This window comes from Treponema saccharophilum DSM 2985, assembly GCF_000255555.1.
Classification (GTDB): Bacteria; Spirochaetota; Spirochaetia; order Treponematales; family Treponemataceae; genus Treponema_D; species Treponema_D saccharophilum.
In genome coordinates this window covers 173,015-287,698 of record NZ_AGRW01000054.1, presented here as the reverse complement: position 1 = coordinate 287,698, position 114,684 = coordinate 173,015, and the positions used below count along the sequence as shown (strand labels likewise).

105 protein-coding genes and 7 tRNA genes (2 of these 112 only partly in view) are annotated in these 114,684 nt (G+C 56.3%); 39 read left to right on the top strand and 73 right to left on the bottom strand.

Translation table 11 applies throughout. From position 1 onward, the window contains the following. Positions 1-1,040, top strand: the 3' portion of a protein-coding gene (locus TRESADRAFT_RS13785; protein ID WP_040843180.1) for a bifunctional folylpolyglutamate synthase/dihydrofolate synthase. 292 nt of this gene lie to the left of the window's left edge; the window shows 1,040 of its 1,332 coding nt (coding positions 293-1,332); its start codon lies beyond the left edge, outside the window; its stop codon occupies positions 1,038-1,040. Between the two features lie 5 nt (positions 1,041-1,045). On the opposite strand, the gene alr is transcribed toward TRESADRAFT_RS13785, so the two are convergent. Next, positions 1,046-2,164: an alanine racemase gene (gene alr / locus TRESADRAFT_RS13780; RefSeq protein ID WP_002706455.1), complete on the bottom strand. Its 1,119-nt coding sequence runs from the start codon at positions 2,162-2,164 to the stop codon at positions 1,046-1,048. A gap of 164 nt (positions 2,165-2,328) precedes the next feature. Here alr and TRESADRAFT_RS13775 point away from each other — a divergent pair, with 164 nt between their 5' ends. Continuing rightward, a complete protein-coding gene (locus tag TRESADRAFT_RS13775) occupies positions 2,329-3,300 on the top strand; it encodes a hypothetical protein (protein WP_002706454.1) in 972 nt (323 codons plus the stop codon). 27 nt (positions 3,301-3,327) lie between these two features. After that, entirely contained in the window at positions 3,328-4,746 is a 1,419-nt protein-coding gene (gene thrC / locus TRESADRAFT_RS13770; protein WP_002706453.1) for a threonine synthase, read from the top strand. A 75-nt stretch (positions 4,747-4,821) separates the two neighbouring features. Here the strand turns inward: thrC and TRESADRAFT_RS13765 are convergent, their stop codons facing one another. Then, entirely contained in the window at positions 4,822-5,319 is a 498-nt protein-coding gene (locus tag TRESADRAFT_RS13765) for a deoxycytidylate deaminase (RefSeq protein WP_002706452.1), read from the bottom strand. Positions 5,320-5,378: 59 nt separating this feature from the next. On the opposite strand from TRESADRAFT_RS13765, the gene TRESADRAFT_RS13760 reads away from it, so the two are divergent. Beyond that, positions 5,379-5,451 (top strand) — tRNA-Gly (locus TRESADRAFT_RS13760). A gap of 230 nt (positions 5,452-5,681) precedes the next feature. On the opposite strand, the gene TRESADRAFT_RS13755 is transcribed toward TRESADRAFT_RS13760, so the two are convergent. Together TRESADRAFT_RS13755 and rpsT are read right to left on the bottom strand one after the other, a co-directional pair. Then, positions 5,682-6,101 carry a bactofilin family protein gene (locus TRESADRAFT_RS13755; protein WP_002706451.1) on the bottom strand — a complete coding sequence of 140 codons (420 nt, stop codon included), beginning with the start codon at positions 6,099-6,101 and terminating at the stop codon, positions 5,682-5,684. A gap of 97 nt (positions 6,102-6,198) precedes the next feature. After that, positions 6,199-6,477 carry a 30S ribosomal protein S20 gene (gene rpsT, locus TRESADRAFT_RS13750; protein ID WP_002706450.1) on the bottom strand — a complete coding sequence of 93 codons (279 nt, stop codon included), beginning with the start codon at positions 6,475-6,477 and terminating at the stop codon, positions 6,199-6,201. 364 nt (positions 6,478-6,841) lie between these two features. Here rpsT and TRESADRAFT_RS15440 point away from each other — a divergent pair, with 364 nt between their 5' ends. After that, positions 6,842-8,770 carry a P83/100 family protein gene (locus tag TRESADRAFT_RS15440; RefSeq protein ID WP_002706449.1) on the top strand — a complete coding sequence of 643 codons (1,929 nt, stop codon included), beginning with the start codon at positions 6,842-6,844 and terminating at the stop codon, positions 8,768-8,770. Between the two features lie 241 nt (positions 8,771-9,011). Here the strand turns inward: TRESADRAFT_RS15440 and TRESADRAFT_RS13740 are convergent, their stop codons facing one another. The 6 genes from TRESADRAFT_RS13740 to rpsF form a co-directional block, all read right to left on the bottom strand. Next, positions 9,012-9,317 carry a TfoX/Sxy family protein gene (locus tag TRESADRAFT_RS13740; RefSeq protein WP_002706448.1) on the bottom strand — a complete coding sequence of 102 codons (306 nt, stop codon included), beginning with the start codon at positions 9,315-9,317 and terminating at the stop codon, positions 9,012-9,014. Between the two features lie 3 nt (positions 9,318-9,320). Then, entirely contained in the window at positions 9,321-10,766 is a 1,446-nt protein-coding gene (gene dnaB / locus TRESADRAFT_RS13735; protein ID WP_002706447.1) for a replicative DNA helicase, read from the bottom strand. A 97-nt stretch (positions 10,767-10,863) separates the two neighbouring features. Beyond that, entirely contained in the window at positions 10,864-11,391 is a 528-nt protein-coding gene (gene rplI / locus TRESADRAFT_RS13730; RefSeq protein ID WP_002706445.1) for a 50S ribosomal protein L9, read from the bottom strand. Positions 11,392-11,529: 138 nt separating this feature from the next. Further along, a complete protein-coding gene (gene rpsR / locus TRESADRAFT_RS13725) occupies positions 11,530-11,847 on the bottom strand; it encodes a 30S ribosomal protein S18 (protein WP_002706444.1) in 318 nt (105 codons plus the stop codon). A 32-nt stretch (positions 11,848-11,879) separates the two neighbouring features. Beyond that, positions 11,880-12,398 carry a single-stranded DNA-binding protein gene (locus TRESADRAFT_RS13720; RefSeq protein ID WP_002706442.1) on the bottom strand — a complete coding sequence of 173 codons (519 nt, stop codon included), beginning with the start codon at positions 12,396-12,398 and terminating at the stop codon, positions 11,880-11,882. A 36-nt stretch (positions 12,399-12,434) separates the two neighbouring features. Then, positions 12,435-12,719, bottom strand: coding sequence for a 30S ribosomal protein S6 (rpsF, locus tag TRESADRAFT_RS13715; RefSeq protein WP_002706441.1), 285 nt, complete (start codon positions 12,717-12,719; stop codon positions 12,435-12,437). A 381-nt stretch (positions 12,720-13,100) separates the two neighbouring features. On the opposite strand from rpsF, the gene TRESADRAFT_RS13705 reads away from it, so the two are divergent. The 3 genes from TRESADRAFT_RS13705 (at position 13,101) to TRESADRAFT_RS13695 (ending at position 16,384) form a co-directional block, all read left to right on the top strand. Beyond that, positions 13,101-14,336: a class I SAM-dependent RNA methyltransferase gene (locus TRESADRAFT_RS13705; protein ID WP_002706440.1), complete on the top strand. Its 1,236-nt coding sequence runs from the start codon at positions 13,101-13,103 to the stop codon at positions 14,334-14,336. Between the two features lie 16 nt (positions 14,337-14,352). After that, complete coding sequence (locus tag TRESADRAFT_RS13700) at positions 14,353-16,134, top strand: outer membrane protein assembly factor BamB family protein (protein ID WP_002706438.1); 1,782 nt, start codon at positions 14,353-14,355, stop codon at positions 16,132-16,134. A 179-nt stretch (positions 16,135-16,313) separates the two neighbouring features. Next, positions 16,314-16,384, top strand: a tRNA-Gln gene (locus TRESADRAFT_RS13695). A 105-nt stretch (positions 16,385-16,489) separates the two neighbouring features. Here TRESADRAFT_RS13695 and TRESADRAFT_RS13690 read toward each other — a convergent pair. The 10 genes from TRESADRAFT_RS13690 to TRESADRAFT_RS13645 form a co-directional block, all read right to left on the bottom strand. Then, positions 16,490-16,561, bottom strand: a tRNA-Glu gene (locus TRESADRAFT_RS13690). 101 nt (positions 16,562-16,662) lie between these two features. Continuing rightward, positions 16,663-17,226: a (d)CMP kinase gene (gene cmk, locus TRESADRAFT_RS13685; protein ID WP_002706436.1), complete on the bottom strand. Its 564-nt coding sequence runs from the start codon at positions 17,224-17,226 to the stop codon at positions 16,663-16,665. A 16-nt stretch (positions 17,227-17,242) separates the two neighbouring features. Next, positions 17,243-18,109, bottom strand: a complete 867-nt coding sequence (locus TRESADRAFT_RS13680) for a YicC/YloC family endoribonuclease (RefSeq protein WP_002706435.1) — start codon at positions 18,107-18,109, stop codon at positions 17,243-17,245. Between the two features lie 120 nt (positions 18,110-18,229). Next, complete coding sequence (gene murC, locus TRESADRAFT_RS13675) at positions 18,230-19,735, bottom strand: UDP-N-acetylmuramate--L-alanine ligase (protein ID WP_002706434.1); 1,506 nt, start codon at positions 19,733-19,735, stop codon at positions 18,230-18,232. Between the two features lie 143 nt (positions 19,736-19,878). Next, positions 19,879-19,951, bottom strand: a tRNA-Phe gene (locus tag TRESADRAFT_RS13670). Between the two features lie 69 nt (positions 19,952-20,020). Then, positions 20,021-20,560, bottom strand: a complete 540-nt coding sequence (locus TRESADRAFT_RS13665) for a rod-binding protein (protein ID WP_002706433.1) — start codon at positions 20,558-20,560, stop codon at positions 20,021-20,023. 153 nt (positions 20,561-20,713) lie between these two features. Further along, positions 20,714-21,508, bottom strand: coding sequence for a flagellar basal-body rod protein FlgG (flgG, locus tag TRESADRAFT_RS13660; protein WP_002706432.1), 795 nt, complete (start codon positions 21,506-21,508; stop codon positions 20,714-20,716). 25 nt (positions 21,509-21,533) lie between these two features. After that, positions 21,534-22,358, bottom strand: a complete 825-nt coding sequence (gene flgF, locus TRESADRAFT_RS13655) for a flagellar basal-body rod protein FlgF (protein WP_002706431.1) — start codon at positions 22,356-22,358, stop codon at positions 21,534-21,536. An 89-nt stretch (positions 22,359-22,447) separates the two neighbouring features. Next, on the bottom strand, positions 22,448-23,317 hold the full coding sequence (locus TRESADRAFT_RS13650) for a hypothetical protein (protein ID WP_002706430.1): 870 nt from the start codon (positions 23,315-23,317) through the stop codon (positions 22,448-22,450). Positions 23,318-23,325: 8 nt separating this feature from the next. Further along, positions 23,326-23,967 carry a YwqG family protein gene (locus tag TRESADRAFT_RS13645; RefSeq protein WP_002706429.1) on the bottom strand — a complete coding sequence of 214 codons (642 nt, stop codon included), beginning with the start codon at positions 23,965-23,967 and terminating at the stop codon, positions 23,326-23,328. A gap of 102 nt (positions 23,968-24,069) precedes the next feature. Between TRESADRAFT_RS13645 and TRESADRAFT_RS13640 the strand changes: the two genes are divergently transcribed. After that, positions 24,070-25,356 carry a glucose-1-phosphate adenylyltransferase gene (locus tag TRESADRAFT_RS13640; RefSeq protein WP_002706428.1) on the top strand — a complete coding sequence of 429 codons (1,287 nt, stop codon included), beginning with the start codon at positions 24,070-24,072 and terminating at the stop codon, positions 25,354-25,356. 123 nt (positions 25,357-25,479) lie between these two features. Continuing rightward, complete coding sequence (locus TRESADRAFT_RS13635) at positions 25,480-25,971, top strand: J domain-containing protein (protein WP_002706427.1); 492 nt, start codon at positions 25,480-25,482, stop codon at positions 25,969-25,971. Positions 25,972-25,976: 5 nt separating this feature from the next. Here TRESADRAFT_RS13635 and TRESADRAFT_RS13630 read toward each other — a convergent pair whose 3' ends face one another. The 26 genes from TRESADRAFT_RS13630 to TRESADRAFT_RS13505 all read right to left on the bottom strand — a co-directional run bounded on the left by TRESADRAFT_RS13630 (position 25,977) and on the right by TRESADRAFT_RS13505 (position 50,362). Next, on the bottom strand, positions 25,977-27,329 hold the full coding sequence (locus TRESADRAFT_RS13630; protein ID WP_002706425.1) for a sigma-54-dependent transcriptional regulator: 1,353 nt from the start codon (positions 27,327-27,329) through the stop codon (positions 25,977-25,979). A gap of 26 nt (positions 27,330-27,355) precedes the next feature. Then, positions 27,356-28,567 carry a two-component system sensor histidine kinase NtrB gene (locus TRESADRAFT_RS13625; RefSeq protein ID WP_002706424.1) on the bottom strand — a complete coding sequence of 404 codons (1,212 nt, stop codon included), beginning with the start codon at positions 28,565-28,567 and terminating at the stop codon, positions 27,356-27,358. Further along, positions 28,560-29,711, bottom strand: coding sequence for a DNA polymerase III, delta prime subunit (locus tag TRESADRAFT_RS13620; RefSeq protein WP_002706423.1), 1,152 nt, complete (start codon positions 29,709-29,711; stop codon positions 28,560-28,562). The genes TRESADRAFT_RS13625 and TRESADRAFT_RS13620 overlap by 8 nt, the downstream gene beginning before the upstream one ends. Next, the gene (locus TRESADRAFT_RS13615) at positions 29,708-30,190 is read right to left on the bottom strand and encodes a CvpA family protein (protein ID WP_002706422.1); all 483 of its coding nucleotides are present in this window, start codon (positions 30,188-30,190) and stop codon (positions 29,708-29,710) included. Before TRESADRAFT_RS13615 ends, TRESADRAFT_RS13620 begins: the two co-directional genes overlap by 4 nt. Then, positions 30,190-31,350 (bottom strand): UDP-N-acetylglucosamine--N-acetylmuramyl-(pentapeptide) pyrophosphoryl-undecaprenol N-acetylglucosamine transferase, encoded by a 1,161-nt coding sequence (locus TRESADRAFT_RS13610; RefSeq protein ID WP_141607426.1) that lies wholly within the window; start codon positions 31,348-31,350, stop codon positions 30,190-30,192. The genes TRESADRAFT_RS13615 and TRESADRAFT_RS13610 overlap by 1 nt, the downstream gene beginning before the upstream one ends. 120 nt (positions 31,351-31,470) lie before the next feature. Continuing rightward, positions 31,471-32,457, bottom strand: a complete 987-nt coding sequence (locus TRESADRAFT_RS13605; RefSeq protein ID WP_002706420.1) for a hypothetical protein — start codon at positions 32,455-32,457, stop codon at positions 31,471-31,473. A 165-nt stretch (positions 32,458-32,622) separates the two neighbouring features. After that, positions 32,623-32,695, bottom strand: a tRNA-Phe gene (locus TRESADRAFT_RS13600). A gap of 69 nt (positions 32,696-32,764) precedes the next feature. Beyond that, complete coding sequence (locus TRESADRAFT_RS13595; protein ID WP_002706419.1) at positions 32,765-33,454, bottom strand: NADH-quinone oxidoreductase subunit E; 690 nt, start codon at positions 33,452-33,454, stop codon at positions 32,765-32,767. A 27-nt stretch (positions 33,455-33,481) separates the two neighbouring features. Beyond that, positions 33,482-33,829: a hypothetical protein gene (locus TRESADRAFT_RS13590; RefSeq protein WP_002706418.1), complete on the bottom strand. Its 348-nt coding sequence runs from the start codon at positions 33,827-33,829 to the stop codon at positions 33,482-33,484. Further along, positions 33,810-35,783, bottom strand: coding sequence for a FapA family protein (locus TRESADRAFT_RS13585; protein WP_002706417.1), 1,974 nt, complete (start codon positions 35,781-35,783; stop codon positions 33,810-33,812). The genes TRESADRAFT_RS13590 and TRESADRAFT_RS13585 overlap by 20 nt, the downstream gene beginning before the upstream one ends. A 69-nt stretch (positions 35,784-35,852) precedes the next feature. After that, complete coding sequence (gene whiG / locus TRESADRAFT_RS13580; protein WP_002706415.1) at positions 35,853-36,650, bottom strand: RNA polymerase sigma factor WhiG; 798 nt, start codon at positions 36,648-36,650, stop codon at positions 35,853-35,855. A 13-nt stretch (positions 36,651-36,663) separates the two neighbouring features. Next, the gene (locus tag TRESADRAFT_RS13575) at positions 36,664-37,218 is read right to left on the bottom strand and encodes a hypothetical protein (RefSeq protein ID WP_141607424.1); all 555 of its coding nucleotides are present in this window, start codon (positions 37,216-37,218) and stop codon (positions 36,664-36,666) included. A gap of 279 nt (positions 37,219-37,497) precedes the next feature. Next, entirely contained in the window at positions 37,498-38,340 is an 843-nt protein-coding gene (locus tag TRESADRAFT_RS13570; protein WP_002706413.1) for a MinD/ParA family protein, read from the bottom strand. 45 nt (positions 38,341-38,385) lie between these two features. Continuing rightward, entirely contained in the window at positions 38,386-39,681 is a 1,296-nt protein-coding gene (locus tag TRESADRAFT_RS13565) for an AAA family ATPase (protein ID WP_002706412.1), read from the bottom strand. After that, the gene (locus TRESADRAFT_RS13560) at positions 39,674-41,809 is read right to left on the bottom strand and encodes a flagellar biosynthesis protein FlhA (protein ID WP_002706411.1); all 2,136 of its coding nucleotides are present in this window, start codon (positions 41,807-41,809) and stop codon (positions 39,674-39,676) included. The genes TRESADRAFT_RS13565 and TRESADRAFT_RS13560 overlap by 8 nt, the downstream gene beginning before the upstream one ends. A gap of 61 nt (positions 41,810-41,870) precedes the next feature. Further along, the gene (flhB, locus tag TRESADRAFT_RS13555) at positions 41,871-42,995 is read right to left on the bottom strand and encodes a flagellar biosynthesis protein FlhB (protein WP_002706409.1); all 1,125 of its coding nucleotides are present in this window, start codon (positions 42,993-42,995) and stop codon (positions 41,871-41,873) included. Then, on the bottom strand, positions 42,992-43,813 hold the full coding sequence (gene fliR, locus TRESADRAFT_RS13550) for a flagellar biosynthetic protein FliR (RefSeq protein ID WP_002706407.1): 822 nt from the start codon (positions 43,811-43,813) through the stop codon (positions 42,992-42,994). The genes flhB and fliR overlap by 4 nt, the downstream gene beginning before the upstream one ends. A gap of 11 nt (positions 43,814-43,824) precedes the next feature. Beyond that, the gene (gene fliQ, locus TRESADRAFT_RS13545) at positions 43,825-44,094 is read right to left on the bottom strand and encodes a flagellar biosynthesis protein FliQ (RefSeq protein ID WP_002706405.1); all 270 of its coding nucleotides are present in this window, start codon (positions 44,092-44,094) and stop codon (positions 43,825-43,827) included. A 16-nt stretch (positions 44,095-44,110) separates the two neighbouring features. Further along, positions 44,111-44,953 (bottom strand): flagellar type III secretion system pore protein FliP, encoded by an 843-nt coding sequence (gene fliP, locus TRESADRAFT_RS13540; RefSeq protein ID WP_002706404.1) that lies wholly within the window; start codon positions 44,951-44,953, stop codon positions 44,111-44,113. Beyond that, entirely contained in the window at positions 44,950-45,582 is a 633-nt protein-coding gene (locus TRESADRAFT_RS13535; protein WP_002706403.1) for a FliO/MopB family protein, read from the bottom strand. The genes fliP and TRESADRAFT_RS13535 overlap by 4 nt, the downstream gene beginning before the upstream one ends. Before the next feature lie 204 nt (positions 45,583-45,786). Further along, on the bottom strand, positions 45,787-46,950 hold the full coding sequence (gene fliN / locus TRESADRAFT_RS13530) for a flagellar motor switch protein FliN (RefSeq protein WP_002706402.1): 1,164 nt from the start codon (positions 46,948-46,950) through the stop codon (positions 45,787-45,789). Next, positions 46,947-47,993, bottom strand: a complete 1,047-nt coding sequence (gene fliM, locus TRESADRAFT_RS13525; RefSeq protein WP_002706401.1) for a flagellar motor switch protein FliM — start codon at positions 47,991-47,993, stop codon at positions 46,947-46,949. Before fliM ends, fliN begins: the two co-directional genes overlap by 4 nt. A 23-nt stretch (positions 47,994-48,016) precedes the next feature. Beyond that, a complete protein-coding gene (locus TRESADRAFT_RS13520; RefSeq protein WP_002706400.1) occupies positions 48,017-48,562 on the bottom strand; it encodes a flagellar basal body-associated FliL family protein in 546 nt (181 codons plus the stop codon). A 48-nt stretch (positions 48,563-48,610) separates the two neighbouring features. After that, the gene (gene motB, locus TRESADRAFT_RS13515) at positions 48,611-49,354 is read right to left on the bottom strand and encodes a flagellar motor protein MotB (RefSeq protein WP_002706399.1); all 744 of its coding nucleotides are present in this window, start codon (positions 49,352-49,354) and stop codon (positions 48,611-48,613) included. 4 nt (positions 49,355-49,358) lie between these two features. Next, complete coding sequence (locus TRESADRAFT_RS13510; RefSeq protein ID WP_002706398.1) at positions 49,359-50,141, bottom strand: motility protein A; 783 nt, start codon at positions 50,139-50,141, stop codon at positions 49,359-49,361. A gap of 23 nt (positions 50,142-50,164) precedes the next feature. Further along, the gene (locus TRESADRAFT_RS13505) at positions 50,165-50,362 is read right to left on the bottom strand and encodes a flagellar FlbD family protein (protein ID WP_002706397.1); all 198 of its coding nucleotides are present in this window, start codon (positions 50,360-50,362) and stop codon (positions 50,165-50,167) included. 207 nt (positions 50,363-50,569) lie between these two features. On the opposite strand from TRESADRAFT_RS13505, the gene TRESADRAFT_RS13500 reads away from it, so the two are divergent. After that, a complete protein-coding gene (locus TRESADRAFT_RS13500; RefSeq protein WP_002706395.1) occupies positions 50,570-51,274 on the top strand; it encodes a response regulator transcription factor in 705 nt (234 codons plus the stop codon). Continuing rightward, the gene (locus TRESADRAFT_RS13495) at positions 51,271-52,665 is read left to right on the top strand and encodes a HAMP domain-containing sensor histidine kinase (RefSeq protein WP_002706394.1); all 1,395 of its coding nucleotides are present in this window, start codon (positions 51,271-51,273) and stop codon (positions 52,663-52,665) included. The genes TRESADRAFT_RS13500 and TRESADRAFT_RS13495 overlap by 4 nt, the downstream gene beginning before the upstream one ends. Here the strand turns inward: TRESADRAFT_RS13495 and hemW are convergent. Beyond that, on the bottom strand, positions 52,637-53,800 hold the full coding sequence (gene hemW / locus TRESADRAFT_RS13490) for a radical SAM family heme chaperone HemW (RefSeq protein ID WP_002706393.1): 1,164 nt from the start codon (positions 53,798-53,800) through the stop codon (positions 52,637-52,639). The two genes, TRESADRAFT_RS13495 and hemW, sit on opposite strands and share 29 nt — an antisense overlap. Before the next feature lie 10 nt (positions 53,801-53,810). Next, positions 53,811-54,506, bottom strand: coding sequence for a signal peptidase I (gene lepB / locus TRESADRAFT_RS15435; RefSeq protein ID WP_002706392.1), 696 nt, complete (start codon positions 54,504-54,506; stop codon positions 53,811-53,813). Positions 54,507-54,574: 68 nt separating this feature from the next. Here lepB and smpB point away from each other — a divergent pair, with 68 nt between their 5' ends. After that, a complete protein-coding gene (gene smpB / locus TRESADRAFT_RS13475; protein WP_002706391.1) occupies positions 54,575-55,039 on the top strand; it encodes an SsrA-binding protein SmpB in 465 nt (154 codons plus the stop codon). Positions 55,040-55,071: 32 nt separating this feature from the next. Further along, positions 55,072-55,956 carry a TP0183 family DNA metabolism protein gene (locus TRESADRAFT_RS13470; RefSeq protein WP_002706390.1) on the top strand — a complete coding sequence of 295 codons (885 nt, stop codon included), beginning with the start codon at positions 55,072-55,074 and terminating at the stop codon, positions 55,954-55,956. On the opposite strand, the gene TRESADRAFT_RS13465 is transcribed toward TRESADRAFT_RS13470, so the two are convergent. Both TRESADRAFT_RS13465 and TRESADRAFT_RS13460 read right to left on the bottom strand, forming a co-directional pair. Beyond that, complete coding sequence (locus TRESADRAFT_RS13465) at positions 55,953-56,540, bottom strand: L-threonylcarbamoyladenylate synthase (protein WP_002706389.1); 588 nt, start codon at positions 56,538-56,540, stop codon at positions 55,953-55,955. The two genes, TRESADRAFT_RS13470 and TRESADRAFT_RS13465, sit on opposite strands and share 4 nt — an antisense overlap. Then, positions 56,537-57,040: an FtsB family cell division protein gene (locus TRESADRAFT_RS13460; protein WP_050985106.1), complete on the bottom strand. Its 504-nt coding sequence runs from the start codon at positions 57,038-57,040 to the stop codon at positions 56,537-56,539. The genes TRESADRAFT_RS13465 and TRESADRAFT_RS13460 overlap by 4 nt, the downstream gene beginning before the upstream one ends. Before the next feature lie 242 nt (positions 57,041-57,282). Here TRESADRAFT_RS13460 and TRESADRAFT_RS13455 point away from each other — a divergent pair, with 242 nt between their 5' ends. The 5 genes from TRESADRAFT_RS13455 to TRESADRAFT_RS13435 are packed head-to-tail and all read left to right on the top strand — an operon-like array spanning position 57,283 to position 65,127. Beyond that, positions 57,283-59,532: a midas domain-containing protein gene (locus tag TRESADRAFT_RS13455; protein WP_002706387.1), complete on the top strand. Its 2,250-nt coding sequence runs from the start codon at positions 57,283-57,285 to the stop codon at positions 59,530-59,532. Next, entirely contained in the window at positions 59,532-60,455 is a 924-nt protein-coding gene (locus tag TRESADRAFT_RS13450) for a hypothetical protein (RefSeq protein WP_002706386.1), read from the top strand. The genes TRESADRAFT_RS13455 and TRESADRAFT_RS13450 overlap by 1 nt, the downstream gene beginning before the upstream one ends. A gap of 4 nt (positions 60,456-60,459) precedes the next feature. After that, entirely contained in the window at positions 60,460-61,959 is a 1,500-nt protein-coding gene (locus TRESADRAFT_RS13445; RefSeq protein WP_002706385.1) for a 6-hydroxymethylpterin diphosphokinase MptE-like protein, read from the top strand. A 4-nt stretch (positions 61,960-61,963) separates the two neighbouring features. After that, positions 61,964-63,451 (top strand): motility associated factor glycosyltransferase family protein, encoded by a 1,488-nt coding sequence (locus TRESADRAFT_RS13440; RefSeq protein ID WP_002706384.1) that lies wholly within the window; start codon positions 61,964-61,966, stop codon positions 63,449-63,451. Beyond that, positions 63,448-65,127 (top strand): ICP22 family protein, encoded by a 1,680-nt coding sequence (locus TRESADRAFT_RS13435; RefSeq protein WP_002706383.1) that lies wholly within the window; start codon positions 63,448-63,450, stop codon positions 65,125-65,127. The genes TRESADRAFT_RS13440 and TRESADRAFT_RS13435 overlap by 4 nt, the downstream gene beginning before the upstream one ends. Before the next feature lie 184 nt (positions 65,128-65,311). Here TRESADRAFT_RS13435 and TRESADRAFT_RS13430 read toward each other — a convergent pair whose 3' ends face one another. The 4 genes from TRESADRAFT_RS13430 to ileS are packed head-to-tail and all read right to left on the bottom strand — an operon-like array spanning position 65,312 to position 71,040. After that, the gene (locus TRESADRAFT_RS13430) at positions 65,312-65,932 is read right to left on the bottom strand and encodes a tetratricopeptide repeat protein (protein ID WP_002706382.1); all 621 of its coding nucleotides are present in this window, start codon (positions 65,930-65,932) and stop codon (positions 65,312-65,314) included. Continuing rightward, positions 65,932-66,972 (bottom strand): uracil phosphoribosyltransferase, encoded by a 1,041-nt coding sequence (locus TRESADRAFT_RS13425; RefSeq protein ID WP_002706381.1) that lies wholly within the window; start codon positions 66,970-66,972, stop codon positions 65,932-65,934. The genes TRESADRAFT_RS13430 and TRESADRAFT_RS13425 overlap by 1 nt, the downstream gene beginning before the upstream one ends. A gap of 17 nt (positions 66,973-66,989) precedes the next feature. After that, positions 66,990-67,844, bottom strand: coding sequence for a hypothetical protein (locus TRESADRAFT_RS13420; protein ID WP_002706379.1), 855 nt, complete (start codon positions 67,842-67,844; stop codon positions 66,990-66,992). Beyond that, a complete protein-coding gene (gene ileS, locus TRESADRAFT_RS13415) occupies positions 67,831-71,040 on the bottom strand; it encodes an isoleucine--tRNA ligase (protein WP_002706377.1) in 3,210 nt (1,069 codons plus the stop codon). Before ileS ends, TRESADRAFT_RS13420 begins: the two co-directional genes overlap by 14 nt. A gap of 187 nt (positions 71,041-71,227) precedes the next feature. Between ileS and TRESADRAFT_RS13410 the strand changes: the two genes are divergently transcribed. From TRESADRAFT_RS13410 to TRESADRAFT_RS13395, 4 genes are all read left to right on the top strand, one after another. After that, entirely contained in the window at positions 71,228-71,788 is a 561-nt protein-coding gene (locus TRESADRAFT_RS13410; RefSeq protein ID WP_002706376.1) for a hypothetical protein, read from the top strand. A gap of 84 nt (positions 71,789-71,872) precedes the next feature. Next, a tRNA-Val gene (locus TRESADRAFT_RS13405) sits at positions 71,873-71,945 on the top strand. A 4-nt stretch (positions 71,946-71,949) separates the two neighbouring features. Continuing rightward, positions 71,950-72,022: transfer RNA gene (locus TRESADRAFT_RS13400), tRNA-Pro, on the top strand. A 359-nt stretch (positions 72,023-72,381) separates the two neighbouring features. After that, complete coding sequence (locus TRESADRAFT_RS13395; protein WP_002706374.1) at positions 72,382-73,740, top strand: ATP-grasp domain-containing protein; 1,359 nt, start codon at positions 72,382-72,384, stop codon at positions 73,738-73,740. On the opposite strand, the gene TRESADRAFT_RS13390 is transcribed toward TRESADRAFT_RS13395, so the two are convergent. The 9 genes from TRESADRAFT_RS13390 to TRESADRAFT_RS13350 form a co-directional block, all read right to left on the bottom strand. Continuing rightward, complete coding sequence (locus TRESADRAFT_RS13390) at positions 73,718-76,105, bottom strand: ATP-dependent DNA helicase (RefSeq protein ID WP_040843271.1); 2,388 nt, start codon at positions 76,103-76,105, stop codon at positions 73,718-73,720. The genes TRESADRAFT_RS13395 and TRESADRAFT_RS13390 overlap by 23 nt on opposite strands. Positions 76,106-76,179: 74 nt before the next feature. Next, positions 76,180-77,361: a tetratricopeptide repeat protein gene (locus TRESADRAFT_RS13385; RefSeq protein ID WP_338321148.1), complete on the bottom strand. Its 1,182-nt coding sequence runs from the start codon at positions 77,359-77,361 to the stop codon at positions 76,180-76,182. 233 nt (positions 77,362-77,594) lie between these two features. Next, positions 77,595-78,719 (bottom strand): flagellar filament outer layer protein FlaA, encoded by a 1,125-nt coding sequence (locus TRESADRAFT_RS13380; protein WP_002706371.1) that lies wholly within the window; start codon positions 78,717-78,719, stop codon positions 77,595-77,597. A gap of 92 nt (positions 78,720-78,811) precedes the next feature. Then, positions 78,812-79,267, bottom strand: coding sequence for a GerMN domain-containing protein (locus tag TRESADRAFT_RS13375; protein ID WP_002706370.1), 456 nt, complete (start codon positions 79,265-79,267; stop codon positions 78,812-78,814). A 17-nt stretch (positions 79,268-79,284) separates the two neighbouring features. Then, positions 79,285-80,328, bottom strand: coding sequence for an N-acetylmuramoyl-L-alanine amidase (locus TRESADRAFT_RS13370; protein ID WP_002706368.1), 1,044 nt, complete (start codon positions 80,326-80,328; stop codon positions 79,285-79,287). Between the two features lie 25 nt (positions 80,329-80,353). Then, positions 80,354-81,976 (bottom strand): ATP-grasp domain-containing protein, encoded by a 1,623-nt coding sequence (locus TRESADRAFT_RS13365; protein WP_002706367.1) that lies wholly within the window; start codon positions 81,974-81,976, stop codon positions 80,354-80,356. A 77-nt stretch (positions 81,977-82,053) separates the two neighbouring features. After that, positions 82,054-84,591 (bottom strand): cytidylyltransferase domain-containing protein, encoded by a 2,538-nt coding sequence (locus TRESADRAFT_RS13360; RefSeq protein WP_002706366.1) that lies wholly within the window; start codon positions 84,589-84,591, stop codon positions 82,054-82,056. Positions 84,592-84,600: 9 nt separating this feature from the next. Continuing rightward, entirely contained in the window at positions 84,601-85,677 is a 1,077-nt protein-coding gene (locus tag TRESADRAFT_RS13355) for a hypothetical protein (protein ID WP_002706365.1), read from the bottom strand. Further along, on the bottom strand, positions 85,652-87,202 hold the full coding sequence (locus tag TRESADRAFT_RS13350; RefSeq protein ID WP_002706364.1) for a spiro-SPASM protein: 1,551 nt from the start codon (positions 87,200-87,202) through the stop codon (positions 85,652-85,654). Before TRESADRAFT_RS13350 ends, TRESADRAFT_RS13355 begins: the two co-directional genes overlap by 26 nt. A gap of 60 nt (positions 87,203-87,262) precedes the next feature. Here TRESADRAFT_RS13350 and xseA point away from each other — a divergent pair, with 60 nt between their 5' ends. From xseA to mutL, 3 genes are all read left to right on the top strand, one after another. Beyond that, positions 87,263-88,459 (top strand): exodeoxyribonuclease VII large subunit, encoded by a 1,197-nt coding sequence (gene xseA / locus TRESADRAFT_RS13345; RefSeq protein ID WP_002706363.1) that lies wholly within the window; start codon positions 87,263-87,265, stop codon positions 88,457-88,459. A gap of 63 nt (positions 88,460-88,522) precedes the next feature. Further along, entirely contained in the window at positions 88,523-88,816 is a 294-nt protein-coding gene (gene xseB, locus TRESADRAFT_RS15430; RefSeq protein WP_002706362.1) for an exodeoxyribonuclease VII small subunit, read from the top strand. Next, positions 88,813-90,684: a DNA mismatch repair endonuclease MutL gene (mutL, locus tag TRESADRAFT_RS13335; protein WP_002706360.1), complete on the top strand. Its 1,872-nt coding sequence runs from the start codon at positions 88,813-88,815 to the stop codon at positions 90,682-90,684. Before xseB ends, mutL begins: the two co-directional genes overlap by 4 nt. 12 nt (positions 90,685-90,696) lie before the next feature. On the opposite strand, the gene TRESADRAFT_RS13330 is transcribed toward mutL, so the two are convergent. Then, a complete protein-coding gene (locus TRESADRAFT_RS13330; protein WP_002706359.1) occupies positions 90,697-92,157 on the bottom strand; it encodes a hypothetical protein in 1,461 nt (486 codons plus the stop codon). A gap of 215 nt (positions 92,158-92,372) precedes the next feature. On the opposite strand from TRESADRAFT_RS13330, the gene TRESADRAFT_RS13325 reads away from it, so the two are divergent. From TRESADRAFT_RS13325 to TRESADRAFT_RS13300, 6 genes are all read left to right on the top strand, one after another. Next, entirely contained in the window at positions 92,373-93,734 is a 1,362-nt protein-coding gene (locus TRESADRAFT_RS13325) for a tetratricopeptide repeat protein (protein WP_002706358.1), read from the top strand. 13 nt (positions 93,735-93,747) lie between these two features. Further along, a complete protein-coding gene (locus TRESADRAFT_RS13320; RefSeq protein ID WP_002706357.1) occupies positions 93,748-94,476 on the top strand; it encodes a metallophosphoesterase in 729 nt (242 codons plus the stop codon). A 3-nt stretch (positions 94,477-94,479) separates the two neighbouring features. After that, positions 94,480-95,427: a hypothetical protein gene (locus TRESADRAFT_RS13315; protein ID WP_002706356.1), complete on the top strand. Its 948-nt coding sequence runs from the start codon at positions 94,480-94,482 to the stop codon at positions 95,425-95,427. Positions 95,428-95,556: 129 nt separating this feature from the next. Beyond that, positions 95,557-97,209 carry a GAF domain-containing SpoIIE family protein phosphatase gene (locus tag TRESADRAFT_RS13310; RefSeq protein WP_245534359.1) on the top strand — a complete coding sequence of 551 codons (1,653 nt, stop codon included), beginning with the start codon at positions 95,557-95,559 and terminating at the stop codon, positions 97,207-97,209. A 29-nt stretch (positions 97,210-97,238) separates the two neighbouring features. After that, a complete protein-coding gene (locus TRESADRAFT_RS13305) occupies positions 97,239-97,577 on the top strand; it encodes an anti-sigma factor antagonist (RefSeq protein ID WP_002706353.1) in 339 nt (112 codons plus the stop codon). A 45-nt stretch (positions 97,578-97,622) separates the two neighbouring features. Then, positions 97,623-98,174 carry an ATP-binding protein gene (locus TRESADRAFT_RS13300; RefSeq protein ID WP_002706351.1) on the top strand — a complete coding sequence of 184 codons (552 nt, stop codon included), beginning with the start codon at positions 97,623-97,625 and terminating at the stop codon, positions 98,172-98,174. A 167-nt stretch (positions 98,175-98,341) separates the two neighbouring features. On the opposite strand, the gene TRESADRAFT_RS13295 is transcribed toward TRESADRAFT_RS13300, so the two are convergent. Next, the gene (locus TRESADRAFT_RS13295; RefSeq protein ID WP_002706350.1) at positions 98,342-99,478 is read right to left on the bottom strand and encodes a glycosyltransferase family 4 protein; all 1,137 of its coding nucleotides are present in this window, start codon (positions 99,476-99,478) and stop codon (positions 98,342-98,344) included. Between the two features lie 49 nt (positions 99,479-99,527). Between TRESADRAFT_RS13295 and TRESADRAFT_RS13290 the strand changes: the two genes are divergently transcribed. The 7 genes from TRESADRAFT_RS13290 (at position 99,528) to TRESADRAFT_RS13260 (ending at position 109,074) form a co-directional block, all read left to right on the top strand. Next, positions 99,528-100,706, top strand: coding sequence for a DEAD/DEAH box helicase (locus tag TRESADRAFT_RS13290; RefSeq protein WP_002706349.1), 1,179 nt, complete (start codon positions 99,528-99,530; stop codon positions 100,704-100,706). Positions 100,707-100,851: 145 nt separating this feature from the next. Beyond that, positions 100,852-103,860, top strand: a complete 3,009-nt coding sequence (locus TRESADRAFT_RS13285) for a chromosome segregation SMC family protein (protein ID WP_002706348.1) — start codon at positions 100,852-100,854, stop codon at positions 103,858-103,860. 33 nt (positions 103,861-103,893) lie between these two features. Then, on the top strand, positions 103,894-104,265 hold the full coding sequence (locus tag TRESADRAFT_RS13280; RefSeq protein ID WP_002706347.1) for a hypothetical protein: 372 nt from the start codon (positions 103,894-103,896) through the stop codon (positions 104,263-104,265). Continuing rightward, complete coding sequence (locus tag TRESADRAFT_RS16350) at positions 104,262-105,746, top strand: outer membrane protein assembly factor BamD (RefSeq protein WP_002706346.1); 1,485 nt, start codon at positions 104,262-104,264, stop codon at positions 105,744-105,746. The genes TRESADRAFT_RS13280 and TRESADRAFT_RS16350 overlap by 4 nt, the downstream gene beginning before the upstream one ends. 5 nt (positions 105,747-105,751) lie before the next feature. Beyond that, positions 105,752-106,474: an SIMPL domain-containing protein gene (locus tag TRESADRAFT_RS13270; RefSeq protein ID WP_002706345.1), complete on the top strand. Its 723-nt coding sequence runs from the start codon at positions 105,752-105,754 to the stop codon at positions 106,472-106,474. Between the two features lie 44 nt (positions 106,475-106,518). Next, positions 106,519-107,847, top strand: coding sequence for a serine--tRNA ligase (serS, locus tag TRESADRAFT_RS13265; protein WP_002706344.1), 1,329 nt, complete (start codon positions 106,519-106,521; stop codon positions 107,845-107,847). Positions 107,848-107,949: 102 nt separating this feature from the next. Continuing rightward, entirely contained in the window at positions 107,950-109,074 is a 1,125-nt protein-coding gene (locus tag TRESADRAFT_RS13260; RefSeq protein ID WP_002706342.1) for an AI-2E family transporter, read from the top strand. Here the strand turns inward: TRESADRAFT_RS13260 and TRESADRAFT_RS13255 are convergent. From TRESADRAFT_RS13255 to TRESADRAFT_RS13225, 8 genes are all read right to left on the bottom strand, one after another. Further along, positions 109,047-109,928, bottom strand: coding sequence for a hypothetical protein (locus tag TRESADRAFT_RS13255; protein WP_002706340.1), 882 nt, complete (start codon positions 109,926-109,928; stop codon positions 109,047-109,049). The two genes, TRESADRAFT_RS13260 and TRESADRAFT_RS13255, sit on opposite strands and share 28 nt — an antisense overlap. Continuing rightward, positions 109,909-110,553: a hypothetical protein gene (locus TRESADRAFT_RS13250; RefSeq protein WP_141607420.1), complete on the bottom strand. Its 645-nt coding sequence runs from the start codon at positions 110,551-110,553 to the stop codon at positions 109,909-109,911. Before TRESADRAFT_RS13250 ends, TRESADRAFT_RS13255 begins: the two co-directional genes overlap by 20 nt. 207 nt (positions 110,554-110,760) lie before the next feature. Then, a complete protein-coding gene (locus tag TRESADRAFT_RS13245; protein ID WP_002706338.1) occupies positions 110,761-111,198 on the bottom strand; it encodes a hypothetical protein in 438 nt (145 codons plus the stop codon). Positions 111,199-111,269: 71 nt separating this feature from the next. Beyond that, positions 111,270-112,700, bottom strand: a complete 1,431-nt coding sequence (locus tag TRESADRAFT_RS13240) for a leucine-rich repeat domain-containing protein (RefSeq protein ID WP_217169727.1) — start codon at positions 112,698-112,700, stop codon at positions 111,270-111,272. Positions 112,701-112,756: 56 nt separating this feature from the next. Continuing rightward, positions 112,757-112,927 carry a hypothetical protein gene (locus tag TRESADRAFT_RS16345; RefSeq protein WP_159100068.1) on the bottom strand — a complete coding sequence of 57 codons (171 nt, stop codon included), beginning with the start codon at positions 112,925-112,927 and terminating at the stop codon, positions 112,757-112,759. A 227-nt stretch (positions 112,928-113,154) separates the two neighbouring features. Further along, positions 113,155-113,793 carry a hypothetical protein gene (locus TRESADRAFT_RS13235; RefSeq protein ID WP_141607418.1) on the bottom strand — a complete coding sequence of 213 codons (639 nt, stop codon included), beginning with the start codon at positions 113,791-113,793 and terminating at the stop codon, positions 113,155-113,157. A gap of 3 nt (positions 113,794-113,796) precedes the next feature. Beyond that, complete coding sequence (locus TRESADRAFT_RS13230) at positions 113,797-114,126, bottom strand: hypothetical protein (protein ID WP_002706335.1); 330 nt, start codon at positions 114,124-114,126, stop codon at positions 113,797-113,799. A gap of 56 nt (positions 114,127-114,182) precedes the next feature. Continuing rightward, a protein-coding gene (locus tag TRESADRAFT_RS13225) for a DUF6261 family protein (protein WP_040843266.1) crosses the window boundary here: on the bottom strand, positions 114,183-114,684 show its 3' portion. Its footprint extends 194 nt past the window's final position; 502 of the gene's 696 nt are visible here — the last part of the coding sequence; the start codon falls outside the window, past its right edge; its stop codon occupies positions 114,183-114,185.

Below are 114,684 nucleotides of genomic sequence, written 5' to 3'. Positions count from 1 at the left end.
CCGAAAAGACGTACGCGGACGCCGCATCGGAGCTTATGGACGGAATCGGGAAAATACCGGCGGAATCGTTCCCCGGAAAAAGGCCGACGACGTGGTTCGAGCTTGTGACGCTCTACGCGATGATTGCGTTCAGGCAGGCGAAGGTCGACTACTCGGTTTACGAGGTGGGGCTCGGCGGACGGCTTGACGCGACGAACGTCATCACGCCGAAGATTTCGGTCATAACGCCGATAGAGCTCGAGCACACAGAATTTCTCGGCGACACGGTGGAGAAAATCGCCGCGGAGAAAGGCGGAATCATAAAGCGGAACGTACCCGTCGTCGTCGCGCCCCAGCAGGAAAGCGTCCGCGCCGTTTTCAGGACGATAGCGAAGGAGCGCGGCTCAGAGATTCGGTTCATCGACGAAATCGTCAGCTCCGTGACGCACCGGTTCGAGGGGAATTCGATGTTCGTGAAAATCGAGTCGCCGCTTTTCAGGAGGCCGCTCGAAGCGAAGATGAGGCTTCTCGGCGAGGTTCAGGCGATGAACGCGGCGCTCGCGGCGGCGGCGGTGAAGATTGCCCTTCCGAAGACGGACGAGGCGCAAATCGAGATGGGGCTTTCCGTCGCGAGCCTTCCCGGGCGGTTCGAGGTCGTCGACGCGCGAAGGCTCGGCTTCCCGTGCGCGATACTCGACGGGGCGCATACGGTGAATTCGGAGCGGTTCACGATGGAGACGTACCGGGCGCTGTTCGGCGGAAGGAAGGACGGAACGCTGCTTTTCGGGTGCGCCGCCGACAAGGATTCCGCGGACATCGCGCCGCTGTTCGCGGGGAATTTCTCCGACGTCTTCGTGACGCGTCCCGGAACGGTCAAGAAATCGGATATCGGGGAGATGGAGCGCTCGTTCTCGCGCGCGGGGATTCCGTTCACCGCAGACGAGGATTTCTGCGCGATGATTAAGGCGGCGGTTTCGGCTTCGGCGAGGAAGAACGCCCCGCTTCTCGTGACGGGCTCGTTCTACCTCGTCTCCGAGGTCAGGAAGCTGCTCGGAATATAGGACAGTCAGCCGACGAAAACGCGCTCGACGCGCTTCGACACCTGGCATGTTATTTCATAGGATATTGTTCCCGTCATGGCGGCAAGCTCCTCCGCAGTCTGGAGCGCGCCGCTTTCCGGAGGGCCGAAGACGACGGCCTCGCTCCACCGCGGAACGTCGTCGTCCCACAGCTCGACCATGCACTGGTCCATGCAGATTCTGCCCCGGACGGGATACGCCTTCCCGTTTATGGCAACGCTGAGCTTTCCGGCGAAGCGCCTGAAAAGCCCGTCGTCATATCCGATGGGAAGAACCCCGATGTTCGTCGGACATGATGTCGTCCATGTCCTGCCGTAGGAGACAGGAACGCCCGCGGCAAAACGTCGGATTGCGACGACCTTCGTCGAGAGCGACATCACGGGCTTGAGCTCGCTGCCGCGGATGTCTCCGGGATAGTAGCCGTAGACGATGATTCCCGGGCGGCACATGTCGAGATGAGTCTCGGGACGCGCGAGCGTGAGCGCCGAATTCGCACAGTGCCGTATTCCCGGGTCGATTCCCGCGCTCCTCACGTCCTCGGTCGCCTTCAGAAAACGCCTGAACTGCAGGTCGGTGAATTCGACATCGCCATCGTCGAACGAATCCGCCGTGGAGAAATGCGTGCACATCCCCCCGAGAGACAGGACGCCGCTCCCCGCAATCTCGCGCGCGAGGGAAACGGCATTCTCCGGAAGGCATCCAATCCGCCCCATACCCGTATCGACCGCGAGATGGACGGAAAAGCCGCGCTTGCCCGCCCGCCCCGCCGCCGCCGCGACTTCGCCGATGTATTCCGAGTCGAAGACGAGCGGAGTTATCCCGAACGAAACGAGGTCGTCCATCTCGGAACGGTCGCACAGGCTCAGCAGAAGAATCGGAACGGAAATTCCCGCCTCCCTCAGCTCAATGCCCTCGCTCACCCTCGCCACCGCGAGGAAATCCGCGCCGCACGCGACAGCCTCGCGCGCGCACACGACGGCGCCGTGGCCATACGCGTCAGCCTTTACAGCGACGCACATCTTCGCGCCGGTTCTTATTTTCGAGCGGATGAAGCGCAGGTTGGCGCGCAAATTTTCTATGTATATTTTCGCTATCGTTGGTTTCATGGGTGACGATTTTAGACCGAGCGATTCTTTTGTTCAACGACCGGGGGAAAATCCGCCGCGACGCGCGTTTGTCCCCGACGGCACGACGCATTTTTATTGAGGAAGTGCGCGAATACCTATATAATCGTCGAAGTTTCACCAACCATTCCCGGAGAATCGCACAGATGAAAATCACGAAAAGAATGATAAAAATCTCGCTCGGAGCCCTGTCGTTCGCGCTGTTTTCCTGCGCGTCAAACGATTTTGCCGACGAATTGCAGACGGACAAGCCCGCCGTGGAAAAAGACGGGCAGGAAACGTCGGAATCCGGCGACGTAGCGGTCGGCCATGACGCGTCATCATTCATCGCGATGCTTGACGGCGTTTCCATGAGCGTTGAATCGGCGCCGAGGGAAACGACGAAGCTCAAGCCGTTCCCGTCGGCGTTCTCCGTGAAAGTAACGAAGGACGGAAACGCGCTTCCGAATTTCGGCGTTGCGGTATCGTATCCGGCATCGCGCGACGCAGCCGGAAAAACAGTCTACCGGACGGCGACGCTCGAAACGGACCTGGACGGAAACGCGATTTTCATGCCGCCCGTTCCGACATTCGCGTTCAGGGACAAAATCTCGTTCGAGCCGGCATTCAGCGAGGCCGTCGGGGATTCAGTCGCGGAGGAAATCGCGGGGCACGGGACGACGGCGGAATTCAACGTAAGGACGAACATGAGGAACGCGGGCGGAGTAATCTCGCTCCTCGAATACAAGAAGGACGGAACGGCCGTCCTCGGCGACTCGATTTCATCGTCGAAGCTCCTCATAAACCTCATCAAGGCGGGATTCACCCGCATCGGAAACGACGACTTCACGCCTGCAATAAAGAAAGGCGACACGGCAAAAATCTATTCGGACACGCGCAGATACAACGGGAGCATGGCATACCTGATATTCGGGACGGTCAAATACGACGAGGATGCCGAAGACGGGGAAGTCGCGCTCGTCGCGGACGTTTCCTGCATGAACCTGAAGGCTGAATCAGCGGACGCGGGGAACCTCATCCTGTTCAGCACGACGAAGCGCGCCGCGGGCAAGACGGTTGCGGAGGCACGGGAGGCGATTTCTGCCGCGCTTGCCTCCGAAATCGATTACGGAATGTGAAACACTAAAAAAAATAGAGGAAGAAACATGGTTTACACAGACACAAGGGACAAATCGGTAAAAGCGGACTTCAGGACCGCGGTCATCAACGGCATGAACAAGGAGACGGGTGGTCTGTACATCCCCGTATCCTTCCCGAAGCTCGACACCGACTTCATCAACAAGAACCCGGAGCCGGGATTCCGCGACATCGCGTTCAGGATGGCGAAGCCGTACGTCGAGGGCGAGATTCCCGACGGCGACCTCCTTTCCATAATCGGAGACGCATACCCGTTCTCTGCGCCGGTCGTCCCCCTCGACCCGACATCGTACGTCCTCGAGCTTTTCCACGGCCCGACATGCGCGTTCAAGGACTTCGGAGCGAGGTTCATGGCGCGCGTGATGTCGTACTTCAACAGGAACGAGAATTCGCCGCTGCACATTCTCGTCGCGACATCGGGCGACACAGGCTCTGCTGTCGGAAGCGCTTTCCACAACGTGCCGGGGCTCGACGTGACAATCCTCTATCCGGAAGGAAAAATCTCCAAGATTCAGGAAAAGCAGCTTTCCACGTTTGACGGGAACGTGCGCGCGCTCAAGGTGAAGGGAACGTTCGACGACTGCCAGAAGCTGGTGAAGACCGCGTTCACGGACGAGGAGCTCCGCGCGCGCCTCCGCCTCTCTTCGGCGAATTCGATAAACATCTCGCGGCTTCTTCCGCAAAGCTTCTACTATATGTATTCGAGCCTCGTCGTGCGGAACCGCGCATGGGGCGACAGCAAGATTGAGGAGCCGGCCATTATCGCAGTCGTCCCGAGCGGGAATTTCGGCAACCTCACGTCGGGGCTGATTGCCCGCGAGATGGGCGCCCCGATTGCGGGATTCGTCGCCGCCACGAACTCGAACCGCACGATTCCCGACTGGATTGCGACAGGCGACTACAACGCGCGCCCGTCAGTCGCGACGCTCGCGAACGCGATGGATGTCGGAGCCCCGTCAAACTACGAGAGGATTGCGGCGATGTACTCGCTTGACGACGTGCGCCGTCTCTTCGCCGCCTACTGGCTCGACGACGAGGGAATCATCAGCTCGATAAAGCACTGCTACGAGAAAACGGGATACACAATCGACCCGCACGGTTCCGTCGGCTGGAAGGCATGGTACGACATAAAGACCGGGGCGATGGAAAAACTCGCGAACGGGGAAAAGGGAGACATCACGAAACCGGGGCTCACCCCGAACCTCCCCTGCTGGGCTGACAAGGCCGTAAAAAAGCAGGCCGTCGGCATCATCCTTGAGACGGCGCATCCCGCGAAATTCGGCGACACCGTCAAAAAGGCAACGGGAAGCGCGCCCGTCATTCCGGGCAGGCTCGAGCAGGTCATGAAGCTTGAGGACAAGGCCGTTCCGATGGAGAACGACTACGCCGCATTCAAGGAATGGCTTCTCGCGAACCTCCAGGCGTAAAAAACAAAAAGGACGCGGAATTTGAAGTTCGCTTTGAATCCCGCGTCTTTTTTTTGCGTATCCGCACAAGAAGCGCTACATATTCTTGTATGTCTGCACGCCGTCCTCAAGATGCTCGATTTTTATTCCGACCTCGCGGAACATCTCGAGCGAATCAGCCTCGTCGTGATAATGTTTCTCGCAGACGACCCTTTTTATCCCGCAGTTTATGAGCAGCATCGCGCACGTCCGGCACGGCGTCATGCGGCAATAGACCGTCCCGCCGTCAATCGATATTCCGCGCTTCGCCGCCTGGCATATCGCGTTCTGCTCGGCATGGACAGTCCTCACGCAATGCTGCGTCACGGAGCCGTCGTCGTGGACGACCTTGCGCATGAGGTGCCCCGCCTCGTCGCAATGGGGAAGGCCGGAAGGGCTTCCGACGTATCCCGTGACGAGAATCTGGTTGTCGCGCGCTATGACGCATCCTGAGCGGCCCCTGTCGCACGTCGCGCGCTTGGCGATTGTCCGCGCGACTTCCATGAAATACTCGTCCCATGTCGGACGGACATATTTTTTTTCAGAATTTTCCATAATTTCAAAAGAATATGTTGACACAATTAAAAAATCAATATATAGTGATTACATCTTTTGCGGCAGTCATATAACGGCTCATTATCTCAGCCTTCCAAGCTGATGACGAGGGTTCGACTCCCTTCTGCCGCTTAAAAACGGATGATTTCTCATCCGTTTTTTTATGCCCGCGCACATAATTTGCATTCCCCGAAACAAGTTCTGAATCTCTTGTATCACAAATTCAGAAAACCGCTCGGAAATACGCCTTTCGAGAAATCGACCGCGCAAAAACAGGCCGGCGCGCGTTTTCCGCAACGGCAAAAAAAATCCTCCGCTGAAAACGGAGGACGGATTCGTAAATCCCAAACTTCCGAACGGTTTTATTTGGGATTGTTCGACTTCAGTACGATTGCGCTCTTGTACTCGTCGGAGACAAGCGAGAAAAGCTCGCCGGACGGCTCTGAGTCAACCATGGAGACGCTGCCCTCGAAATCGACATCATCCGCAATCCTGATTCGGCGCGAGGAGATGTCGCCCTTGACGCAGCTTCCCGAACACAGCTCCACGCATTCGTCAGCCTCTATCGGGCCCGTAACGTTGCCGGAAATGACTATCGATTTTGCTTTCATGGAAGTGACGGAGCACAGCGCGCTTGATTCGACTTCCAGGCTTCCCGTCGCATTTATGGAGCCGTTGAATTTGCCGGTTATGACAAGGCTGTCCGTGAATTCAATCTCGCCGTCGAATTCCGTCTCCTGCCCGAAAACCGTTATGTTTTTCTTTGTTTTTTCCTCTGACATACCGCCCGCCGGATTAAGGTTGGATAAAAAAACAAGGGCTTCCAAAACCTTTCGGAAGCCCTTGAATCATAGCAATTGCATCGCGAAAAGGCGAAGCTTATTTAGAAGCCTTGAACGTCTTGTTGAAGAGCGTCGCCATGCGTGACTTCTTGCGTGAGACAGCATTGCGTGTCAGAACGCCCTTGCTGCGCGCTGAATCAAGCTTTGACGCGAGAGCGCGGAGCTTCTCCTCGGCGAGCTTCTCGTCCTTAGCTGCGACAGCCTCGACGAACTGGCGCGCGAAAGTGCGGCACTCGCTCTTGATAGCCTTGTTGTGAAGTCTGCGGACTTCGCTCTGCGCGAATCTCTTCTCTGCAGATGTCTGATTTCTTGCCATAATTGGACTCCTAGGTTCGACAGTTTCCGATTTCAACGGGACAGCTCCGCCCTTCTTTCGACGAAAGAGCGAGGAGGAGACTTGCAATCCCTCCACCGGCATTAATTCCGGTTGTCGATAGACCGTATTCGTTTTCCTGCGCCTGAATCCCGCGTCCGCCACCTAGAGAAAAGCGAACGAACGGAAAACACTCTCTGAAAACAGGCATGATATTACCAACAAACGCGCATGTTCGTCAACAAGCGGGCCGACGACGAACGCCAGAAGGCTTAATCAAACCTTGCCCTTTTCTATTCTTTTGCAACTGCCGATACATTATGATATAATTTCGTCATTTCTTAATTGCAAAAATCGGGGGAATTCAATGAAAAAAAGCAGAAGACTTTTCTGTGCTGCATTGGTTTTGTTCGCCGCTTCGAACGCATTTTCGCTCGAGGTGAACCGGGCAGAACTTGAATCTGCAAACGGAAGGGGCATCGTTTTCCAGAACTATAGCGGGCCTCACACGATAATCAACTCTGTGGATCAAATCAGGGGAATCGGATCGAGCCTCGCTCCTACAATCGCCGCGGATCCCGACACGTTCAAGACGGTCGGAACGCCGAGCCGCTATTACATAATCCACGCAGTTGATCCGAAGGAGACGGAGAAATTCGACGCCGACATCCTCGTCATCGGGGAGAACGCGACGGTCGACCACATCAGGAACCTCCGCCGGATAATCTCCGCGTATCTTGAGTCGGCTTACGGATACTCGCGCGCGGACGCCGACACAATCGCGACGTTCGCGACGGTCTACAACGCCGTCTACCGCAACAACAGCGACAATTTCACCGCGAAATACAAGAAAATCGTCACGGACAACCTCACCGCGGGAAAAATCGGTATCTCGACTAACTATCAGGAATGGCCGGGAACGACGCAGATTGTCATCCCGCTCTTCGACCTTCACGGAGGGTTGAGCACGGTCAACACGTCGGAAATTTCGGACAGGCAGGTAATCCGCTCGCTCCAGAACGAGGACGACAAGGGAATCGACTCCCGCAAGGAGATGGTCGACATAAAGGACCGCGAGGCTGACAACGCGGAAGCCGCCGCCCAGGACGCGCAGAAGCGTGCGACCGAGGAAAACGACAAGCTGAAGGAAGAGCAGGAGAAGTCGGCTCAGGCGAACCAGGAAGCGACACAGGCGAAGAAGGACGCCAACGCCGCACAGCGCGAGGCAGACAACGCGCAGAAGGCCGCAGACAACGCGCAGAAATCTGCCGACGACGCGCAGAAGTCTGCCGACGACGCGCAGAAGTCTGCTGACGAGGCAAAGAAATCCGCAGAGGAGGCGAAGAAGGCCGCAGAGGAGGCGAAGAAGGCCGCAGAGGCGAATCCTGACGACGCGCAGGCCCAGGCCGACGCGCAGAAAGCGCAGGCCCAGGCAGACCAGAAGCAGGCTCAGGCAGACCAGAAGCAGGCTCAGGCAGACCAGAAGCAGGCTCAGGCAGACCAGAAGCAGGCTCAGGCAGACCAGAAGCAGGCTGACGCTCAGGACAAGCAGGCAAAAGCCGATGAGAAGCAGAACGACGCCCAGGACAAGCAGGCAAAAGCAGACGAGCAGGCTGCAAAGACTGCCGAGCAGGCCGAGGCGACGAAGCAGGCTCAGGAAGAATCAAACGCCGCGCAGGCTCAGGCCGACAAGAAGCGCTCCGAGGCTCAGGATGAGCGCGCCGCAATTGCGGACGACCAGCAGGCGCTCATACGGTCTGAGGCAGTCGCAGAGGAGAACATCCTTTACGGCTTGAAGTCTGTCGACGAGCTTGGCGCGATGTCCGCAATCGTCAAGATGAATTCATCTACGGGCGAGCTCGTGAAGGAATCGCCTGTTTCCGTCATAAGAAGCAGGACTGTTTACGAAGACAGCGGAAACTTCGTGGCTATCGCGGGAACGAATTTCGGAAACGGCGCGATAAAGCTCGTCCTCATCGACAAGGAATCGCTTGAGATTGCGAAGGAAAGCACCGACGTCCTTTCCGAGACATCAGTCCTCGTCGAGTACGAGGGAACGTACTACGCCGTAATCAAGACAGGCGCGGCGAATTTCGTCATCGGAAAATTCAACAACAACGCGGAGACGCTCGTGAAGTCGCCGGTTTCCGTCAAGGCTGCGACACCGATAACGATAACGGCGAAAGGCGTTCTCGTCACGGCGAGCAACGGCTCCCCTGTCCTGCTCAACCCGAACGACCTGACCGTCATCGGAAAGACACCGGACGCGGGAAATTCAGCGGCAGACGCGAAATAACGGCAGGAACAGCTGAAAGCTTCCGCCGGAAAAAACAGGAAAACCGCTTTTTCCGGCCAGCATAAACGCAAAAACGCCGCATGGAGAAAAAACAGTTTCCATGCGGCGTTTTTTTGCCCGCCGGGGAAATTCCCCTGCTATTCCCGAACACTATGAAAAAAGGATATTCCGGAAATCGTGTCGACAGACGGTTCGGCGGGGGATTTTACGACAGCTCCGGATGAATCCGAACGCGCGCCCATTATTTCTGAGATTTTTCGACGGCAATTCCGTCGAGAAGTTTTTTCATGAATTCGGCATCCTCGAATTCGGACACGAGGAACATCAAAGACTTGCTCCCCTCATAGGGATATTCGAGCGGACAATCGCCCAGCAGTTTTCCGGAATTTTCAGTCCGCTTCACGAGCAGGCGGTTGTCGTAGATTCCTCCGAACAATTTTCCGTCATGGTACAGGCAGTATTCCCCCATCATCTTTTTTGAAGTGACGGTGCCAGCCTTGTTGAGGCATTCCATCACGTAGTCATGGTATTCTGCAGACGTCGCCATTTTTTATGAGACGGGGAACGTTATTTTCGGAAAGTTCAGGCGCTTTTCGGCAAAGCCTTCCTGACCGGCGGAATGTGCGGCGGCTTCCGGCGAATCGTTTTTCTGCTGGGCCTGCCTGATTCGCTCGTCCGAAGCGTTCTCGAAACGGGTAAAAGACGAGAGGAACAGAAGCGGGACGTCGCCGATAGGGCCGTTTCGCTGCTTCGCGACGATGAGCTTTGCGTCCTGAACAGACTGCGCCGTGCCGTCCTCCTGCTTCTTGCGTTCCCGATGGATGAACATGACGACGTCGGCGTCCTGCTCGATGGAACCGGAACCGCGCAGCTGCGAGAGCGTCGGCTCGTTTCCCTCCGCATCGCGCGCGACCTGGCAGAGCGCGACAATCGGAATCTCAAGCTCGCGGGCAAGGCTTTTGAGCGACTTCGAAATTTCGGAAACCTGCTCGTACACAGGAGCCTGCGAATTTTCCGTCGTGATAAGTCCGATGTAATCGATGAATATGATTTTTATGCCGTTTTTCTGCCTGAGGCGCCTCGCCATGGCGCGGAGCTCAACGAGCTGCATGTTCGGCGTGTCGATTATGTAAAGCGGGGCGTCGTAGCATCTTGCCGCGGCTATCTGAAGTTTCTGCAGTTCATCGAGCTTCATCGTTCCGTCCCTCAGTTTCGTTCCGGGAACGTGCCCCACCTGGGAAAGGATTCGCTGGCCAATCTGCTCGGACGACATTTCCAATGAGAAAAATCCGCAGGGAATTTTCCGCACGAGGGCGATATGCTCCATCATGTTCAGCGCGAGGGCAGTCTTTCCCATCGACGGACGCGCGCCGATTATTATCAGCTCGGAATCCTGAAAACCGCTCGTCATGCTGTCGAGCTTCGCGAATCCGCTCGGAATTCCGGTGAAGACCTCGTGGTTCGCGTAATGGTACTGAATGTTCTCCAGCGCCTGGGGAACGATGTCGAGCATCGTACGGACGGGGCTCGACTGATCCATCTCCGAAAGGGAGAATATCTTCTTCTCCGCCTCGTCCAGAATCGCGCGGCTGTCCCTCGACTCGTCGAACGCATCGGCTTTCACTTCCGCGGCGATTTTTATGAGCCCGCGCCGGATTGACGCCTCCGAGACAAGCTTCGCGTAGTATTCGACGTTCGCGCTTGTCGGAACGACGCTCGTGAGCGAGGAAATATAGGCGACCCCGCCCGCAGCGTCGAGTTTTCCCGTTTTGGAAAGCTCCCCGACTAGCGTCACGGAATCACCTTTTATCCCCTGGAATGAAAGAGAAGCGATTCCCTCAAAGACAACCTGATTCTGCTGCACGTAAAAATCATCGGGACGCAGCAGCAGAAGCACGGAATTCACGGAATCCCAATCAAGAAGCATCGCGCCAAGAGTGGCTTTCTCCGCTTCTATATTGTGCGGCGGGACTGTGTCCTTGAGTTTGACATCCATTCTTCTCCTCCATTTTTAGGTTCAAGCGAAAAAAATAAGGGTCACCGAACGCGTCAATGACCCTTTGTGAAAGAAAATCCTGTCATTTCAACAGAAATTACTCAGATTTCTCTCCATTCTCAGCCTTGGGCTCTTCTTTTGCAGATTCCTCAGCAGCGACAGCCTTTGCAGCCTCGTCGTTCTGAGCCTTGACCGAAATCTTGACCTCAGCAGTCTGAGACTCGTAAAGGTGAACGACAGCGTGGTAGTTTCCTGTAGACTTGATTGCAAGTCCCTGAATGTCGATGCGCTTGCGCTCAATCTCGAAGCCGTTCTTGTTGAGGAAGTCGGCGACAGTCTGAGCCGTAACGGCACCGTAGAGCTTGCCGTTCGCACCAGCCGGCATTGAAAGCTCGACGAGCAAGCTCTCAAGCTTCTCTTTGAGGCTGGCCGCATCCTTTCTCTTCTGCTCTTTGCGTGCAGCGATTTCCTCTTTGATTGACTCAAAATATGCTACAGACTGCTCGTTGTAGATAACGGCAAGACCGCGCGGAAAAAGATAGTTGCGGGCATATCCGTTCGCAACGTTCTTCACATCACCTTTCTCTCCAAGGTGCTTCACATCTTCGTTAAGAATGATTTTCATCTCAAGCTCCTATTTAGGATTGGATACGCCCGGCGTCACCAGGAGTCGGATCGTCGAGCGTATATTTTTGATTCCGTACCGGAAAAAAACGGAAACCGCGCAGACAAAAATGAAAGCAGCGGCTTCCGAACAGGTCTCTTACTCAGCCACGAACGGCAAGAGGCAGATATTGCGCGCGCGCTTGATTGCGACGGTCAATTCCCTCTGGTGCTTTGCGCACGTTCCCGTGATGCGGCGCGGAAGAATCTTGCCGCGCTCTGTCGTGAAACGCTTGAGCGTATCGACATCTTTGTAATCAATCTTCGCCTTGTTGGCGCAGAAGCGGCAGACCTTCTTGCGGAAGAATGTCTTGCCCTTTCCCTTCGGCGCGCGGTCATCGCTCTCGCGACCGTCAGCTGCGACCTGAGTATCTTCAACTTTCTGTTCAACTTCGTTCGTTGCGACTTCGTCTGACATATCTTGTCTCCTAATTTAGTTTTTTTGATGGATTAGAACGGGAGGTCGTCCGAATAGCTGTCCATGCTACCGGAATATCCTGTCGGCTGCTGCCCAAATTGGGGAGCCTGCGGCTGGAACATCGGCTGACGATTCGCGGCGGGAGCCTGCTGTGCGGCCGGAGCATTCCCCATCGGCGACTGAAAATCGCCCTCCGACCTGCCGCTCGCACCGAGAAGATGCACGTTGTTAGCAACGATATACACCTTGCTGCGGTTCTGCCCGGACGTGTTGTCAACCCATCTGTCCTGCTTCAGCGAGCCTTCGACGGCAATCTGCTTGCCTTTCTTGAGATAAGGGGCAAGCGTCTCCGCCTGTTTTCCCCAAATCGTAACGTCGAAATAATTCGCCTCGTCCATCCACTGGTCGCCATTCTTTCTGCGGGTGTTTACAGCAACGCTGATGTTCGCGCGATACATGCCGCTTTGGGTGACGGCATATTCCCTCGATTCAGCTGTATTCAAATCACGCGTCAAACGCCCGACAATGACAACTGTATTGACATCAGTCATGCTTTTTCCTCCGAATGGCCTTGTTTTTCCGAATGATTATTTCTCGTCGATTCTGACGAAAAGAGATTTGAGCAAATCAACAGTGAGTTTGAACTGCGCGTTTATCTCGGAGATTTTCGCGGGATTTGCTGAAACCGTGAAGAGGACGAAACGACCGCGGGTCTGCTTCTTGACTTCATAAGTCAAATCCCTGTCGCCGTAAGATTCCTCTTTCTCGATTGAAGCGCCGAACTGCGCCAAGATGGCACGGACAGCTTCCGTTCCTGCTTTGAACTTCTCATCCTCTGTGGGATAGATGGTCATAAGTTCATACTTGTTCATGTCTGTATTCTCCTTATGGACTTTTGGAGACCGCATACGCAGCCTCAAGGGGGTGTTCTGAGATATTAGCATTTTTAAACGCCGAAGGTCAACAAACGGGGAGCCACAAAAAGAAAACTTTCTCGCCAGGAAAAAACATACGTTTACTATACATTTGTCCAAATTTTAAAAAATTTTTTTCCGCTTCGCGGAAGAGTCCATCCCAACGGGAAAAACACAACTTCTCCCGTCACGATTTCTGTTCTGCACGCAAGCGCAATCCTGCGTTCCGCCGCGCCCGCGCCCCGAACAGTCAGTCCTATCCGGCCTGACTTCCGCCCCCGCCCCCATCCCGCCCGCGGAAATCTGTATCATTTCCGCGATTTGCACTATCCTACCCTCATGAATATTCAATTGCTCAAAGCCGAAAAGATGGTCGCCGGCGGCGACTGCATGGGAAAAATCGGGGGAAAAAACGTTTTCGTCCCGTACGCTATTCCCGGAGAGACATACGAAGTCGAAATCACGAAATCGTTCAGGGACTACGACAAGGCGCGCATAACTGCGATAAAGGAAAAATCCCAGCACAGGGTCGAGCCGTTCTGCAAATACTACGGAATATGCGGCGGATGCTCGATGCAGCACATCGACGCGGAGTTCCAGACGGAACTGAGGAAATCGATTCTGCGCGAGGCGTTCTCAAGGGAGAAAATCGAAGCGCCGGAAATAGGGATTATCGGCGGAAGCGACAGGGGCTACCGTGCAAGAATACAGCTCACGGACGGAGGCTTCAACGCGCGGGAATCGAACGAGATAATCGCGATAGACAGCTGCCCGATCGCGACGCCGGAAATCAACGCGTACCTTTCCGCGACGAAAGCTCCGGAGCGGCCGCGCGGAAGAATCCAGATATTCGGGGACAGCCGCGTCGCGAACGAAGGCGGAATCCTCATCGCGGGTGAGCCGGAGAGGACGAGCGGCGAAATAAAGATAAGCGGCGCCGGCGAGCGGCGGAAGTCGAAAGTCAGGGCGAAAAAGAACGTCCATTTCAAGGGGACGATGCAAAGCCCCGCGAACATCTGCACCGTCAATCTCTGCGGGAAAACGATATCGTTCGACGCGCGGGGATTCTTCCAGTCGAACCTCGGCGTCCTCGAGAAGGCGGTCGGCAAAGTGACGGAGAACATGGGCGGGAACGCCGTGCTCGACCTCTACTCCGGGTGCGGGACATTCTCCATGTTCCTCGCCGACAGGTTCGGAAAGACGACGCTCGTCGAGCACAACCGCGACGCGATAGTCTACGCCGAGCAGAACATGCGCGGGAAAGCGCACGAAAGCTACGGCCAGTCATGCGAGAAATTCGTCGCGCAGAACGCGGCGGGAATCATCGCGCGAGAGGGGGCGTTCGACGCCGCGGTGGTCGACCCGCCGAGGCAGGGAATGGAAAGCGCCGTCAGCGACTGGCTCGCGAGAAGCGGAATCGGGCAGATACGAAGCGTCTCCTGCAACGCGAGCACCCACGCGCGCGACGCGAAGAAGCTGATTGACGCGGGCTACACGCTCGAGAAGCTGTTTCTCCTCGATTTCTACCCGCAGACCGCGCACACGGAAAGCCTCGCTTTCTTCGGAAAGCTCTGAGAAAAAGGAAGCAGACATGAACGCGAGAAAGGCATTACTTGCGGCGGCATCGGCATTCCTCCTCGGCGGCGCGCACGCGCAGGTCGCGATGAGGACGCTCGACTTGTCGGCCCAAAAACCCGACTGGCAGTCGGTCATCGGAGGAGAGGCAATAGCTCCGGCGGTCGAGACATCGTACGGAATCGCGGTCCTCACCGACGGGCGGATGCTCAGCTCCTGCACGTCGAAGGGAAACGTCATATGGAAGAAAGGCGTGAACGGGCGCCCGTCCAAATACTTCACGGAGAGGGACGATTTCCTCTACGTCGTCACGAACGACAAAAAAATCACGCTGGTGAACCAGTCCGGGACGAACCTTTGGACGGCATCGAACTCGTTCAGGATAACCGAGAACCCCGTCATAGGACACGACGGGCGGATTTTCGTCCACGGGCAGAGCGCGCTGGCGTGCTTCGGGATAAACGGGACGAGGAAATGGCAGGTCGAGACGGGGAAAATCGCGGACATGCCGACGTGCCTGCTCAACGACGGGAGCGTCGTCATATTCATGGCGGACACGAAGGACGGGAAGACGACAGGAAAGCGGTTCTCACAGTTCGGCGAGGAAATGGAGGACCTGATTTTCTCGAGCGTCGTCCAGACGGCAGTAAGCTGCGAGCAGGGAATACTCGTCGCGCTCCAGAACGGTTCGATAGGACTCTGCAACGTGGTGAACGGGCTTGCGGACTCGCCGTGGATACAGAAATCGTACATCCCGTCAGGCGCGTTCGCAATCTGCTACTCAAAGGCGAGCGGGAACGCCGCATTTTTCTTCAGCACGGGCGGGAACACGACCGCGATAATACTGAGGACGTCGAACGGGGAATTCCTCAACCAGTTCGCGCTGAAACGGTTCTCGCCGGGAGAAATCCAGCTCGCGAAGCAGACGGACGCGGGGTTCTTCATCGCGGACTCCTCGACGGCGTGCGAATTCGCGGAGGACGGGACGATAATCTGGGAGGCTGCCCTCCCCCAGAAAAGCCAATGGGACTTCCTCTACTACACGAGGAGCAACCACCTGATACTGTGCATGAAGGACTGGTCGCTCAAATCGTTCCACACGATGCAGACGACGAAAGCCGTCTACAAGGATTTCTGGGACGACACCTATTCGAGCGACATCGGCGAGGCGGAGAAGCCGGACACGCCGGAGGACGCGATAAAGAAGCAGGAAATAACGCAGTCGGACAGGATTCTCGGGATACGGATGTTCTCCGACGAAAAGCTCGCGGAGACGCAGAAGGCGCTGAAGGCGGGCGACTACGGGCGGAAGGAACGCGAATTCCTTGTCGGGATACAATCCGAGCTTGCGAGCTACAAGGAATCCTTCTACCAGAAGAACCCAAGCCAAAGCTATTTCGCGCGGAACCCCATCTACACGCAGAAGCTTCTCGCGATGATGGCGCAAATCGGATGCAGCGGGTTCTCCTCCGACTTCGCGACCCTCATACGATACGAAAGGGACCCGCAGCTTCTTTCCGCGCTCGTGTATGCGTCGGGGCAGCAGATGTTCGACCCGGACGGGGAAATCCTGACATCATACGAAATCGCGATAAGAAGCCCGCAGCTGCAGAAGAACACGGCGCTGCTCAAGAACGTGTGCGACGCGACGTTCAGCATATGCAAGTACATGGGGCGCCCCGCCCTGATAAACCACGGGAAGGAAATTCTGCGGCAGCTCGGCTCGCCCGTTTACGACACCGCCGTCCGCGAGTACGCGTCAAAGACATTCGAGCGGTTCGCGTCGATAGAAATGTGACGCGCGGAAGGTGCCGGACTACGATTTTGCCCAGGCACCTTCCTGGGAGAGCGGGATTTCATTTTTGCCGCCAAGTTCAGAGCGAATCCGGTTTCATTGAAATCCGCCCCCCTATCAACCGGCGAGCAGGAATCGTCCCTTGCAACAGGGGAAGATTTCTGATAGACTTTAGAGCATATTCTCCGCTGGTGTAATGGTAGCACACGGGCTTTTGGTGCCCATAGTCCGGGTTCGAATCCTGGGTGGAGAACGAAAGAGGCTCGGTATTTCCGGGCCTCTTTTTTTTTGCCCTGACAAGAAAAACAAAATCATGCCACGGACAAAAAAAAAGCGCCTATCGAAAGATAGGCGCAAACATCTCCTAGCAGAATTGAACTGCTGTTGTCGGGATGAAAACCCGATGTCCTAACCACTAGACGAAGGAGACATATCAGCAAGCTGATGGTGAGTAGAATACACCATCAGCCGGATTCTGTCAACAGAAAAAACGCAATTCCGCCGATTTTTTTTCGAAACGGAACAGCGTTCTCACGCCCTCTCGACAAGGCCGCGGCTGAGCAGGTAATCGAGAACCATATCGACGATTACTTCCGGGGTGCGCGTCGCCGTATCGATTTTCAAGTCGGCGAACTCGAACTCGCTGTTGTCGATTCCGTAAAGCTTCATGTACCGTGCCGAATCCTGAGAGTCGCGGAAAGCAGTGAATTCCTTTATCTTCTCAAGGTCGCCACCCTCCCTGTTGAGGATTCTCTTGGCGCGGGTGTCGTCGCTCGCTATCAGGTAGACCTTCACATCCGCATCCTTGAGCATCCATATCGCAAGCCGGCTCCCGAGCACGCAGGAATCCTTCATAGCGAGCTCAACCTGATGCGTGTCCACGGCGATGTCATATGAATCGTCGGTCTTCGCATTCTCAATCACTTCCTGAAGGGTCATCCCCTTCTCCTCCGCGAGCTGGCGGAACGTGTAGTTGATGAGGTTCACGCCGAGCCGCTCCGAAAGCATCGTGCTGACCGTCGTGTTCCCGCAGCCCGATTTTCCGCTGACGGCAATGCGGAGCTTCTTCCCGTCCTTGATTTTGTATTCTGACATTTCCATCTCCCCTGTTTTATTCAACGTTCTTGGACTGCTCGCGGATGTTCTCCAGCGCGTCCTTCGCGTTTATGACCATAGCACCGACCTCGGTGAACTGGTTCTTCGAGCCGATTGTGTTTATCTCCCTGTTCGCCTCCTGGCATATGAAATCGATTCGCTTCCCGGGAACAGGATTGTCGGAAAATTCCTTCCGTAGAACCGACAGATGCGAATGGAGCCTGACAATCTCCTCGTTTATCGTGTACCTGACGAGCATCGCGGCGACCTCGCTCATTATGCGGTTCTCATCGACGCGATCGCCCAGCAGCTCCGTGAATTTCGCCGTGACCTGCTCGCGGAATTTCTCCTCCATTTTGGGCTGCCACTCGCGGAAAAACGCCGCGCAGCCGTCGAGAACGTCAAGCTTCGCCAGCAAATCGCGGCGGAGGTTCTCGCCCTCGCGCTTTCTGTCCGCGAGGAACTGAGAGAAAACCTCGTCAAAAACAGGCTCTATCCGCTGCCAGTACGATTCCGCGTCATACTCATGTGTCACGGTGAGCACGCCGTCCTGCGCAATGATGAGAGAGAGCGGAACCTCGTCCGAGCGGCCGAGAGCGCGCGCTATCTCGCCGATTGCGTCCGCGTACATTTTCGCAGCCTGCGGGTCTGCCGAAACGCGCGCCGTAGAATTCATGTCCTTGACGCGAATCGTGACGTCGACCTTGCCGCGCACGACCTTCTCGCTGACAATCCTCCTGATTTTCGCCTCAAGCGGGTTCAGGAACGACGGGAGGTTTATGTTCAAATCAAGGAACCTGTTGTTCACCGACTTCATCTCCACGCTCACCTGTGTATTTTCGACGACGGACTCCCTGAATCCGTAACCTGTCATTGAATTCATCTGTCTTTCCCCAAAAAAACGGGGCTCCCCGAAAAAAAGCCCGGAAAGCGCCGCAATTAAAATTCATTCTTTTTTTTCAGACCTGCCCGGAAACGGAATTCAGGACAGGTCTATTTTATATCAAGAACCGAGCTTTTCCAAAATTTTCTTTCCGACCTTCCAGTTGTCGCCGGCGCCCATCGTGACGAAAAGCCAGCCGTCCTTTGCCCCGGACGGGGACGAGAGGAGCGCCATGCCCTTCTCGGCAGCCTCGTCGAATTCGCCGGCATAAACGACGCGCGGATGGAATGACGAGGCGCGCTCCGCCAGAATCTCCCCCGTCACGGAGGCCGCGGACGCATCCTCGCGCGCGCTTCCGTAAATCTTGTTGATTATAACGTCGTCCGCCGAACCGAAGCTGGATGCGAATTCATCGAGAAGCGCCGCCGTCCTCGTGTACGTGTGGCTCATGAAGTCCACGACAATCCTGTGCCCGCCGTAGAATTCGCGGAAGCCCGCGAGCGTCGTCTTTATCGCGGTCGGATGGTGGCCGTAATCGTCGACGAATATGACGTCCTCGCCGAGCGGCGTTTTTGCCCTGCCGACAATCTCGCTCCGCCTTCGCCCCCCGGAGAAATTGCGGAGGCCTTCCTTTATTTTTCCCGCAAAGTCGGACGGATTCTTTCCTGCCGAGCGAAGAATCTCCGCGCACAACGCCGCTGCCGCGCAGGCATTCCTGACATTGTGGTCGCCGGGCACGCAAATTCCGCACTCGCCGAGGGATTCGACGAAAAAGGTATGGGTTCCGCCGCGTACGGTGCCGAATTCGAGCCGGTAGGGGCCGTCAGCGTTCACGCCGTACGGAACAAGGGCGATGTCGCTCCGTTTTCCCGCGACGATTCCGGCAACCTCGCAGGCTCCGGCATCATCGGCGCAATATATCAACGTCCCGCCCTCGGGAAGAAGGCACGCATAATCGACGAAAGCATCCCGTATGTCGGCGTATGTCGGGTAAAAATCCTGATGGTCGCTCTCAACCGAAGTCAAAATAATCTTCATCGGATGGAACGACATGAAATGCCGCTGGTACTCGCATGTCTCCGCCACGAAATACGGCTTCGCGCCGCCCGCACGGGACATCGCGCCGTTCGTCATCGTGCACGTCCCGCCGAACGACGATATGACGGAGCCGGCAAGGACCTGCGCGGGAATGTCGAGGCCGCGCAAAATGGTCCCCACCATCCCCGTCGTCGTCGTCTTTCCGTGGACGCCGCAAACGCCCGCGCTGAACGCAGTCGCGCTGAGCGCGCCGAGCGCTTCCGAATACAGCATCATCGGAATGCCGCGCCGCAACGCCTCCACGAGGTCGGGATTCGACTCGGGCGAATAGGCGCTCGAATACACGACGTACTGGACGGAATCCGTTATATTCCCGCCGGAAAAGGGAACAGCCTTTATCCCGAGCCGCTCAAGAACCTCATCCGTGTAGAACCGCTCCTGCACGTCGCTTCCCGTAATGACGGCGCCGCGCGCATGGAGAATCTCGACGAGGGCGGCCATGCCCGTCCCCTTTATGCCGACAAAATGAAAATGCACGCCGCCAACGGAAAGCGGCATGCCTGCCGGACATGCTGAATTTGAAATCATCTATGTTATTCTCCCAGATTTTTCCCAATCGGGTGGGATATTCTATCAGAAAACGCACGAAATGACATTCCCCGCAAAAAAGAACAGGAGCGCGCCCGCTGACAAAAAAAGAACCCTCCCGGATTTCGGGAGGGTTCTCAGTCTGCCACCGGTTGGAATCGGACCAACGACACATGGATTTTCAGTCCATTGCTCTACCAACTGAGCTACAGCGGCGAAGTGATTGATACTATATAGATTTCCGGAAAAAGTGTCAACAGCAATTTCCGGAAAATCCGTTTTTTTTCACGAATTGTCGTTCGCGCCGCCGTTAGAAAGCTGGAGGTAAATCTGGTCGGCAAGACCGAAGCCGGCGTTCTTCGTCATCATCGTCGAATACTCGTCGAAAAGCATGTCCTCGTAAATTTTCTTCGCGTTGTCCTCGTTCCCGCTTTTCATGACGGTCTTCCTCATCTCCGAAAGCATCTGCTTGACGAGATAGTTCTCGAATTCCATGGATTTCTCGTAGAGTTTCGACGTCCTGTCTATCGTCATCGGCTTCGCGTTCGGGTTCGCCTGGTTTGCCGCGGCGCCGCGCGGAAGCGCGTTCTTGTCGGCCTGGGAAGAGAACGACCCGGAAAAACCGCTCGTCCAGTCGCCGTTCAGCCGTCCCGCCTCGGAAACCTGGCTTGAGGAGAGCCCCTCTCCCGCCTTTTTTCCGCCTGCTGAGATTTCCCCGACAAGCGAATCGAATTTTCCCTTCTCGGAGGATATCCTCGCGCCCTCGAGAGCGCCGAGCCCGTTTGTAAAAGCGCCCAATCCGGGCGCATTGCTTATTGTGTTCATAGAGAAACCTCGCTTGTGCAGCTGTTTTCGGGATGCGGCAAAAATCCCGTCCCGGGCGACAACGTTGTTATCGAACAGGTCTATTATCGGAAAAAAACGGAAAATGGTGAAGGGACAAAAAAAGCGGATGCTCAAGGCACCCGCCGCAAAAAACTACCGCTTGAGGTTCACCGCAGTGGACAGCATCGAATCGGACGTCTGAATCGCCTTCGAGTCGAATTCATACGCGCGCTGCGCGACAATCATCTGAACCATCTCGTTCACGACGGAGACGTTCGACATCTCGACGAATTTGTGCTTCGTGACGCCGAACCCCTCGAATCCCGGACGGCCGGCAATCGCCTGCCCGCTCGCGTTCGTCGCCTTGTAGAGGTTGTCCCCGGCCGCCTCGAGTCCTGCGTTGTTCGGGAACCGGTACAGCTCGAGCTGGGCGACATCGACGGGGTCGTTCTGCCCGAATATGCGGACAGTGACGCGTCCGTCATCGCTTATCGAAAGGGAATGTATGTCGAAGCCCTCCGGCATTATCACCTCGGGAACGACACGAAGACCGTTCGAGTTGACGAGCTGCCCGTTCGAATCTATTTTGAACGTTCCGTCGCGCGTGTACGCGTAGCTTCCGTCATACTGCTGGACGCGGAAGAACCCGTCACCGACGACGGCGACGTCGGTGTCGACACCCGTATTCTGCAGCGATCCCTGCGAGAAAATCCGCTGGGTTGCGGCAAGGCGCGCGCCCGCGCCCTGCTGAATTCCGACCGGAGTCACCGTATCTTCCGTTGCGGGCGTTCCCGCGAGCTTGACGTTCTGATACATCAAATCCTCGAATTCCGCCCGCTGCTGCTTGTAGCCCGTCGTATTGACGTTCGACAAGTTGTTCGAAATCGTGTCCAAATTAGACTGCTGGCTGTTCATTCCCGTCGCAGCCGTCCAAAGGCTTCTGACCATATATTCTTCTCCCCTTTATGCGTTATCAGCGCGCAAGCGCGACCTTGTTCCAAAGCGTCGACATCATCGAATCCTCGCTCTGTATCGTCTTCTGGCTCGCCTCGTAGGCGCGGTTGACCTCAATCATCCTGACCATCTCCTCGACGACGTTGACGTTGCTCGTTTCCATAAGCCCCTGCAGCGCGCGCGGGCGCTCTCCGCCCTCTGCGATGTAGGCATTGCCGGAAACGTCGGTCGGGCACCAGAGCGAATTCCCCATCTTCTTGAGATAGCGCTCGTTGTCGAAGCGGACAATCTTCATCCTGTCGACAATCTCGTCGGTGCCGTCGTCCTCCCTCGCGTTTATCTGGACGACGCCGTCCTCGTTCACGTTGAATTTCGCGCCCTCGAGGACTTTCTCGAGGCGGATGTACCCGTTCTCGCCGAGGACAGGGTATCCGTCCTTCGTCTCAAGGATTCCCTCCTTGCCGACGATGAAATTCCCGTTCCTCGTGTACCGCTCGCCGAGCGGCGTCTCGACGGCAAAGAATCCCTGGCCGTCAAGCGCGAAATCGGTCGGCTCGTCCGTCACGCGGAAACTTCCCTGCTCGAATTCGGTGAAATTCTCGTTCGTCTCGACGCCGAGACCGAGCTTCCCGATAATCGGGGCCGCGTCGCTCGAGCCGAACGGATTCTGGAGCACACCGTCAGCCTTCGTTCTCCTGACGAGAAGCTCCGGAAAAGACTTTGAGACCGACACGTCCTTCTTGAATCCGGCAGTGTCCACATTTGCAAGATTGTTGGAAATTGTGTCAAGCCTGTTCTGCTGGGCATTCATCCCGCTCGAACCGATGTACCAACCACGAATCATATATTCACCTCGATTTTGTCCGATAGTCGCCTTACGCTACGATATGATTATCGGAAATTTTACGGAATTATTAAACCTATTGGAGGGAATCATCTGTCGTCCGCCTCCTTCGCGTCCTCGGGAATATCCTCGTCGATGCCGACGCGGTTCCTGTTGTGCGCGAAAAGGGAAATCCCCTTCCCGTTCAGCTCCCTCATGGCGTCGAGCTCGGCAGTCCCGAGCCCGAGCGAGGCCGCCTTGTCGATGCACGCGGCCGACTCGGACGCGTTCCCCATCTCGAAATACAGCTGCGACAGGAACTGGTACGCGAGGTACTTCTCCCCGTCCGCCTCAGCCCCCTCGACGGCAGCCTTGTAGCACCGCTCGCTCTTCTTCCTGCTCCCGAACGGAGGCGGGGCGTAGAAATACCAGTTCCCGAGGCTCACGTTCGCGAGCGTCATCTTCGGCGACAGCGCCACGGCGCCCTCATACCATGCCTTGACGCGAAGCCCGTAGAGGAGAGTTGCGGGGATGGAGCGCGTCATGTAATACGAGGTGATGTCGCCGCAATACAGGTAGAGCCAGCTGCTGATTTCCGCCCCGGACTTGAGCCGCTCCTCAAGGCACGCGACGTTCCGCGACATCTGGCTTTTCATCAGCTTGCGGAGCGCATCCCTGTTCTTCGCGGCGAGGAGATGCTCATGCCGCTCGACGAGATACATGCTCCGCAATATGCACGTCTCCTGCTCCATGTCCGCGGCTTTTCCCAAAAGCCCGCCGAGAGCCTCGTCCTCCGCCGCCGAAATTATTGCGACGGCTTCGGAATCGCTCGAAGTGCTCCTGATTCTCACGCGAAGGTCCATGAATTCGCCGATTTTCCCTTTCGTGTACGGCGAAATCGCCTCTGCGGAGGAAAGCGAGCGGGAAACGGAGAAGAGCAGGAAAAAAACGGCCAGTCGAAAAAAAAGGCGTCGGCGCATACACACTCCTAGCAGCAGTCCCAATTGTAGAGCACGTCGGAGAAATTCCCTGCACGGAGATTTTCCTCGCCGATGAAGAAAGCCCCCGTACCGCAGTCGCCCCACATTATCGCGCCGTCAACGGAATCGAGCTGGAGGAGGACGGAGCCGTAGCGGGAAAGAAGCTTCCCCCGGCGCGGGTCATCACCCGTGAATTCGGCATCGACGAGGATTCCGCTGCCGCCGCACGGACGGGAATTGCGGAAAACCGTGAGCGCCCGCTCCTCGAGCACGGGAGTCGGAAAACCGCATGAAGCCGTTCCGCACGGGATGCCGGAAGCCGACAGCGACGCGCGCGTAACGGACGGGTCAACAGACAGATGCCTGACGACGCGGAACCCGGACTGGACGGTCTGCGCCTCGGGCGAGGAGAAGTCGGCCCCGTAGCTTCCGCCCTCCGCGGAAATGAAGAACTGGAGCAGCCCGCCGCCGGGAATCTCGTCGACGGGAAAATCCGACAAATTCACCTGCGCGAGGAGAATCATCATCGAGCCGGCGCAATCGCGCGGATACTCATCGACGGAATGGGAATCCCAATACGGCACCCCGCCAAGTTTCGAGCCGCACAGAGACGGCTCCCTTCCAAAATCGACGGCAATCCTGTAGGCCATCCGCCGCGCCTCCATAATATTAAAATAATTTGCAATCTCAAACGTTCAGAGTTATGATTTTAAAGCTTAACGAAAAAGAACATTTAATGAAAGGAGAAAAAAATGGCAGAAAAAAACGAACCTCGCGTGCTCGCAATCATCCTCGGAGGAGGAAAGGGAACGAGGCTTTATCCGCTGACGCAAGTAAGGTCGAAACCGGCGGTTCCGTTCGGGGGAAAATACAGGATTGTCGACATTCCCATCTCAAACTGCATAAATTCAGGATACAGGAAAATATACCTTCTGACGCAGTTCAACTCGGCGTCGCTCCACCACCACATAACGAATTCGTACAACTTCGACCGGTTCTCGAAGGGATTCGTCGAGATACTCGCCGCCGAGCAGACGCTCGAGCACTCGGGATGGTTCGAGGGAACGGCGGACGCGGTACGGAAGAACATGAGCCATTTCCGCTCGCAGAAACCGACCCACTACATCATCCTTTCGGGAGACCAGCTCTACCGCATGGACCTCAAGGCGTTCATGGACAGCCACATAAAGAGCGGCGCGGACATCACGATTGCGACCACGGCAGTAAACAGGCGCGACGCCTCGGGCTTCGGCATCATGCAGATTGACAAGGACAGGCGGATAACGGCGTTCCAAGAGAAGCCCGCAAAGGACAAGGACATCTCCGACTGGAAGATTCCCGAATCGTCGCGCGGGGACTTGCCCCCGGAAAAGGAATATCTGGCTTCGATGGGAATCTACATCTTCAACGCGGAGGCGATGGAGGAGGCGCTCAACAACGAGTACACCGACTTCGGAAAAGAGATAATCCCGATGTCGATAAAGACGAAGAAGGTCAACTCGTACATATTCGACGGATATTGGGAGGACATCGGAACGATACGCTCGTTCTACGAGGCGACGCTGGCGCTCACGAACTACGACCCGGAGTTCGATTTCTACGACGCGGAAAAGCCAATCTACACGCACATGCGCTTTCTCCCGACATCGAAAATCAACGACGCGCTCATCGAGAACAGCCTCACCTCCGAGGGATGCATCATCTCCAAGGCGAAGCTCAAGAGGTCGGTCGTCGGAGTCCGCTCGATACTCGAGGTCGGAACAGACCTTGACGGCGTCGTCATGATGGGAGCCGACTGGTACGAGACGAAGGAGCAGAAGGAGAAAAACGAGAAGGAGGGACGCCCGAACCTCGGAATCGGAAAAAACTGCAAGATTGCGCAGACCATTATCGACAAAAACGCCGCAATCGGAGACAATTGCAGAATCAACGTCGACGGAAACAAATACCCGGACGGTGACCACGGTCTCTTCTACAGCGCTGACGGAATAATCGTCATCAGGAAAGGCTCCGTCATACCGGCAGGAACAGTAATCTGACGACAAAACGAAAAAGGACATGCCCGCCTTCGGCTTCCGGAAAAGCATGGAGCCGGAGGCGGGCATTTTTTATTCCGCCTGCAAGAAACAGGTTTTACCCCACGGAGCAGTTCACAACCTGATATGGATTTCTACGAAAAATTCGGCGATTTGCTCAGCGAGGCCATCGCCAAATCCGAAAGAGGCCCCGAAAGGGAGCAGAAGGAAGAAGACCCGACGGTAACGAGGCTCAGCTCGGATGACAAGGCAAAGGCAAAGTCGTTCAGCTTCGCGCAGTTTGCCGGCGGCGCCGGGAGCGCCAAGACAAAGGCGCGGGCGTTCGATTTCGCGCAGTTCGCGAAGATGGCGCAGGAGGCGGCGAAGACGGAGCCGCGGGTGCAGATATACAAATTCTCGCAGCTCGTAATCCCGCAGAACGTCCTGACGGCGCTCAACACGCTCGGAATCCCGACGAACGCGGACTTCGACGAGGCGAAGAAGATTTACAGGGAAAAACTGCTCTACTACCACCCCGACAAATGGCAGAACACGCCGTACCTTGAGCAGGCGAAATCGAACACGCTCACGATAAACAACGCATGGGAAATCGTCGAGTGGTGGTTCGTCGCCAGATGACCGAATCAGTCGTCGAGCCCGTACTCGGAAAGCTTCCGGTGGAGCGTTTTCCGCCCGATTCCGAGGATGTCCGCCGTCTTCGACTTGTTTCCCTTGTTCGCGGCGAGGTTCTGCTCTATCACAATCCGCTCCGCCTCGGAAAGGGTGATGCCGAGCGGAATCGACATGACGGATGACGAAGACGCGCGGCTCACCGTCGGCGGAAGGTCGTCGACGGTAATCTCGTCGCCCGATGCCATGACGACTGAGCTTTCGACGCAATGCTCAAGCTCCCTGATATTTCCGGGCCAGTCGTACTTGTATATCGCCGTCCGCGCGCGCGAATCGAATCCTTTTATCGACTTGTTGTTGTCCTTGTTGAATTTGGTGAGGAACGAATTCATAAGGAGCGGAATGTCGTCCTTCCGTTCCCGGAGCGGCGGAACCTCAATCCGTATACCGTTCAGGCGGAAGAACAAATCCTCGCGGAACCGCCCGGCTTTCACCTCCTCCTCAAGGTTCCTGTTCGTCGCCGCGATGATGCGGACATCGACCTCAATCGTCTGCTCCCCGCCCACGCGCTCGAATTTCCGTTCCTGAAGGACGCGGAGGAGCTTCACCTGCACGCTCTGGCTTATCTCGCCAATCTCGTCGAGGAAAATAGTCCCGCCGTGCGCGAGCTCGAATTTCCCCTTGTGGAGGCTCTCGGCTCCCGTGAACGCGCCCTTCTCGTGGCCGAAAAGCTCGCTCTCGAGAAGGCTCTCGCTCAACGCCGCGCAATGGACGGTTATGAGGGCGTTGTCGTGCCGCGCCGAAAGGCTGTGGATGGCGTTGGCGACGACGTTCTTTCCGACGCCGCTCTCGCCAGTAATGAGGACGCTTATCCGCGCATCGGCAACTTTCCGGACGAGCATCATCACGCGCTGCATCGCCGCGCTCTTGCCGACGACGGAATCGACACCGCGCTCCGAGCTGACCTCGCTCAGAAGCTGCTGGTGCTTGAGGCTCAGCTCGCGCCCCTCAAGCGCGCGCTTGACAATCATCTCAAGCTGCTCAAGGTTGAGCGGCTTCGTCAGGAAATCGTACGCGCCGTCATGCATCGCCTGGACAGCGGCATCGATTGAGCCGTGCCCAGTAAGGACGATTACGGGAATTCCCGGAGTCTCCGCCGTCACGTGGCGAAGGACGTCCTCGCCCGAGACGCCCCCCGGCATCCTGAGGTCCGTTATCACGAGGTCGATATCGCCCCGCGAAATCTGCCCAAGCGCATCCCGCCCGTTCTCGGCAAGGCGCACCGCGTAACCGTCCATCTCGAAGTCCGCCGCAAGCCCCTCACGGATGTTCTTCTCGTCGTCAACAATCAGAATCGTGAATTTCATTCATACCCCACAAAAAAAGGAAGCCGTCATTCCGCCTTATACGACAGGAGACGCTTGTCCTTCTGGGGAACGGGAAGCGTCACGACGAACTCCGTCCCCTCCCCCTGAACCGAATCGACGCGTATGTCGCCGCCGAATTCCTTGATTATCTTGTAGACCATCGCCATCCCGAGCCCCGTCCCGTCCGCCTTCGTCGTGAAGTACGGCTCGAAGACGCGCGCGCATGTCTCGCCGTCCATGCCGCAGCCGTTGTCGGAGAAGCGCACGACGAACGAATCCCCGTCGCATGTTGTCGATACGCCGAACAGCCCGCCATGACCGTCGGGAAAGCGGGAATTTATCGCCGAAATAGCGTTCTGCGCCATATTGACGAAAATCTCGCGGAAAAGCTTCCCGTCAAGCAGAATCCGCGGGCATTTCTCGCAGAACTCCGTCCTCACGCCAATACCGCTCGCGCTGAATTCCGGGGCGAAGAACGAGACGAATTCGGAGAGGAGCGCGTTCGGCTCGGAAAGCTCCATCCGCACGGAAAGCGGCCGCACCGCCATCAGAAAATCGACGACGATTTTGTTGAGCCGCTCAATCTCCGAATTCACGACGTCGAGGTAATCCTCGGCGAATTTCGGGTCGGGAAGCATCCCGTCGCCGGCGCGCTTCTTCCGTATCGCTTTCTGCATGAGCTGTATGTGAATCGAAATCGCCCCGAGCGGATTCTTAATCTCGTGCGCGACGCTTGCGGCAACGTTCGTGAGGCTCGCCAAAGACTCCATCCGGTGCAGGAGAATCTCCTGGTTCCTGCGCTCGGTGACGTCGTCGATGCGCACAATCGAGCCTATCAGGCCGTCGCGCGCGTCCGTTATGAACGGGGAAATCGAGACGACAACGAACCTGACGGAACCGCCCGGCGTCGTCATCGTGAATTCGTCGCTCACGTTCGTCCTGCCGCTTCCGATGTTGTCGCGAAGGAACGTGGAGACGCCCTTATCCGTCACGCAGTCCCAGACGGGAAGCCCGTCCATCTTCTGCACGAACGGGACGAACCGCTCCGCCGCCTTGTTGACCATGAGGACGCGGAACGAATTCCGCTGGCAGTCGACAATCACAAGCCCCGTCCCAACGGACTGGAAAACCGACTCCATCATGTCTATCTTTCCGCACGACTCCTCGAGCACCTCGCGCACCTGCGGAAGGGTAAGCTTGTCGAGCTTCCGCGCGAGCCTCCTTGATATCTCAGCCATCCGAACCTCCGTCATAAGGCCTCATTATGCGCTGCACGAGCGACAGTTCCTTCGTGAGGTGCTCTATCGCCGCGAGCGGAGACTGGTTGTAGACAGACACCGCATTCCAGCACTCCCTGACGCAGCGCGCGTTCTCGAACGCGACCGCGGAAAGGCGCGGAGAGCGGGCGAAATTCCCGCACGAATCCATTATCCCCTTGAGGAACATGCTGAAAAGAAAACGCGGCTTGAATTTCGCGCACGAGTCGACGACGGACGACGCCGACGGAATCTGCCCCGCGCAGACTGCCCCGTAATACCGCGACGCGATTTCCCTGACCGCGGAAGGCGCGACGGGCAGGAACGAGCGTACGTAATCGGCGATGCCCGTCATCCCCTCGACGCCGAACACCGACGACAGAATCTCAGACTCGACGGAAGCAGCCCTCTCAGTGAACTGGTACGTCCTCACCCGGGAAAGTATCGTCTGCATCACCGCCCCCCTGTTCGACGTCGTAAGGATGAAAAGCACATCGCGCGGCGGCTCCTCGAGAATCTTCAGGAGAGAATTCCGCGCGGACTCGAGCATCAGCTCCGCGTTCTCGATTACGACGACTTTCTTCGTGAAATTCGGCCTGTCATGCGCCCATGATGCCATGTTGCGAATCTGGTCAATCGGAACGGACTCGTAGAGGAAATCCCCCTCGAGCTTCTCGCACGACTTCAGTATCGAGGCGCAGAGCTTTCCGATTTTCTCCGGGTCGCTCTGGCTTTTCAGCGCGCCGACGTCGCCGTCCAGCTCCTCGAGGACCTGCGCGAATTTCTTGGCGCTGTCGTCGCCGTCCCAAAGCACCTGGGAGAACCGCAGCGAGAGCTTTCTCACGGAATCGAGGAATAGCGAAAGCGATTCCCCTCCCGGAGACGACTCAAGGCGGCGCGCGAACGCGGCAATCTCAAGGCAGCAGTCGCGGTGCCCCAAAAGAAGAAAATCCGGGCTTCCCTGCCAGAACGAACGCCCCCCGAACATCGCGTCCGCGACGTCAAGCGCGGCGGTGAGCTTCCCCGAGAACTCCTTCCCGGAAAAAAGAAGCGCGCCCGGAAGGCTTCCGCCATGCAAATCAGAAAGGACGAGCTCGTAGGCGTCCTGGGCCAGGACTTTGCTCATTTCACAATCCTCGACGACACGAATTCGACCGACGGGCTGAGGGCGGGACGAAGGAACTGCCAGAGCCCGGAATTATCGACGAGGCGCGAGACATCGGCCCACGGCTGCGCGTTGAGGATTATCAGGACGGAACAGACTATAATCATCCCCTCGAAAAATCCGAAGAAGAAGCCGAGCGCATGGTTCAGGCTTCCGAGAATCTCGCCCTTCAAGAAACCGCCGAGTATTATCTGAACGATTTTCACCAGAAGGAAGACACCAGCAAATATAAGCATGAAGGCGAGAATGTAGTCGAGGATAGGGAAATCGACGGTCTTCCTGATATACGGGGAGAGAAGCCCGCAAAAATACACGCCGAACACGACGCCGAGTATGACGGCAAGCTTTCCGAACACTTCCTTGAGAAGCCCGTTGCGCGCGGCAGAAACCGCGAAGTAAAAAACGACGACGGCCAATATTACGTCGAGAAGAGAAATCATCAAAGCCCTGCCTCCTCCAAAATCATCTCGGCAATCCGCCGAGCGGGTCTTTTTCCGTCAACCATCGTCCCGAGCGAAAGGGAGCGGCTCGCCTCGGCGGCTTTCGCGCGTTTTTCCGCGTCCAGCATCGACGAAAGAGCCGTCCTCAAATGCTCCGAATCGGCGTCATCCCCAAGAAGAACCTCCGCAGCCCCGCGCTCGGAGAAGAACCGCGCGTTATCGACCTGGTCGCCCCTCGTGCCCGAGCCGCACAGCGGGACAAGGACGAGCGGCTTCCCAAGAACGGCGCATTCCCATATCGAATTCGCCCCGGCGCGCGAGAGAACGACATCGGCGGCGGAAATCACGTCGCGCATCTCTTTGTAGATGAAGGGATAGAGGAAATACCCGTCGCGGCCGCGCGGCATCGATTCGGCATCCTTCGCGCCGCACTGGTGCACGACGTTGAACCGCTCGCAAAGCCAACCGAGATTTTCGGCGACAAGCGAATTGAGCTGGTGAGCGCCGAGGCTTCCCCCGAGCACGAGAAGAATCGGCTTTCCGGCGTCCAGCTTCCCGTCCTTCGAGATGAATTCCCTTCCGTTCTTTGCGTTCTCCGCTTCGTCCCCTTCATAGAAAACGGGGCGGACAGGATTTCCCGTCGCGACGGCGCGCCCCCTAAGCCGGGCGCCCAAAAATTCCTTCGTCTGCTCATAGGAAACGAGAATCCGCGACGCAAAACGCGAATTTATCCGCGTCGCAAGCCCCGGCGTGAAATCGCACTCGTGCGTCAGGACGGGGATTCCGAGAACAGACGCCGCAACGCACGGGGGAACGCTCACAAAACCGCCCTTCGAGAACAGGACGTCCGGGCGCATCCGGACCATGCGGAAGAACGAGGCGACGAACCCCGCGCCGATTTTGAACACGTCCAGAACATTCCTGAACGAGAAATACCTGCGGAGCTTTCCGCTCGGGATTCCTATGAACGTATCGACGGAGCCTGATTTTTCGACGAGATTCCTGTCCATCCCCGACGAATTCCCGAACCAGTCGAGCTCGACGGGAATGCCTTTCTCGGAAGCCAGGACGCGCAGCTCGTCGGCAATCGCCAGCCCCGGATAGATATGACCGCCGGTTCCGCCACCGGCAAACGCTATTTTCAATGACCTTTTACCCATGAGTGTCATTATGACACACTTGGAGATTTCGCTCAATTCCGCGGGGCATTTCCGCGCACGCAAAAAAAATGGCGGCAAAAAAGCCGCCATCAAGCCAAACCGCATATCGCGCGGGAAGAATCAGAGTTTTGCCCTGAAGCTGAACGCGCCGCTCCAAAGCCCCGAGTCGCCAAGATTCCTGAGGTCAGCCGAAACGGAGAGAGTCGCCTGAAGCACGAGGAAATTCACGCCGACACCGGCAAAAACCTGCGGCTGGATTCCGCCAAAATCGAACGCATCCGACTTGTACGAACCGCTTCCCTTAGTCTCGACTGTTTTTCCGAGCAGGCTCGCAGCTGCCTTAATCTGGCTCGCATAGCTTCCCTTGTATTCCCAGTCATACGTGTTGTCGTATTTTGAGACGAGCCCGCGAAGACCGAGGAACGGCGTAAAAAGGAGGAAGCTCTTCGAGACCTGAACCTGACCGTAAAGCGTATGGACCTTGTAATCGATTGTCGCCGAGCCGTTGTCGGAGCTTGCCCCGAAGGTTCCCTGATTGTAGAAATACCCCGCGCCGACAGACAATTTCGGGAAAATAAGACCGCCCTCGAGGAGCGCATAGCGGACATCCGCGCCGATTGTGAAGAAATCGACGCTCAAATCGCTGCCGAAAACAGACGTGTCAATCGTCCCCGTTTTCATGACCGCGATATCGACATCGAACGGCAGAAGGACGCCGCCCACGCGAAGGTCCGCGGTGAAGCACGGGAAATAATAGCTGTCCTCGATGTTGTCGATTCCGAGCGCCGAAGCCGCCTCCGCAAGGCCGCTCGTGTCGATATGCGTGAGCGCCATGTTGACGCCGCCTCCGAAATGGGGCGGGACAGACGGAAACGACTTTCCGATATACGCGTCGGCCCAGACGTTCTGCTGCGTCGCCGCCTGCGGAATGGAAATCGCAAGCTGCTCGGCAAAATCGCCAAGCCCGGGATTAATCGTATCCGCTATGTAATTGGGATTCTCCGCAAGTTTTGTCCCCAGCGTAGTGAAGTCAAGCCCTGCAGCGAATGCACCCGCAGACATGAAGAAAACGGCGGACGATGCCGCCAATGTCTTTAAAATTTTCATAATTCCTCCGTTTTTATTCTTGTCCTGTCCTGAAAACAAGGGCTACCATGCCCAGAATAGATGGAATGTATTATAGACGCACAGTAATGAAAAGGCAATCGCGCGAAAAAGCCCGGCTCCACAAGCTGAAAAACAAAAAACCCTCGCAATGCGAGGGTTTTTATCTGCCACCGGTTGGAATCGGACCAACGACACATGGATTTTCAGTCCATTGCTCTACCAACTGAGCTACAGCGGCGAAGTGATTGATACTATATAGATTTCCGAAAAAAGTGTCAACAGGAAAAACGATTTTATTCAAAAAAAATCAGAAATTCATGTCGATTATCAGCTGAACCTCGGTAGTCGAGGAATCAAGCTCCTTCGCAATCGTCTCGACATCGAATCCCTGCGCGAAAAGGTTGCGGACTTTGTCGGAAAAAGCCTCCTTCGGGCGGATTGGCGTTTCCGCGAACGAAACGGACGGCATGGAGCGCGCCTGCTGCGCCTGCACCCCCGCATTTTCCGCGGGCTGGGACAGAGGCGGCTCATGCGCCGCGGCAGGCTGAACCTCCCCCGAATTCTTTACGTAATGCTCGACGGGATTTCTCGCCTGAGAAAAATACTTTACATCTGGAGTTTCATCGGCGGGAGGATTTTCCTCACGGGCATCCTCAACAGGAGGACGACGAGAAGGAGCAGCCGGAACCTCCTCGCGCTCGCCGCGTATGACCTGCATAAAATCAGATGCCTGGCTTTTCTGGGAAAGCTCGGAATTCAGGACGGCAATGCGCTTCTCGGCCTCCGACACAAGCCGTTCCGCCTCGCGCATCTTGCTGTCGAGCAGATTGAGGTCCTTCGCGGTGTTCCTGTTCACGTCGTCTATCATCCTGTTCAACTCCTCGCGCGCGGACGCGATTATCCCGTCCGTGGAAAAAAGCTTCCTGAACTTTTTGATGAGGACAATCCACATGAACACATTGAAAAAACAAATCAGAACAGGCAAAAACAATCCCATCTCAATCTCCAAAAACGGAAAAACGCGCTAAGAAACGATGTTCACGTGATTTCCGAGGTATGTCTCGCGAATCTCGGTCTCCTTCTTGTCCAGCGACTCGCCGTCGCCGGAATCGCCGTCGTCCTTGCCGGAAGAGCCCCCGCCCGGCTGGGCGTCGCCTCCCCTGCGTTTTCCGTCCTTGCCGACAATCATCGTTTTCGATTCGTTGTCGGCGGCCTTCGAGACGGTCTTCGATTTTTCAAGATTCTGCTGCACGACCTTCGCTTCCTGGAGCTGCTGCGATAGGCGCTCCCCGTTCTGCTGGTCGGAGGCGACTTTCGCGAGATGCCCCATCTGCGCGTAGATGGTCTGCAAATCAATTGGAGCTATAGCCATCAGGTCCCTTCAAATCGTCGAGGTTCGGCTGCTCATACTTGCTGCGCTTTACGAATCTGCTTTCCAAATCGTAATAGAACATGACATTCTTCACGTCGGAGCGAACCTCGTCTTTTTCCTCGCGAATGAATATCTTTACGCCGGTATAGACATTGCCGGAAGCGTAGACGCGCCCGACATTCTTCAGCTCGCGGTTACGCTCGGCAATCTGCGCAAGCTCCTCGTTGTAAAGGCGGCTTTCCTCGATAATCTTGTTCTTCTCATCGACGAGATTGTTGAGAAGCGCTTCCTTGTCCTTGGGAAGAGACTTTCGTATCTGCTTCTGCTGCTCGAGGTTGTTGAGGTTGAGGTCGATATCCTCGAGCTTCCTCATGTTCGCGTTGTTCAGGTCGTTGAGCTCCTGGCTGCGGAGCTTGAGTTTTGGGTCGACACCGACGGAAAGCACAGTCTCAGCGCCGCTTGCGCCGATGTTCTTCGCGACGATCGCCTCGGTCGCAAAAAGAACGCCGCCCGCAATCTGGGCCTTCTTTCCGGTAAGGACGATTTTTTTCTGCGCGGAAACCTTGCTGTTCATTATTGATTCCTGCACGATGACGTTCTTGTCAACCTTAATCTCGGTGCTCTCGATGAACTTCGCCCACAAGCTGCCCTTGCATTCCACGACGCCCTCGTCGCGCCCGATGATTCCCTGGGAAACGATGATGTCGCCGCCCGAAACAAGATGGCAATTCCCGACGTTTCCGGAAACCTCGATGTTGCCGCTCGCATCGACAGAGAACCCGTCCTCGACGTTCCCCTTGACGATGACCGTTCCGAGGAATTTGATGTTTCCGCCGGTCTTGAGGTTTACGCCCGCGACTTCCATGACAGGCTGCACGCAGACCCTTCCGCTGTCGAGGACGACCTGGCCGTTCACCGCCGCTATTATCGAAAGCCCGTCCTCGCCGACCTTGACGTTCTTTCCGACGGGAAGCGATATGTCCTTTCCATCCGTAGCGTCGAGATAATTCGCCATGAGCGTCTTTCCCGGAACGCCCTTCTCGGCGGGATGCTTCACGGCAAGAACCGTCCCCTCGACGACATTCTGGATGAGATTGAGCTCCTTGAAGTCTATCTGACCCGTATCGGATTCCGTCGCTTTTATCTTCGAGCGGTCCGTCTCGAATTTGTATTCTATATAAGCATCCTTTCCATTCTGGGGAGGACGCCCCTCCGCGACGACGACAGGCGCATTGTATATCGGCGAATCTACAAGCGCCGAAATTTTCTCGCGCGAGATTCCCTGAAGGACGCCCTGCGACTCGACGGCTTTCTCAATCTGGTCCGCGCTAATGTCTGCGCCGCCCATCGACGGCGGCGATATCGTAGCGGTCGCGGTCATCTCGTTGTCGGCAACATCGATTACGAAAAGCGCGTCGTTCGCTGGAACATGCTGGTAGCTTCCGATTTTCACGTATTGCTCATCGGTACCCGCCGCCGCGAATTCCTTGACGGCTCCCTCGTCGAAATCGAGCGTATCCGGGCGCTTCAAATCGTTGAGAATCTCGTTCGCATTCACGCTCGCCCCTCCGTTCTGGGGAAGGACGACCTTGAGGAATATATCCGAAGCGAAACGATGGATGAAATAGACTCCGTCCTTCGCGAGATTCTCCTCCTGAACGACGGCACCGTTCTCGCCGCCCTCCCCGCCAGCGACGGCGGCAACTTTTTTGACGATCGTATCGGGATTCTGATATATTTTGAGCACCCACGGCTTCTTCGCGATTCCAGCGACGCCCTTGAAACCTTTCTCGACAATCTCGTACTCAAGGTTGCCGACCTTCGTCTCGAACTGGACCGCCGCATCAGCCAACGCCTCCTCAACGGTGTCGGCACGAACCTCGACGCTCTGGATTCCCTTGTCAATCTCAAGCTGTCTCGCCATGTCCTTTTTTATAGTGTCAAGATTTATCATACCAACTCCTCGAACAGTCCGGAACGACGGCCCCAGACGGCAAACATACCGCCCGAGCCCCGTCGGCTATCAGAAAATTCCCTTCCTGAAATTAGTCAGCTTCGCGCGCAAGTGCACATTCGCGTTGGAATGAAGCTGGGAAATGCGGGACTCGGAAACGTCGAGTACCTGCCCGATTTCCTTGAACGTCAAATCCTCATGATAATAAAGGACGATAACCATCTTCTCCTTCTCGGGAAGCTCGTTTATCGCCTGTATTATGACCTTGCGAATTTCCTCGCGCTCGACCTGCACGTCCGGGTTGAGGCTCTGCGGGGACTCTATGCTGTCGCCGATCGAGACGTGATCGCTGTCGTCCCCGGAATACCAGACATCGTTGAGCGAAAGGACGCTCGTGCCGCTGATTTTCATCACGGTGTGCTGATATTCCTCCTCCGTTATGTTCATTTCCTTCGCGATTTCAGCATCCGTCGCGGGACGGGAAAGTTTCGCCTCAAGCTCGCTTATGATGTCCTCTATCTCGCGGGTCTTCTGGCGCACGGAGCGCGGAACCCAATCGAGCTGCCTCATCTCATCGAAAATAGCACCCCTGATTCTCGTGACCGCGTACGTCTTGAATTTCACCTTCTTCGTCAAATCGTACTTGTTTATCGCGTCGAGAAGACCAAACTGCCCGAACCCTACCAGGTCGTCGAATTCCATGCTGGCGGGAAGCCCGACAGAGACTTTACCAGCCACATACTTCACAAGAGGCATGTATTTACGGATTATCTTGTCTCGCAAAGTCGAGGATTTGCTTTTCGAAAATTCCTTCCAAAGTTCGTCTTCTTCTTCATCGTTTATAATCTGTGGCTTTGCAACATCCATTTATCACACCTTTTTAATTGTTATCGTTGGACATGGCAGTCCGAATGGCCATCGCCATCAATTTCGCATCCTGCTCACCAGAACCTCCCGCCGGGCTTCCTCCGGAAGAGGTCGTTCCTGATGAAAATGAGGTATCTGAAGCGCCGTACCCGGAATTGTCATCCATACCAGACTCCGAAACGCTTATATCGCCGAGGTCGGGAAGCTCGTCAAGGCCCCCGGACACATCGCCCTGACGCGGGGACGAGCCAGACGGCTGCGACAGTGCGCTTCCATCAGAAGCGGCGACGCCTCCGAGCGGAACGGGCTTGAAGGCAGGAGGCTCCTCGACCGCAGGCGAATCATCACGCTCCGCGTGGACGGGATGCGACGGCGCAGGCTCTGCCTCGGACGGGGATTCTATGCCGAGCGTCTTCCTGTTGTTCTCCACGGAGAATTTCGGCGCGTTCGACTCGTCTGGAAGCGGATCCTCATCAACCGTTATGTTGACGATTCCGCCCGCCGCCGGTGAGGAAGCGGAACTCGCCTCGCCTTCCCCCGTGACGGAAAGAAATTTCTTGAAAATCAAGGATATGACTATTGAAAGGGCAGCGAAAACAAGGGCAAACAAGCAGGCCCTTATAATGCTATGGAAGAATCCTACTCTGCATATAAGTCCGATCAAAAAAGACAGACAAAAACCTATCGCCGCGAAAACGGCCGTGAATCTCGGACTTACCATCACCCCTCCTGTAAATAACTCCGACCATTTCAGATTAAGATAAAAAAAACGTTAGGTCAAGTTTTTACTTTCCGAAGGCTATTCCCCACGGAAAAAGCCGCAGAAAGCAAAAACTCGCTCCTTCGCCTAATTTTTCCGAAGGAATTTCTTCAGGAATGAGGACACCCCGTCGGAATTTCCGAGGTCGGATTTTTCTATTCTTCCTATTATCTGGCGAATGCACTGGGCAGGCTTGGACGTCGGGTTTATGACCATAAAAGGCTTCTGCCTGATTACCGACGCCTGAACGGAGCTGTCTTCGTAGATGCACCCTATGTAATCGACCTTGTACCCGAGGAACTGCGAGACGATGCTCACGATTCTCTCGGAGACGCGCTTTCCTTCCTCCGCCGAATGAACGCGGTTGACAATGAGCTTTATGTTCACGTCGCGGTCGATATGCTCGGTCGTTATTATCTTTATGATTCCGTAAGCATCCGTTATGGCGGTAGGCTCCGGCGTCGTCACGACGCAAACCTCGTCGGCGGCGGCGACAAACTGGAGGACGTTGTTCGCGATTCCCGCGCCGGTGTCGATTATTATTATGTCGACGTTGCTCAGCTGGCTGAACTGGTCCGCGAAATAGTCGAGCTCCTCGACGTCGAGGTTCGCTATCTTCGAGAAGCCGTTCGCGCCCGCGATGAACTTGAACCCGAACTCCGTGTCGGTGACGATTTCGTGCATCTTCTTCTGGTGGTTCACGACCTGCATCAAATTGTATTGGGGAACGACGTTCAGGAGGACGTTTATGTTCGCCAGCCCGAGGTCACCGTCGATGAGGATGACCTTCTTCCCCTGCTGTGCATATCCAATCGCCATATTTATGGCGATGTTCGTCTTTCCGACACCGCCTTTTCCACTTGTTACCGCGATGATTCTCGTCTTGTGGCTCGACATCAACTCGCGAAGTTCCTGCGCCTGATCTTCCATATCTGCTATCCTATGTTATTAGATTCCCTTATATTCGATTATCGACTACTGGTTTTTATTCTCTGAGAAAATTTCCTCAATGTGCTCCCTGTCTATCTTGAAATCGTTGAGGAATTTCAAGCATTCGACGACGGAAGCCCTCTTTATCTCGCGTGGGACTTTCTGCCCGTCAGCGATATACGCGATAGGCTTGTTTTTCTCCGCAAGCACGCTCAGCACGTTCCCGAAAGCGTTCGTCTCATCCCATTTCGTTATGATTACGGAGTCGTAGTTGAACTGCTCGTACACCTGGATTATAGAAAGCAAATCCCGCGCCTTGACCGAGGCAGTTATCGTAAGGTAGACATCCTTGCTCATGCCGGGAATGCCGAGAATCTCGCGCATCTTGCCGATATTTGCGAAATCGTTCGGGCTGTATCCGGGCGTGTCGATGAAAAGCACGTCGAGGTCTTCCTTATACATGTCGAATATTTTCTTCACGTCCGCGGCGTTCTGCGCCTTCTCGACGGGGATGCTCATTATCGTGCCGAAGCGCTCGAGCTGCTCCTCCGCGCCGACCCTCGTGTGGTCGATTGTTATCATGCGGATTGAAGGCTTGGGCTGGTTCTTGTTCTTCGCCTCGACGAGAATCGAGCCGGCAAGCTTCGCGATTGTCGTCGTCTTGCCGACGCCCGTCGGCCCGACAAGCACAATCACGTGCGGCGGCTTCATCGGAAGCTTCGGATATATGGAAATCGACTTTCCAATCCAGTCGACGACGGTCCGCTGCACGAAATCGAAATCGTCCAGCGACTCCATCGGAAGCTCGGCGCGAAGCCTGTTCGTGATTCCGTTTATGTACGACAGCGTGAATTCATTCTGCACGAGCAAATCCTCGATTTTCTGCACCGAAGGATGCTTCCCTGACGACGAGTTCGCGACGGCGAAATCCTTGAGCTTGGAATCGAACGACTCCTTCAGCTCCTCAAGCTGCTTGTTTATGTTCGCGAGCTGCGTAAAAGACTGCGAATTTCCGCCCGAAACTTTGTTGATGAAATCCTGCTTGTTCTGCTCGAACGCCTCCCTCGACGTGAGGGGACGGGGCTTGAGCACGTACTTCACGTCGCAAACCTCGCGCTGCCCTATGCCAAGAAAACCTCCCTTGAGGTACGTCCTGCAACCGATTATCTCGTAGCTGTTCCCGTATTCCTTGAACAGCTTCTGCTCGCATTCCTCTCTGGATTTTCCCGTCATGATTTTTGCGGTGTTCATGATAGTTTTCATCGCGTCGGCGAAAGAATTCTGCGGCAGCCTGCCGAGAGGATTCGTCCCGCTTCCATCGTCAAATCCATCGTTATACATTTATCTCTCCAAGAATCTCCAAATTGATGTTGTTCCCCGCAGCCATAATCTCGTTTATTGAAAGAACCGCGATGCCGGGAATCTCCCGCTCTATCGAGGAATGGACGAGCTGCCTGACCTCACCGGCGCACATTATGATGGGAAGATAGCTCCTCTCGCGGACGGCGGCTATCGATGCGCTGACGGAATTTATCCATTTTCTGCCGTCAACGGGGTCAAACGCCACGAACGGCTCGCTTCCGTCGTTCATGTCAACCTTATGCTGCAGGATTTTCTCCGACGTCGACTGGGAAAGCTGGAGAACGCTGAGCTTCCTGTCGGCATCGACGTACTGGAGGCATATCTGGAGCCCCAGCGCCTCGCGCACCTTCTCGATGAGAACCCACGGATTGTGCGGGAACATGCCGTAGTTCGCGAGCGTCTCGAGAATCGCGACGATATTCCTGATTGAAACCTGCTCCCGGAGAAGCCCCTGAAGGACCTTCTCAATCTCTCCAATCGTGTATTTATACGTCGTGAGGACCTCATCGACGACGACGGAATTCGTCTCCTTGATTTTGTTGATGATTGAGGAGACCTCCTGCCTGCCGAGAATGTCGGCCGCATGCGTCCTTATTATCTCGGTAAGATGTGTCGCGACGATAGTCGGCGGGTCTACGACGGCATAGCCAGCGCGCTCAGCATCCCCGCGCTGGTCCTCGGAAATCCATATGGCAGGAACGCCGAACGTCGGATCGACGGTCTTCTCGCCGTGAATCTCGTTGCCCGGCGCTACCGTTCCAGTGTTCATGCACATATAGAACCCGGGCTTTATCTTGCTGCGCCCAGCCTCGATTCCCCTGATTTTGAAGCAGTACTCGTTCGCGTCGAGCGTCATGTTGTCCACAATCCGTATTTTCGGGATGACGAGCCCGAGGTCAAGGGCAGCCTCGCGCCGTATTCTTTTCACGCGCTCAAGAAGCTCCGCGCCCTTCTGCTTGTCGACGAGCGGCAGGAGGGCAAGCCCGAGCTCAAGCGACAAATCGTCGAGCGGGACGACGGGGCTGACTTCCTCGCTCGACGAACCTGCGGCGCCGCCAGCCCGTTCCTTCGCCGCCTTCTCCTCCTCAAGCTTCTTCGCGAACGAAATCTTCTTCATCTTCATAAGCTTGTAGCCGCTGAAAATGAAGAGCGCGCCTATCGCGAAAAGTATGAGGTGCGGGAAATTCGGGATGAACCCCATGAGCGCGAGGGTCACGCCCGTAATGACATAGACCTGGCCGCTCGCCGTAAACTGCTTCTTGAGCTGGTCGCCGAGGAATTCGTCGGACGAATTTCCCGTCACGAGAAGACCGGTCGCGAACGACAGCAGAAGCGACGGAAGCTGGCCGAGAAGGCCGTCGCCAATCGTGAGGCGGGAATACACGCCCGCGGCGTCGGGGACATCCATTCCTCCGATTGCGACGCCCGTTATGATTCCCGCGATAAGGTCGATTACGGTTATGAAAATCGCCGCCTTGACGTTTCCGCTGACGAATTTCGAGGCACCGTCCATCGCCGAATAGAAGTCGATGTCGCGCTGTATAGACGCCTTCTTGTCGCGCGCCTGCTCGTCCGTTATGTATCCCGAAGAAAGCTCCGAATCGACGGCGAAGAATTTGTTGTTCATTGCGTCGAGCGAGAACCTCGCGGCAACCTCCGACACGCGCGTCGCGCCCTTCGTTATCACGATTACCTGAATGACGATAAGGATTATGAAGATGACCATTCCTATGACGAGACCGGTCATCGGGTCCTTCGAGCTTCCCGTGACGATTGACGAGAAAGCCTTGAGCATCTGCGCCGGGAAATTCCCGTATCCCGTCCTGAACGCCGTGCTGAGGATGAGCCTCGTGGAGCAGACGTTCAGCGCCAGCCCGAACAGCGTCGCGAACAGTATCACGCGCGGAAATGACGAGAAGTCGGACGATTTCGGCGTGTAGAGCACGACAAGGAGGATGACCACGGAAAGGGATATGTTCCCAATCATGAGGACATCAAGGAAAATTCCGGGAACCGGAATCAGAAGCATGAGAATCACGAGAATCGCGGCAGCCGCGACCACATGATTCTGGATATTGTTGAAATAATTGCTCAAACGGCTCGCCATTCTTCCCACCCGAATCTTAACGAACTTTTTTTATTTTCCCGACTCCGTGCGGAGCCTGTTTTTATGATTTCCGGCCGTTCATATAAACGACCTGAGTATAAATCGTCGCAATAGCAGTGAAATACTCAACAGGAATTATATCACCGACTTCCGTTTGTGAATAGAGAGCACGCGCGAGCGGCTTGTTCTCGACAATCGGAACCGCATTGTCCCGCGCAATCGATCGAATCCGCAGCGCGACCTCGTCGGCTCCCTTCGCCATCACCTGCGGCGCGTCGGAGACGTCCTTGTCGTAAAGCAGCGCGACCGCGAAATGCGTCGGGTTCGCGATTACGACATCGCTCTTCGCGACCATCTGCGGCATGTTCCGCTGCAAAAGCTCCCGCTGCGCCTGGTCGAGCCTCGCCTTGACCTCCGGGTCGCCCTCCATCTCCTTGTATTCCTGCTTGACCTCCTGCTTCGTCATCTTCATGCTCTCAATGAACTGCTTCTTCTGGACGAAATAGTCGGGAACCGCAATCGCGAGGAATATGACGGAGCACGCGACGAGAATCTTGGCGGCGGAAACGGCGACCCTGCCGACAGCCGCCAAAATGTCGTGCGCGTTGATGAATTCGAGGAAGGTCTTCATGTCGGAGCGTATTATGATGAACGCGACGACCGATACAACCGCAACCTTGAAGAAAGACTTCACTATGTTGAAGCCCCCCTCGAACGAGAAAAGCGTTTTCTTGAGATACTGCCCGATTCGGGGGGAAACCTTCGAGAACTGCGGCTCGATGGGCTTCGTCGAGAATATGAACCCCTTGTTCTGCACGATGTTGGCAAGGACTCCCGCCACGATTCCCGCGGCGGCCATCGGGAGCGTCATTTTCGCCAGCGCGACGACGAAACCGACGTAAAACTGCTTCTGGAACGGATAGTCCGTCGCGCTCCGCGAAAAATAGAACGACAAGACCTCGAGGCACCCGTTCATGATGAACCTGCCGCTGACAATCAGGATGACGACCGTCACGAACATGACGAGCGATCCGGCAAGCTCGGGGCTTTTCGCGACGCGCCCCTCCTCGCGGGCCTTCTTGAGCTTGTACTCGGAAGGCTCCTCGGTGCGCCCCTCGTCCTCCGCCGCGAACCACTGCAGGTCGACAGCGGCAATGTCATCAAGCAATCCGTCACGAGCAATCACGAGCCGCCTCCTTCAGACACCGCGGAAAAAAGCCTGCCGATTTCCCCGAATCCGTCGACGAACGAATGCGTGAAGAATTCGCACAGCTGCGGAAGAATCGCAAGGATTATGAAGAAGGAAAGCAGAATCATTATCGGGAATCCCTCGGAAAGCAGGTTCATCTGCGGCGCCGCCTTCGACAGGATTCCCATCGTGACCGTCACGAGGGAAAGCGTCCCCATTATCGGAAGCGCGATGACGAACGCGTCGGAAAAAAGGCGCGTCAGACCGCCGAGGACGAACCTGACAATCCGCTCCCGCTCCGCCACGAGGGAGAGCGCGTTCAGCGACTCGAAGCTCGATGAAAGCGCGGATGAGAAAACCTGCTGCGCCCATCCGCTCTGCAGGAATATCAGCATCGCGACGAAATTGAAGAACTGCCCCATAAGCGGGTTCTCCACCTGGTTCAGCGCATCATACACCTCGGACGCGCTGAATCCCATCTGGAACGAAAAAAACTGTCCCGCAGAACTGAACGCGGAGAAAATGATGTGGACGAACAGCCCCATCAGGACGCCGATGATGCCCTCCCCGACAAGGAGGATGACGTATTCGATGGAGAATTCGGAATCGCCGAACCTGTTCAGGGAAACGAACGGGGCGTAAGGGGAAAAATCGACGCGCGGAAAAACGAGATACGCCACATATCCGGCAAGCGCGACCTTCACGATGCGCGAGAAGGCGCGGGAGGAGAAAAGCGGAAGCACCATTATAAAAGCGAAGCACCTGACCGCAACGAGAAAATAGAACGGGGCGTTCGCGACTATCCTGCTCACCATCTGCGAAACCGTCAGCGCGCGAGACCCGGAATCATGGAGAACAGCTCGAGCGTCCATTCCTTCATCACGGAGAACATCCAGCCGCCGAGAATCGCGATGACAAGCAGGATGACGACCATCTTCGGAAGGAACGTCAGCGTCTGCTCCTGAATCGAAGTCGTCGCCTGAAAAATCGCCACGATAAGGCCGATGAGGAGGGCCGCCCCCAAAACCGGCGCGCACAGCATCAGGACGCGTAGGATTCCGCCCTGCATAAGATTCATTATGAGACCGACGCTCATAGCCAACCTCCGAAAATCACCTTATAACCGAAACGAAAAGCTGCTGTGTCAGAAGCCCCCATCCGTCGACGAGGACGAACAGCATAAGCTTGAACGGCATAGAAATCTGCACCGGAGGAAGCATCATCATGCCCATGCTCATCAAGATGCTCGCCACGACCATGTCTATCACGATGAACGGAATATAAAGGAAGATTCCTATCTTGAACGCGACAGTCAGCTCGTGGAGTATGTACGCGGGGATGATGACGTAGGTCGGAACCTCGGAAAGGTTCGCCGGCGCGGGAAGCTTTGCCATCGACATAAAACGCGCGATGCACCTGTCGCCGTCCTTACCCTTCATCTGCCCGTACATGAAAATCCTGAGCGGCGCCTCGGCCTCCTTGTACGCCTGCTCGATGGATATCGTCCCGTCTGAAAGCGGCTTGAGCGACTTGTCGTACATCTGCTGGAAAACCGGCCACATCACGAATACCGTCATGAAAAGCGCGACGCCGTTGAGCACGGCCGTCGGCGGAACCTGCTGCAAAGAAAGCGCCCGCTTGATGAAGTCGAGGACAATCGAGAACCTCAGGAAGCTCGTCGTGAGAATCAGGATGCTCGGCGCAAGCGTCAGCACCGTAAGGAGGAGCAGGAGTTGGACGGAGAACGCGACCTGATTGCCGCTTTGAGGCTGCGTTATGCTCAGGCCGATGTTCGGGACGGCAAGCCCCTGCACGGTATTCTCCATCTCCATCGTCCCGTTCCTGTTGAAGGACGACTGAGACGAGGACGGAAGCGCGCACAGCGCAAAAACGAGCGCGGCAAAAGCAACCCGCGGAAAACGCCTGCGGAAAAAATCAGTGAAAAAATTTCTCATCGTCCCTCTCCGTTGCCGTCGTTGAAACGCTCCCGCTGCTTCCTCAAAACGCTTGCCGCGGAATCAGCGCTCCCGAACACGTTCCCCGAATTCGGCCCCTTAGCCATGAATATATCGAGCACGTCCGAGAATGTTCGGGGGCGGCTCGTCCTGTCGTTCTTGTCGGCGTAGACATTCATCGAATCCACGATATCCTTGTCGGAAATCTGCGCAATCATGTTCACGGAATTGTCCGTCACGCCGAGGATGTAGGCGTTGTCGAGGAGCGTCACAATCTGCACGGATTTTCCCGCGCCGAGCGAAACCTGCGATACTTTCCTGAGAAACGGATCGGACGAGGCAGAGGCGCCGGAACTTCTCTTCATAAGGAAGAAAACGCCGTACGCGCAGGCAAGCACAATCAGAAGGACGACGAGCATCTTGACGAACGCCAGGATTGTCGGGACGACAGACGAGCCTGAGGACGGCTGCGACGAATCGTCACCCGCGCCAATCAATATGGAAGACTCATCCGAGGAAAGAGAAATCGCGGCGGACTGCGGCTCATCCTGAACGGAATCCTGCGCAAAAGAATACGACGGAGCGAAAAGCACCATCACAAGGAAAAATTTCAGCAGAAATCTATACATTTTCCCACCCATTTTATAAAGCGACGGCAAAATGCGCTTCCCGCGCGCCGAACATTGCGTCGCATTTTTAAACGGCGCCAACCAGAGCGGAAGACGACGATAAAGACAATTATAAAAAAAAACGGCATCCGCAAAAACCCCTTTTCACAGATGCCGAAACGATTTCTTAAAAAAAATCAAAAAAAACTGCCATAGAACGACACATCAATGGACGTCGCTGACGCGCTCCATCGGGGAGAGAATCTCCGTGACGCGCACGCCGAAGTTCTCGTCGATGACCACGACCTCGCCCTTTGCAATCGGCTTGTGGTTGACGAGAATATCAACCGGCTCACCGGCAAGCTTGTCAAGCTCGATGATGGTGCCCTCGCCCATTCCGAGAATCTCCCGAATCTGCTTCTTCGTACGTCCGAGCTCTACCGTCATCTCCATGAAGACATCCATGATGAGACCGATATTGCCCTGCTCGCCCGTTCCCATATTTCCCTGAAGGTTCGGATACTGGACGGACTGAACGTTCGGCGGGGTTATCCCCATCTGTCCCATGCCGCCCATCATCGGCTGCTGCATTCCCGCCATCGGGTTCATTCCCATCATCGGCTGCTGCATTCCGCCCATCGGGTTCATTCCCATCATCGGCTGCTGCATCCCCGCCATCGGGTTCATTCCCATCATCGGCTGCTGCATTCCTCCCATCTGGTTCATGCCGCCCATCATCGGCTGCTGCGCATTCGCTGCGGGGGCGCTGTTCTTCGACTCACCGCCACCCAAAGCCGACGCGAGACCGCTGGCAACGTTCGACGAAATAACCTCGTACAGCTCGTACGTGCCGCCATCAATTGTGAGGACATACGTCACGAGAGCAAACACGCCTTCCGGCATGCGGACAGTCGCCTTGAGACCGTTGTTCACGTTCGGCGGGTCAGACGCAAGGCCGGCGACCTTTGAACCGATATCCGTAATCTCAGCGCCGGCGATGTTCCCCATTATTTCCTGTATCATCGCGCCGACATCATCGCTGTAGCTGTCAGCGCCCGCTATTTTCTGTGCAAATTCAGGAGAAATGAAGAATGAATGCTCGCCGGTAAGCCCCGCGTTGAAGTCAGCGTACACGGAAACGACATCGTCGGTGAGCTTGCTCAGCATGGGATCCCTTGTCATCGACTCAACGGCAACAGACGAAATCTCGAAATTCTTTCCTGATGTTCCGTTTATGTTGTTCAGGACTTTCGCCTTGACCCCATCGAAGAATTTCTGGAGAGTGTCTGTATCGATTTTCACGTCGGACGAGCCGAAACTGTCCACGCTGACTGCGCCGCCAAGCAATGCGTCGATTTCGTCCTGAGAAATTGTGCTTCCATCACTCATAATGATTCATCTCCTTCTACAGACAACTCTTCAAAATCATCAGAATCGCCTTGATCTATTTTTGAAATAACCTGAACAGCCATTTTCTTTCCGACGATACCCGGCTGACAGTAGAATTTCCGCTGGTTGCCGACGCTCAGCGTCAGAGGATCGCCGACTTTCGTGTTCGACAACCTGACGACGTCACCGGCCTGAAGCGCAAGGACATCGCGTATGGGAAGTTTTATGCTGCCAATCTCGGCGACGACGTCCATATCCACATCGGAAAGCTTTTCCTTAAGCGTCGCAAGATACTGCGTCGTGGAACTGCGCCTGACAGAGCTGAACCAGAACTGCGACGACAGCTTCGAGATTATGGGCTCTATAGTGAGGTACGGAATACAGAAGTTGAGCATTCCCTCCTCATCGCCGACTTTTGTCTCCAGCGTCACGAGGACGACCATCTCCGTCGGAGGAACAATCTGCGCGAACTGAGGATTCGTCTCAATCTGCCCGAGCCTCGGCCTCAAATCGATAACCTGCGTCCACGCCTCGCGCATGTTCGCAAGGATGCGGACGATTATTCCTTCCATTACCGACTGCTCTATATCCGTAAGGTCACGCCCGGTCGCCTTCTTGTCTCCGGCACCCGTGCCGCCGAACAAACGGTCGATTATGCTGAACGTGATTGACGGGTCGATTTCGAGTATCGCGTTTCCCTTCAACGGATCCATGTTTATTACGGCAAGCGTAGTCGGCGTAGGGATGGAGCGGATAAACTCCTCGTACGTCAACTGGTCAACCGATGCGACATGAACATGGACAAGCGAACGGAGCTGAGCGGAAAGACTCGTCGTAGTCAGTCGGGCAAACGTTTCGTGCATAATAGAAACGGTTCGTATCTGCTCCTTAGAGAATTTATCGGGACGCTTGAAATCGTAGATTTTTATCTTGCGCGTCTCTTTTTCAGGTTTAAATTCATCTTGTATGGAATCGCCGCCGCCGCCATTCGTCATGGTGTTCAACAGCTGGTCGATTTCATCCTGTGACAGAACTTCGTTCATGCCTTCCACCCTTCTTTGACTTTTTAATTGTTCCTTATTACGTCCAACTGCATAAACCTGACGTCCTTTATCTTCGAACCGCTCAGGATGCTGTCGTTGATGGCGTTGCGAATCTCAATCTTGAGGGTCTCCTCGTCGCTCGGATTCAGCTCGTCCACGGATTTCTGCGTGAAATAACGGCGGAGGTAATCCTTGAGCTCGACAGTCCTCTGCGTTATTTCCGTTGACGTCGCCTTGTTGTCCTTCTTGTAGCCGAGAACGACGTCGACAACGACCGATGCGGGCGTCTCGTCGCTCGTCTTCGTTCTTATGGAACCGAGCGACTGGTACCAGTCGAGGACTTCCTTTGAAGGAGCGTATTCCTCCGTAGTCGGAACAGCCGCCGTACCGGACTTCTCCAACCCCATTATATGGACGGTCACGACGACAATCGTGACGATAAGGATGACCGCGCCAAGGCCGATTGCAATCCACTTCAAGAGACCGGGAAGAAGACCTCCCTTTCCATTGGAAGTCGCAGCTACTGCTTCTCCATCCATTCCGACATCATCTTCATTATTTTCTGCCATATATTCCCCCCATTTTAATTTTTTTTTGAGCGCAGCGCAGAATGCGCATCAAAAATGCCCCTCGTCCAGAATCACGATATCAACCCTGCGGTTGTAAGCCTGCCCTTCCCTCGTGTCGTTCGAGAACAACGGACGGGTATCGGCATATCCGGCTATCGAGAATTTCTTCTCGTCGACACCGAAATCGGCAAGATAGTGAAGGACGTTGGACGCGCGGGCGGCCGACAATTCCCAGCTCGACGGAAATATGCTATCCGAAGGAACAGGCGTGTTGTCAGTATGCCCCTCTATCCTAAATCTTCGGTTTTCAAGTTCGGAATCTTGAAAAAATTTAGACAATTTTATCAGGACGTCGCGTGTCTCGTTTATGTCGAGTTCCGCGCTTCCAGGTTCGAAGAAAGCGTCGGACGCGAGCGTTATGACAAGACCGCGCTCGTCGCTGGAAACCGTAATCTTTGCCGAATGAATCTCCGGCGCGAAAAGGCTTACCGCCTTCTTCTTGGCAAGCCCGAGCGTTTTTCCGTTCTCGGTCGCAGGAAGGCTGTTTATCGTGTTGCCGAGGTCGGCAAGCTTTCCGGCGGAGAGAGACTGGCCGCCCGTCGTCGAATTCGAATCGACAGCATCGGTCTGTATGTCCAACGCCGACTGCATCTGCGAAAGCACCGTCACGTCCACTTCCGTCGGGTCGTACAACATGACGAAGAAGCAGAGCATGAGCGTAATCATGTCTCCGTAGGTGCCTTGCCAGGCGGTTGACGGTTTCTCAGGTTCTTTCTTTTCCTTTTTAGCCATCTGCTTAGTCCTTCAATAGCTCAGACGAAAGCGCAGCCTTCCTCTTCGGGTCGAGATAGGAAAGAAGCTTCTGCGCGAGGATGCGCGGGTTGTCGCCGGACTGAATCGAGAGGACACCCTCGATGACCATCTCCTTGGCGGCCATCTCCGCGGCATTCTGCGACATGAGCTTCTGCGCGAACGGGCCGACGAGCCAGTTGGCAAGCATTGAACCGTACAGGGTCGTAATCAAAGCGACAGCCATGTTAGGACCGAGGGAGCTTTTATCCTCCAAGTTGTTCAACATACCAATCAGACCGATAACCGTACCCATCATTCCGAAACCAGGACCGAAACCGGCCCACTGGTTGACGACATTGACCATCGAAAGGTGGCGCCCCTCGGACGCGCTCATCTCGCTTTCCATAATCGTGCGGACGACGTTTCCGTCCGTTCCGTCGACGACCATCTTCAATCCGTCCTTCATGAAGTTGTCGTCCAAATCGTTCAGCTTCTCATCAAGCGCAAGAAGCCCCTCGCGCCTGGCGCTCTCCGACAGCTGGTACAGCGTCCTGATTTTATCCTCTTCCTTATTATCGAACGTCTTGAACGCCCGTCCCATGCACTTGAACAAGCCGAGCGCCTGCTTAAGAGGAGCTACGATGAACAAGGTCGCATAAGAACCTCCGATAGTTACGAACACGGACGGAATATCGATGATTCCGCCCAAAGAACCTCCGGAAGTGGCAACACCGAGCACAATTACGGTCGCACCGCCGATAATACCAATCAATGACGCTATGTCCATTACAGTCTCCCCTTGCTATTTTTTTAGATTTCTTGTTTTGTCACGCCGAGACGGCTCCGATAGGAAACAATTCGTTCGATGATTTCATCTGGAGTATCGCGCACGACAACCTTCTTCCCGGAAAGCAGGGATATGGTCAAATCCGGCGTCTGCTCCATGCTTTCAATCATATGCGGATTAATCCAATACGTTTTTCCGTCCAATCTCGTCACAGAAATCATCTTTCATTTTCCCCTCGATTCAAGTTGTAGTCAAGCCACGCCACCAGAATCAAAACACCCGCTTTTAATATCGGCGTTCGTTTTATAATTTTTTATTAGATTCTCATTTTTTGTTGAGTTTTTTGAAATCATTCTGTAGTTTTTCAATGAAATTGTTAGGATTTTCCGGGCCAAACAAACGCCCGGAAAACAAAAGGAGCTGCGGCAGTGAACGCAAACATACTTATAATAGAAGACGTACCCGAGATGGCGGAGCTTGTCTCGATGTACCTGCAGAAAGACGGGATGAGCGTGAGGATTGCAGGAAGCGCGGAAGAGGGGCTTGAGATGCTCGCGGAGCAGACGCCCGACCTCGTCATCCTCGACCTCAACCTTCCCGGAATGAGCGGATTCGACTTCCTCAAGCGGTTCAGGAAGGAGCAGCGCGCGACGATTCCCGTAATCATAGCGTCCGCGCGGGATGCCGACGAGGACATAATAAACGCGCTCGGCATCGGAGCCGACGAATTCGTGACGAAGCCGTTCTCGCCGCGCGTCCTCGTGGCGAAGGTGAACGCGAACCTCAGGAGGACGTCGGAAGTGTCGGCGGCGGCGGAGGATTTCTACGCGTTCGGCCCGTACAAGCTTCTCCTCAACAGCTGCGTCCTCAAAAAAGGCGCGGAGAAAATCCCTCTGTCGACGAAGGAATACAAGGTGCTCGAATACATGACGAAGCACGAGGGCGAGCCGCTCAGCCCGGAGCGCATATACCGGGACGTATGGAAGAGCGAATTCGGCGACGTCACCGCCGTCGCCGTCTACATCCAGCGCCTCCGCAAAAAGATTGAGGACGACCCGGCGAACCCCAAATTCATAAAGACGGAATTCGGCATGGGATACAAATTCGCGAACAGCGAGCAGCAGCCGTCATGAAGATAAAAAACCAGTTCAGGCTGTTCCTGCTCGGGATTATAGCGGTCCCGCTCCTGTGCGCGGTATTTGTCCCGGTGTACAGCTACTTCACGAGGGCGGACAGGCTTTTCTTCGACGGGTACAAGCAGATAATGAGGCAGTCGTCGTCGCCGATGAGCGTAAAGGACATAGAGGCGCTCAAAGACGCGCTGCGGCTCCTCCCCCCGAAGATAGAATTCACGATAATAGAAAACTGCAGCGCCATCATATACACGAACTTCAGGGAGCTTGAGGACGAGAGCGAAATCGACGCCGCCGACCTGTTCAGGCACATGCGCGAGACGAGCGGGATGTACTTCTACCAGTTCGTCTCCCCGCAGATGGCGGACAAGAACACGAAGATTCTCATCGTGAGCCGCATAAGCCGCGCGATGAACGAGATGGAAAAAAAGGCGGGAAAAAGGCGCCACGACTCCATGATAGCGATAATCGTCCTGTTCATAGCGGCGTTCGAGGCGTACTGCATCACGATGACGATAAAGATTTCGGGCACGATAACGAAGTCGATAACGCTCCTCGAAAAGAAAACGCAGCGCATAGCGAACGGAGAGCTCGACGTCGAGATACAGAACACCGACCCGAAGCACGACAACGAGATAACACGCCTCGCGGAGAACCTCGACAGGATGCGGATTGCACTGAAGGACGATTCGGAGAGGCGCTCAAGATTCATAATGGGCATAAGCCACGACCTCAGGACGCCGGTCGCGGTCATAAAGGGATACACGGAGGCGCTGAGCGACGGAATCGCCGACAACCCCGAGGAGATGCGGAAATCGCTCGACATCATATCGTCAAAGGCTGACCAGCTCGCGACGATGATAAACACGCTCATCAATTTCGTGAAGCTGAACCAGACGGACTGGCAGCACCAGCTCAAGAAGCAGCGGTTCGCGCCCGCGATGAGGGAATTCGCAAAGACGTTCGTGACGACGGGAGAGATATTCAAGCGGAAGGTCGAGGCGACCGTCAACATTCCCGACGACACGGAAATTCCGTTCGACAAGCTGCTTGTCCAGCGCGCGCTGGAGAACCTCTTCGCTAACGCCGTGCGCTACACGAAGGACGGCGACACGATACGGATAGACGCACAGCAGGACGGCGGGAAGATAACGCTCAAGATATCCGACACGGGAATCGGAATCGAAAAGAAGGACATCGGAAAGATATTCGACATGTTCTACAGGGGAACGAATTCCCGGCGGGAAAGCGGCATGGGAATCGGGCTTTCCGTGGTGAAGACGATAATAAGCACGCACGGATGGAACATAAGCGTCAAATCGCAGAAAGGGATAGGGACGGAATTCACCGTGGAGATTCCGCTTACAGAAGTTCCTCAAGAAACCTGTTGAGAAGGAGAATCCCGTCGCGGGTCAGAAAAAGACGGCCGTTCCTCTCACCCGCAAGGGCGCGCTCCTTCCATCCGGCAAACACGTCGCCGAAAAGCCTTCCGTCTGACGATTGGTACGACGAGAGCCCCGACGGAAACCTCCGCGAGAATTCGGCGGCGGAAATCCCCTCCCTGAGGCGGAACCCCATCATGAGGAATTCGAACTGCATCGTGCGCATGTCGAGGATTTCCATATCGCGCGGGACTTCGCCTCCTCCGCCGAGCCAGTACCGCACGTACGAATCTATGTCGGCGCGGTTCGTCCACCGCTCCCCGCGCCCGGGAAAATACCACGTCCCGCTGGCCCCCGCCCCGCACCCGACATACGCGCCGGAGTGCCAGTAGACGCTGTTGTGCCGGCTCTCGCATCCCCTCCGAGCAAAATTCGAGACCTCGTACTGGAAGAACCCCTCGGACTCGAGCACATCGCGCCCGAGCATCCACAGCGAATCGGCATCATCCTGGGAAAAATCAACGGCCCCGGACGAGACGAGACGACCGAGCGGCGTCTCATCCTCAACGGTGAGCGTATAGAGAGACACGTGGTTTATTTTCTTGAAATCGCGGAGAATCCCGAACTGCCTGCCGAATTCATCCGTGCCCTGCGACGGAAGCCCCGCTATAAAATCGACGGAAAGGCTTCCGCCCCAGCACGATTCCAGAAGAGAGAGAGCGCCAATCGCCGTCTCCCCCATACATCCCCGATGCACGCTCCTCAGCGCGCCGTCGTCGAGGCTCTGAATCCCGAGAGAAATCCTGTTGACGCCGATTTCCGAGCACGCGGCAACGAAATCGCCCCGGACACCCTCCGGATTCATCTCCACCGTGACCTCGCAGCCGGAAGAAAGGGGAGCCGCCGCGCGTATCCCCTCAAAAAGGCGCGAAAGCTGCATCGGGGAAAGGAGGCTCGGAGTTCCGCCGCCGACATATACCGTGCCCCACGAGGTGATGCCGAACCGGGACGCGCTGTCCATTATTTCGGCGCGCACGGCGTTTATGTAGTCGTCGCCCACCAAGCGGCACGGCACGCTGAAAAAATCGCAGTAGTCGCATTTTTTCCGGCAGAACGGTATGTGGATGTAAAGTGACGATTCCATCGCGCGAAAATCAGAAGAGCTTCATGCGGTTGAGCGGGAAATACTGGAGGACGACCTTGCCCTTTATGTTCGCCTTGCCGACAGGCCCCCAGAGGCGCGAGTCTGCGCATTCCATTCGGTTGTCGCCGAGGACGTAATACTCGCCCTCGCCGAGCTCAATCTGCTTCGTCCCCGATTTCGCGCCCAAATTTATGTCCCAGCCCGTCGGAGCCGAGGAGATGTCGACGTTGTATTTCTTGTCGACGACCTCGAATTCCGTGAGGAAATGGCTTTTCCCCTTCGGCTTTATGTAGACGACGTACTTGTCGATGTAAATTGTGTCGCCAGGCATTCCGATGACGCGGCGTACCATGGGCTGCGCACCCATGCGGTTCTCCTCGAACGGGTACCACTGCCGCGCCGTAAAGAAAAGGAAAATCTGGTTCACCGCCCGCTTCACGATGGAGCGGCGCTCCGTCGGCCTCGTCTGGATAAGGACGACATCCCCGCGCGACGGAACCCTCAGGAAAGGAACGACGAACTCGACGTTCCCCGCGGTAATGTCGGGCGCCATCGAATTCGAGCGGCTGACGACGGGATAAAGGACGAACGTCATGAAAAGCGATATCGAAAGGAAGCAGAGCATGACGACCTTGAGGACATTCGCCACGTGCCTGTAGAGCTCCTGCCTCATCTTGTATGAAATTGCGTATATATTTGTGTCCATAGATATGGAAGAATACCAACAAGGAACGTTACTTGCAAGGCAACTTCTTTCGGCGTTATACTGTCAGCATGTCAGAGAACGCGAAAATCATAGCGCAGAACAAAAAGGCGCGGTTCAACTACTTCGTGGAGGACACGTACGAATGCGGTGTCGTGCTCGAAGGAACCGAAGTCAAATCGGTGAAGAACGGAAGCATATCTATGGTGGATGCGTTCGCCGAGATAACTGACGGAGAGGTCTGGGTCAGGAACGTGCACATAGCAGAGTACTCGTTCTCCTCCATATTCAACCACAACCCGGACAGGAAAAAGAAGCTTCTCCTGCACAGGGAGGAGATAAAGCGGCTACAGCGGAAGGTCGAAGAGAAGGGATACACGCTCATCCCGCTCGACATATACCTGAAGAACGGCAGAGTCAAGATTACGCTCGGCGTATGCAAAGGAAAGAAACTCTACGACAAGAGGGACACCATAAAGCAGCGAGACCTTGACAGGGAAATGTCGAGAGACTTCAGGAAGGACCTGAACAGCTGAGCCGCGGCCTACAAAAAAGGAAAGGCGCATCGATGAACAGGCTAACGAAAAGATTTGCAGCCATAATACTCTCGATGCTCCCCGGAATCGCGGGAGCCGCCCCGAAGCAGGTTTCGGTGGATTATTACGGCGTCGTCTCAAAATCATCCGACCTCAACATGCTCAAGATGGCGCAGGACATCTTCCTCTCGCAGATGAAGACTATCGACTACATTGCGGTGGAGGATCGTCGGCCGAGCACGAGCGGCGCATCGCTTTCCGTCCCGATAATCGCGGGTTCGGGGGCGAAGATAGCATTCTACACGGAGATAGAGGAAGGCGTCTCTAATTCAACAAAGGTGTGGAACTGCAAGTTCAACGCGATAGACACGGAGCTGAACATAACGCACACGAAGACGGAATCGTTCGACTCCTACTACAAGATTCTCGCCAGCGCCAGGCTTTGCATCGAAAGCGTACTGTCCGACTTCAGGCAGCAGGACGACGCCGAGCAGGACAAGATTCCTTCACCGCCGCGCGAGCCGAAGATATTCGAGGGAAACATAGACATCGAGTCGCTCGCGGGGACATGGTTCGGGGAACCGTACACGGACAAGATTATCGTGCTCAGGGGCGGACGCGGCTTCATCATATACAAGAACGGCGCCACGATGAACATAAAGATAACGGCAAAAGGAAAAGGCGCGGACGGAGAGCAGGAGCTTGAGGTCGTTCAGGTCGGGAAGTCGAACGCATCCTTCTTCCCGGAGCTGCCCAGGCAGGTGGCGCTAAACATAGCATCATCCGCCCATCCGATTGTCTGGACGTTCCGCATAACCGACGGCGAGCTGCACGGAACAAAAAAAACGCTCCTCCCCGCAAAAAACGAGAACGGAGCATCCGAAGGAACGACCGAGACCGTCTGGAAGAAACGCTAGACCCTCACGAGCCCCTGCCTGACGACGGTGATTCCGCCGTCCTCCTCAATCCTGACAATCGTAGACGGAACGCCGCCCTTCTTGTCGCCGTCGTCAACCATCAAATCGATGTTCCTGAATTCCTGCTTTATCTGGTCGATGTTGTCGAGCACCGGCTCGCCGCTCCTGTTGACGCTCGTCGAATAAATCGGGGCGCCGCAACCGGCTATGACCTTCCGCAGCCATTCGTCGCCGGGACAGCGGAAAGCGGTCGTCGTGAACGTGTCGGGGCTCCCCTTGCCGAGGAACGTATGGACAATGACGGTAAGAGGGCCGGGCCATTTCGACAATATCGAGTCCGGCACGACATCGCGCGTATATTTCTTCAGGTCGCTCGGGCGCGCGATAAGCTGGATGAACGGCTTCTCGCCCCCCCTGCCCTTCAGCTCGCGGATTTTCTCGTCCGTGCGGTATGAATAATGCCTTCCGTCAACGATACCAGAGAAACCGTAGACGGTATCGGTGGGAAGGACGACAACCTTCCCCCTCCTTATGTAGTCGATTGCAATCTGCACCGACTCCTCGTCGCTCTTCCTGCAAATCATAGCGAAGCCCCCTTTGCACCTGACCTTCTGCCGTGCGGGCGCCCTGCCTTCATGTCGCGCAGGTCGCAAATCTTCCTTTTTATATCCTCAAGGCAGAGGTATGAGTAGACGACGAAAAACATAAGGAAACCGGAAACTTTGCAGAACCATTCCGGGAGGGAAAAAGGCTCGGCGATGACGAGCGGCGTGCCTGCCTCGAACGAGAACTGCTCCGCCGGAACGAGCCCGTTTATCCTGACTATCTTCTCCCCGAGCCGTACGTACCCGAGCTTGCGGGCGAAAGCCGCTATGACGTCGGGATCCTTCTTGAGGGCGACGTACTCGAGCTCAAGGCTGTTGTTTATCCGCTGGATTTCCTCCGTGCGCGAGTTGAGCAGCCGCTTCTGCTCGCGGAGCTGCATGTCGGCCCACAAGCCGTCACGCCCGAACGCAAACGAAATAAGGACATATATGAAGGTTCCGGCCAGGACGGCCGCCAAAGTTCTGAACATTTTTACCATAACTTAGAAAATATCGGCACGAGGCCCGAATTTCTGCAATCGAAAAAGCGGGCGGGAATTATATGCCGGAAATCCGGAATCCCCAAAAATAATTTCAGCCTGAAATTTCCGCGCGCGCAGCGGCGAAGAACGCGCCAATCAAAACTAGTGAAAACTCTACAGTTTTGATTTATGATTACCGATAAAGAAAAAAATGATTTGCACCCCAAATCTGAACAGAACTTAAAAAAAGAGAGGAAAATATGAGCGATTCCGAAAAAAATGAATTGGACAGCTACGGAGTTTGGGTGAAAAAGCCGCCGCGCTCAGCCGATTCGGGTGACGAACAGACGCAGGAGACAGCAGAATCACCGGACTTTGACATAGACTTCGGGACGACGCAGCAGAATTCGCCTGACGCCGGGGACGACGACCCGGAGGACTCTTCTCTTTCGACCGACGAGCTTGCCGCCCTCACGAACACTCTCGACATAACAGAGGAGCCGGGCGATCCTGCCGCTCCGGAGGGCAATTCAGATTCAATGGAGGAGATTTCCCTCGACGAATTCGGGTTCACCGACGAATCGGACGACGAAGAGGACGCGCAGCCGCAGGAAAGCGCCGACGACGACGGCACGGCGGCAGAAGGCTCGGAGATAACAATCACCGACAACACGGAAGGCATAGCCGACAACGATACGATGGACATAAACCTTACGTTCGACGACGGGCAGCCGGAACCGGAGCAGCCGAAGGATGACGAGGCTGGCACGGAAAATATCGACCTGAGCGAATTCGGGTTCAGCGACTCCGACGAGGGCGCGGGCGACACGAGCGACGTCGACGTCACCGACATGTTCATGGACGACGAGTCAGCCGAAAAAGCCGTCGAGCAGGACATCGAAGAATCGGCCTCCGGGGAAACAGCCCGGAGCGAAGACGGAACGGAGGACGTCGACCTGAGCGAATTCGGGTTCAGCGACTCCGACGAGGGGCTCGACGACAGCAGCTCGGAAACGGAGCCGAGCAGCGGCACCATGAGCGTTACCGCCGATGACGACGACTTCGACGACCCCGTAATCGCGGATTCTGACGGAGACGAGGAAACGGACGACACGTTCGACGTCGATTCGATAATGAATTCCGTCGAGGACGAGGACGGAAACACGGTAAGCATAAACGACAACGCACAGGAAGAAGCCGGAGCGAAAGATTCCGCGGCAAGCGGCACCGAACCGGAGGCGGAGACAGAACAGGATGACGATGAAATCGTCATCAGGGACGACGACGACTCCCAGTTCTCGATTCCGGACACGTTCGACGAGGAGACAGCCTCGCTCATGAACGACGACGAGAAAGCCGAGGAAGAGCCTTCGAAGGAAGACGCTGTCGAGGACACGGAAACGGATTCCGAAACGCAGTCCGCCTCGGAAAAGGCGGAATCGACAAAGACCGACGCAATCCTCAGCCAGATTATGAGCCAGCTCACGTCCCTGAAGGACGACATAACGAACCTCAGGCAGGACGTCGAGAAAATCAAGAAAGCGCCCGCGGAAAAATCAGAGGCGGAGACGGAAACCGAGGAGAAGTCCGACGAGGCGGAAACGCAGAGCCAGGGCGGATTCTTCTCGGACTCCGACAGCGATGACGACGACACGATAGCGCTGTCCCTCGACGAGCTCGACAACATCCTGAACACGACGGACGTGACGGAATCGGAGGACGAGGAGACAGCGGAAGAGGAAACCGCAAAGAACGAGCCGCCCATTGAGGACGACACGCTCGAATCCGTCCTCAACGAGAGCGAGGAGGACGCCGGCGAAACGGTTCCGGAAGAATCGGAAAGCGAAAACAGCGAGGAGCCGGCGCTCGACGACATAGCAGAAACGGCTCTTGACGGAGAAAGCGAAGGCGCGAAAGTCGACGACATCCTCGTAGAGGGCTCGGGCTCGTCGGAGTTCTCCGACATAATCGGCTCCGACGACGAGATGGACGAGGACATAAACCTCGACAACTTCTCGTTCGACGATCCCATCGAGGACGACGAGCCGCTTCCCGAAGGCGAGCTTGAGATTCCCGCTGACGAGGACGACGCGACGAGCGGGGAAAGACTTATAGAGGAGCCTGCCTCGGAGGAGACGTTCGGAGAGGACGTTTCCGAAGGCGACGGCGGAATCGTCGAGGAACCTGCGGACACGGAGACGTTCGGAGAGGACGACAGCTTCAACTACAACGAGGTTGAGCCGACCATCGAGGAGTCCCTCACGGAATCAAACATGGACTACCTCGCGTCCGACCCGGCACTCTCGGAAAACGGGGAGACAGGCGGAGACAAGGAGAGCGAAGAGAAGAGCGAAAGCATCCCCGGCGACCTGAAGACGGAGATAAAGTCGGTTCTATCGTACATGGACCAGCTCCTCGAGAACCTTCCGGAAGAAAAAATCGCGGAGTTCGCGCAGTCGGAGCAGTTCGAGACGTACAAGAAACTTTTCAAAGAATTGGGGCTTGCCTAATGACAGCAAACACGAAGGGCGGTCTTCTCCAAAGGGCGACGAAGCTCATAGCGGAGACGACGCCGAAATTCAGCGAATGGACGGCAAAGAACGGATTCAGGCACGCGGGAATCCTCACGCCGTACAAGACAGGAACCGGCGCGGAATTCTACGTCATGACAGAATCGACAGGCTTCAACTCGAAGACGATAGCATCGTCGATTTCGTTCAGGGATTTCTGGAACGGAAAACTCTCAAAGGCGTTCGAATGGCAGTGCTTCTCGAAAGACTTCAACGAGCTGTCGCCTTTCCTGCCCCTGTTCGACGACCAGACGAGCATGGACATGGCGTCGCTGTATTTTCTGCCGTTCAACGACAAGGAAACCCCGATGATTTTCGTCCTCGCGGAATTCAGCGACGAGGAGCAGACTGTCCTGCCGCAATCGTCCGCGTGCGCATCGATGCTCAAGAAAATCGTCGAGTACAAGCGCGACGAGCAGCGGGAACTGGCGGAAATCGACGAGAGCATAGAAAAGGGGCTTGAGATATCGAGCGCGCATTTTTTCATTCTCTCGCTGAAAAACAGCGTGGAGAAGCTGATGCAGAACGTCGAAATCGAGCGGAAACTCTCTAAAATCGACATGGTCGACCGGATAGAGCTGAAAGCGCGGATAACGGCGGCGGTCACGTCGTCGGCATACGCGACAATAGCCCCGCTGTTCAAATCGCCGAACTGCATCCACGTGGACGAGACTCCGACGAGCGGCGACATGAAAATCGTCTTGTTCGCAAAGGACGAACTTGACGAGAAGCTGCTTTCCTTCCATATCGTGTCCATGCTGCAGCCGCTTCTCGGGGAGCACGCAACAAAACACACCCTGCTTCTTTCGGCGGGAATCTGCCCGATAAAGAAGGGCGCGGTCGCATTCCTCCAGAACGGCTGACGAAATGACATCCCGCATACAGTTTGCCGCAGCGAAGAACGGGGAGGAAACGTGCTCCGCGGGCGGCAAATTCCTTCATTCAAAATACAATCCGTCCGCAGAGGCGGAAAAATTCGCCCAGAACATGAGCTGCGACTTCAATCCGGCATGCGTGATAATACTTGAGCCGGCTTTGTCGTATTGCGCGCCGTTTATCAGGAAAAGATTCCCGGAAGCAAAAATCATGGCGGTGCGGTTCTGCGATGCGTTCTCAAAAACAGACGGACTTTGGGACAAGGTCTTTTCAGCAGGAGAAGGGCTTTCCGACGACATATTCGGCGCGCTCGGCGAGGAGAAGATACTTTCCGCGCTGTTCTTCGAATGGACGGCAAGCGGGAGCGCGTTCCCGGAGGAAAAAACGCGCGCATGGAAAGCCGTAAAAGAAGCGGTTGAGAAGAGCCGCGACGTCATGGCAACAAGGACGTACTTCGCGAGGCGGTGGCTGAAAAACGCGATAACGCTCGCATCCACGGCGAGAAGAACGGCGACAATCGCGCGGACAAAATCACCCGTGCTCATAGCGGCATCGGGGACGAGCCTAGAAAGCTCCCTCCCGCACATAAAAGAGCGGCGGGAAAACTTCATACTGCTCGCCTGCTCATCTGCAATCCTCCCGCTCCTGAGCGCAGGAATCACGCCAGACATCGCGATAAGCACGGACGGCGGGTTCTGGGCGAAACGGCACCTCGCCTTCCCCGGGAAAAGCGCGGAATTCACGGCGGCGCTCGCATCAGAATCGGCGGCACCGGGAGACTTCATCAGAAACAGGGAAATAATCCCGCTCCTCTATGACGACTCTCCCGAATTCATCAGGAACATTTTCGAGTCATGCGGAATCAGGACGATGGGCGCGCGGCGGAACGGAACGGTAAGCGGGACAGCGCTCGAATTCGCCGCGTCGATTACGAACGGCCCCGTTTTCATGTGCGGGCTTGACCAGGCAAGCGCGGGCGGATACCAGCACACGCAGCCGAACGCGCTCGAGGAAATCGCCAGCCAGAGCGACGGCAGGCTTTCGACGAAGGAGACGAGGACGACTTCGGCGAGGTTCGCCTCGGAAAAGCCGCTCGCAACGTACCGGGGATGGTTCGCGGCGAATTCCAGCAGGTTCGACAAAAAGGCGTTCAGGCTTTCGGACGGATTCGCGTTCCCGAACAGGCTCGGCAGCATCCGCGACATCGGCTGGGACGAATTCGACTCGATTACGGGAAGAAGGAAGGCAGAAAAAATCGCAAAGACGGTGTCGGAAACCGGTGCGGACGAGGAAAGCCGGCGGCGGATTGCGCTGTCGCTGCTCAAGAAAGCCGCGGATGACGACACGAACGGCGCGTTCACGCGGGAATACTTTCCGGCGCTGTCCGTGATGCTCGGGCGAGAGACCGACGAGGCAAAAAAGAAAGAAATCGAAAGAAAAATCGCGGAGGAAAAAAGCGCGCTTGTCGCACGAATCGCGGCGCGCGCCTGAGCCTATGGAAAAAACGACGCACTACACAGGAACAGCCGCGGCGAGGAACGGAGACATTGTTCCCGTCAGCGGAAAGTCATACCTGCACTCGCGCTACGACCCGAGGCGGGAGGCGGAACAGTTCGCGCAGGCGGCTGGGAAAGGAAATTTCTTCATCGTGCTCGGCATTGCCGGCGGCTACCACATAGAGGCGCTTCTGGAGCGGAACCCCGGCGCGACCATAATAGCCTACGAGCCAGACGAAGCCGACATCGATTTCCTCGCGAAAATCCCCTGCGCAAAGAACCTCAGCGGAAGAATGAACGTCGCGCTCACGACGAAAAACGGAATCCGGAAAGCGATAACGGACTTATACATGCCCGCAGTCCACGGAAACGCAACAATAACGACGCTGCGCGCATGGCAGAACGCGTTCCCGGAAGAGCACGACGAGGCGATGTCGCTCATAAAAGCGGCGATAGAGGACGTGTCCGGCGATTTTTCCGTGCAGAGCCATTTCGGAAAAATTTGGCAGAGGAACATCCTGCTGAACCTGCGGACGGCGGCGGAAATTCCCGAGCTGAGCGTACAAGCCGACGGACGGACGGCAGCGATAATAGCAGCAGGCCCCACCCTCGACGAATCGTGCGCGACGCTTTCGGCGGACAGGGAAAAACTGTTCATCGTCGCGACGGACACCGCATACAGGCCGCTCCTCTCGCGGGGAATAATACCCGACGCTGTCGTATCGGTCGACGGGCAGAACGTCTCATACTCGCATTTCATCGGCGCGGAAGGGAGCCGGACGATTTTCGTCTTCGACCTCTGCGCGGATACGTCGGCTGTACGTGCAGTCAAGGAAAAAGGCGGGAGGATTGCGTTCGTCCAGACAGGCCACCCGCTCTCGTCATACGCGTCTTCCTTCGCGGAAAAGCCGTTCCCAAAGCTCAGCACTGGAAGCGGGACGGTCACGATAGCGGCGGCGGATTTCGCATCACGGTGCGGGTTCAGGCGGCTGGACTTTTACGGGGCGGACTTCGCGTACACGGGCGGGCGCCCCTACGCGCGCGGGACGTACCTCGACGACAGGTTCATAAACACGTCGTCGCGCCTCTCGACATCGGAGACGATGTTCGACGCGCTCATGTTCAGGACGGAGCTGAAGGAAACGGGGCGCCCGCACTCCCCCACGACGAAAATCCTCGAGTCGTACGAAAAAACGCTCGCCGACTTCCTCGCCGCGGAGGGATTCTCACGCGGAACAGGGGAATACGGAAACGCGAAATCATTCGTCAGGGACGGAAAAAGAACGGGCGCCGCATTCCGCTCGGACGGAAAGTTCGGCTTTGCCAGCTTCCGGGACGAATTCGCGCGCAGGCTCGAGAAATCCGGCAAGGACGGATGCTCCCCCGAATTCCTCACGACGCTCCCGCTGGCTGCATGGTTCGCCAAAAGAGGCGGGCCGGTAATTCTTGCATACGACAAAACTCTTGGATATACTAAAAAATTATGAAATCGACAAAAATTCCTATCTTTTCGACAATCAGCGCACTTTTCTTCATCCTTGCATTGGTAAATCTCGGCTTCAGTTTCGGCATGGAGAAAAAAAACGGCCCGAAGCGGGCGGAGGCGCGGTTCGACACGCTTATGCTCGCGACGAAAACGGCGGCGGCGCGGAACGGAATCGGAACGAGGGAATTCGCGGAACAGTTTACGAAGGCAATCGGCGACACGTCCGAATTCAGCGACATAAATCTATCCGTAAACGAAATTCAGGTCTATTCATATCCTCCGCAGAAAGCCGCGAAGCCGTCTGAGCGAATCTCTCAGCAGTTCTCGCAGACGGATGCCACCGCGGACGGGAATTCGCTCACGCTCGAAGCGACGCTCTACACGGTGAAACTCGAGAAGCTCCACAGCAACGCGATACTTTCGTTCATGTTCGCGCTCATAGGCACGCTCGTTTCCGTCGCGGCGCTCTTCATCTGCAAGGACGCGGTGCCGGAAAGCGCGGACACGGAATCGAAGCTGCAGAAGGAGCTTTCCGAGATACGGGAGCTCCGCAAAAAGCTCGCGGAGGAGCAGATGAAGAAGGAGGAGCCCGAGGGCACCATCTTCGACGACAGCATAAACGAGGTGAACGAGCAGTACGATGAAATCATCGACGACGATGATTTCGATGAAGACGACGAAGCAGAGGAGACGGTCGCGGAGGACGAATCCGCGGAAGAGGAAGAGGAGACGCTCTGCGAGGAGGAGCCCGCCCATCAGGAAGCGGAGGACGAATCCCCGGCGGAAGCGGACGAGAGCCCTGCATCCGGCGCGGAGGAAAGCGCCGTCGGGCAGGAGCCTCAGGAAAGCCCGGAAGAGGACGCGCCCGCAGAACCTGCCCAAACGGAGGCGGAGGAAACGCCTTCCGAAAAAGCCGCCCAGGAAGAGCCGGAGACGGAACAGGGAACAGCCGGAGCCGAAGAGGAACATGCTGAAACCGGGTCCGAAACAGAGGAGACGGAACAGGACGAGCACGAGCCTCACGAAGAGCAGACGGTTCCCGAAGCGGAGGTCGCGGCAGCCCCGACAACCACCGCCGTCGCGGAGACGGAAATCGGGGCGGGAGAGAGCCATGACGATTCTCCCGCGCAGGAAACACAACCGACGGAGGCGGCTTTTGAATCGCAGCCGGAAGAGCCGGAGACAGAGAATGACGGGGAGGAACTTCCCGACGAATTCATAAAGGACCTCGGCGACCAGCTCAGGCAGAACCGTTACAAGGAGATATCCCTTGCGATGGTGAAAATGACGGATTTCTGCCTCGACGAGGAAACGTCGACGGACAAGACGCAGGAAATCCTCGCGATAATAAAAGAGACGTTCGGAGCGGAGGCTGAAGTCTACGAATACGCGCTCGACACAATCGCTATAGTCCTGAACGGCGTGGACATCGACACGACGCTCTCGCAGTGCGAGACGATTCTCCCCGCAATCGCGGAAATAATCGGAAACAAGAACGACGCGATATTCATCGGAATATCCGCCATGAACTACCGAGCGATTCCCGCGGACAGGCTCATCGTCGAGGCAAAGGGCGCGCTGGAGCACGCGGAAAGCGACACCGCGAATCCGATCGTGGCGTTCAAGGCAAATCCGGAAAGATACAAGCAGGAAATCGGCGACGAGATAAACGTCTGATTCCGTACGGAAGAGCGGCCATCCCCCACGGATGGCCGTTTTTTTTGCGAGCGAACAAAAACAACCGAAACGGTTCTGTCAGGATTTTCGGCGCCATTCCGGGATTGGTTCGGAATCCAAAACGGGATAGATGCAAAAACGAGCTTTCTTACGAAAACCGTCCAGCATGACAAAAGAATTCCGCTTATTTCTTGAGCGGCGGAGCAGATTTCTTTACAGAACCGTCCGCGTCGCCGTCGGAAAAATTGTCGGCAAGCTCGGAAAGCTGCTGCGAGAAATCCTTCAGCTTCGAGTTTTCGGGAAAAGTCGCCTTCAGCTTCCTGTACCCGACCTCGGCATCCTCCGCCCTCCCGACAAAAAGAAGGAGCGCCACATAATTTTCGAGGACCTGCTCCTCATAGGGATTTTCCTCGCAGAGCGACTTGAACTGGGAAAGCGCGGAATCGGTATCACCGCGCATCGCCGCAATATAGGCGACGGAAACCTTCAGGTTCAGGTTATCCGGGTCCTGCGAGAGAAGCTCATCGTAGCAGGGAGCCGCCTTCTCCCAGTTCTGCGCCATCGCATATGAGCGCGCCATCTTGTAGAATGATGCGACGCGCAGCGATTCGTCCTTCATTGCGCGCTCGTAGTATTCCGCCGCCTTGGAATAATTCTTCATCCCGAAATACCCCTCGGCGATGGAATAATACTCCGTCGCGATGTTCCTCAGGACGACCTTTCCCTCCCCCGGAACGCCGACTGTCGAGCATCCCTGCATGACGAGAAGAAAAGCCGAAACGAGGAAGATGGACGGAAATTTCATCAGCCGAGAACCGTCTGCTCGATTTTCGTCAGCTGATTGTGGTAGAGCGCCGAGATGTCGGCGCCATAATCGGCGATGAGGCGGATGATATTGCGCGGGTTCGTCTTCTTGTCGCAGCCGTTCAGGCGGTCACCGGCATCGCCAAGACCGGGCATTATGTACGCGGAATTGTTCAGCACGGGGTCGAGCCAGAGCGTGTAGCACGTGCAGTTCGGAAGGGCGCGGCAGACGCGGAGGCTTCCTTTCAGCGCGGATATGACATTGAAGAATTTTATCGATTTCGGCTTCACGCCCTGCGACTGGAGATACTTCACGACGGTGACGAGCGAGCCGCCCGTCGCGTTCATCGGGTCGGCAAAAATCCAGTCCTTGCCGTCAAGCTCCTCGATATTGAAGAACGATTTCTTGAGGTTGAGAACGTACTCCATGTCGTCCTCGTGCTTCGTGTCGTCGCGGTTTATCCTGAAAAGCGCGAACGGCGTGACGTAGTTCGTGCTCGAATACTCCTCGATTTCCTTCGACATGATTATGCTCGGAAGGAGCGCGCCGCGGAGCATGACGCACATCACTGAATTCCCGATTTCATCGTCTATGTTCGGGATTTTGTGGACGGCGTAATTCTGAACGGGGCTTGACACGGGCGTCTTGACGACTATGTGCCCCTTCCTGCTTGACGGGCCGTTCGTATACGCGAGGCGGAACAGCATCTCGTAAGCGCGCTGGCTGTAGTAGACGAATTCCTGATGGCTCGTCTCGACGTCGCGCAATTTTGAAATCACGCGGCTCGCCTCGGCATGGCTTCCCTCGTCGGTGACGAACGAGAAAACCTTGAGGTTCGGGTTCTCGGAGCAGATTCTCTGCATCTCGTGCCCCATCCTGTCGAAACTTTCGATTATCTTCGCCTCGTTTTTCGGCTCGAAATATCCGATTGTCTCGTCATACATTTTCTTGAGGAGATTTATGTCGGCGACATCCTTTTCCGTAAGGTAGCCGTCAAGGTCCTCCGCTTTCAGTATTATTCTCTCATTTTCTGTTTTCATTTTTCCTCCGAATTCTCTTACCTGCATATGCGGGACAAAAGTGCATCCCATCCGAGCCTTACCCCGGAAACGGAGATGTCCTCTCCCAAAACCTCGGCGCGCAGCCCGAATATCCGCATCATCCCGGACACCGCGCGCCGCATCCGCTCGTCGGGCACTTTGAGCGAAAGCGACACGTCGAACGCCTCCGCGCCCTCAACCTGCGACAGAAAGCCCGCCACAGACTCCACCCCGCCGATTTTTATAAACCCGTTTGAAAGGAACGTTTCCATGAACCAGCCGCCATCGGGAATGAAGAACGATATCGCGCCGTCAGACTCGGCAAAATCGACGTGCTCCAAAAGGGAGCCTGAAAGCGCAGAATCGAAACGGGAAAGCTCCGCGGAAAGAGCATCCCCGTCAGAAGCGAGACATGCCAACGACGAAGACGCGAACGACAAGCCGTATCCCGTATCCATGTGGTCGTAGCATTTGTGCGCGCCGACCTCGCGTCGTCTCCATCCGTTCCCCTCTTTCAGGAAAAAGCCCGCGAGCGTTGCGGGGAACGAGCCCGACGCCACGGCGCCGATGGTCGGCGATGCCCCGTCTATCCCGCTGCACGAAATATACACGGCATCGATACGCTCAAGCATCTTCCTCACATCGCCCGGCTTTGTCCCGGACAACGCGAGCGAAGACGCCTTCATGAGAAATGATTTGTTCGGCTCGACCGGAACGGAAAAATATATCTCCGCATCGGGAACGAGCAAATCGCGCGCGGCGACATCAGCAGGAAGCGACGACGACGTGCACGACTGGAACAGCGCGGCAAAACAGAGGACGGCTGCGGCAAGAACCGCGATCCGCCCCCATAATCGCTTACACCCTCGCAACGGCGATGCTCCACTTCTTGTCCTCTGACTCGACGACGCTTCCTGAAAGCGAATCGACCCATTCGGCGGAAACGCTCAGCGTCTCCCCGCAGACAAGCTCGCGGAACATGTCGAACGCGGCACGAAGCTCATCGTCGCCACCGACGCGGAGCGAAATCCTGTCCGTGACGTCGAAACCGCTTTCCTTGCGGAGGCTCTGGATTCCGCGCACGAGGTCGCGCACGTATCCTTCCTTCCGAAGCTCGTCGGTAATCTTCGTCTCAAGCGCGACGGTAAGCGTCCCCTCGTTCGTGACCTTGAGGTCGGCCTTCTCGCGGCGCTCGACGATTACGGTCTCGGAATCGAGCGAAACTTTCTCGCCGTCGACGGAAATCTCCACCGTCCCGCCGTCAACGATTCCAGCAATCTGCTCGGGCGCGAGCTTGGCGATTTCGGCGGCAGCGGCCTTCATCTTGCCGCCGAGGATTTTTCCGAGTACCTTGAAGTTCGCCTTCGCGCCGTACTCGACCAAATCCGCCTCCTTGTCGTGGAACTCGACGCTCTTCACGTTCAGCTCCTCGGCAATCGTCGCCTTCATGTCCTCAAGGACGGCGCGCTCGTCGGCGTTCCTCGTGACGAGCTGGACGGAAAGGAGCGGCTGCCTGTTCTTGAGGTTGAACGTGTTGCGGAGCGAGCGTCCCATCGAGACCGCCTTCTGAACCGTCGCCATGCGGAATTCGAGCGCCTCGTCGCGGAGGCTCTCGTCGTATTTCGGGAAGTCGGCGAGATGGACGGACTCGGCGTCGCCCTCCGTGCGGAGGTTCTGCCACATCTCCTCGGAGATGAACGGGATGAACGGCGCGGCGCAGAGGGAAAACGTCTTGAGCGCGTAGTAGAGAGCCTCGTATGCCTCCGCCTTGTCCGCGTCGTTCTCGCTCTTCCAGAAGCGGCGGCGCGAGCGGCGGATGTACCAGTTGTTTATCTGGTCGATGAAATTCACGAGAGGGTCAATCGCCGAGCTCAAGTCGTAGTCGTCGAGCGCGGAAGTCACGTCCTTGACCATCTTCTGCGCAACGCTGACTATCCACGCGTCGAGCGGGTTCGCCGGCTTCTTTCCGACGAACGCCTTTCCCGTCGCGGTGAACTTGTCGATGTTCGCGTATGTCACGAAGAACGAGTATCCCGACCAGAGCGGGATGAGGATGTTCTTCACGACTTCCTTCACGCCCTCGTCCGAGTAGCGGAGGTCGTCCGCCTTGACGACGGCGGAGTGCGTGAGGAACAGGCGGAGCGCGTCCGCGCCGAACTTGTTGATGACCTCGACAGGGTCGGTATAGTTCCTGAGCGACTTCGACATCTTGCGACCGTCCGAGGCAAGGACGAGACCGTTTACGATGCAGTTCTTGAACGCGGGCTGCCCGAAAAGGTGCGTCGCGAGAATCGTGAGCGTGTAGAACCATCCGCGCGTCTGGTCAAGCCCCTCGCTGATGAAGTCCGCCGGGAAATGCTTCTCGAAATACTCCTTGTTCTCGAACGGATAATGCTGCTGCGCATAGGGCATCGACCCGGACTCGAACCAGCAGTCGAACACCTCGGGGATGCGGCGCATCTTCTTCCCGCACTTGGGGCACGGAATCTCGATTTTGTCCACGAACTGCTTGTGCAAATCCTCGGGGTAGATTCCGGAAAGCTCCTGCAGCTCCTTCCTTGAGCCGACGCAGATGACGTGCTTGCAGTCGGCGTCCTCGCACTTCCATATCGGAATCGGGTTTCCCCAGTAGCGGTTGCGGCTGACCGCCCAGTCGCGGCTTCCGGCAAGCCATTTTCCGAACCTGCCTTCCTTTATGTGCGCGGGCTGCCACTTTATCTTCGAATTCGAATTGAGGAGCGCGTCGTGATGGTCGGCGACGCGGACGAACCACGAGCCGATTCCGCGGTAGATGAGCGGGGAGCCGCATCTCCAGCAGTGCGGATACGAGTGCAGGACCTGCGCCTTCCTGACGAGCTTCCCCTCCTTCTTGAGGCGCTCGATGATGTCCTTGTCGCAGTCCTTCACGAAACGACCGACGTAATCGGGAACTTCCTTGGTGAATTTGCACTCGGCGTCAATAGGCTCGACATTCGGAACGCCCGAACCGCGGAACACCTTGTTGTCCTCCTCGCCGAACGACGGCGCGATGTGGACGATTCCCGTTCCGTCCTCCGTCGAGACGTAATCCGCGTTGAACATGCGGAACGCGCCCGCCGCGCACTTCTCGCCCGAGATTTCCGCGCAGACGGAAGCATCGGCAAGATTCGCGAAATACGGGAAAAGCGGCTCGTACGTCGCGCCCACGAAGTCGCGCCCCTTGCGCCTCCAGACGATTTCGTATCCGTCAGCGTCCTTGTAGTACGCGGAAAGACGCGCCTCCGCGAAGATGTAGAAGTCGCCGGACTCCTTGTCGAGAACTTTCACGTAATCGATTTCCGGCCCCATGCAGAGCCCGAGGTTCGACGGAAGCGTCCACGGCGTCGTCGTCCACGCGAGGAAGTATGCGTTCCCGCCCGAAACGTCGTCGTCAAAAGAGGAAGGAAGAGACTTGATTCGGAAACGGACCGTCACGGTCTGGTCGTTCACGTCCTTGTAGCCTTGGGCAAGCTCATGCGTGGAAAGAACGGTCGCGCAGCGCGGGCAGTACGGGAGGATGTATTTTCCCTCGTAGATAAGCCCCTTGTCCCAGAGCGACTTTGCGACCCACCAGATTGACTCCATGAAGTCCGGGTTCATCGTCTTGTAGTCGTTGTCGAAATCGACCCAACGCCCCATGCGCGTTATCGTCTTGCGCCACTCGCCGACATACTTGAGCACCGACGCGCGGCACTTGTCGTTGAAATTCGCGACGCCGTATTCCTCAATCTCGTGCTTCGAGTTGATTCCCAACTCCTTTTCGATGAGGTTCTCGACGGGAAGGCCGTGGCAGTCCCAGCCGAACCGTCTCTCGACTTTCTTTCCCTTCATCGTCTGGTAGCGCGGGATGATGTCCTTTATCGTTGACGGAATGAAATGCCCGAAATGCGGCAAACCCGTCGCGAACGGAGGACCGTCGAAGAACACGAATTCCTCCGCCTTGTCCCTCTGACGGATTGATTTCTGGAAGATGTCGTTCTCCTGCCAGAACCTCAAGACTTCCTCCTCCTGTTTGGGGAAGTCCGCCTTTGAATCGATTTGCTTGTACAAAATATAGCCTCGCCGTTTGTTATTATAGAAAAATCGAACGATTATCGCACATTTCGGAGACATTTTCCACACGTGAAAAACGTTTGCATATTACGGAATTCGCCCTACAATTACATCACAAACACAAACTCACTGTCCTGATTTCCGGCGTCATCCCGGATTTGAGGACAGAGAAAAGGAAAAAAACATGCCTAACTGGTGCACCAACACGCTGACGTTCCCGACGAGGGAAGAATTCGATTCGTTCATACGGAACTACGGAAAAGGAAGCCGTCGATTTTCGTATCAATGGCTCATCCCAGAGCCAAAGACACAAGAAGAGTGCGAGGAAAAATACGTTCTGCACAACGACGAAGAGCGCGAGGCGGCGCACCTCGGAAAGGATGCGGGGTGGTTCAACTGGTACGAATGGCGGTGGGACCATTGGGGCTGCAAATGGGACGCCATCTGCGACAGAGAGGACGACTTCATCGACGAAGGAACGCTCTCGATTTATTTCAGTTCCCCGTGGTGCGAGCCGTTCAGGGTCTACAAAAAGATGGCGGAGCTTGGCATCGAGTTTTCGTACACGTGGGAAATCGAGGGCGGGAGCCAAGGCTCCGGCGGCGGAAAAAGCGATGACGGCACGCTGCTCTGCTACGAAAACGCCCTGCCCGAAGACGAGGTCATCCCCGAAGAAATTTCACCCGCAAATGACGGCAACAGCACGAACAAAAACGTCGATTTTCCGGGCGGCATTCCATTCTGAAGCGCATTTCGCAAATCGAGGAAAACGAACGCGCGCCGCAGTTGACCTTCATCCGAAGTTTCTGATATGATACTCGAACATTTCGGACGGTTAGCTCAGTTGGTAGAGCCCCTGGTTTACACCCAGGTTGTCGGGAGTTCGAGTCTCTCACCGTCCAACATCGGGATGTAGCGCAGTTGGTAGCGCGCTTGGTTTGGGACCAAGATGTCGCAGGTTCGAATCCTGTCATCCCGACAAGCCGTTTTTTTTGCAGAAAAGGCGAATAATCGATTATTATTTTGGAGGCTAGTCATGGCTGGAGCCAGTAAAAACTCTCGTACGACAGTTGCTACACAAAAATTCATCTGCCCGGATTGCGGTGGTGAAATCAACATGAAGACTCTCTATGAAAACGGAAGACTCAGGAACATCGCTGAGTGCTCAAAGTGCAAGAGAACAGAGCGCCGTCCGAAAGATTTCAAATGATTTCGGACTGAGATGAATCTTCACAACGGAATCCCCTCGGCTGGTTGAGTGCACTCCTCCGCCGGGGGGATTCCGTTTTTTTAAATAGCACTGCCCTAGAAAAGGCGCCATGACAGGAAAAACGGGAAATGGACTCCACCGACAGAAAGAAAATCGTATTCTTCAGCACAAACTCAAACCATTTTGACGGGACAAAAATTTCGACGAAGGTTCGCCCGACATGCGCGGAGCAGCTCAAGATGCTTGCCGACGCGCATCCGGACACAGCGTTCTCGATAGTGACGCAGAAACCCGGCACGTTCCTGCTCGACATGGACGGGAACGACATCAAAAGCTCGGACGAAAGAATACGATGCACCATCGTCCCCGACAGCGCGTCGTCGCCGGAGGAATTCGCGCAAGCGGTCATGGCGGAGAAGCCCGACATCGCAATCGCCGCGACATTCTGGGTCGATCCGTTCGACTGGCTCACCGTCAAGGACGGGCTTGTGGCAGAAATCCTCAGGAGGAACGGAATCAGGGCAATCGCGCATTCGAGCGACACGGGAATCGAGATGTTCGACAAATTCAGGACGCACATGGCACTCAAAAGCCTCGGCATGAACGTCGCGGAGGCCGTCTACGTCCACCACTGGCTTTTCGTGTGCGCGGGAACGAAGGGGCGCGTGCGCGAGAACGTCTACGCCGAATACGTCCTCGAAAAAATACGCTCGCTGCGCTACCCCGTCGTGATAAAGGACACCGTCGGGCTGAGCTCATACGGGATGCAGGTCGTCGGCACGTTCGACGAGGCAAAAAGCTTCCTATTGTCGCGGCGGAATTCGTCCGACAGGATTGTCGAGGAGCTGATTCCCGGCGAGCAGTTCGGGACGGAAATACACGGCTCTGACGGAAAATACAAAATCTACCCGCCGCTCATGTTCTCCGTGAACCAATACGGAATCACGAGCCCCAAGCAGAGCGTGAAGGCGGGCCCAGTCACGGGCGGAAAATACCGGATTGCGGAGCTGGAGTCATCCCTCATGACGATGGCGCAGAAGCTGAACCTGTCTGGAATAGCGCAGGTCGACCTCGTCTTCTCGGACGGAAAGTGGTTCGTAATCGAGGTGAACCCGAGGATTTCCGGCATGACGACGACATACGCCGTAGCGGAAGGAAAGACGATTCCAGAGCTTCTTCTCGAAACGGAAAACCCTGACGCAAAACCGATGCTGAAACCCGTGATGAATTTCAAGGCGCCGATTCTCAGCGAGGACGAGATGGAGCAGCTTCTTTCCCTGAAGCAGGTAAAGCTAGTGAACCAGATTGAAAACTACGCCGCGACGCAGAAGCGGGAGGTCGGCTACGCGGAAATAATACTGTCCGCGGACGACCTCATGGACGCCCTCGACGAGATAAGGGAGAAATTTCCCCATATAGTCGAGGAAAATTTCTACCGAAGCGCCGCCGCCATAACGGAAAAAATCAGACGAGATACGGCTTTATAGAGCCGACAAGAGAATGGAGCGGCTCGTAGACGCGTTTCGTCCGAGGAATGCTCGAAAGAAACAGCGAGCCGTATCTTTTCTCGATTATGCGCCTGTCGAGGACGACGACCGCCCCCCTGTCGTCGCATCGTCTGACAAGCCGCCCGAATCCCTGACGGAATTTTATCACCGCATCCGGAACGCTCAGCTCCATGAACGAGTTCCCCCCCGCATTCTGAATCAGCTCCGCGCGCGCAGAAAAAACGGGATCGCTCGGTACGCCGAACGGAAGCTTCACGATAACGACCTGCGAAAGGGAATCCCCCGGAACGTCGACGCCCTCCCAAAACGAATCCGTAGCGAAAAGAACGCTGGACGTCTCCGTCCTGAACCGCGTCATCAGCCTGAACCTGTCGTCGTCGCCCTGCCTCAGTATCGTGATTCCCGCATCGGCAATCTCCTCATGGACGGCATTGTATGTACGCCGGAGCATATCGTACGAAGTGAAAAGCACGAGGGTGCGCCCGAGCGCGCATTTGATAAGGCTCGCGACAGCGGAATCGACAAATGACTGGAATTCCTCGGTCCTGTCCGGGAACGGCGCGTCGGACGGAACGGCGAAAACCATATTGCGCTCATACGGAAACGGAGACGGAAACACTCCGCGGCTGACGCGAGACGGCTCGAGGAGACCGACGCCGCAGCGCTTCTCCCAATAATCGAACCGACCTTCGATGCCGAGCGTCGCCGACGTGCAGACGACAGTCCCGAGCGGAGAGAAAACGCCGTTCTCCATCAACGGCGCTATATCGAGAGGCGTCTGCATGAACTGGAAGTAGATGTCCTTCCCGTCACCGCCCGCAAACGAAGGCGGAAGCCTGAGCCGCTGAATCCAGAAAACCGACTCGGGATGGCTCCGCCATTCCGAAAAATTCCCGCAGACCGCGACAATAGCCTCAAGGCGGCGAACGACCGTCTGCGCCTCCCATACGGCAGATTCGTTCCTGTCGTCATCAGGAATTCCGTCGACGACATTCCTCAAACTCGCGATGATATTCACGAGAGAGACGCGCAGCGCCCCGACAAGGGAGACGACCGGCGCGAACCGCGGCTCGTTGTCCCCGCGGACGCGTACAGCCCCCTCGCCCGAAAGGAACGCATCGGCCCCCTCCTCGAGCGCAAAAACGGCGTTCTTTGCCGCCTCGATTTCAGCCTCAATCTCCGCGGAAGCATCCTCCGACTCGGAAAGCGCGCAAAGAGAATAAAGGAGACCTGTCGCCCCGGCTTTCCGCCTTTTGAAAAGTATATTCAGTTGTTTTATAAGCTTGAACCGGCTGAAACTTTCGCTGAAAAAGCTCGTCGCCGCACCCTCAATCCCGTGCGCCTCGTCAAGGACAAGCCGCTTGTACGGAGGAAGGACGGCAGGAACATCGAACCCTGTACCGTCCCTCCGCGACGCGATATCGGCAAAAAGCAGATGGTGGTTCACGACGAGGATTCCCGCGTCGCTTGCATCCCGCTTCATCTTCATCACGAAGCATTTCGAATAGAACCGGCACCTCATTCCCATGCACGCATCCGACTCGGAATTGACCCTTTGCCAAAGCCCCTCGGGCGGTTGGAACGGCAAATCGCTCCGGCTTCCGCTCTTCGTGACCTTCGACCATCTCATTATGCCCTCAAAAGCTTCCTCGTCATCGGAAAACAGTCCCCTGTCGTCGGCAACGTCGGAAAGCCGCCTGAGGCAAATGTAGTTCTGCCGCCCCTTTACGAGGACGGCCTTCACGCTGCACCCGACTATTTTCTCGGCGAGCGGAATGTCCTTTTCTATGAGCTGCTGCTGAAGGTTTATGGTGCCCGTCGAAATAACGACGCGCTCGCCATTTCTGTGCGCCCAAAGCATCGCCGGAACGAGATACGCAAAAGATTTTCCGACTCCGGTTCCCGCCTCAAAAACGCCTATGGAATCCTCGTTGAATGCCGAAGCAATTTTCATCACGAGCTGTATCTGCCCGGCACGCTCCTCGTAGGAATCGTACATTTTTGAGAGCGGACCGCCGTCCGAAAGGAAAAAAGCAGCCTCGTTCCCGTCGATTTTCTCCGCCGATTTTCTGGCACGAGGAGAGACCACCACGTTGACATCGCTGAATTTTTCGTCCGTGACGATGAAGCCCCTGCCTGATTCCACGCATTCGGACGAGACGGACAAATCATCCTCTGACGGCACGGCACGCGAACGGTGGACTGAAACGACAAAATCGCCGGCATCACATACGCCGCCAAGAAGCTCCCCTACGGAAACGACTATTCCGCATGAATCCGCATTCCCCGAAAAATACACCACATCCCAATTGCCCGACGGAAGCGATTTTGCAATATCAGCCATCGCCTCCGCGGATAAAACGCTGCCGGCATTTTCCGCCGGGTCAATCCCGCCGCTCATTGAAAGACACGCCCCGCTCACATTTTCATTCCGAATTTCTCTACAAGCTTGTCGTTCAGCGCCCGACACCCAGCATCGTCAAGCCCGAGCGCCTGCGCGGCATTCAAATCCGCCAGCGATTTGTCATACTCGCCAAGCTCAAAATACGCGATCGCCCGACGGAAATGGGCATGGGACTGATACTCATTTATTTTTATCGACGCCGAAAATGATTCGACGGCATCCTTATGATTTCCCATTATGCTCTGGACGATTCCGATGTAGTAAAAAGCCCGGAACCCGTTGCTGTCATTCTCCACGCTCGAACGGAAATCGCTCAGCGCGGCATTGTAGTTGTTCTGGGCAAAATGCGCCATTCCGCGATGCTTGAATATTACAGCCAAAACGGGAGGCGCAGGAATAGGGTCCGAACTGAGAATGTCGCTGTATATTTTTATCGCCTTGTCGAGCTCACCGTGATTATGCGCATGAATTGCCTCAAGAAGCATATCATCGATAGTTCCCCGGACATACGGCGTAACCCTGTTGATCGATTTCGTCTCGGGAATGCTCTTCTGCAAAGCAACCGCATCGAACGTCACCTCATCAGCCTTTTCATAAAACGCGGAGCGGCGCGCATCAACTTCCCCCTGCAGTTTCTTCTGATAATCGCGTATTTCCTGGAATATTATATCCGCAAGGCTCAGGCTGGCATTCATCGAGGCCAGCTTTCTCTTCAGTGGCAAATCGAACGGCGTGAATTCAGTCTTATAGACAAGCTCATGCTCGACTTCCGCCCACGCATCCTGCAATATAGTCCGAATCTGAATCTCGCAAACGATGTTGTCCGGCAACGGGAGCGTCTTTTTTTCAGGCATGCAGTCATCGGGAATCGCGACAAGCACATGAACGGACTCATATCCGAATTCCCTGAAGTTCTGCTCGGCACCCTTATGCTCAATCTCCCTTACGTCAAAATTATCGCAAACCTGACGGATTACTTCCCCCAAATCCTCAAGAAACGCGCAGATGACCCTTATCCCCATCATGTCGGTCAACGGAACGAAATTCGTCTTCTCGGCCTCGGACGCTTTCAGGCGAAGGACTTTCCGGTAATAACTGCCGAACGATTTCACGCGTGATTTATAGGTCGGCATCGAAGCCAATTTTATTGTCTTCCTGAGTTTGCTCTCTATCTTTTCCAGAATTTCCGACAACACCGGATTGTAGGACTCATAAGTGAATTTTATATCATTTTTATTGGGCAAAGAAGTGATTCGTGCTTCCATTTCATTTCCTTGTTTGATAATTGTGCATTTTCAACATAAGCAAAAACGCCATAAATAATGGTAGCACTGTATTTTGTGAAAATCAATTTTACGAGAAAAAAAATGGGCTCCACACAAAACTGCATGGAACCCATTTTCAGTTCAATCGATTAAAACATCAGAACTTATTTCGCATCAGCTTCCGTTGCTCCGCCGTTTGACTGAGCATTTGAATCAGAACCCTCAACGAGGCTTGATGAGAACGCATCCTCAGTAGCCATCTTAGACCTCTCGATGTAGCGAGAAACCTGCTTGTTGCCGAAGCGTGTCATCTCAGCATTCTGGCGAGCCTTCTCCTTGCGGGTAACGATACCCCAAAGATCCTCGTCAGCGATGTCGCGCTCTGTCGTGAGCTCAGCTTTGTCGTAGATGATTTTGACATCTTTGAAGTAACCGATGAAGTCATCACCAGCGTGGAGAGCATCGCGAGCAACCTGGAATCCCTCGAACTTCACGAACGGAAGTCCGCGCGGATAAATCGGGAACACGCGAATCTCGCGAGTGCGAACCTCTGAGATGTAGTCAGGGTTGTTCCAAGTAAGAGTCTTCCAACCATCGAACTCAAGGTTGCCCATGAGATAGCGGCGATGATTTCCATCAGTATCTCCAAGGAGAACATAGAGTTTGTGCGGGAAGTTCATACCCATCGTCGTAACGGCGATAGATTTGATTGTTCCGACGTTCTTGACGACACCGTAAGCGGGTGTATCATCAGAATCAGCCTCGAAGAGCGTGCGGCCAGAAGCCTTCTCCTCGTCAGTCTGCGGCTGGCGAGCACCTGTGTCGTCAGCTGTAGAGAGGGGCTCGTAAGCCGGGATATCGAACGGCGGTTTGATAACCGCGTTTGCATTCGCCGCAACAGCCGGGAAAAGGACGCGAACGCCCATAACCTTCTGGCCAGCGAACGGAACCTTCGCATTCTCGCGAACAGGAGCAGCCTTGACCTGAGAAAGAGCCAAGCTGTTGACGTTGCGAGCAGAACTGTTGAGCTCAATCTCCCACTCTTCCACGTAGAGAGAGGTCTTCATAAGATCCCTCTGCGCCTGATCATAAGTTGCACCAGCGGCAATGCTGTAATCCATTACAGTGCGCTTGTTCTCATTCGGCTTGTCTCCCTGGTCGTTCTCAGACATCTTGACAGTGATGTCAGCATCCAACAAAGAGAAGTCAATAAGAGTTGACTCTTTAGCGAAAGAATTTGCTCCAACGAGCATCATCGCTGCTGCTGATAAAACTAAAGTTTTCTTCATTCGAAGCTCCTTTAAATTCGATTGATGTAGCCTTGTGCTTTTAAGTATCTAATAAGACAATTGTTTTGTCAACTTTTTTTCTGAAAAAAGTGCTATTCATTAACAACCCTGCCATCGATAAATAACACAATATTTTCTATATTTTTAAAGTTTTTCCGTATGTTTTCCTCGAAAAGAGAGATGCCGCCCTGTATGTCGACGGCGTCGGACAGCTCAAAAAGGGCATCGCGGGAAATATCGACATACAAATCGTTGCCGCCCATGAAGCAGAATTCAACATGGGTGCCCCTCGAAAAAAGCGGGCGGAGACGCGGAGTCTGCGGTCCGAGGACAAGCTCCTCGACGAACATGGCAATCACGCCCTGCGAAGGCTCCTTGGGGAGGCGGCGCTTTTCCTTCCTGATGATTTCCTTCTTGTCGCCGACACCGATTTCGGGGAAAAGCATCGTATATTCGGAACCGCCGGAGCAGCCCGACAAGGCAAGCGCGAGCGATGCGGCAAAAAACGCGCCTGCTATTTTCCTGACATCAAGCATTTTCAACACCATAACAAAGAATATCGCGCTCAATTCATCTCGGTAAAACCGTGGGAACGCTCGAAATGAGTGACGAACGCGCTGAGCCCATTATATATGCCCAGGGAAAGCTTCTTCAAGTAATCATCGTCCAGAAGCTTCCTCGCCTCGTCCTCGTTCGACACGAACCCGAGCTCTATGAGAACGGCCGGCATGTTCGAATTCCTGACGACGTACCATTCCTCGGATTTTATGCCGCGCAGGTTCGCCTCCGTCCCGACCTGAGCCTGGATTCCATCTATTATGAGCTTCGATATAATCATGCTCTCCATCGTGAATTCCTCTTCCATCATCGCGTTCACGATATTGTAGAGCGCGCTGTCGGACTCCGCGCCCTTCTCAAGGACGGTGCGCCGGTACGCGGGATCGAGATACCATACCTCATACCCGCTGGCGCGCTTGTCCGGGCTCGAATTCGAATGGACGGAGACGAATATCGCCGCCTCGTTCTCGCTGAGCTTTATCGAATTCGCGATTTCGGTACGCTTGTCGAGCGGAAGGTCGATGTCTTTCCGGCGCGTCAGGAGAATCTGCTTGTCGGGATAGGCAGCCTTCAGCTTCTCGTAAAGGAGCAGGCTTGCGCGTAGATTCACGTCCTTCTCAAGAATCTGGATTTTTCCGCTTCCGGACTTGTGGGTCGCCATCGCGCCGGGGTCTTTTCCGCCGTGCCCCGGGTCAATCAGAATCGCCTTGACGCGGAACGAATTTTCCCCGTACGCAGAATCCCGCAGGAACCGGCTCACGCTGTCGATAAAGCGCTGGGAGACGTAGAGAACACCGTCGCGAATCTCGGGGGCATCGGAAAGCTCCATTTTCCTGCAATCCTGAAGGACGAACGGGTCGTCCGCGCGGAACGAGACGCGATGCCCCGCCCGCTCGATAATCCCGCTCGCGGAAAGGGAATCCCACTGCACGGAGAACCCGAGCTTCTGCGATTCGGAAAGCAAATTTATCGAGCTGACGTTGGACGCGTTCGAAGCGACCGCGAACGCATTTGCGAGGAGCGCAACAAAAAAAGAAAAAAACCTCCTCATTCCCGAACCTCCATGAAAGGCGCCCTCATTTCCGGCAGTCCGCAAAATAGAGCGCGCCCTGGATACCGCCCCGGAGGACTGCGTTCCAGAACCCTGCCCCGTCAAGCTCCGGATGGTTCGGGCACAGCCTGTCGAATTTCTCGAGCGTGAAGGAAAGCGTGCAGTGGTTCCAGTCGCGGAGGGAACCGGCAAGCGCCTCAAGCGGCTCGGGAAGAAGCGGGCGGACGGGCTTTCCCGCGGGAATCGTCCGCGAATAAGCGAACGACTTCCGCACGTCCTCCGCCGGCTGCGGAAGGGTGAACGCGGGGACGGGGAATCCGGCCTCGTCCTTCTCGCACCCGCCGGAAAGGAATTTGTCCGTCGCCTCGTTGCGGGGCTCGAGCCGGAGCGTTATCGACGACACCGCATCCTCCGCGGAACGGTAAGCCGTCCTCCTGTCCAGCGCGACTGCTATTATGTTCCCGCATTTCTCGACGTTGTTCCTCGGGAAATCGACCCTGTCGCCGCTTTTCACGCGCGGAAGGACATCCTTGACGCCGTAAATTCCGGAAGCGTCGTCAAGCCCGCACACCTCGCGGACAACGCCCGGAATCGAAACCCAGGCGCGCTCCGCGCTCACGAGGCTGCTCCTTATCTCGAAAAGCTCGAACGGCTGCTCCATATCTTTTACGGAATCGTGCGGTTCCCACGGAAGGCTCTTCCTGTTCGCCAGGACGTAATCGGGCTTGAGCCCCGCCGCGATTTTCATCGCCTCCTCGGTCAGGTTCATGCCGCTCGAGTACGGGAACGTCCAGCCGCTCATGTACCCGCCCGAAAGGCGCGCCGCAATCTCTCCTATCATCGGGCCGTCCTTCGTGTACTTGATGTCCGCCTTCGCGACGCCGCACGTAAGGCCGAGCGCCTTTATGCCGAGCGCAAAAGTCGCTATAAGCTCGTTCTTTATGCGGGAATCGACCTCCGACGGGAGGGAATGCCCCATCTCGATGAAATACGGCGGATAGAATATGTGCCTGTCCGCAAAACCCGTTATCGTAAGCGTGCCGTTGTACACGATGGAATCTATGGAGAATTCGGCGCCGTCCATGTAATCCTCAAAAATGGCCCTCGAAGTGCGCGAATTTCTCACGGACTCCTCGACGGCGGGAAGGAATTCCTCCGCGCTCCTCACCAGACGGCAGCCGCGGCCGCCCATGTTGTCGCACGGCTTGACGACTTTCGGGAAGCGGACGGCACCCGAAACGACTTCCTTCTCAAGCTCTCCAATCTGCGAGCGGACGACCTCCCGGAACGACGGGCACGGAACGCGCGCTCGCTCGAAGCATCCGCGCATGCGGACTTTGTCGCTCGCGTTGAGGCATGACTGGAAGCTGTGCGACGGAAGCCCCATATTCTCCGCGACATAGGCGACGGACGCCGAAAAATCGGTACCCGCGGTGAAGACGCCCGCGAGGTCGGAGCCAATCGTGCGGGCAAGCTCCAGAAGCGCAGCCCTGTCCTTGAGGTCGACGTGGACGAATTCATCCGCGAGAGGTACGCAGACCGCCGAAGGATTCCCGTCGACGACGACAGACGACAGCCCGAGGCTTTTTGCCGCGAGGATTGCGGGCTTCTGCATAAGGCCCGCGCCGAGTATAAGTATTTTCTTCATTTAAATTCTCCGTTATGCGGGCATACGAATCCCGCTGTCCAAGAAATCGCTCCCTGTTTCCCGGGAGAGCAAAAACGTCAGATGTCCTTCTCCTTCACGCAGTAGACTTCGAACGTGTCCCCGAGCGAGAGAAGGTGGCTCATAAGCCCGTAAAACTTCCATTTCAGCCCGCGCCTCACGCCGGAGCGGAACGACGGGAACCGCTCGGGATGATGCCCCGTCGACGATGTTTTCACGAGCCGAAAGCCGTATCGCTTGAGGATTGACGCCGCGCGCGACGGCTCCCACAAAGTGTAGTGGTCGGCGGGGGAATTGTCGAAGAACCCCTGCGTGTTGAACCGCCCCGAAACGCCCGATGCGGAGGGCGTCGAGAACGCGAACACGCCGCCCACCTTGAGAATTTTCGAAACAGCGCGGAGGACAGTATCGAGATTCTGGAAATGCTCGATGACATACCACATAGTCACGGAATCGAACTGCTTGACCCCGAAAGCGGCGACGGGATCGAACGCGGGGAAGCGGGACACGACAGCCGGATAATGGAGCGTGTTCTGAACGTAATCGACAGCCTCCTTCGACGCGTCCGTCCCGAAAACCTGCCAGCCCGAATCGTCCGCGGCGTCCAGGTACGGCCCGAACGCGCATCCGATGTCGAGGACAGTGGGCGTCACAATCTTCCGGTGCGATTTCCGGTAAATCATGTCGACGAACGTCGTCCGCCTCACGCACTGCGACTTTATCTGCGAGAAATCGTCGAGGTACGTCTTCCCGTACTGGTTCTTGTAGCTTTCGAAGAAATAGGTCTCGTCGTACTTCGTGTCCTCGGAATCGAACGTCCACGACATGTAGAGCATCCCGCAGTTGTGGCACCGCCTGAACGTGTGGCGCGAAGTCCGCGCGATGACGGGGTCGTCGTAAACGCCGTGATGCGACTGGCAAACCGGGCACGGGAAACGCCTTCCCTTCGACAGGCTCGACACGAAAGAGCCGAGGTCCTTGCACGCAGGATTCGCCTTCGACGAGTCGCTCTCTCCGTCGTAAAGAGGAGACGACGGATAGAGCGAGGCAATGTCCGAAAGCGCGTCCTCCGCCCCGGCCGCGGAGAGCATGTAGGCGGGAAGGCAGCGGAATTTGTATTTCTCGGCGAGCTTTATGTGGAGGGACGACGTTCCGAGAAGGACGACGCCGCATCCCGCGGCAAGCGCCTCGAAAGCCGTGAACCCGTAATGGGAGACGACCAAATCGTAGGCGGAAAGCTTCTCGCGGAGATTATGGACGGGCTTTATGAATTCTATCAGGCCGCGGATTTTCTCGGGGACGCGCCCGGAAGCCTCCTCGGGATTCTGGACGATTGCCGTGACGAGCCGCTCCCCGAACCGCTTCTGGTCGAGCGAGGCGAACGCAATCGCCGCGGGAACGACGAGGTCGGCAGGATCCTCCCCGCCGACAGTGACGAGAATCTTCTTTATGTCCGCTATCTTCGCGGGACGCGGCGCGCTCCTCCTGTTGTGCGGGAGCGTCACGAAAAGCGGGTCGCTCACGTTCGCCGGACGGGAAATACCGTACGACGGGATTATGTCGAGGAGGAAGTCGCAGAAATCGGTGTTCGACGACCCTTCGTCAACGGCGACGACCGGCGCGATTTCCGCAAGCCTGCGCGCGAATTCCCGCTCAATCGAGAACGCGTCCGTAAGGATGAGCGAGTATCCGCCCGCATCGGGAAGATGGCGCACAATCTGCCACTCGCAGAACCCGTCGCCCTCCGCCTCGGACAAAAGCTCGTCGATTTCCTCAAGCCCCGCGTCGTTGGGAATGTAGACGTCGGCGCATATCGACACGGCAACGGAAAGGCAGCGGCGGAGATGCCCCGTACCGTTGCCGCGGGAAACGCACGGGACGCAGAGAACCGGCGACGTGACGGAACGGTCGGAGAAAGCCTCAACAATCTGCGCGCACGAATACGGCTCCTCGACGCGGGACGTTCCCCCGGAAATCTTCCTGACGGCGGCAAGGGCGCGCCTGTAATCCGGCTGCGTGTCGATTGTCGTCCTGAGAGACGGGAAATTCCATTCCGCGGGGGCGGGAAGCATCACGCTCACGAATTTGTCGGGGTGGTTATAGAGCGCGGGGCCGACGTGCTCGTGGTCGTACGGCTCCGAAGTCCCGAGCCGCGCCTCAAGGAGCGCCTTCGCCCCGAACATCTCGACGCCGCTTCCGTGGGGAAGCCCCGTCCACGTTATGTAATCGACCTTTCCCGTCTCGTTCCGCCTCCAGAACTGCTCGACGAGGGCGGACGCCGCCTCGTGGAAGAGGAACGGGTTGTCGCACGTCGCGCGAATGACGGCATCGGCGCCCGTCTCCTCTATCAGCAGGCAGTACCTTTCGAGGACGTCCTCAAGCGGGCCGACGAAAACCTCGAAGCCGTTCCGCCTGCATATCGGGCGGAGCTCGTCCGCGGACTCGGCATCTGTCGCAACGAAATACGCGTCCGCGGGAACTTTCCTCATGGAGGCAAGGCTCCAGTCAAGGACTGTCTTTCCGCCGAGCGGTAGGAGGGCTTTTCTCGGAAGCCTCGTCGATGAAAGCCGGCACTGCGCCGCAAGTATTGTCTTCATATCAAAATCCTATTTTTCCTTTTTATCTTTCTCGGCGGGAATTCCGCCGTCATTCTTGCGTTCCTCTGCCGCCTGGACGTTCTCGACGGCGCGGAGCATCGCGGCAACGCTCTGCGCGTTCGCCTTCTCCTCCTCCTCGCCCCATCCCTCGACGAGCGAAACGGCATCGAGCCGGAAACGGTACTGGTTCTCCCGCACCCACCGGCGCGCGTCGCGGAACTGCCCCAGCGCCTCGAAGAACCCGCACGACGAGCGCGGCAGGAACAGCAGGAACGACGACCAGGGAATCTCCGCGTGGTCGCGCACGAATTTCGGCACGAGGTTCTTGAGGTAGAACCTGTTCGAATACTGGCTCGCCGTCGTGTCCTCCTCCGCCCGGTCCGCGCCGTAGCTCATCGTGAGGAACGACGAGAGGACTATCTTCTCGCCCCACAGCCACGCGCGGAACGACAAGTCGAGGTTCTGCCAGTACGCGGGAACTATCGTGTAGTCGTAGCCGCCCAGCGCGATGAACTTGCTCCTGTTGAAAAGCGCGATTCCGTCGAACGGATAGAGGTTGTTTATTCCGTCGGTAATCTTCGTCGACGAGTCCACGCGGAAAACGGAGCCGTCGGACGACGGGCTGAAGACGACGGGGAACGACACGCCGTCCTGAAGCTTGAGCCAGGGGCACACGCAGAACGGCTTTCCCTCGGTAATCTTCGAAAAGAGCTTCGGCGTCAGTATGTTCGCGAATATGTCGATTGAGTCGCGGAGCACAAGCGCGTACTCCCCCTCCACTTCCTGCATCGCCATGTTCACCAAATCGCCGTCCGTCACGCGCTCGAGCGGTATTATGAACTTGACGGACGGGAAGCGGTGCGAGATGTCTTCGATGTTGTAGTTCTCCGGATTCCGCTCCACGGAAACGACGGACTTGAACCCGCAGTCGAGGAGCATGTCGAGCGTCTTCATCCGGCTCGGGCTCCAGCTTCCGTTTATGAGGATTACGGCGGCATCCATGCGCACGTTCGGGCAGACCTCGCTCCCTCCGAACACGGTCCTCGCGACGACTCGCTGGTTAAAAATTGAAGGTATAGTATTCATCGCACCCCCCGCACCTGCCCCGGAATTTTCCCGAGAGATGCTCCGCGAAAAGCTCCTTCCCGCGCGCCCATATCTCGCCGACATCCTCCGAGAACACGTTCCCCACACAGGCGGAAGCCCCGCACCCGCGGCACGGGACGACGCTTCCGTCCGCTAGGACGACAAAATCGCGGGCAAGATGCCAGCAGGCGTTCCTGACGAGCGGGGAAAGGTCGGCGGGCTTCCTGTCGGGAAGCGACGCGCAGAGGGAATCGAACTTCTTTATTATCACTTTTCCGCCAGACGGCGACGAGGAATCCTTCCAGAAGCGGAAGAAGCTTTCAAGCTCGTGCTCGTTCGCGTCCATCCTCGTGAACTGCGGGTAGACGCGCGACGGGAACATTCCCGAAAGAACTGAGACGGCGCCGACCGCCTTCTCGAAATCGCCTTCCGGGGCGTTCCGGACCGCGGCGTACGTCTTCGCGCCCGCGGCGTCGATGTCGACAATCCAGTCCATTCTGTCGCGGAATTCCGAAAGCCCGCGTATTTTTTCAGCAAGCCCGCCGACTAGGATGCCGTCCGTCTCCACGAGGAGCCGGAGGTTCTCGGAAAGGACGGCGCGCGCGAAATCGATGAACGACGGATGGAGCAGCGGCTCTCCGAAGCACGAGAGGGAGAACACGGCGTCCGGGTTCATCTCGCTGGCGGCGCGGACGAGCGCGCGGAATTTTCCGATGTCCATGTCGGGAAATCCGCCCACACCGAGCGCCGGCGGCGGAGAGCAGAGCGTCACGTGGTTCGAGCGCGACGTTATCTGCACGTCGAAGAAGAACGGGAGCGTCCTGACGGAATCGGCGCACGAGAGCGCGGCAAGGCCTATGTCCTCCGCGCGTCCTTCCCTGAACGAGCCGGGAAGGACGGGGCAAAGCGCGGCGCACGAAGCCTCCCCGCCCGCAGACGAGGACTCGAAAAGCAGCCGGTACCTCCGGAAATCGACCTCCGAAAGGACCGTCTCGATTTCGAACGAATTTATGTCGCCCTTCATTATGTCCATGAACATGGTGCGCGACGCGGGGATTTCCTTCCCCTCGGCAAGCGACGCGATGAGCGAGGCCGCCCCGGAATCGATGACCTCGCCTGCGATGCCGCCGGGGAATCCGTCCGCGAACGTGTATTCGGCAAGGTTATCCGCGTGGACGCCGAGCATCTTCCCGGCAAGGGAGTCGCTCATGAAAGGCTGGTCTATGAAAGCGAACAGCGCGCATTTCGCGCCCGCCTTCTCGCAGCATTCCGACACGCACGAGGCGACAGTCCGCGCGTCCCAAAAATCGCGCTCCACGAATTCCACGGAGCTGAGCGCCTCCGAGGATGATATTAATGAAAAAATCGTATCGGTATTCCCCTTCGTAGAGAGGATGAATGTCCTGCTGCTGGAATGCCTCGCGCCCCACTCGACGCACAGGCGTATTGCGGACGAGCCTAAATAGCGATTCCTGACGGAACGTCCAAGCTCGAAGCCCGCGAAAAGAACGACAATGTTTTCCATACGTTATGTTATCGGTAAACAAAAGGCGACAATTAACCGAGTTTCGTGTATCGTAGTCGCATGGACGAAAACAACAATACGGCAGTGTTCACTGTCTCCGAGATAACGGCGAAAGTGAAATCGCTGATAGACCTGAATTTCCCCGCCGTCGCAATCGAGGGGGAAATCTCGAATTTCAGGCCGAACGCAGGCGGGCATCTCTACTTCACGCTGAAGGACGAGGGCGCGCAGCTTTCCGCGGTCATGTTCAAGGGGCGCGCGGCGTCGCTCTCATTCCAGCCGAGAGACGGAACGAAGGTGCGCGCGTTCGGGAACCTGACGGTATACGCCGCGCAGGGAAAATACCAGATAAACATCACGAGGATGGAAATCGCCGGAGAGGGCGACATTCTCCGCATGATAGAGGAGCGAAAGCGCGCGCTCGCAGCCGAGGGGCTTTTCGACAGCGCGCGGAAAAAGCCGATTCCCCGTCTTCCGGAAACGGTCGGAATCGTCACGAGCCCGACAGGCGCCGCAGTACGGGACATCCTCAACATAGCGCGGAGGCGCAACAGCGGAATCGGCATAACGATTCTTCCGGCGCAGGTTCAGGGAGAGGCGGCGGCGGAAGCGGTCGCGAGACAGATTATGACGGCGAACGCGTTCGGCATGTGCGACGTCCTCATAGTCGGGCGCGGCGGCGGCTCTCTTGAGGATTTGCTTCCGTTCAGCGACGAGAAGGTCGTCAGGGCAATCGCGGGGTCGAAGATTCCGGTCGTCAGCGCGGTCGGGCACGAGATTGACTGGTCGCTCGCCGATTACGCCGCCGACGTCCGCGCCCCCACCCCGTCGGCGGCCGCGGAGCTTGTCTTCACGCAGAAGGCGGAAATCGAGGACGAAATCAGCGGCGCGAAATCGATTCTTGAGGAGAAGATGTCGTCGCTGATACGGGAAGCGAGGATGGAGCTCAGGGCGTTCGACGCGGAGAGCATGGAGATACGGCTCCGCTCAATCCTCTCCCCGCTCAAGGCGAGGCTCGATGCGGCATCGGAGCAGGCGGCGGCGAAAATACGCGATGCCGCGAAGGACGCGTCCGCGAGAATCCTCTCATGCAGACGGACGCTCGAGGACGCAAGCCCGGAAAGCATAATGAGGAGGGGGTACGCCGTCGTGAGGGACGGAAGCGGGAACGTCATACGGAAAGCGTCGGACGCGGCGCCGGGATGCGAGCTTTCGATAACGCTCGCGGACGGAACAATCAGCGCCGTGTCGAAATGAAAGGCGTTTCGGAAAAAAACGAAAGGCAGATATATAAAGAAGGAAACGAGGAGGAATTCGAAAATGAAGACATTCGAGGAAAAGCTCGCGCGGCTCGAGGAGCTGTCGGACGAAATCAGGAGGAGCGACATTGGAATCGAGGATGCGCTCAAGACGTACGAGGAGGGAATCAAGCTCACGAAGGTTCTCGAAAAGGAGCTCGCGGCAATCGAGGGGAAGATTCAGATTCTGACGAACAGCCCGCTCGACGAGAAGGTGCAGGAGCCGCCGCAGAAAAAGAAGGAGGACGAGTCCGCGCTCGAGCTCGACCTTTTCGCCCCGGAACTTGACTCTCCCGCGGAAGGCCTCAGGAAATGAGGCGTCCCGTCAGGGTCCTCAGGGAGGACGTCGCGAGGCGGATAGCGGCAGGCGAGGTAATCGACCGCCCTGCCGCCATGGTGCGGGAGCTTATGGACAACGCCGTAGACTCGGGCGCGGGACGGATAACGGTCGAAATCAAAAACGGCGGAATCGACATGGTGCGCGTGAGCGACGACGGTTCCGGGATGAGCGAGGACGACCTGAAAAACTGCGCCCAGCCCCATGCGACGAGCAAGATAACGGACGCCGAGGATTTGATGCACCTGACGACGCTCGGGTTCCGCGGGGAGGCGCTCGCGTCGATAGCGGCGGTCAGCTCCCTTTCGATATCGAGCGGCGGCTTCAGGATGGCGATGGACGGAATCCGCGGGCGCAGAATCGAGAAAGCCGCGGAGGTGAACGGCGGGCGCGGGACGGTCGTCACGAGCGAGCATCTTTTCGAGGATTTCCCCGCCCGGAGGACGTTCCTCAAACGGCCGGCAAGCGAGACGATGATGTGCAGGGAGATGTTCGTAGAGAAATCGCTGGCGCGGAGCGACATATCGTTCAGGCTCGTCGTCGACGGCGACGTGAGGCTCGACCTTAAGGCGGGGGAAACCGCCCCGGAGCGGCTCAGGAACGCGCTCGGGATGAGGGAAAGCGCAAGCGCGATAAAGGAGCTCCGCGCGGCGGGCAAGGAAAGCGACGGCATCCACGACTGGAAATTCACCCTCGTCATCGGCGAGCCTTCCGTGAGAAGGAATGACAGGCGCGCGATTTTCGTCTACGTGAACGGGAGGCGCGTGCAGGAATACTCTCTGATGCAGGCAATCGAATACGGCTGTCAGGGATTTTTCCCGAACGGGACGCACCCCGTCGCGGCGCTGTTCGCGGAAGTAGAGCCGTCCCTCGTCGACTTCAACATCCACCCGGCAAAAAAGGAGGTCCGGTTCCGAGACATGACGAGCCTCCACCACGGGATAAGCTCGTCGCTCCGGTCGTTCCTCATGAGCGGCCTGAAATCGCAGATGGAGGGAACTGATTTCAAGAGCGAGGCAGAAGGAGCGTCCGTTTTCGGCGACAGTTCCGTGGCCGAACCGGAGGAGCGCACATTCCAAAAGCCCGCTTTCCCGGACGCATTCCCCCATCAAAACGAAACCGCAGCCCCGGAACGGAACCTTTCGGAAAACGCGCTCCCGAAAAGCGCCATGCCCGGACGCGGCGGGGCAGACATGAGGACGCGGTTCTTCTCGTTCGACACGGCGAAAAGAAGCCTCGGCGAGCCTTCCCTTTTCGGGGAAAACGAGGCCGGCGGCGAAAGGAATGTCAGGTACATCGGGCGCGCGATGGAGACGTTCATCATAGCGGAGCGCGGAAACGCGCTGTATTTCATCGACCAGCACGCCGTGCACGAGAGGATTCTCTTCGACGAGATGATGGGCGCGGAGCGGATTGCGCAGACGCTGCTGATTCCGTACATCGTGGAGACAGAGAACGAGGAGCAGGAGCGGTACGTCGCGAGCGTCCTCCCGAAACTCGCAGAGGCGGGGTTCATCGGAAAGGCGACGGTCGAGGGCGTTTTCGAATTCAGCACGGTACCGTCATCGTGGAAGGGCGACGAGAAGACGCTGAGGGACGCGCTGCTCGACGGGTTCGAGGAGCCGGAGCGGATTCTTTACAAGGTTTTCGCGTCGGCATCATGCAGGAAAGCCGTGATGCAGGGGACGAGGCTGGACGACGCGACCGCGGCGGAATTCGCGAGGAAGGCGTTCGAGCTTCCAGACCCGCACTGCCCCCACGGACGCCCCGTCTATTTCAGGCTGACGAAGGAGCAGATGTTCGCCAACGTCCGGCGCACGGAAACTGCACCGGACCAAACCGTTTAAATAGCGGAAGCGCTATTTTGCGTCATCAACCGTCTCGATTTCAGAGTCGTCGGGAAGCGGTGCGTCCCCTTCCCCGCCCTCGGGCGCGGATTTCTCCTCCTCGACGGCGGGAGGCTCCTGGGCGCGGATGCGCTCCATTTTCTCCTGCTTCTTCTTTTCCGTTCCGTCATCGGGAAGAGCCGGCGCGGATATTTTCTCCCCGTCATCCTTTTTCTTATTCTCGTCATCGGGAACGGCGGGAGCCTCGGCGCGGACCTTTTCCCCGGAATCCTTTTTCTGCGTCTCGGCTGGAAGCGACGGCGCATTTTCGGTCGTGGAGTCGATTCTCTCGCCGGTAGGCTTCGTCTCTCTCTCGGCGGGGAGCGACGGCGCACTTTCCGTCGAGGAGTCGATTCTCTCGCCGGTAGGCTTCGTCTCTCTCTCGGCGGGGAGCGACGGCACACTTTCCGTCGAGGAGTCGATTTTCTCTCCGGTAGGCTTCGTTTTCCTCTCCGCGGGGAGCGACGGCGCATTTTCGGTCGTGGAGTCGATTCTCTCGCCGGAAGGCTTCGGCGTCCGCTCAACAGGAAGCGACGGCGCATTTTCGCTTGAGGAGTCGATTCTCTCGCCGCGTTCCTCGGCGCGCTTCTCGTCGCGGGGAAGCTCGGGCGCGACGGAATCGTCGGACGGGAGCGCCTCCCTGACGGACTCGCCGTGGCGGAGCGACGACGAGGTGATTATGTCGCCGTCGTCGATTATTTCAGGCGGCGCGGACTCGTCGACGTCGGCGCGGATTTCGCCCTCCACAAGCTGCGGCCCCTGGTTCATGCGGTAGGCTATTTCCTCGTCGAGGAGCGCAATCATCTTTTCTATCTCGGGGCGCTGCTCCGTCTCGGGCTTGAGCTCGAGGTAGCGGACATAGTTGTCGCGGGCGTCGCCTATGATATCCCGGCGGAGGAACGCGTTCGCGAGGTTGAGGACGGCGGGCGCGTACGACGGCTCGACAGACAGCGAGCGTTTGTAGAGCGCCGTCGCCTTGACGTAGTTCCCCATCGCATATTCGGCATTTCCCTCGTTGAAGTAGAGCACCTTGCGCTCGACCGGCTTGAAGTCGCCCTCCTTTATGATTCCCATCTCAAGCGCCTTGTCGTTCCTGTCCGCCTCGGCGATTCCCGCCTCGCAAATCGAGGCGGACTTGAGGTAGTCGCCAATCTGGAAATACGCGACGGACAGGCACACGTAGACAAGCGGATCATACGCGTTCGCGTTCCCCTCGCCGAGGAATTTCTCAAGGAGGGGAATCGCGTCCTCTGGCATGTTCAGCTGGAATGTCTCGACCGCCTCCTCGAACGCGTCCTGCTTGTCGGCGGCAGCTTTTCTCTCAAGCCGCTCCTTCTCCCTTTCCCGCTCCGCCTTCGACTTTGACTGGGACGGCAGAGGCAGGAGCATGCCGAACAGCAGCGACGCAAAAACGATAGTTCTCTTCAGTTTCATCTATAAATATTCCCACCGGTTTCTCAATTTCCTTTTATGTTCGGCAATTTGTGCCGATTATTTGACATAGACAATCAAAAAGTCTACTCTAAAACAATGGGATGTTGCAAATTCTGCGGCGTCCGGATAAAACGCGGGCCGGACCCCATCACAGCGGGCGGTGCGACAGGAAATAAAAAGAATACAAAAATAGGTGCGGAGGGGGAATCAGCTCGATGATTCAGTTGGCAATAATCCTTATTCTCGCCGTGAGCATTTGCTTTCTCACGGTGTTCGTATTGAAATCGATATTCCAGCCGAAAAAACTTGATTCAATTGCGAAACTCATAAAACAGCAGAGATTCGTCGCGGCGGAGAGAGCCGCAAAATCCTTGATTGCGAAGAACCCGCGCGATTACATGGCGCATTATTATCTCGGCAAGGCATATCTCGCGGACAAGAAGAACGAGCTCGCGCTTATGGAATTCAAGCTCGTGAACCAGAACGCGATTTTCGACGGGCACATTCCGGAAGTCGATTTCAGGAAGCAGATTTCGCAGCTCTTCATAAAGTTCAACCAGACGGACGACGCGCTGAGGGAATGCCTTCTCCTGACGAAACTCGACCCGATGAACGCGGAGAACTATTACACCTGCGGGAAGCTCTACGAGCAGAAGGGAAAGTCGGAGCAGTCGATAGGGTTCTACCAGAAGGCGATACAGCGCAACAGGAAGCACGTCAAGGCGCACGCGGCATACGCGCTCGCGCTGTTCAGGATGAAGAACGTCGCGGAGGCGCGGAAGGAAATCGACCTTGCCATCGCGCTCAGCCCGGAGACGTTCTCGTCGTACTACTATCTCGGAAAAATCCTCAAGGAGCAGAAGGACTACTCCGGCGCCGTCAAGGCGTTCGAGAAGGCGCTCCGCGACCCGGAATACAAGCAGAAATCGCTCCTCGAGCGCGGCTCCTGCTACATGATGGCGAATTCGATGGACAACGCCATAAACGAATTCGACAAGGCGGTGCGCGCCTCGAAGAACGACTCCTCGCAGGAGACGCTCTACGCGAGATACTTCCTCGCGGCGTGCTACGAGAAGGGGCGCAACATCGACAAGGCAATCGAGCAGTGGCAGATTATCTACAAGCACAACCATTCGTTCAGGGACGTCGGCGCGAAGCTCTCGGAATACAAGGACGTGCAGACGAACGACAGCCTGAAGGAATACCTCACCTGCTCCAGCGCCGCGTTCCCCGAGCTGTGCAAGAAGGCAGCCCTCGAGGGAATGGGGATGCTGGCGCAGAAAATCGACACGATGAAATGGGGAATCCGGCTCATGGCGACGGAGCAGAAGAAGGACGACTGGATGAACGTGCGCAAGCAGCTCTACCTCATCGACTTCCACCGCGACACGGAGCCGATAGAGGACACCGAGATAAGGACGGTGCTCGACACGGCAAAATCGCACAACTGCGCGAAGGCGTTCGTATGCACGAGCTCCGGCTTCACCAGCTCAGCGACGGGCTTCGCGGAGAACAGGCCGATAGAGCTTATCGGAAAGGAAAGGCTTGAGGCGATTCTCGCCAAAGCGGGAATATAGAGGGGCCGGTGCGATGAAGATTCTGTGCGTTTCGGACCAAATCGACCCGCTCGTGTACAGCACGAAGGCTAAGGAGCGTTTCAGCGACATAGACGCGATACTGTGCGCGGGTGATTTGCCGTCAGAATACATAGATTTCATAGTCTCGACGCTGAACAAGCCGACATATTTCATATTCGGGAACCACAACCTGTCGGAATTCGGGCTGTACCACAAAATAAAGCACAGGGGCGGAGCGCATCCGACCCTGAACGGGATGAGCAGCTACGACCTGAGCGGAAGCCACGGGGCCGACTACATCGGATTCAAATCGGCGCGGGACAAGCGCCTCATGATAAAAACGAAGGGCGGAAAGATGAGGCCGCTCCTCATAGCGGGCGCATCCGGCTCCATGCGGTACAACGGCGCGCTGAACCAGTACACCGACTTCCAGATGATGATGAAGCTCATCTCGCTCATCCCCGCGATGCTCACGAACAAGATTCTGTACGGGAAGGCGCTCGACATTTTCCTCACGCACGCATCCCCCCGTCACGTCCACGACAGGGAGGATCCCTGCCACAAGGGGTTCGAATGTTTCAACTGGTTCATACGGACGTTCGCGCCGACGTTCCTCGTGCACGGGCACATCCATCTTTACGACATGAACGAGCAGCGCGTGACGAAAATAGAAACGAAAAACGGCACGACCACGGTCGTTAACGCATACAGCTACACACTCATCGAACTCACCGGAGACTGAAAAATGAGCGAACAGATGACATCCGCCCAGACAGAGGACGACTTCACAAAGGCAAGGCACAAGGCGCTGTTCAACGAGGTACAGCATTTCCTGAACCCGGACGAGGCGACACTCATCTCGTTCTCCGACATAAAGAAGCTCATCCGCCCGAAAAACGAGGTCTACATGGGGATGCAGACAGTCCCGGTGAACCTCATCGTCGGAAGCGAGGGACGGTACCAGGACTTCGACAACCGGTTCTTCCCGAAGAGCATGCACCTCAAAAGCCGGTGGGAGCACATCGACATGGCGCACCTCCAGGACATATCGCTCCCGTCGATATCGCTTTACGAGCTCGGCGGGGTCTATTTCGTGAGGGACGGGAACCACCGCGTCTCGGTTGCCCGCTCGCGGGGCGTCGAATTCATAGACGCGGAAGTCGTCAGCCTCCAGAGCGAGATAAAGCTCCATCCGGGGGACTCGCTCCAGAAAATGACGAAGCAGGTCATAGAGTACGAGAAGCGCGTCTTCTACGGAGAGACGGGATTCGGGGACGTGACGGATTTCTGGTGCCTCGATTTTTCGGTTCCCGGGCAATACGACGTCATATACAACCACATACTCACGCACAAATACTACATAAACATGAACAAAACGGAGGAAATCGGGATGGACAAGGCGATGATGTCGTGGTTCACCTCCGTGTACACCCCCGTCATAAAGACAATCGAGAACCACAAGATAATGCGCTCGTTCAGGAACAGGACGAAAAGCGACCTCTACGTCTGGATGATAAAGTACTGGGACGAAATAAAGCTAAAGTTCGGCGAGGACTACCCGATAGAAGACATGGCGAATTCCTTCATGAACAAATTCGCGGCCCGCTCGTCGTTCAGGTCGTTCTTCTGGCGACTGCGGAACGAAATCGAAGGAAGGCTTCTCAGGAAAAAGCAGCACCTGCGCGACAAATGACGGCGCGCCCTCCCGCTGCTCCCCTAAAAGGGATTTTTCTTGACGACACAATAGTTCAATGTTAGTATTTACAAATACTGTCATGGGGAGAGACCTAAGTTGTATACGGATGCAATAGCGAATGTTCCATTGATTTGCACGGCTGTGCTGGCGGTCGCAATTGAAGTGCTTCTTGTCATCATAAAAATAAGGAAAACCGCAAAGGTCAGTTTCATCTCCTATTTTGCGCTCGCAATCCTGATATTCGCATGCATTAGGTCAATTCTCACGCCCGGCTCGGGACCGCTGATGTTCAATCTCCTGATACTGCTCGCCACGACGCTGATAATACCGTACTGCGTCATGCTGGCATTCGGCAAGCAGGTCGTGCCCGTCGTCGAGGAGGACGAGGACGAGGAGGAGCTGTTCGACGTGCCCGAGCCGCAGACGATGGTTGTCGAGGACGTCAAGCCAGACGAGATAAAGCTCATCGACAAGGGCAGGGAATTCATAACCGCCGCGGCGAATTCCTTCATGGAAAGCAAGGATTCGGAGAAGGACGGAGAGCAGACGCTCCTCGCGAACATAAACAAAGCATGCATCGAGGTTACGGGCGCTGACGGAGGCGCGATACTGCTCGTCGACGAGTTCGACGACGTCATAACGGTCAAATCGTTGCAGGGAAATTTTCCTCCGCCGTACAAACTTCCCGACGACCTTCCGCACAAGCCGCTCAGGGTCTCGACAAGCTTCAAATACGCGCAGTTTCCCCTGAGGGACAACATATTCGGTGAGATTGCGAGTTCCGGCAAGGCGGAGCTCATACCTGTTCCGGGCATCGACGACAGGATTTTCCAGAACACTCCCGAGGAATTCCTTAAACTCGGGAGTTTCATATTCGTCCCGATACGCCTCGTCGACAAGGACGTCGTGATAGGCCTCGTCGCGCTTTCACGCGATGCAGGAAAAGAGCCGTTCAACGACTCGGAGTTCCATTGGGCGCAGACCTTGACCGACTTTGCCGAATCGGCGCTGAAGACGACGCTCACCTTCAAGCAGTACAAGGAAAAGCAGGAGCTGACGCGCGAAAGCGACATCGCCTCGAACGCTCAGATAATGCTGACCCCGAAAAAGATTCCGCCGCTCGGTGGCGTCTCTTTCGGAAGCATGACGGAGATGGCCGCGGGCGTATGCAGCGACCTCTTCGACGTCATTCCGGCTAGGCAGGACAGGATTTCGTTCGTGCTCATGGACGCCGCCGGAAAGGGAATGAACGCGCTTCTTGTGATGACGATGATACGGGCAATGCTCAGGCTCATCGTAAACACGACGCAGTCGGCCGGCACAATTCTGAGCTGGGCGAACAGGGGCGTATGCACGGAGACAGACATCGACCACTTCGCCTCGGTGGCGCTCCTGAACTACGACCCGACGAAGCGGAAAGTGCAGTTTGCGACAAGCGGCTCGATTCCGGTAATGCGCTACAATGCGGCAAAGGGAACGGTGGAGAAAATCTCCATACCGAGCGAGCCAATCGGTGTCGAAAAAAGCAAGTCGTACAAGGACATCGAATTCGTCGCGGCGAAAGGCGACATACTTATCATGTACACGGACGGAATTGCAGAATCCCTGAATTCAGCCGGAAAGCAGTACGATATGTCGGGCGTCGCGAATATTCTGAAGGCGAACAGCAAGCTTTCGGGAAAACAAATAGCGAACTTGATAAAATTGGATGTCAAGAAGTTCGTCGGCACCGAGACGCTGCACGATGACCAGACGCTTCTTGTTATAAAAATTCAATAAATCCAGAAAATCACACGAAAGGAGTTTTTATGGAACTTAAAATCAGAAAGAATGGAGAGGTGTACATCATCGATGTCAACGGCGAGATGGACTTGTACAACTCCTACAAACTCAAAGAACTTGTCACGAAAATGCTTGAGAAGAACGTAAAAAGTTTCATCATCAACCTTGAGCAGGTTGACTACATCGATTCGTCAGGAATCGGCGCGCTCATCTACATTTGCTCGACGCTCAAGAAGATGAACCTCAAGCTCGCAATCTCGAACGTGCATGGTTCGGTCAAGAAGGTCATCGAGTTGACAAAACTTACAGGATACTTCCCCATTGCGAACAGCCTTGAAGAAGCTCTGCTCATGGTGAATGAATAGCACGCGCATTTTGCCCAGGACCAACGCTTTTTAGGGAGAAAAAACATGGAAGAAATCAAAGAACTTCGCTCAGATGACAATGATCCGCTCTTCGACACCACGAACATGCTCTACAAGGAATTTCCGTCGGACTTCAGGCAGATCCGCTATTTCACGCTTCTGATAGTCCAGTCGGCTCCGCTTGAAATCAAGGAGATAAACCTCCTTGAGCAGCAGATAAGCGAAGTCATAAAGAACGCCGTAAAGCACGGAAACAACTGCGACATCAACAAGAAAGTCAAGGTCTGGTACTCGTTCAGCCCGTCACACGCCCATATCATCGTCAAGGACGAGGGAGAGGGATTCAAAGACCTGGACAAGTGGAACGAATTCAACAGGAAGAGGCTCGAATGCCTTCATACATCCGCTTTCGAGGAGCTCGCAAACTACGTTTCATTCAGGACAAAGAAATCGGATGACAACGACGGCGGAAACGCCCTTTTTGCCGCCCTCGAATACTGGAACGGCGGCTTCGTATACAACGGAAAGAAGAACGGCGTGGCAATGCTCAAGAAATTCCAGAAGAAGCACATCGGTCTTGCCGTAGATTCGGAATAGGAACAGCCCGCAAAACAAAAAAACTGTCCGGATGGTCTTCAAAAGACGCGCGGACAGTTTTTTTTTGCAAAAAATAGAAAGGCAAGCCACCGAACGGCTTCCCCGCCCTGTCCGGCATGACCAAATCCAAATCAACCGCTTTTTCAGACAAAACAAAAGGCAAAAAGCTATTTCTTTTTTTTCGCGACGGCGCAGATGACGGCAAGAAGCTCCTCGGTCGTCTTCCTCCAGTTGAATCGGGCCGCCCACTCAAGGCCGTCGGCAACCATCTTCCTGCGCACGGACTCATCCTCGCCCACGAGCCGCTCGATTGCGGCTGAAAGCTCCTGCTCCGAGTTCCCGTCAAAATAAATCGCGTTCTCGCCCGTCGCCTCCGGAATCGCGCCGCTTTTCGCGCAGATTACTGGGACGCCCATCGACATTGCCTCGAGCACCGACATGCCGACGCCCTCGCACACAGACGGGAAAATACAGCCGGACGAATTCGCATACAGCTCAGGATACGTCTCATGGGGAAAATAACCGGTTATGAAAATGTCGGACGCGAACTGCGACTCCATCACCGCCTTTGACACTGCATCGGAGAACTCGCCCTCCCCGCCCGCAAGAACCAGCCGGTGCGGTTTTCCGGTACGCTCCTTGAAATCGGAGAACGCGCGCACGAGCTCGCGGTGCTTCTTCAGAGGAGACGACATCTTCGACGCGTATATGAAATACGGCTTCTGTATGGCGAACGGCTTTATGTCAACGACGCCGGAATCGAGGTCGGAGCCGCCGCGCGGATAGAAGACGGAATGGTCGATTCCGTTGTGTATCACGGCGATTTTCTCCTGGTTCAGGCGCAAGCGGCGCAAATCCTTCTTGACGAACTGGCTCGGCACGACGATTTTTCCGACCTGGCTGAGCGACCAGCGAATGCGGGTCCTCGTGGAGAACGGCAAGGAAAACAGGCGCAGAGAGAGGACGTCGTTCACGACGACGACGGTCGGGATGCGGCACCTGAGCGGAAGATGCGCCTCGGACAGGAAAACGACGGCATCGAATTTCTGCCTGCTGAAAAAAGCGTTGCATCCGAACGCATACCAGAATTTGACACTGAGCGGATTGTCGGGCAAATCGACGGGAACGTACTTCACATCGTCTCCGGTCTCATAATCGTACCTGTCAGACTCGGGCCCAAAAAGCTCGAATTCCACGTCCCCGCCGAGTTCGATTGCGGGAAGCTCCTTCAGAATGGAAACGAGGTACTTTCCCGCGTGCGACTTGCCGTGGTCGCATCCGAACGTATCAATGCCAATTTTCATAATCCTCGGATTATAGCAAGTTTGATTTTTCTGTGCTATAGTCGCCTTTATGACTGACAGAAACGGACAAAACAGCTCCTTCGCGGAGCTCGGAATAGAGGAATCATTATCGGAAAGACTCGCGCAATCGGGAATAACGGAGCCGACGGCAGTCCAGGCGCAGGCAATCCCGGAAATAGCGGCAGGAAAATCGGTGCTTTTCCAGAGCGAGACGGGAACGGGCAAGACGCTCGCATACCTTCTTCCGATAGCGCAGGCAGGAAAAAAGGCAATCGTACTCGCGCCGACGATAGAGCTGGCGTCGCAGATAAAGGCGCAGGCGGTATCGCTCGGAAAGAAGGCGGGGCTTTTCGTCGGGGGCGCCCCGATAAAACGGCAGATTGAGACGCTGAAGGAGAAACCCGAAATCGCGATAGGAACGCCGGCCCGTCTCCTCGAGCTCCACCACCTCAAGAAGCTCAAGCTCCGCGAATTCTCCGCGGTCATACTCGACGAGGCGGACAGGCTCATCTCGCCCGAGCTGCGGGACGCGACGGCGGCAACCGTGGAGGCTCTCGTTTCTGCGAACAGCTCCGCGCAGATAATCGCATGCAGCGCGACGATATCGAAACAGACGGAGAGAATCATCGGTGAGTCTGCGGGGGGAACAGATTTCGTGACGCTCAGGCTCCCGATGGAGGACGTCCTCAGAAAACGCATAACGCACATCGCCCTTTTTGCGGAACGGCGCGACAAAATCGAGACGCTCAGGAAGCTTCTCATCGCGGAAAAGCCCGCGAAAGCTCTCGTCTTTACCTCGAAGCTCGACCAGGTGGCGAACATCGTCGCGAAACTCAAATACAGGAACGTCGAGGTCGAGGGACTCCACGCGAAAACAGACAAAGTCGTCAGGAAATCGATAATCGACAAATTCAGGAGCGGCAAGCTGAAAGTCCTCGTGACGAGCGACCTCACCTCCCGCGGGCTCGACATCCCGGAAATCAGCCACATAATCCAGATGGACTTGCCGTCGAACGACGACTTTTTCATCCACAGGGCGGGAAGGACAGCGCGCGCCGGAAAAACGGGACTGAACATCGTCATCGGCGACGCCTACGAGATGAGGAAATACGCCTCCCTCGAAAAACGCCTCGGAATATTCGTCACGCCGAAAATGCTCTACAAAGGAAAGCTCGTCACCCCATCCGACATCGACAGCCCCGAGCCAGCAGCGCCAGAGCAGCCGTAACGAAAAACAACACAAAAACCGGTGCGCCACGCGCACCGGCGCACGCTTGCTCCGGCCAAGCCCAATCTCAGAGCTCGCAAAAGGTTTGCAAGCGCGTGACTTGCTGATATAATTCAGTCTCTATTTTAAAAGGCAGAGGTTTTTTGTGTTTCTCAAATCGCTCGACATATTCGGTTTCAAATCATTCGCGGACAAAACGCACGTCGAATTCGCAGACGGAATCACCGCCCTTCTCGGCCCGAACGGATGCGGGAAGAGCAATGTCGTCGACGCCGTGAAATGGGTGCTTGCGGAGAACAGGGCGAAGAACCTGCGCGCGGACACGATGGAGTCCGTCATATTCAACGGAACGGAATCACGGCCGCCGCTCAACATCGCGGAAGTCACGCTCACGCTGTCGAACGAGAACCACCTTTTGCCGGTGGACGCTCCGGAAGTCGCGATAAAGAGGCGAATCTACCGCTCCGGCGAGAACGAATACTACATAAACAACAAGCAGGTCAGCTCGACGGAAATCAGGCGGCTGTTCATGGACACGGGCGTCGGCAAGGCCGCGTATTCCGTCATGGAGCAGGGAAAAATCGACCAGATTTTGTCGAGCAAGCCGGAGGACAGGCGGTATCTTTTCGAGGAGGCGGCGGGAATCAGCCGCAGCAAGGCGGAATGCGCCGAGGCGGAGCGCGAGCTTGAGCGGACACGGCAGAACCTCGAGAAAATCGAGGTTGCGCTCAACGAGAACAGGAAGACGTACGAGACCCTCAAGGTTCAGTCGGAGAAGACGATACGGTACCGCGCGCTCAAGGAGCAGATATTCGAGCACGAGCTCGACATCCAGCTTTTGAAGCTGCGGGATTTCATCCAGAACAAGACGAGGAACGCATCTCTGCGCGACGAGATTTCGAAAAAACGGGACTCGGTTCAGGCGGAAATCGACACGCTCGTGGGCGAGCTCACCGAGAACAACGACAGAATCCGCGAGCTCCAGTCGCGCATGGGCGAGCTCCAGCAGGAACTCATAAAGATTCAGACCGAGAAAACCGGAAAATCAGAGATGGCGAAGAAGCTCCGCAGGGACGAGAGCCTGCTTCGGGAAAAAATCGGGACGCTGGAGCTCCACAAAAAGGCGATCGAGGAGAAAATCGAGAGCCTCAACGAGGAAATCGACGAGCAGGACGCGGAGCTTCACGCGAAGGCGAAGCAGCTCGACGACGTACGCAAGAACATCGAGTCGTTCAAGGGGAACATCGCGCAGGCGGAGGAGACAATCGTCGAGAACGAGAAGCGCGAGGAAGACGGGCTTGCCGAAATCGGCGCGCTCGACGGAGAGCGGCAGGAGATGCAGGCGAGCCTCAAGGAGATTACGGAGGACATCGTAACGGAACTCGACGCGCGCCTTCGGAATTCGGGCTTCAGCGCGGCGGCAAGCAGGGCGGCGAAGGAGAAGCTCGACTCGGCGATAGGGCGCATACGCGTCTTCGCGGAAGGACGGCGCGGGATTTTCTCCGACTTCGCGTCGATTGACGGGCATTCGGAAAAGGAAAGCGCGGATTTCGCGGCGGATGCCGTAAACGCGCTCGACGAAATCGCACGGCTCACGAGGGAGGCGCAGTCGGCCGCCGACGAGTACGAGACGACGACGCCCGATTTCATCGACGACTTTCTCTCGCCCGAGGGAATCATCACAAAGAAGCGGGAAATCGACGGGAAGATAGAGTCGAACCTCGGCAGGATATCATCCCTCCGGGAGCGCATCGCGGGATGGAAGAGCGAGAACGCGGGGCTTGCCGGAAAAATCGACGAGTACAAGGACACGCTCGGAAAGCTCCGCGTAAGCGAGGCGCAGATGGCGGCGCACATCGACGCGGCAAAATCGAAGACAGACCTTCTCAGGCGCACCCTCGCCGGCGAGAAAAGCGCGCTCTCGCAGAACGAGGAGGAGCTGTTCGCAGAAGGCCAGCGGCACGACGACATAAAGGACCAGATAACGGAAATCGATGAGGAGCTGTCCGAAATCGAGTCGAAGGGAAAGCAATGCGCCGACGACATGAACGACCTCGACGCGCAAATCCGCGAATGCAACACGAACGCGAGCGGGAAGCAGGACACGCTCAAGCGGAAGCAGGAGGAGCAGCGGAAAATCCAGGCGCAGTTCGAGAAAATATCGATAGACTCGATGACGACGGACAACGACATAAAGAACATAAAGCAGAATTTCACCGACACGCATTCCCGCGACCTGATGGAATTCGAGGAGCGGATGTACAAAATCACGGAGCATCCGCCGGCAATAAAGGAAAAGCTCACCAAGGCGAAGGAGGAGTTCAAGGCGCTCGGCCAGGTCAACCTTATGGCGCCCGAGGAATTCAGCGAGGCAAAGGAGCGGTACGAGAAGCTTCAGGCAAGCTACGACGACACGAAGAAGAGCATGGACGACCTCTGCCGCGTATCGGAGGAGATTCGCGCGAAATCGACGGAGCTTTTCCTTTCGACGTACAACAAGATTCGGCGGAATTTCCACAACATGTTCAGGAGGCTTTTCGGGGGCGGACGCGGGGAGCTCAAGCTTTCGACGCCGGAAAGCGTGCTGACGAGCGGAATCGACATATACGCGCAGCCGCCGGGAAAGAAACTCGAGAACATCGCCCTCCTTTCCGGCGGGGAGAAGACGATGACGGCGGTCGCGCTGCTGTTCGCGACGTATCAGGTCCGCCCGTCGCCGTTCTGCCTTCTCGACGAGATTGACGCCGCGCTCGACGACAAGAACGTCTCAAGTTTCGTCACGGCGCTGCGCTCGTTCGCGGAGCTTTCTCAGTACATCGTCATCACGCACAACAAGAAGACTGTTCTCGGGGCGAAAACGATGCTCGGCGTCACGATGGAGGAATCCGGCGTCAGCAAAATCATATCCATGCGGTTGGACAGGCAGATTTCTGCCGATGATGAAGATGACGGGGAAAAACTTCCCGAACAGGCGGATTTTGTCGAGGAGGACATTCCCGAAGAGGAGGGAATCGTCCGCGTAGAGAGACCGCCGAAGCGCATCCGCAACGAGGACGGGACGATAAGCGACCCGTTCGTCGAGGGGATGAAGAAGGAGCGGAAGGAAGCCGAACGCGCGGCGCGCGGGATGGCGGAAGCCGCGAAGAAGGATTGACCCAAAAAAACGCGCCGCTGACGGAGAGAGACTATGGATTTTGACGAAATCACAGAGAACGCAAGGGATAAAATCGACGAGCTTGTCCATGAAAAGCCGCACATCTTCATTGCAATCGTCCTCATCATCGTGCTTTTCTTCATCGGTCTGGTTGTCCTCGCAATCCAGACGAGCCCCAAAAAGGCGAAGGTGAAGCACGTGGCGGAATTCACGGCTGACGCGCCGGTCGTGATACCGGACGCGCCGAACGTCGAGAAGGACTACTACCAGTTCAGGACGACGCCCGACAAATGGAGCAGCTCCGACGTGGACAAATGGTTCACCTACCCCGACGACAAAATCATGAAGGAGCTTGAGAAATCGAACGACGCGCTCGCCGACGAGATAACAGGAGCCGCCTTATGAAAAAAACGAGGAAACTGCTCACGACCATTTCGGGAGTCCTTGCGCTCACCGCATGCGCCACGAACGCGGCGGCGCTCAACGAGCATCCGGAGCTGAAAAACGCGACCGAGGTCTCCCTCAAGAAAGACTCCGAATTCACCGTCAACACGTCGACATCCCCGTCGAGAGGCGAGCGGAAAACGGAGACTGCCGAACAGAAGCAGGAGCCGGAACGGGAAGACACCGAGGAAAAACCGGAGCTAGTCGCGGCAGAGGACGCGAACCCGGACATGGCGGAGCCGCCCGCCCCACCGGAAGCCGGCGGGGAAAACGGTGACGGGAAGAAAATCGAGGAATACGCCGGACAGTACGACGGCTCCATAAGGACGGTCAGGAAAAGCGGGCCGGAATCCACAGCGGAAGACGGGAACGGCGCGGACGAGGATTCGTCGGAGGAGATAGCCTCGGACAAAACCGCGGAAAGCGAAAACAGGGACGAACTCCGGCCGGAAAACCCGGCTGAGACGGCAATGGCCGACGGACAGGAAGAAGACGCGGAAGAGGAAGCGCCGGAAAGGGCGATAACGCCGTCGAGGGCAGTATCGCTCAAGAGCAACCAGTACCTTGAGGTCACCTACCCCGGAAAAGGCTGGGCATACATCGGGGAAAGCAGCGCTGACGGAAACGATGACATCGAATCCCACGTCGTTTTCTTCGGAAGGAAGCTCGGAAAGGGCGACACGTCGTTCACGCTGCGCTCGAAGAAAGCCGGCGAGACGCTGCTGCACTTCTACAAGAACGACACGCTCACGGGTGAATTCATCGACGATTACCTCCAGGTGACGATATCGGCGGAGCAGGCAACGGGAAAGGAGAAGAACGCGCGCATAGCAGCCCCCCTGTACGCGGACTACATCCCGGAGCGCCCGAGCAGGGAGCGGAAGCAGGAAAGCATCGCATCGTCCGCCACGGGGCTTTCACCCGTCAAGGAAAATCCCGCTGCGGGCGACGTCCCGTATGACGAGCGTGAAAGCGCGGCCGAAACGGAGAAGGAGCCGACCCCGACAAGCACGGGCGACGACGGCACGAAAACGAACATCAAGATGGGAGAGCGCCCCGAAGCAGAGCAGCCCGCAAAAACGGACGATGCCGTACAGCCGCGCCCCGAGGGAAATTTCACGAACGTGACGGAGACAGGCGGCGAGAAAGAAGCAGACGAGGGCGGGAACATGCTCGACAAGGCGCGGAAGGCGTTCGAGGCGAAGGACTATGCCGCCGCGCTCGACTACGCCCAGACGTACCTCGAATCCGCCGACGAGGACACGGACGAGACGCTTTTCCTCCTCGGCTCGATATGGGAGGCAGACTCGAACGAGCGGAACATCGCCGCGGCAATCGACTCCTACGAATCGCTGGTCAAGAACTATCCGCTGAGCACGCTCTGGAAACAGGCGAACCAGCGGCTCATATACCTGAAAAGATTCTACATAGACATAAGGTAAGGAAAATGAAAAAAATCCGCACAGGAATCATGGCGGCCGCACTCCTCGCGCCGCTCATCTCATCGTGTTCATACAAGAACGTGGACTACAGCACGCGGACAGTCAGCGTGCACGGAACAGGCTCCGTCTCAATCGACGCGGACAACGCGACGCTCGTCCTGTCGGTGATAACGAGAGGCCCGAACGTCGCGACGGCGGCGAACGAGAACGCGGTGAAGATGGCGGCAGTCAGAAGCTCCGTCCTGAGGGCGGGAATCGCGAAGGACTGCGTCACGACCGAGAATTTCTCCGTCTTCCAGGAATCGCATTTCGAGGGCGGGAAGCAGATAATGGACGACTACCGCATCACGAACCAGATTCAGATTCTGGTGAAGGACGTCGGAATCGTCAGCAACATAATCGACACGGCGCTTAGCTCCGGCGCGAACCAGCTCTCCTCCCTGCAGTACGGGATTTCGGACACGTCAATCGCGCTCAAGCAGGCGAGGACGATAGCCGTCCAGCAGGCGCAGGAAGCCGCGCAGCTCATCGCGGGAACGAGCGGGGCGAAGCTCGGCAAGGTGCTGAGAATCGACGAGCAGCAGGATTTCGCGAACAGGCGGAGCGTCTCACTCGTCGCGAACGCGATGATGGCGGACGGAATAACCGTCGAGGAAGCATCGACACCGGTCCAGGCGGGAAAATCGACGCTGACCGTATCCGTCGACGCAATATACGAGCTTAAATAGCACTATCCCCCCAACGGGAAAAAATACAAAGCAGGAGCAGAAAAATGCTTGATTACAGGTTCATCAAAGAAAACCTTGAGGCGGTTAAGCAGAACATCGTAAACCGCAACATGAACGCGGACGCTGATTTGGTCGTCCGCCTCTTCGACGAGCGCACATCGCTCGCAACAAAACTCCAGGAACTCCAGCAGAAGCGCAACGCGAACGCGGCCGCCATGAAGCAGAAGCTCACTCCGGAGGAGCGGCAGAAGTACATCGACGAGGGAAAGCAGATAAAGGAAGCCGTCGCCACCGCGGAGAAGGAGCTTTCCGAGTGCGAGGCAAAGCTCGACGAGGCGGGAAGACAGATTCCGAACATGGCGCACCCCGAGACGCCCATAGGCAAGCTCGACACGGAGAACCTCGAGGTCAAGAAGGTCGGAACGCCGAGAAAATTCGGCTTCAAGCCGAAGGACCACGTGCAGCTCGGCGAGGAGCTCGACATAATCGACTTCGAGCGCGGAACGAAAGTCTCCGGCCCGAAATTCTACTACCTCAAGAACGAGGCGGTTTTCCTCGAGGAGGCGCTCATCATGTACGCGCTCAACATCCTCAGGAAGCACGGATTCACGCCGTTCATCACGCCTGACGTCGCGAAGGAAGACATTCTCAAGGGAATCGGCTTCAACCCGCGCGGAAACGAGTCGAACGTGTACGCAATCGAGGAGGAGGGAACGTGCCTCGTCGCGACGGCGGAAATCACGCTCGGAGGATTCCATTCAGGCGAGATTCTCGCGAAGGAAGCGCTCCCGCTCTACTATTGCGGTCTTTCGCACTGCTTCAGGCGCGAGGCGGGCGGCGCGGGACAGTTCTCGAAGGGATTGTACCGCGTCCACCAGTTCGACAAAGTCGAGATGTTCGTGTACTGCCTCCCCGAGCAGTCGGACGAAATCCACGAGAAGCTCCGCCTTATCGAGGAGGAGATTTTCGAGGGGCTCGGCATTCCGTTCCACGTCGTCGACACGTGCACGGGCGACCTCGGAGCCCCCGCCTACAGGAAATGGGACCTTGAGGCATGGATGCCCGGACGCGCGAACGAGGAGCATCCCGACGGCGACTACGGCGAGGTCACATCGACGTCGAACTGCACCGACTTCCAGGCACGCCGCCTGAACGTGAAGTTCCACGACGACGACGGAAAGAACAAGTACGTCCACATGCTCAACGGAACGGCAATCGCCGTCGGGCGCGCGATGCTCGCGATAATCGAGAACTACCAGAACGAGGACGGCTCGATAACGATACCGGAAGTCCTCCGCCCGATGTGCGGCTTCGACAAAATCGGCCCGAAAACGGCGAAGAAAGACGTCGTTTACCATTCATCAAAGAAATAAGTCCAGATTCCCGCCGGTTCATCGACATCCGGGCAGCTTCGGCTTCCCGGAAGGCACAGCGCCAGAACAGCGATGACGGCGGGCTTTTTTTTGGGAGACAAAATGACGGCACAAAACAGACCGGACAACCGTTGGATGAAGGCGATTTTCTTCCTTCTTCTTTTCATTTGCATCATCGTCGGGGGCGCGCTCCTCAAGCTGATGCAGGGCGTGATAAAGCCTGTGGTGATGTCAGTCCTTTTGACGTTCGTCTTCTACCCGCTCATAAAGAAGATGAACAGGACTCTCCATATTCCGTGGTGGTGCGGGACGGCAATCGTCTACATCCTGTTCTTCGGCGTCTTCCTCGGAATCGGGAACATCCTCTCGGCGAGCCTCAAGTCGATATTCGCCTCGATACCCGACTACGAGGCGAAATTCTCGGACATACACCGCGCCATTTCCGAGTCCCTCCGCGAGAACAAGAATTCCAAGTTCATGATTTTCCTGAATTTCGACGAGGAGCAGACGCTTTTCGAGAACATAAGCAGCGCGCTGAACCTTTCGGCGGCGCTAAAGAAAGTCGCGCTCGAATTCACCGGGATAATCTTCACGTTCACGAAATCGACGTTCCTCGTCGTGCTGCTCTCGATTTTCCTCATCGCGGAGATGAAGGTCACGCAGATGAAAATCGGCTCGGCGTTCGGGGAAAAATACCGCGGGAAGGTGCGGACAATCCTGAAGAACACGATTTCCGAGACGACGCGGTACATCTCGATTAAATTCGTGATATCGCTCGCGACTGGAACAATCGTCGCGATAATATGCCGGGCGTTCTCCGTCGATTTCGCGGCGGTGTGGGGATTCTTCGCGTTCGTCATGAATTTCATCCCGACGTTCGGCTCGATAATCTCGTGCGCGGCGACGTCGCTTTTCGCGCTCATCCAGTTCTACCCGTCGCCCTTCCCCATCATAATGGTCGCGTCCCTCACGATTGCGACGAACTTCATCATCGGGAACATCATCGAGCCGCGCATCGAGGGGAACGACCTCGGGCTATCGCCGTTCGTCATACTCGTCAGCCTCTCGCTCTGGGGATGGCTCTGGGGATTCCTCGGGCTGCTGCTCGCGATTCCTCTGACCGTCATCGTCAAAATCATCTGCGAGAACATATCGTTCCTCCATCCGCTCGCGATTTTCCTCGGGCAGAAGCCGCGCGCTCAGGATTTGCCGCAGGAGAATTCGTAAAGGAAGCGGATGTCCTCAAGCTTTATCGAGGAGAACCGCCCCACAAGAGCTCGGCGGCATCCTGAGGCGACAATCCGCTCGACGAGGAACGACACGTACACTTTCCGCTCGTTCAGCGGGCGTTTCATCGGGAACGAAATCCACGCGGCGAATTCGTCGCCCTCTCCGGCAGGAAAGCTGTCGGAGACGCCGAGGACTATGCGCTCATGGTTCAGGAAAACGACCTCGGGAATTTCCGGGGGCGGGGAAGATTCGAGCGCATATCTCACGGCGGGGATGAGGAACATCCTGTTCGGGCGCGATGAGTGCGGAATGCCGCCGTCCATGTCGCGCACCGTGTCGCGGATGATTCCCGACGCGCGCTCCTTCATCTCCTCCGGCATGTCAGCCCACGACGGCGAATTGAGCGGGCCGTAGTCGCTCCGGACGGCGCACTCGACGTCCCTCTTGTTGACGAATTCCGTCCCGTCATCGGAGACGGACGGCGACTCGTAGAACAGCAGGACGGAGAACGGGCTTTCCTTCCCGTCCGCGCCGCCGTCGCGCCCCGCTTCCCGCGTGACGACGGGCGGCACGACGAACGAGACACCGCCTTCGACCATGCGCATCTCGGCGCAGAAGGAAAGCGCGACGCCCATGTAGGAGAACCGGACGGACACGCCGCTCCCCGCCATCGACACGACGTCATCGGGCGGCGCGAGCAGGACCATGACGTTTTTCTCCGCGATGGAGAACTTGTCCGACATCACCGTCGCGCATTTTCCCGAACGGGAGCAAATCTCCACGGGAACGCGCCCGCGAATCAGGTAGTCGAAGACGATGTTCCTCTCAATCTCACTCAGCTCCGCCGACACTGCCTTCCCTCCTTATCCCGTCAACCTTCCAGGAATTCCCCTCCAGTATCCACGAGGTGCGGACGTCATCGCACGTTCCGGAAAGGTCATCCCCGGAAAAGAAGCGGACGGGAATCTCGAACGACGCCTGCGCCGCGTCCGCCCTGCCGATTACGAAGGAGCCGTACCCGCCGTCCCACCCGTCCTCATAGAAAAGCGCGAGCGAGAACAGGCATCCCGACGCCATGAACGAATCGACGTCGCCGCCGCCGGACAACCCCGAGAAGAATTTCACCGCGGAATCCATAAGCGCGCGCGGGATGCCCGACAGGTCGAGCGCGGCGAACCCGGGAACCGCCGGAACAATTTCGGGGACGGCACCATCGGACGGAAGCTCCGCGATGGCGGCGGCGTTCGACATCCTGACGCGGCTCGACACATTCCCGAACGAGACATTCTCCGTCAGCCTCCCCGGCTCAAGCTCGTCCGCCCATTCGAATGTCCCGAGAATCCCGTCGACGCGAGCGCGCAACGTCCCCCCGCCCCCCGTATCGGCCACGGGAGATTCCGGCTGCGAGCAGGAGACGATAAACAACGCGGAAAAAAGCGCAAGAGAAGGAAAGAATGACGCGAGAACTTTATTCATTGCGATGATTATAGCACATTTGCCGCGCCATCTCATCCCGGAATCCGGCAGCGGTTTTTCAGGCGGGCGCAAAAAAAGCGGGCTGCCGTTTCAGCAAACCCGCTTTGGAGACTCAGAAAGCCGCCGTGTTGACGGCGAAGACTACGGCAAGCATGGCGAGTATGATTATTATGCAGATTGTGCCCTGCTTGTCGCTGTCTTTCATGGCTACTTCTTTTTCCAGTCGTCGTGGGTGTCGGTGCGCAGGTAGGTGCGGAACTTGCCTTTTGTGCCTTTGTACGTGTACATGCGCTCGAACCTCACGCCGCTATCGTCGTCGCTGTAGGTGAACGTGTGCCACACGCCCGCGTCCTTGTGGTTGTAGAGCACCATGTTGTCCTCGTCGCTTGCGATGTACGCGCCGCTGGCTTTGTCGCCGTCGCTGAAGAGCACGCTCGCCCTGCCGTCCTTGCCGAACGTTACCGTCGCCGTGAACTTGTCGCTCCATTTGCCGCTGAACGTCTTTCCGATGACCTCGGTTGCCTGTGCCGCGTTGAAAGCCGCGCCCTCTTTGGGGCGACCGATTGAAGCAGTGCCGTCATCGCTCAGGTCGTAATACGCGCTTCCGTCGGGGAAGTAGCGGGCGATACCGCTTGCAATACTCACATGTTCCCCATTCAACTGCCATAATTCATTTCTCCTATATGCCCCGCGTTCCTTTTCGCGGGGCGATGCTGTTATTTTTTCCTGCCGAACAAGCCGCCGAAGCCGCCGAATGCCTTTTTGAAAGCATCTTTTGCCTCGTTCACTACGTTCTGCACATTCTCGTTCTGCGCAAGGCTGCCCGCAGCGTTCTTAGCCCCGCCAGCCGCACCGCCGAGCTTCCCGAGCAGTGCGCCCGCGCCCACGCCGGAGCCGCCCAGCTTGACCGTGCCTTTGCCGAACTCGTCTTCAAGGTAGGTGCGGAGCGCGGAGGCGGCTTCGCTTGAAAAGCCTTCGCCCTCCACGTTCACCGTTTTGAGCGCCGTGCAGCCTTCAAGCCACCGCTCCTCAAATTCTTTGACCGTTGCGGGAATGGTGAGCGTTTCGAGCGCGGTGCAGTTCTTGAACGTGCTCTTTTCGATTTTCGTAACGCCGCTGGGGATAACGACGGAGCGGAGCGACTTGCAGTCGTTGAATGCAGAGCCTTTGATTTCGCTAACGCCCGCAGGAATTGAAATTGACTGCAACTTGGCACAGCCATCAAAAGCGTTAAAATCTATCTTTGTTGCGCTCTCTGGGAGCGTAATCGACTGAAGTGCGGTGCATGACTGGAAGATACCACGGTTCAATGCCTTAAAAGTACTGGGAAACGTAACGGAAGTAAGCGCCGTGCACCCTTTGAACAGTCGCCCACCTCCCGTCCTTCTGCCTTCGGCAAGCGTTGCGGATTTGAGCGAGGTACACTCAGCAAAAACACCGTAATAGGTATCCTTTTTTTCATTTTTCCATTCTCTCAGTTTTACATTTGCGGGAATCGTTACTTCGGTAATGCCCGTTTCCCCGAATGCATAGCCCCCAACCTCTTCTACATGCAGAAGCAGGTCGTCCACCGAGGTGAGCGCGGTGCAGCCTCCGAACGCCCCTTCGCCGATTTTCTTGACGCTTTCGGGCAGCGTTACCGATGACAGTGCAGTACACATGACGAATGCGTGGTCTGGAATTTCCGTAATGCCGTCGGGAATGGTGATTGATTCAAGCGCTTCGCAACCCTCAAACATTCCATAACCAAGAGCCGTCAATCCGTCAGCAAGCGTAACTGATTTGAGTGCAGTACATTCGTCGAATGCGTATGCGCCGATTTCCGTAACACTTGCGGGAATCGTGATTGATTTGAGTGAGGTGCAGCTTTGAAACATCTGCTGGCCGATTACCGAGCAGCCGTCCTCAATTGTCACTTCTTCAAGACCAGAGGGGGTTTCTTCGTTACCCGTGAATGCCCATCTGCCGATTTTCTTTACATTCTTGGGGATTGTTACAGATGTAAGCGCGGAACAAAAACAAAATGCCGCTTCCCCGATTTCCTCAAGGCTTTCGGGCAGCGTTACCGATTTAAGCGATTTGCACTCTTTGCACGCATTGTCCGCAATCTCCAGCACCCCTTCGGGCACGACAAGGCGGCGGGTCATTTTGTCCACCTCTATCAGCGTGGTCTTGTCCTGACTGTAGTATGCGCCGTCGATGTTCACGCACCGCGCAAGCAGCCTATCGTGCTCTTCTTCCTTGCGTCTGCGCTCGGCTTCTTCTGCCGCCCGTCGTTCAGCAGCTTCCGCCCGCTCTTCGGCAGCTTCCGCTGCGCGGGCGGCAGCTTTTTCGGCTCTTTCTCTTTCCCATTTCGTGTCTCGCCACTCTTCATAACACTCTCTGGAACAAAAAACCCCATCAGTATGCTTTCTCCCAATCTCTCTCCAGCCTTCATATCCGTCTTTGCAAAAGCCGTTTATTCCTTCAAAATAGGCGCCACATATCAGACATTTCCTATATCCCATAGTAAAAACTCCTTCGGGCGTTCTGCCCGTGCTTTGATTGTTTCCCGCCTGAGTATGCCGCGTATGCGAGCATACTCAGGCGGGTGTGTTGACCTTATTCCAAGCCTTTCTTAAACCACATCGAAAAGTCAATCGCGAAGAACACCTCGTCGTCCGTCTTATCGGAAACGTCGGCGTGGTTCTGGGCGTAGTAGACATTCACCGTGTTCTGCCAGTTCTCTTCGTCAATCTTGCAGTCCGCAGGGATATGCTCTGCGTCCTTTTCTTTTTGCATTGCCTCTCGGTTTCTTGAATCGAAGATGAGCTTGTAGGCTTGCGGGTTTATGAGAAAGCAAATTTTGCTTTCGTAACTGTAGGCATGGATATGCACGCCGTCGCTCCGAGCAGAAACAAAGGTGCTTCTGCTCCAGTCGTATGTTCCGCCCACGATGTCGTCGCGCTTTTCCCACAGGTACTGCATAAAAGCATCCCTGTTTGCAAGCGGCACGGTGCGGCTCACGCTCCAGTCGTTTCCTACAAGCTCAACAATTTCCATAAATTCAGCAGGGAATTGTTCCTCATTCTTGTGTGCAGCAATGGTTTTTCTGAGCCATTTGCTGTAGACAATTTTCTTGGCTACATTCAGTTCTTCAAAAACAGATGTATATTCCATGATTCCTCCTTCTGCGCCCGGCGGTTTCGGCATCGCCCAACCACCGCCGCTTTTGTTTATATGTTCCTTGCCTTCTGGCAAAAATCACCATTTCCTTAGCAGTAAAAATTCGTGTTCTTCAGACCTGAATTTCAGGCAAACGAGGCTGTAGGTGCCATAAATCGAAAACTTTTCACCATCCCAATCAAGGCGCATGACGATTTCTTTCGCAGTGCTGTCTATCATGTAGGTAAATTTTCCGCTGCTTCCGTTGTCCCATGCCACAGTGCCGTTTTTTGCATCAGTGAATGTAAAAGTACACTTGCCTTCGACGTCTCCGTCAAAGGACTTTCCCGCAAGCTCGCCTGCCTCGGCAAAGACCTGTGCCGTAAGAATGAAGAAAACAGAAAGCATTATTGCAAATTTCTTTTTCATAAAGATAAATCTCCTTGCCGCATATCGCCCTGCGGTGTGGCGTTGTTTTTGTTCCCTTACTTCTTCCCGCGCTTTGCAACCGCGTCGTTTATGCGGGCGATTTCCGTTTCCACCGACTTGGCAAAGTCCGCGCAGTTTTCGTTCCCCGCTATCTGCATGGCGTTCAGGTAGGGAACAAGCTTGTCGTTTATGAGCGCGAGGAGCGGCTTTTTGTAGCTGGAAGCCGCAGCCGCCTTGTTGTTCAGAGCCTTGACGTAAGCGTCGTTTTCGAGGGCAAAATTGGTCTGCGCGTCGCGCACGGCACTAATCGCCTCCGCAACTCCGTCAAGCGCGGCTCGGTTCTCCGCAAGCGATTCCGCGCCCAGCTCCTCCAGAAGGCTTTCCACCAGCGACGACTCGCTTGTGTACGAGGCGTTCAGGATTCCCGCCTTGCTGTACTTGTCCCACACTGCTTTGAGCGGCGCGGCTGCTGCCTTTTTTGCCTCCACGGGAAGCGCCGCGTAGCCAGAAAGCACCGTGCCGAGCGTGCGGAGCGCCTCGTCGCGCACGCCGTCCGCC

Coding starts and splice junctions, on each gene's coding strand:
- alr (WP_002706455.1), bottom strand. CDS start 2,164: ATGAAACCAACGATAGCGAAAATATACATAGAAAATTTGCGCGCCAAC.
- TRESADRAFT_RS13775 (WP_002706454.1), top strand. CDS start 2,329: ATGAAAATCACGAAAAGAATGATAAAAATCTCGCTCGGAGCCCTGTCG.
- thrC (WP_002706453.1), top strand. CDS start 3,328: ATGGTTTACACAGACACAAGGGACAAATCGGTAAAAGCGGACTTCAGG.
- TRESADRAFT_RS13765 (WP_002706452.1), bottom strand. CDS start 5,319: ATGGAAAATTCTGAAAAAAAATATGTCCGTCCGACATGGGACGAGTAT.
- TRESADRAFT_RS13755 (WP_002706451.1), bottom strand. CDS start 6,101: ATGTCAGAGGAAAAAACAAAGAAAAACATAACGGTTTTCGGGCAGGAG.
- rpsT (WP_002706450.1), bottom strand. CDS start 6,477: ATGGCAAGAAATCAGACATCTGCAGAGAAGAGATTCGCGCAGAGCGAA.
- TRESADRAFT_RS15440 (WP_002706449.1), top strand. CDS start 6,842: ATGAAAAAAAGCAGAAGACTTTTCTGTGCTGCATTGGTTTTGTTCGCC.
- TRESADRAFT_RS13740 (WP_002706448.1), bottom strand. CDS start 9,317: ATGGCGACGTCTGCAGAATACCATGACTACGTGATGGAATGCCTCAAC.
- dnaB (WP_002706447.1), bottom strand. CDS start 10,766: ATGGATGTCAAACTCAAGGACACAGTCCCGCCGCACAATATAGAAGCG.
- rplI (WP_002706445.1), bottom strand. CDS start 11,391: ATGAAAATCATTCTTAACGAAGATGTGAAGCACCTTGGAGAGAAAGGT.
- rpsR (WP_002706444.1), bottom strand. CDS start 11,847: ATGTCAGACGAAGTCGCAACGAACGAAGTTGAACAGAAAGTTGAAGAT.
- TRESADRAFT_RS13720 (WP_002706442.1), bottom strand. CDS start 12,398: ATGACTGATGTCAATACAGTTGTCATTGTCGGGCGTTTGACGCGTGAT.
- rpsF (WP_002706441.1), bottom strand. CDS start 12,719: ATGAACAAGTATGAACTTATGACCATCTATCCCACAGAGGATGAGAAG.
- TRESADRAFT_RS13705 (WP_002706440.1), top strand. CDS start 13,101: ATGAATATTCAATTGCTCAAAGCCGAAAAGATGGTCGCCGGCGGCGAC.
- TRESADRAFT_RS13700 (WP_002706438.1), top strand. CDS start 14,353: ATGAACGCGAGAAAGGCATTACTTGCGGCGGCATCGGCATTCCTCCTC.
- cmk (WP_002706436.1), bottom strand. CDS start 17,226: ATGTCAGAATACAAAATCAAGGACGGGAAGAAGCTCCGCATTGCCGTC.
- TRESADRAFT_RS13680 (WP_002706435.1), bottom strand. CDS start 18,109: ATGAATTCAATGACAGGTTACGGATTCAGGGAGTCCGTCGTCGAAAAT.
- murC (WP_002706434.1), bottom strand. CDS start 19,735: ATGATTTCAAATTCAGCATGTCCGGCAGGCATGCCGCTTTCCGTTGGC.
- TRESADRAFT_RS13665 (WP_002706433.1), bottom strand. CDS start 20,560: ATGAACACAATAAGCAATGCGCCCGGATTGGGCGCTTTTACAAACGGG.
- flgG (WP_002706432.1), bottom strand. CDS start 21,508: ATGGTCAGAAGCCTTTGGACGGCTGCGACGGGAATGAACAGCCAGCAG.
- flgF (WP_002706431.1), bottom strand. CDS start 22,358: ATGATTCGTGGTTGGTACATCGGTTCGAGCGGGATGAATGCCCAGCAG.
- TRESADRAFT_RS13650 (WP_002706430.1), bottom strand. CDS start 23,317: ATGCGCCGACGCCTTTTTTTTCGACTGGCCGTTTTTTTCCTGCTCTTC.
- TRESADRAFT_RS13645 (WP_002706429.1), bottom strand. CDS start 23,967: ATGGCCTACAGGATTGCCGTCGATTTTGGAAGGGAGCCGTCTCTGTGC.
- TRESADRAFT_RS13640 (WP_002706428.1), top strand. CDS start 24,070: ATGGCAGAAAAAAACGAACCTCGCGTGCTCGCAATCATCCTCGGAGGA.
- TRESADRAFT_RS13635 (WP_002706427.1), top strand. CDS start 25,480: ATGGATTTCTACGAAAAATTCGGCGATTTGCTCAGCGAGGCCATCGCC.
- TRESADRAFT_RS13630 (WP_002706425.1), bottom strand. CDS start 27,329: ATGAAATTCACGATTCTGATTGTTGACGACGAGAAGAACATCCGTGAG.
- TRESADRAFT_RS13625 (WP_002706424.1), bottom strand. CDS start 28,567: ATGGCTGAGATATCAAGGAGGCTCGCGCGGAAGCTCGACAAGCTTACC.
- TRESADRAFT_RS13620 (WP_002706423.1), bottom strand. CDS start 29,711: ATGAGCAAAGTCCTGGCCCAGGACGCCTACGAGCTCGTCCTTTCTGAT.
- TRESADRAFT_RS13615 (WP_002706422.1), bottom strand. CDS start 30,190: ATGATTTCTCTTCTCGACGTAATATTGGCCGTCGTCGTTTTTTACTTC.
- TRESADRAFT_RS13610 (WP_141607426.1), bottom strand. CDS start 31,350: ATGGGTAAAAGGTCATTGAAAATAGCGTTTGCCGGTGGCGGAACCGGC.
- TRESADRAFT_RS13605 (WP_002706420.1), bottom strand. CDS start 32,457: ATGAAAATTTTAAAGACATTGGCGGCATCGTCCGCCGTTTTCTTCATG.
- TRESADRAFT_RS13595 (WP_002706419.1), bottom strand. CDS start 33,454: ATGGGATTGTTTTTGCCTGTTCTGATTTGTTTTTTCAATGTGTTCATG.
- TRESADRAFT_RS13590 (WP_002706418.1), bottom strand. CDS start 33,829: ATGGCTATAGCTCCAATTGATTTGCAGACCATCTACGCGCAGATGGGG.
- TRESADRAFT_RS13585 (WP_002706417.1), bottom strand. CDS start 35,783: ATGATAAATCTTGACACTATAAAAAAGGACATGGCGAGACAGCTTGAG.
- whiG (WP_002706415.1), bottom strand. CDS start 36,650: ATGGATGTTGCAAAGCCACAGATTATAAACGATGAAGAAGAAGACGAA.
- TRESADRAFT_RS13570 (WP_002706413.1), bottom strand. CDS start 38,340: ATGGAAGATCAGGCGCAGGAACTTCGCGAGTTGATGTCGAGCCACAAG.
- TRESADRAFT_RS13565 (WP_002706412.1), bottom strand. CDS start 39,681: ATGTATAACGATGGATTTGACGATGGAAGCGGGACGAATCCTCTCGGC.
- TRESADRAFT_RS13560 (WP_002706411.1), bottom strand. CDS start 41,809: ATGGCGAGCCGTTTGAGCAATTATTTCAACAATATCCAGAATCATGTG.
- fliR (WP_002706407.1), bottom strand. CDS start 43,813: ATGGTGAGCAGGATAGTCGCGAACGCCCCGTTCTATTTTCTCGTTGCG.
- fliQ (WP_002706405.1), bottom strand. CDS start 44,094: ATGAGCGTCGGTCTCATAATGAATCTTATGCAGGGCGGAATCCTACGC.
- fliP (WP_002706404.1), bottom strand. CDS start 44,953: ATGAGAAATTTTTTCACTGATTTTTTCCGCAGGCGTTTTCCGCGGGTT.
- TRESADRAFT_RS13535 (WP_002706403.1), bottom strand. CDS start 45,582: ATGTATAGATTTCTGCTGAAATTTTTCCTTGTGATGGTGCTTTTCGCT.
- fliN (WP_002706402.1), bottom strand. CDS start 46,950: ATGAGTGATGGAAGCACAATTTCTCAGGACGAAATCGACGCATTGCTT.
- fliM (WP_002706401.1), bottom strand. CDS start 47,993: ATGAACGAAGTTCTGTCACAGGATGAAATCGACCAGCTGTTGAACACC.
- TRESADRAFT_RS13520 (WP_002706400.1), bottom strand. CDS start 48,562: ATGGCAGAAAATAATGAAGATGATGTCGGAATGGATGGAGAAGCAGTA.
- motB (WP_002706399.1), bottom strand. CDS start 49,354: ATGGCTAAAAAGGAAAAGAAAGAACCTGAGAAACCGTCAACCGCCTGG.
- TRESADRAFT_RS13510 (WP_002706398.1), bottom strand. CDS start 50,141: ATGGACATAGCGTCATTGATTGGTATTATCGGCGGTGCGACCGTAATT.
- TRESADRAFT_RS13505 (WP_002706397.1), bottom strand. CDS start 50,362: ATGATTTCTGTGACGAGATTGGACGGAAAAACGTATTGGATTAATCCG.
- TRESADRAFT_RS13495 (WP_002706394.1), top strand. CDS start 51,271: ATGAAGATAAAAAACCAGTTCAGGCTGTTCCTGCTCGGGATTATAGCG.
- hemW (WP_002706393.1), bottom strand. CDS start 53,800: ATGGAATCGTCACTTTACATCCACATACCGTTCTGCCGGAAAAAATGC.
- lepB (WP_002706392.1), bottom strand. CDS start 54,506: ATGGACACAAATATATACGCAATTTCATACAAGATGAGGCAGGAGCTC.
- smpB (WP_002706391.1), top strand. CDS start 54,575: ATGTCAGAGAACGCGAAAATCATAGCGCAGAACAAAAAGGCGCGGTTC.
- TRESADRAFT_RS13470 (WP_002706390.1), top strand. CDS start 55,072: ATGAACAGGCTAACGAAAAGATTTGCAGCCATAATACTCTCGATGCTC.
- TRESADRAFT_RS13465 (WP_002706389.1), bottom strand. CDS start 56,540: ATGATTTGCAGGAAGAGCGACGAGGAGTCGGTGCAGATTGCAATCGAC.
- TRESADRAFT_RS13460 (WP_050985106.1), bottom strand. CDS start 57,040: ATGGTAAAAATGTTCAGAACTTTGGCGGCCGTCCTGGCCGGAACCTTC.
- TRESADRAFT_RS13455 (WP_002706387.1), top strand. CDS start 57,283: ATGAGCGATTCCGAAAAAAATGAATTGGACAGCTACGGAGTTTGGGTG.
- TRESADRAFT_RS13450 (WP_002706386.1), top strand. CDS start 59,532: ATGACAGCAAACACGAAGGGCGGTCTTCTCCAAAGGGCGACGAAGCTC.
- TRESADRAFT_RS13445 (WP_002706385.1), top strand. CDS start 60,460: ATGACATCCCGCATACAGTTTGCCGCAGCGAAGAACGGGGAGGAAACG.
- TRESADRAFT_RS13440 (WP_002706384.1), top strand. CDS start 61,964: ATGGAAAAAACGACGCACTACACAGGAACAGCCGCGGCGAGGAACGGA.
- TRESADRAFT_RS13435 (WP_002706383.1), top strand. CDS start 63,448: ATGAAATCGACAAAAATTCCTATCTTTTCGACAATCAGCGCACTTTTC.
- TRESADRAFT_RS13430 (WP_002706382.1), bottom strand. CDS start 65,932: ATGAAATTTCCGTCCATCTTCCTCGTTTCGGCTTTTCTTCTCGTCATG.
- TRESADRAFT_RS13425 (WP_002706381.1), bottom strand. CDS start 66,972: ATGAAAACAGAAAATGAGAGAATAATACTGAAAGCGGAGGACCTTGAC.
- TRESADRAFT_RS13410 (WP_002706376.1), top strand. CDS start 71,228: ATGCCTAACTGGTGCACCAACACGCTGACGTTCCCGACGAGGGAAGAA.
- TRESADRAFT_RS13395 (WP_002706374.1), top strand. CDS start 72,382: ATGGACTCCACCGACAGAAAGAAAATCGTATTCTTCAGCACAAACTCA.
- TRESADRAFT_RS13390 (WP_040843271.1), bottom strand. CDS start 76,105: ATGGCTGATATTGCAAAATCGCTTCCGTCGGGCAATTGGGATGTGGTG.
- TRESADRAFT_RS13380 (WP_002706371.1), bottom strand. CDS start 78,719: ATGAAGAAAACTTTAGTTTTATCAGCAGCAGCGATGATGCTCGTTGGA.
- TRESADRAFT_RS13375 (WP_002706370.1), bottom strand. CDS start 79,267: ATGGTGTTGAAAATGCTTGATGTCAGGAAAATAGCAGGCGCGTTTTTT.
- TRESADRAFT_RS13370 (WP_002706368.1), bottom strand. CDS start 80,328: ATGAGGAGGTTTTTTTCTTTTTTTGTTGCGCTCCTCGCAAATGCGTTC.
- TRESADRAFT_RS13365 (WP_002706367.1), bottom strand. CDS start 81,976: ATGAAGAAAATACTTATACTCGGCGCGGGCCTTATGCAGAAGCCCGCA.
- TRESADRAFT_RS13360 (WP_002706366.1), bottom strand. CDS start 84,591: ATGAAGACAATACTTGCGGCGCAGTGCCGGCTTTCATCGACGAGGCTT.
- TRESADRAFT_RS13355 (WP_002706365.1), bottom strand. CDS start 85,677: ATGAATACTATACCTTCAATTTTTAACCAGCGAGTCGTCGCGAGGACC.
- TRESADRAFT_RS13350 (WP_002706364.1), bottom strand. CDS start 87,202: ATGGAAAACATTGTCGTTCTTTTCGCGGGCTTCGAGCTTGGACGTTCC.
- xseA (WP_002706363.1), top strand. CDS start 87,263: ATGGACGAAAACAACAATACGGCAGTGTTCACTGTCTCCGAGATAACG.
- xseB (WP_002706362.1), top strand. CDS start 88,523: ATGAAGACATTCGAGGAAAAGCTCGCGCGGCTCGAGGAGCTGTCGGAC.
- mutL (WP_002706360.1), top strand. CDS start 88,813: ATGAGGCGTCCCGTCAGGGTCCTCAGGGAGGACGTCGCGAGGCGGATA.
- TRESADRAFT_RS13330 (WP_002706359.1), bottom strand. CDS start 92,157: ATGAAACTGAAGAGAACTATCGTTTTTGCGTCGCTGCTGTTCGGCATG.
- TRESADRAFT_RS13325 (WP_002706358.1), top strand. CDS start 92,373: ATGATTCAGTTGGCAATAATCCTTATTCTCGCCGTGAGCATTTGCTTT.
- TRESADRAFT_RS13320 (WP_002706357.1), top strand. CDS start 93,748: ATGAAGATTCTGTGCGTTTCGGACCAAATCGACCCGCTCGTGTACAGC.
- TRESADRAFT_RS13315 (WP_002706356.1), top strand. CDS start 94,480: ATGAGCGAACAGATGACATCCGCCCAGACAGAGGACGACTTCACAAAG.
- TRESADRAFT_RS13305 (WP_002706353.1), top strand. CDS start 97,239: ATGGAACTTAAAATCAGAAAGAATGGAGAGGTGTACATCATCGATGTC.
- TRESADRAFT_RS13300 (WP_002706351.1), top strand. CDS start 97,623: ATGGAAGAAATCAAAGAACTTCGCTCAGATGACAATGATCCGCTCTTC.
- TRESADRAFT_RS13295 (WP_002706350.1), bottom strand. CDS start 99,478: ATGAAAATTGGCATTGATACGTTCGGATGCGACCACGGCAAGTCGCAC.
- TRESADRAFT_RS13290 (WP_002706349.1), top strand. CDS start 99,528: ATGACTGACAGAAACGGACAAAACAGCTCCTTCGCGGAGCTCGGAATA.
- TRESADRAFT_RS13280 (WP_002706347.1), top strand. CDS start 103,894: ATGGATTTTGACGAAATCACAGAGAACGCAAGGGATAAAATCGACGAG.
- TRESADRAFT_RS16350 (WP_002706346.1), top strand. CDS start 104,262: ATGAAAAAAACGAGGAAACTGCTCACGACCATTTCGGGAGTCCTTGCG.
- TRESADRAFT_RS13270 (WP_002706345.1), top strand. CDS start 105,752: ATGAAAAAAATCCGCACAGGAATCATGGCGGCCGCACTCCTCGCGCCG.
- serS (WP_002706344.1), top strand. CDS start 106,519: ATGCTTGATTACAGGTTCATCAAAGAAAACCTTGAGGCGGTTAAGCAG.
- TRESADRAFT_RS13260 (WP_002706342.1), top strand. CDS start 107,950: ATGACGGCACAAAACAGACCGGACAACCGTTGGATGAAGGCGATTTTC.
- TRESADRAFT_RS13250 (WP_141607420.1), bottom strand. CDS start 110,553: ATGAATAAAGTTCTCGCGTCATTCTTTCCTTCTCTTGCGCTTTTTTCC.
- TRESADRAFT_RS13240 (WP_217169727.1), bottom strand. CDS start 112,700: ATGACCCGCCGCCTTGTCGTGCCCGAAGGGGTGCTGGAGATTGCGGAC.
- TRESADRAFT_RS16345 (WP_159100068.1), bottom strand. CDS start 112,927: ATGAAGAGTGGCGAGACACGAAATGGGAAAGAGAAAGAGCCGAAAAAG.
- TRESADRAFT_RS13230 (WP_002706335.1), bottom strand. CDS start 114,126: ATGAAAAAGAAATTTGCAATAATGCTTTCTGTTTTCTTCATTCTTACG.